Source organism: Marinobacter sp. NFXS11 (genome assembly GCF_040148675.1).
In the GTDB taxonomy this organism is placed as follows: domain Bacteria; phylum Pseudomonadota; class Gammaproteobacteria; order Pseudomonadales; family Oleiphilaceae; genus Marinobacter.
Window position 1 is genome coordinate 449,693 of the sequence record NZ_JAGDDV010000001.1, and the last position, 114,508, is coordinate 564,200.

The following is a 114,508-nucleotide window of genomic DNA, read 5'->3' on the forward strand; positions in this document are numbered from 1 at the left end:
GCATGTGTCGCGTTCGACGGTGCAGAATCGGATAGCGCGGCTGGAGTCCAGCGGTGTCATCCGTGGTTACTCGGTTCAGTTGGGGGGTGAGTTTTCGGCGAGCCAGGTGGAGGCTCACGTATCGATCAAGGTGTTCCAGAAGCTCACCGGCAGAACCAATGCTGCCCTGGAGCAAATCAGCCAGGTATCGCAGCTGTTTTCCGTCAGTGGGGAGTACGACCTTATTGCCATTGTTCAAGCCCAGTCCCTGGAGGAACTGAGCGCCGTGCTGGATGACATTGGCAACCTTGAGGGAGTTGAGAGGACCAACTCTGCCGTTGTCCTCGAAACCCGGTTTCGGCGTTAAAACGGTTTTCCCGGGTCAGGTACCCAGCATGCCCGCATAGGCGCTGTAGAAAAAGGCACCGGAACCCAGAAGAATGATGCCCCAGGCCGGAAAGATTAAAAACGAACGTTTTGGTTTGCTCATGGCTACATCCAATTTGCTCGAAAAGGAGGGTGTACACCCTTCACACTAGCTCAAACTTGACAAATGTTACGAAAAATTTTGAGTAACAGTTCTCGGGCGAGGATTAATTTGCCAATGGCGCGGGCACTAATTGCTATTGAGCGGGTCTGAAATGACGCTAGTATGAATCGCAATGGCATGACCTAAACACGAAGGACAATAACAAAAAGGAGCCGTTTATGGCGGTAGACCCCCGGAAGCAGACCTCACTCCATTGCCTGTATTACTGGGCAGAGGAAACCCCCGACAACGTTTACCTTACTCAGCCTTACCCGGATGGCCGGGTGGAAGATATTACCTGGAGAGAAGCAGCCGATCAGGTATCCCGCATGGCGGCTTACCTGGACAGCCTGAAGCTTCCGGAACCCAGCAATATCAGTATCCTCGGCAAAAACAGCGCGCACTGGATCCTGGCCGATCTGGCGATCTGGGCGGCAGGCCATGTGTCGGTGCCACTTTATCCCACCCTCAACGGAGATACTGCTGCCTACGTTCTCGAGCACAGTGAGGCAAAGCTCCTGTTCCTCGGAAAACTGGACGGGACCGCGGACGGCTGGAACGACATCAAGAACCACATTCCGGCAGATTTGCCGCTCATTTCCCTGCCCCTGTCGCCACGGGATAATACGCCCAAGTGGTCGGGGATTGTGGCCGAACAGTCGCCTGCGCAGCCCAAGCTGCCGGATCCGGATAACCTGGCCACGATTGTCTATACCTCCGGCAGCACCGGTCGCCCCAAGGGCGTCATGCACAGCTTCCGGACCATGATTTCAGTAGCTGATGGCCTGCAGCAGTTGTTCCCGGTTTCCTCTGACGAGCGCATGCTGTCTTACCTGCCCCTGGCTCACGTGGCCGAGCGGGCAGCCGTCGAAACGCAGTCCCTCTACTATGGCTTTCATCTCTATTTTGCGAATTCCCTGGATACCTTCCAGGAGGACCTGCAGCGGGCAAGGCCGACGCTGTTTTTCTCGGTCCCGCGCCTGTGGATGAAGTTCTATCTTGGTGTAAATGCCAAACTGCCGCCAAAAAAGCAGAAGCTGCTCTTCAGTCTCCCCATTATCAGCGGCCTGGTGAAGAAGAAGGTCTTGAAACAGCTGGGGCTCGATTATTGTCGGGCAGCCCTGACCGGCGCAGCGCCGCTGTCAGCGGACATCGTTAACTGGTATCGCAACCTTGGGCTCGAGCTGCTGGAAGTGTACGGGATGTCGGAAAACTTCGGCTATTCTCACGCCAACCGACCAGGCCAGGCTCGCGCCGGTTCGGTAGGTATGGCGAATCCAGGGGTCGAGCACCGCATCGGAGAGGGCGGTGAGGTCCAGGTGAAAAGCCCGGGCCAGATGCTGGGTTACTACAAGAATGAGGAGAAAACCAAGGAAGACCTCACCGAGGATGGCTTCCTGAAAACCGGAGATATGGGCGAGATCGATCGGGACGGCACCCTCCGTATCACAGGCCGGGTAAAGGATCTGTTCAAAACCTCCAAAGGCAAATACGTGGTGCCGGTGCCCATCGAAAACCGGTTTAATCATCCAAAGGCCGAAGTGGTCTGTGTGGCCGGTGCCAACCAGCCGCAGCCTTGCCTGATGGTCCTGCTGTCGGAAGAGGCCAGGGATGAACTGGAGACCGGAATGGATCGTGGTGAGCTGGAGCAGGAACTTGCGGCCGAACTGGAGGCGGTGAATGCGGAGTGCGAGTCCCACGAGAAGGTAGCCTTTGTCGTGGTGGTTCGGGAGCCCTGGACCATGGAAAACGGCATGCTGACGCCGACCATGAAGATCAAGCGGAATGTGATAGAAGATTTCTACAATCAGAAGATGGACGACTGGTTCAGCCAGAAGAAAAAAGTCGTTTGGGAATTCTGATCCGCTAACGTAAAACGCCGTTGGTTCCCTGGGAGCCAACGGCGCTGTCAAATCCTTATGTTCTTTCTGTTCTCAGCCTGAGCGATCTCCTCGCTCATGCCAGATTTGGCTGCCGGTTTAATGGCCGCCCTGCATCTGGCTCATGTCCGGAGCAACGGTTGCTGCTTTCCGGTTGAAGCTCCGCATTTTGCGACTGAAAAACTGTACCGCCTGCTTTGCCGCAGCACGGGTATACTGGCGCCTGACCTCAGCACTGTTGTGGAGGATACTGGACGGCAGCGGGTTTACGGTTGCGATATGGTTCTGAGTCATAGCGCCTTCCTCCTTTTTAATGGGTGTATTGATTTTGGCAGGTAGGTTAGTTAGGGATCTACCTTAATTTAAAAGCGATTTTAAGGGTTCTTATTTGCAGTTTGAATACGTTAAAATCCGTACTCACGTTGCAAATATGCAGTAACTATGGATTGGGATTATCTTCGATATATACGGGCGCTGGCAATAGGCGGAACGCTTGCCAAGGCCGGCGAATTACTGGGTGTGCACCAAACCACAGTTTTACGGCGACTCGACCAGATGGAAGAGTCGATGGGTGTACAGTTTTTTGAACGCAGCCGGGATGGACTGCAGCTCACCCCCGTGGGTGAGACCGCGTTCCGGGAGGCGGATCGGCTGGCCATCGAGATGGAAAATCTCGAGCGCAAACTGGTCGGTCAGGATTCGGCGCCGGTGGGTAAAGTCAGGCTGGCGGCGGAAGACGCAATGATGAGCGCGCTGCTCAGCCCGATCCTGGCCGAGCTGATTCGGGAGTTCCCGGATATTGAGCTGGAAACGCTTACTGATAACGATGTGGCGAACCTCAGCCATCGGGAAGCGGATCTCACCTTGCGGCCCGAGAACAAGCCGCAGGCGACTCTGGAAGGCGAGCGAATCGCCTCCATCGAGTCTGCCGTTTACGGGGCGGCCCGCTATTGTCGGCGGCATCGTGAAATGGACGTGGAAAACCGTCCGGAAGGTTGCGTCTGGATTATACCGGATGAAACCTTCAGCCATCTGGCGACGGGCCGCTGGTACAGAAAGCAGTTGAAGAACGTTACTTCTTTCATTCGCTGCAATAGCCTGCAAACCATGCACGCGCTGGCGAAAGCCGGTGCCGGCCTCGCGGTCTTACCATGCTACCTGGGTGAGAGCACTCGTGAACTCCGCCGCCTGTCGGACCCGCTGGAGGGTGAGAGCGTGGATCTCTGGCTGCATGTTAACCAGGACACCCAACAAATGGCCCGGGTCCGTATCGTTATGGAGTACCTGGTTGAACGCCTTCAGGCATTGGAGTCCCAGTTGGAGATTTCTTCCGCTTTCTGACGAGCGTCAGCCGCAGAACGGCCAGAACTGATACCAGCGCCAACACTGGAATTCCTGCTCGCAGGTTTTGAGCTGATTGTCGTACCGGAAGGCCCGGGTCTGTACCCGGGCGGCCAGATCCATGACGTCCGGTTTCTCTTCGAAACTTCTGCGGGCATATCCGCCCCGGCCCTCGTGGTAGGCAAGGTACAGCTTTCTGGGCGCCGAGAAGGGAATGCCAAGCTGCCGTTGGCTGAGCTGGTTGTACCAGCCGACGAAATCCAAAGCGTGTTCCATGTCGGTGCGCACGGTGAACCAGCCTTCGCCGTTGGCCTGAAGGTATTCCCGCCAGGCGGGGTCGAGGGCCTGGGCATAACCGTATGCCGTTGTGGGCCTGCTCCAGGGAATAAAGCCCCAGAGCAGGGTGCGTGGGGGACGCGCATGGCTGCGGAATGACGACTCGTAATAGACAAACGCTAGCTGGGTGGCGATGGGTGTGCCCCAGCGTTGCCTGGAGTCGTTGGCGTAGTCATACCACACCGGGTGTTCCCGGAAGATTTCGCAGATGTTCTCCGGGTTTGCCGGAGGATCCGGTGCCAAAAGGCTGAAGCGGAGCGTTGCCCAGAGACCCATCAGCAACCCCAACATTGGAAGCCCATACCATCTTGCCCGGCTTTTCCAGGTTTCCAGAGCCAGTTGCCGACTTTTGGTCTTACGGGGACGTTTCTTTCGCATTCCTACCAAACCGTCATCTCCAGGGCCGCGGGATTGCTTGCTGCCTGCCTCGAACCCATGGCATAAGGGAATCAATGATTCACTCGGGATGATAGGTAAATGACGCGATTTCCCATAATTAAACCTCTTTTAATCACAGCACTTCTTGTTACTGGTACTGCCCATGCCGCGCCGGATGCCCGCCAGGTACTGGAAGTATCGCCTGTAGACGATATTGTGGCCCGTTACCCGGCCATGATGAGCCAGGGAATCCGGGAAGGACTCAAGCAGAATGGTCAGCTTCCTCCAATGATGGCCAATACCATCGGGAACATCGTGAGCAGCGGTTTCAATTCCGTGGATATCGAGCAGCAGATCATTAACGATCTGCAAGCCAAACTCACGGATTCGCAGCTCCAGGCAGTCCATGACTGGTACGAAACCCCTGTGGCCAGAAAGATTTCTTCGGCGGAGATTGCAGCTTCAGAACCCTCGGCCTGGCCGAAAATCCAGTCCAGTGCCGCGGAATTGAACAGCCGGTACAAGGGCACGCGCAAAGCGGACATGTTCGATCGGTTTGATCGGGCTGCGCGGGCCACAGAGAGCGCGGTGGATACAACGATTGCAGTGCAGCTCGGCCTGGCAACGGCAATGGCGGCGTTCAGCAGTGATTCGGCCAATTACGAGCAGCTGCGCCAACGCATTGAAAGCCAGCGCAGCATGCTCAGGGGCGTGGTGGGTCAGCAGGTTTACGACAGCTATCTGTACACCTACCAGACTATCGGTGCCCAGGAGATGGGTCTGTATCTGGAATTTCTGGAGAGCTCTGCAGGCGCGGCTTTCTCGAAGGTTGTGACCAACAGCATCCAGCAGGCAATCACCGAGCCGGTGGAAAGCATTGGTAAGCAGATGTCCCGCTTTCTTAGCCCGGAATCACCAGGCGGTCAGTGAATCCCGCAAGTTGCCGTTCGGCGTCAATGCAATGCTCGAATAATTCCTTGCTCGGGGTTTGTGCAAAGCGGGAATTGGGTCCAATCTCCCTAGTATATGCGAGTGAGGAGTGTCGTTATGGATTTCAATGCCTATCAGAAAGCCTTGTCCTCACAACTGAGAGGGCTGGAATGCCCGTTTCCGGAGCAGGAATTCACGGAGCGCCTGGCGCGTGTCCGGGATCGGATGGCCCGGGAGGATTTTGGCGCCCTGCTGCTGACCGATCCATCGGATATTTTCTACCTGACCGGTTACAGCACCTTTGAGGTATCCGTTCATGTGGCCCTGGTAGTGACCCAGGAGGATGTGCTCTTGCAGGTGCCTTCCATCGAAATGGGGCCAGCGATGATTACCACCCGGGTCGCCCGGGTCGTTGGATACCGCTGGGAGGGCATCGGTGAAGTGCTGGAACCACTGGTCCAGGTTCTCAACGACGGAGTTGAGACTGTCGGCATTGACGCCTGGCACGGCTCCCTGCGCCAGGGTGTGCTGGAAGGCCTTAAGGCACGGATGGCGGGGGTGCGCTTTCTCAACAACGGTGGTCTTTTGAAGCAGATCCGGATCGTCAAGTCCGATGCCGAAATCCGGTGCCTGCGTGAAAGCGCCCGGATAACAGCCGAAGGTTTCAGGGCGGCCGTGGCCGCGGTCCAGCCGGGTGTTACTGATAATGACATTGCCGCCGAAGGCGCCAGGGCGCTGCTGGCAGCCGGCAGTGAATTCATGAGCATGCAGCCAATTGTTGTGACCGGTCGTCGCAGCAGCGTGATCCACTGCAATCACAAACGTACGGTGGTGCAGAAAGGCGACCCTGTTTTTCTGGAATTCGGCTCAGCCTGGACCCGCTACACCGCACCCATGATGCAGACCGTGGTTGCTGGTGGCGAGCCATCGGCTGAAATGCGTCGGGTCCATGACAGCTGCCGTCGGATTGTGGATACCCTGCTGACGTCGATCCGCCCGGGAGCCACTTTCGACCAGGCCGCCCAGAACGCCGAGAAGGCGCTTCAGCCATTGGCCGGAAAGGTGTTTTTCTCCGGGGTATTTGGCTACACGGTGGGCGCGCAGTTCCCGCCATCCTGGGTGGAGGGCTCGGGCTTCATCGCCAGGGGTGGCAATGTGGAATTTCGACCGGGCATGGTTTTCCACCTGCCCATCTGTTTGCGCATTCCCGGGCAATGGGGCATTGGGTGTAGTGAAACGATTCTGGTTACCGACGCTGGCGCCGAACCGATAACCGATAATCCCTGGACGCTCGGTTAGTCCAGCCTCAGATCCAACAGATAAACAGTGCGTGGCTCGGGCAGGCGAACCGCAAAAAGTCCCATTCTTCTGACTTGGGACATATCCATGGTTCGGCCCTCGGGTGCGTTTTCGATGTCAGCCAGTTTCCGGGTGAAGGTATTGGAGCCAGGGCCCAGGGTCAGGCGGGTGTTGTAGCGGTCGTTGTAGGCATGATCGCTGCGGTCATGGGCTACGTCATTGATTCGAAGCGTCAGCGTCAGGGGAGCGGTTGAGGGATTGAACAGGGTAATGCTCAGTGTTTCGTAATCACGCCAATCGGCCGGGAGATTGTTGAGCGAGACCCCCGAGTAGGTTTCAGTGCCCAGATCAAGTTTCAGGCTCTGCGCATTATTCAGCAAGTGGTCGGCAGAGGCCGTGAGCCTGCCGGTCCAGAATGCGCCTGGATCCTGATGGCTGAAATCGTATAGCAGAGGGAGTTGTTGGTGTACCTGCCACTGCCGGGCAGCCACCATGCCGGTAGCTCCCAGCTCAAAACACAGTAGCAGTGCAACGGATGCGGCCACCAGGCCCTTGCCGAGAGAGGTTCGCCGCTCTGATGTGAGCAAGGGGTACCACGCGATAACCAGCCAACTGCCAATCAGGTTGCGCAGCAGGTCCCGCCCATCCATGTCGCGATTGTGCCCGCCCTGGATCAACTCGATGCCAATTCCGAGCACCAGCAAGACGACGGTAACCGCGAGCCAGAGACGCCAGCCGCCTAACCACTGCCAGGGTCTGACCGCCAGAGTGAGTAGTGCAAACAGAAGGATGTGGCCAAGGTTCCAGGCCGACTTGAGGAGCGGCCCCGAGGCCCAGTCCGGCCCGCCAACAAACAGGAAGGGCGCAATAAGCAGCGAAGCAGCACCGGCCAGCAATGGTAGTTGCCGGCCGGTGGTGGGCATTCCCGGTATGAAACCAGGAATCATCAGCTGCGGCTGGTCACTTCCAGCAAGTGATAGCCGAACTGGGTCTTCACCGGACCGATAACGGTGTTCACTTCGCTGTTGAACACTGCCTTGTCGAATTCCGGAACCATCTGGCCAGGGCCGAAGGAGCCAAGGTCGCCGCCATTACGGCCGGAGGGGCATGAGGAGTGCTGCTTTGCCACTTCGGCAAAGTCCTGTCCGCCTTCAATCGCCTTTTTGAGTTCTTCGCATTTTGCTTCGCTGTCTACCAGAATGTGGCGCGCTGTTGCCTGTGCCATGATCAATGTCCTTGTGTCGGATGAATGGGTACATCAGAACCGGAATGCTGCCTTCACAGCTCGTTTGAGGCAAGCCTTTTTATCCGTGTTTCTGCGGTCTCACGGTCATGCCTGCAAACCTGTACAATGCCGGCTTTCTTTTAGCCGGCGCCCGGCCGGCCCCACATCGACAGGTTTGTTTCTTGATTTCTACCGCCAATATCACCATGCAGTTCGGGGCAAAGCCCCTGTTCGAAAATGTTTCCGCCAAATTCGGCAACGGCAACCGCTATGGCCTGATCGGGGCCAACGGCTGTGGCAAGTCCACGCTGATGAAAATCCTGGGTGGCGATCTCGAACCGTCTGCCGGCCAGGTCATGCTGGAGCCCAATGTCCGGCTGGGTAAACTGCGCCAGGACCAGTTTGCCTATGAGGATTGCTCGGTGATCGATACCGTGATCATGGGGCACGAGGAACTCTGGAACGTCAAGAAAGAGCGGGACCGGATCTACTCCCTGTCGGAAATGAGCGAAGAAGACGGCATGGCCGTGGCCGACCTCGAAGTCCAGTTCGCCGAAATGGACGGTTACACTGCCGATGCCCGTGCCGGCGAGCTGTTGCTTGGTCTCGATATCCCGCTGGAACAGCACAATGGCCCCATGAGCGCCCTGGCACCCGGCTGGAAATTGCGGGTGTTGTTGGCCCAGGCACTGTTTTCCGATCCCGATGTGTTGCTGCTGGACGAGCCCACCAACCACCTGGATATCAACACCATCCGCTGGCTGGAGAACATCCTGGTGGCCCGTAACAGCACCATGATCATCATCTCCCACGACCGCCACTTCCTGAACAGCGTGTGCACCCACATGGCGGATCTGGATTATGGCGAGCTGCGCCTGTTCCCGGGCAACTACGACGAATACATGACCGCCGCCACCCAGGCCCGCGAGCGTATGCTCTCGGATAACGCCAAGAAAAAGGCCCAGATTGCCGAACTGCAGCAGTTTGTCAGCCGCTTCTCGGCCAACGCCTCCAAAGCCAAACAGGCCACCTCCCGTGCCCGCCAGATCGACAAGATCCAGCTGGAAGAGGTGAAGCCTTCAAGCCGTGTGAGCCCGTTTATCCGTTTCGAGCAGGGCAAGAAACTGCATCGCCAGGCCGTTACCCTGAGAAACATGACCAAGGGCTTTGACGACAAGCCGTTGTTCAGGAACCTGAACCTGCAGGTAGAGGCCGGCGAGCGGATCGCTATCATCGGTCCCAATGGCATCGGTAAAACTACGCTTCTGCAATGCCTCTCGGGCAACTATACGCCTGACAGTGGCGAGGTAAAGTGGACCGACAGCGCGGAAGTGGGCTACTTCGCCCAGGACCACACGGCGGACTTTGCCGACGATGAAACCCTGACCGACTGGATGTCCCAGTGGACCAAGGGTGGCGAACAGCTGGTGCGCGGTACTCTGGGCCGTATGCTGTTCTCCGGCGACGATATCGGCAAATCGGTGCGGGTGATCTCGGGCGGCGAGCAGGGCAGGATGCTGTTCGGCAAGCTGATCCTGCAGAAGCCCAATGTGATGCTGATGGATGAGCCCACGAACCACCTGGATATGGAGTCCATCGAGGCGTTGAACCTGGCGCTGGAGAACTATCCGGGTACACTGATTTTCGTCAGCCATGATCGGGAGTTTGTTTCTTCGCTGGCTACGCGAATTATTGAGCTTAAGTCTGATGGGGTGACCGACTTCAGCGGTTCCTATGATGATTATCTTCGGAGCCAGGGGTACCTCTGAGACTGAGGCTTGGGTGCTGGCGGCCATGTGGGACTGGCTTTCCAAAACACGCTCCTTGCGGCACATCCCTGTGACGCTTGGGCTCCGCCATCCCTGGCTCCGCACAGTTTTGGAAAGCCAGTCCCACACGCCCGCTCCAACCTGTGAGTGAGGCTCAAATAAAACAACGGATACGGAAAAGATGGGCGAGACTGAAGTAATTAGTGCTACCCGGAAATGGGTCGAGGACGTCGTCGTTGGTTACAACCTTTGCCCGTTCGCCAAACGGGAACTGGTCCGGAACCGGGTTCGGTTTGTGGTGTCGGAAGCCGAAACGGAAGACGAGCTGTTACAGGCCCTGCACTCGGAGCTTCAGCGTCTCGAAGATGAACCAGAGATCGAAACCACGCTGTTGATCCATCCGGGTGTATTGCAGGACTTCGGGCCCTACAATGAATTCCTTGATGCGGCCGATGGTTTGTTGGCGTATCTGGAGATGGAAGGCGTTTACCAGATCGCCAGTTTCCATCCGGATTACCAGTTTGCTGGCACCGAGCCGTACGCGGCGGAGAATTATACTAACCGTTCACCGTTCCCGATGCTGCATCTGTTAAGGGAAGCGAGTTTGGAGGCAGCGATTGATAGTTATCCGGATGTGGATGGGATCCCCGAACGGAACATTGCGCTTATGAACGACCAGGGTCCGCAAAAGATGCGAAACATCCTGCTGTCTTGTCTTGGTGAGCGAAGTTCAGAGTAGGCAAGGGAGTATTTGGAAAGCGCGGTTGGGAGGCTGTTTTCAAAACTGTGCGGAGCCATGGATGGCGGAGCCCAAGCGTCACAGGGATGTGCCGCAAGGAGCGTGTTTTGAAAACAGCCTCCCAAGCGTGCCTGCACGGATTGTCAGGCTAAAAGAGGGAAGCTGCCAAGTTTGGGATTCCTGAAAACTCGAATCGACAACAAGAGCCACGCAACATGGGACTGCTTTTCGAGCAAATTGACAGCCAACCGTCGGTCATCGGCGAGATTACTCTGCGCAGACGCCGGATTCCGGCGATTGGCGACAGGGATATCTACGAGGTGAAGCTGGGCGAGGAATTCCTGATGTCCAGCATGTTCGTGGATGCCGAAGTGGCTCTCTCGGATATCGGGCTGGGCGAAACCGAGGGGGATGATCTCCGGGTGGTTGTTGGTGGTCTGGGCCTGGGTTACACCGCTGTGGCGGCGCTCAGGCACGAGCGTGTTGCCGAACTGCTGGTGGTTGAGTATCTGAAACCCGTTATCGGATGGCATCAGCAGGAGCTGGTGCCTCTTGGTAAAGATCTGAATGCCGATCCCCGGAACCGCTACGTCCATGGCAGTTTCTTCGACCTGGCGATTGCCGATCCGGCAGAGGGTGGTTTCGATCCGAAGAACCCCGGCAAGCCATTCGATACCATTCTTCTGGATATCGACCATTCCCCCCGGGCGCTGCTGCACGATTCCAGTGCCAGCTTCTACACCGCCAACAATCTGCGGCTGATGGCCCGGCAACTGAAGCCCCGAGGGGTGTTTGCCATGTGGTCGAACGAGGGCGAGGATGACGAGTTCATGGCCGTTCTCAACGAGGTGTTCACCGATGTGGCCTGCCATGTCGTATCCTTCTTTAATCCATTTCAGAACAAGGAATCGTTCAACACCGTGTATGTGGCCCGTAAGCCGGGCTGAGAAACCGGAGCCTGTATGTCTTTAACCACGCACAGCAGCCGACCTTTCAGTTCCAGCCAGCGCCTGCCCGAGCCGGAGCAGCCGCCGGTGTTGCATGAGCCGGAGGAGGCCGGGGCGTTGCTGGCGGAGTTTATCCAGCGCCATCCTCGCTTGCTGATCCTGACTGGCGCAGGGGTCAGTACCGATTCGGGCATCCCGGACTACCGGGACGGCGATGGCGCCTGGAAGCGCAAGCAGCCGGTTCAGCACAAGGCGTTCATGGAAGACGTTTACACCCGCCAGCGTTACTGGGGCCGGAGCCTGATTGGCTGGCCGGTCATGCGTAATGCCAGGCCCAATCCTTCCCACCATTACATCTCTGACCTGGAACTGCTCAACCACAGCAGTCTGGTGGTTACCCAGAATGTGGATCGGTTGCACCAGAAGGCAGGTACCCGGGCGGTGACGGACCTGCACGGGCGGGCCGATGAGGTGGTGTGCATGAGTTGCGGCTACCGTTGCCCGCGCGATGAGGTGCACGACCGTTGCGCCGATCTGAACCCGGGCTTCCAGAAATACACTGCCGAGACAGCGCCGGATGGCGATGCCGATCTGGATGTGGATTTCGAGGATTTCCGGCTGGCGGATTGTCCAAAGTGCGAAGGGATTCTGAAGCCGGATGTGGTGTTCTTTGGTGACTATGTCCCAAAAGACCGGGTGTATTCGGCCCTGGATACGCTGAAGGCCAGTGATGGCCTCTTGGTAATCGGTTCGTCGTTGATGGTGTATTCCGGGTTCCGTTTCTGCCGGTACGCCAACGAATGGAACAAGCCCATTGCCACCCTGAACCTGGGGCGGACTCGGGCTGAAGATCTGGTGGATCTGAAGTTGAATGCGAGGATCGGGGAGACCCTGAGGGCCTCCCTCGATCAGCTATAGCGGTGGGTTACATCAGGTTGTAGATAAACACCACGGCCACCGCTACTGGGGTCACGAACCGCACGGTGATCAGCCACAGGTTGAACATGCCCGGCGACAGGGCCAGCTCTTGTTCCATGGCCTCGCGCGACATCACCCAGCCTGCAAACAGGGCAACCAGCAAACCGCCCAGCGGCAGCATGATGTTGGCAGTGAAGAAGTCCAGCAGGTCGAAAATGGTTTTGCCTTCCAGCATGGGGACAAAGCCAAGCGGTGCGAAGTCGGACCAGAGGTTCAGGGACAGAATCGAGGCAATTCCAAGTCCCCAGCAGACAAAACCGGCGCCGAGAGTGCTGACGGTGCGGTTCATGCCTTTACGCTCTTCCAGCCACTCCACAATCGGCTCCAACAGCGAAATCCCCGACGTCCAGGCGGCAAAGATCAGAAGTACAAAGAACAGGGTGCCGAACAGGGAGCCCATGGGCATCTGGCCGAAGGCCAGCGGCAGGGTCTGGAAGATCAGCCCCGGCCCCGCTCCCGGCTCAAGGCCGTTCGCGAACACAATCGGGAAGATGGCCAGGCCTGCGAGCAGTGCCACGCCGGTGTCGATGACCGATACGGTGATCGATGTCTTGGCAATGGAAATGTTCTTGGGCAGGTAAGAGCCATAAGCCATCATGACCGCCATACCAAGGCTCAGGGTGAAGAACGCGTGTCCCAGGGCTACCAGTATTCCGGATGTTGTGAGCTTGGAGAAATCGGGCTGGAACAGGAAGGCGGCGGCTTGCCCGAAGTGCCCGGTTGTCATTGCATAGCCGACCACGATCAGCAGCAGCACGAACAGGGCCGGCATGAGAATGCTGACAGCCCGCTCAAGCCCCGAGCGAACGCCTCGCACTACCACGACCATCACCATAGCCATGAACAGGGTATGCCAGGCCAGCAGTTTGGTGGGATCGCTTAGAAGGCCCGAGAAGATGGCGCCTACGGCGTCGGCAGACTGCCCGGCAAGCTGGCCGCTGGCGGTAGTGCCTACGTAGGAAATGGCCCAGCCACCGATGACCGAGTAGAACGACAGAATCAGAAAACCCGCCAGAATGCCGATGGCACCGACCAGCTTCCAGGCCGGCTTGAGTCGGTCATGCTCGGCGATCAGGCTCAGACTCTTGACTGGGCTCCTGCCACCGCGACGACCGATCATGACTTCCGCCATCATGATGGGAATCCCGACGACCGCGATGCACAGCAGATACACCAGCACGAAGGCGCCGCCACCGTTCTCACCGGTCACATAAGGAAATTTCCAGATATTGCCCAGGCCGACGGCAGAGCCGGTAGCGGCAAGAATAAAGGCCAGACGTGAAGACCAGAGCCCGCGTTGGGCGTTTGAACCTTCAAGCGCCCCGGAATAAGCGGCGGAATCTGAAGAAGTGACGGACATAACTATCTCCCGGAGTATTTGTTTTTGTATCAGGGTTTAAGAGGGAAGCCGCAGCTGTCTGCAGCTTCCTGGGGGTGCGCCGGTGTCAGTTCAGCCGGTGCGGGCCAACCGCTCAGGTGCCTGTCCGGCTCCGGCGGTGTGCTTTTTGAACCGTTCCTCGGCAAGCTCGTTGGCAATCTCCCCGGTGGGGCGACCCGAGCGGTCGGCACGGTTGAAGATTTCGGTCAGGGTATCGCCGATGGTATCGACGTGGGCGCGAACGGTTTCCGGTGTGGCGCCGGTTCGCTCGTAGAAAACATCGATGATGCCACCGGCGTTGATGGCGAAATCCGGTGCATAGAGAATGCCCCGGTCCTGCAGCATGGCGTCGTGTTCCGGGTGCTCCAGCAGGTTGTTGGCGGCACCGGCCACAATGCGGGCTTGCAGCTGTGGAATGCTGTCATCGTTCAGTACCGCGCCCATGGCACAGGGCGCAACCACGTCTACCGGCAAAGACAGGATATCCTCGGCTGCGGCCGGTCTGGCCCCCAGCTGATCCACTGCCCGCTGCATGTTTTCTTCGTGAATGTCATAGACCCAGAGTTCCGCACCGGCGTCCCTCAGGTGTTTGGCCAGACGGAAACCGACATTGCCGATGCCCTGAATAGCTACCTTCAGCCCTTTGAGATTGTCCCGACCGAGCTGGTGTTTTACCGCCGCCTTCAGGCCTATAAAAGTGCCGTAGGCGGTTGCCGGTGACGGATCGCCGTTGCTGGGGTTGCCATCGAAACCGGTGCGAGAGGCGATGCCTGCAACGTGGCTGGTATGCCGGCCCATGACCTTGAGGTCGGGTACGCTGGTGCCGGAGTCTTCCGCCGCAATGTATTGCCCGCCGAGACTTTCCAGATGGCGCCCCAGGGCCTCCATCAGCGCTTCGGTTTTCTGTTTGCGTGGGTCGCCGATAATCACCGATTTGCCGCCACCCAGATCCAGGTTGGCAAGGGCGGATTTGTAGGTCATGCCCCGTGACAGGCGCAGTACATCGCGCACGGCCGCTTCATCAGAGGCATAGGGAAACATCCTGCAGCCGCCGAGAGCAGGGCCTCGGGAGGTGTTGTGGATGGCTACAATGGCCTTGAGACCGGTTTCGGGATCGCAGAAAAAGGACAGATGTTCGTGGTTATCGAACTCGGGATGGCTGAATAGCATTGTGAAATCCTCTCCCACCGGCCGGATCTCGGCATGAGCGGGTATCTTGTTCTTGTCTGCCGGCTTGTGGCCGGCGTTCCGATTTCAGGTGTCCGGTATATCCGCTGGGGGTGGCCCACCGAAAGTGCCCTTTTGGGGCTGGACGAAAAACAAATTAGCGGCAATTGACGTTAACGTCAACATGCAAAAGCGAACTGTTGGGAGCGGTGCGCATTCCCGGGATCTCGAGACTTTCGGGACAGGTGCATAGCGTTCACAGTGTTGCCCGCCTGCTTTAAAGGCATAAACCTGATCCATTAGTCTCAGATTTTGTGATTCTGCGGAAACTACCTATACGCGTATCGGGGAAACTGACCTAGTTTCCCCTGATGTCTGTCGCTTCCTATTCTTATCAGCTCCAGCCGGCTCGGGTGCGAGTGGAGTTTTTCCGGCTGCTTCCCATCTCCTTGTTTGTGGTGGCGTTTGGCGCTGCCTTTGGCTTGGCAGCTACTCAAAAAGGCCTTGAGCCGCTCCAGGCAGTTCTGATGAGTGCCACGGTGTTTGCAGGGGCTTCCCAGTTTGCCGCCGTTGATATGTGGGGAGCGGAGGTCTCCGTTCTTCCGATGATGGCCGTGGTGTTCGCCATTAATTCCCGCCATCTTTTGATGGGTGCCTCTTTGTACCCCATGCTGAAGGACCTCCCCCCTGGTAAACGTTATAGCCTGTTGCTGCTTTTGACCGATGCCAATTGGGCGGTCTCGGCCCAGGAATACCAGAGTGGCCGGCGCAACCTGGAGGTTATTCTCGGTGGTGGTCTTGCGCTGTGGGGGGCTTGGATCATCGGCACGGGCCTGGGTGTGTACTTTGGGGGTCTCTTGCAGAATCCCAAATCCCTGGGCCTGGACATGGTTCTCGGCTGTTTCCTCCTGGCCATGGCGCTGGGCGGCAAGAAATCCCCGAGAGTGCTCGTGGCCTGGACCGTTACAGCGCTGGCTTCATTGGCGGCCTGGAAATGGTTGCCGGCGAATACCCACGTCGTCGTGGGCGCGCTCGCCGGTGGTGCGATCGGGTTTTTCTGGCTCGAGCGAAAGCCTGCGCCTGCTTCTGACGCGGAGGACAGCACCCATGACCGTTGAGACCACCACAGCCGGTATTCTCTTCCTGATTGCGATCATGACCGCCGTTACACTGGTAACCCGTTTTGGCGGCGTGTTCATCATGTCGTTCGTGAAGATCAATCCTCGTATCGAGAGCTTTATCAACACCATGGCCAGCTCGGTCCTGATCGCCATCATCGTGCCGATGGCGGTGACGGGGGACGCCGGAGCGCTGGCGGCCCTGACCACGACTGCCGTTACCATGCTGGCGCTGCGCAAACCCCTCCCAGCCATTGCCGCAGGGATTGCCGCCGCCGGGATCGTGCGGTTTCTGGCGTAACCTCTCGAATCTGAAGTGATTAAAAACTGCTCAAGTCCGGGGGCTCGCGGCCGATATACCTGTGTAGTAATTACAGGTACCCGAAGCCATGATTTCCTCCAGCCAGATTTCGCTTTTCCAGGACAGCTCCCGCCAGGTATCGGCTTTCGACAGCACGCAGCTCCGCATCAACCGGCAATCTGCCGCTGCGCCGCAGGCCAATGAGAACGCGGTTGGCTCAGAGCTAACGCTCATGCGCCAGGCTGCCTATCGTTACAGCAGCCAGGAGCAGCTCGCCTTCAGCGGCAGCAGCACCGTGACGGATGGCGGTCAGCAGAGCGTCTTCACCAGTGCGCAGCTTGCCGAGAAAACCTCGGAGTTGTTTCTGATGGGCCAGCAGGCACTGAGCGTCAGCCGTGCCGCGCTCGGTGGTGATGCGGGTGTCGAGGGTCGGGGCAGTCTCTCGGTTTCTGCCGGACGCTATATGTTTTACTCGGAGAGCGAATCCAGAAGCTTTGCCTCCACTGGCACCATCGCATTGGAGAATGGCGAGACCATCGACTTCACCCTGTCACTGCGACAGTCCCAGTCCCGGACCTACGAGTACTCGGAACTGGTGCAGATTCAGGAACGGCCACTCACCGACCCTCTGGTGATCAACTTCGGCACTGCCTCAGCCCGCCTGACCGATACCCTCTTCGAGTTCGACCTGAACGGTAACGGTGAAACCGGGCAGTTTGCCACCCTGGGCAGCGGTAGCGGCTATCTGGTGCTGGACCGAAATGGCAACGGCAAGGTGGACGACGGCTCCGAGCTGTTTGGTCCCCGGAGCGGCTCCGGCTTTGGCGAGCTGGCCCGTTTTGATGACGACGGCAACCGCTGGATCGATGCCAATGATGAAATCTTCGCGTCGTTATCGGTGTGGGTCCAGAGTGCAGACGGCTCACAGGCTCTGAAATCCCTCTCAGAAGTCGGCGTTCAGGCGCTTTATGTGGACAATGTGGAAGACCGCTTCACGCTGGCCAACAGTCAGGGTGTGCCGCTGGGCCAGATCAAGGGATCGGGAATCTATCTGAGCACCGACGGTGAGGTCCGCACCCTGGAAGAAATCGATCTTGCAGAACAGAATGCCGCCGAAGCGCCGGCCGCTGAGACGGTCCTGAGCACGGAGCGTGGCTCGCCAGACCGCGGCGGCAATGGCCTGGTGGAGGCCAGGGTGGAAGCGATACGTTCAGCGCTCGAGAAGCTGAACGAGATCCGCGAAAAGCAGAAGGCGTTTATCGAGGAATCGAAAGACGCCGGCAAGCCCGAATCACCGCTTGATGATTACCTGAAGCTGATCGATAAGATGCGGCTGGAAATGCTGAATAGCCAGGACGAAAAGAAGCAGGCGGCGAGCCGGTATCTGGAGTTTGCCAGCTTGTAGGGATTGACTCCGAGGCAGGTCCGGTCGGGAGCCTTGCCCCCGGCCGGGCCGTCTGTTTACTCCATGGAGGGCTTGGTCATTGGATTGGTATTTCTCAGGGCCAGCTCTCCAATGCCAGGTAGTTTTACTCCCAGCGCCAACGGATTAATACCGAAAGAGAGGCCTAAAAGGTTCAACTCCAGTCCCTCGCGGACACCCGCCAGCACACCCAAGTACCCACCCAGTGAGACCTGATAACCCGCGCCACCCGGAACCTCTGCGATAATACTGTCGCCGAGGTAGTCCTTGCCGATCGCGTGGTTCGGCAGAGCCACATCGAGACCCTCAACCTCCCTGATTACCCAGGCCACGAAGGTGTTGCTGTTGGGGCCGGGCCAGGCTTCGTATTCGGTCGGGTAGGGGTAGGACGCCACTGCCTGGTAGACGTCGGGAATCAGCTTTTCGGCTTCTTCGCCGCGGATATCCGCATAGAGGTTCGGCTTTGCACCGTACCAGTGTCTGTCGGGCTCACCGGGTCGGGAATTGACCACGTAGCTGCGCCAGCCGGTCACTTCATGAACCCGATAATGGCTGGCCCCTTTTTCCTTGGTGGCTATCCAGGTATGGACAGCAAAGTAACCTCGCCAACTCCAGGCCCGGGCGCCGTATACCTGAACGATGGCTTCCTCGGCCTGTTCTGGCAGAGGGGCAATCCGGGCGCTTTCCCGGGTGGCTGTTTGCCAGCTCTCGGCTCCCTGCAGGCTGCCACTGGTGGCAAGCAGGATCGGGCCGGCAAGTAGCAGGAGTACGGCACCGAATAGCCAGCCTGTATATTTGAAAAATCGTTTCATGAACCCAGTCCAGAGAGTGAGGATAGCCGGGACTCTGTAGGTCACAGAAAGTTCCGGATCCCAGCATTGATTGTAGTGGATACGTACGCCGGTCGTTAGTTGTCAGATGAGGGCGCCGCCGGGCTGCGGTTTGCTGGCAGGTAGCTTGTCTTCTAGGCTGAAAGGTACAAGTTGCATTTTCAGGAGTCTTTTATGTCTGATCATCACGTCTATAAAAAAGTGGAAATTGTCGGTTCTTCCAAGAAGAGCATTGAAGATGCCATCGAGAACGCACTCGAGGAGTGTGGAAAAAGCGTCCGCAATATGGAGTGGTTTGAGGTAACCGAAACCCGCGGCCATATCGTTGATGGCAAGGTTGGCCACTATCAGGTCGTGATGAAAGTAGGGTTCCGTATCGTCAACAGCTGAATGGGCGCCTTTTAGCTGCTTCGAATTGCCCGGTGCCGAATGGACGAAACCAGCTGGTTCATTAGTTCCCGGGCTTCGCCCTCATGCAGGCTGTGGCACTTTTCCTGCAATACCCGTCGGTCGTGATTGGATGAGTCACTGGAGACATCTTTGAGTAGGTCCAGATACTGGCAGGCCGCAAGGTGCGCCTTGATCTCGGCATCAATCAGCCGGGTAACCAGTTCATCGACGGACTCCGTGCAGAAGGGGCGGTTCCGGTTAAGCAGATTTCGGGCCTCCAGGGCCGCGTTGCGGGCTTCCAGTCTGAGTTCGCCGGCCGCCTCGCCGGCTTCCACCGCCCTCAGGAACATCCCCAGGCGTTCATGGAGATGCCATACCTGGGGCCAGATCTTGGCGTACGCTTCCACTTCTGTTTGATAGCGGGCTTCTTCCACTGCCGAGCCCGAAGTGCCGTTGCCGGCCTCGCCGGGACGATTGAATTGTGCCACCCGTATGTCGTCAACTTCCCGCCATAGTGTATCTGAACGCTCCCGCAACGCGGCCAACTGGTCCTGATTACGGCGACGAGTTCCTGATCCAATAAACAGGGCAATAACGGCCATGCCCAGCGCTGCCGCCGAAAGCAGAAGCGGCAGGCCGCCTGCCGATAGCATGCTCCAAAATGGGTCTGTACCCATAGCGTCTGACCCCCGCACAAATGCTGTCTGGGTCTATCAGTATAGAAGTTAATCCGGCGTCTGCTGTCGAAAGGGCAGCGCGGATTCGGCATCTTTAAAGTAACCGAGGACGTGTTCCGCTTCTTCGTGGGTGAAGTTCTCGATGGCTTCGCGGAAGCCGGGGTGCAAAATACCATGCCAGGAGTGGGTGATTACCGGCTCAAAGCCACGTACCAGTTTGTGTTCGCCCTGGGCGCCGGCATCAATATGGCTGAGGCCGAGGTCCATCGCCAGTTCGATGCCCTGGTAGTAGCAGGTTTCAAAGTGCAGGTGGTTGTATTCGTCAAGGCAACCCCAGTAACGCCCGTAGAGGGTGGTTTTGCCCGCCAGGAACAGGGCACCGGCAATCATTTCGCCCTCGCGCACTGCCATCACCAGATGTACGTGTTCGGGTAGCTGTTCCAGAAGCAGCTCAAAGAATCGCTTGTTGAGGTACGGCCGTTGGCCCCGTTTCAGGTAGGTTGCCTGGTAAAACACGTAGAACGCGGAAAGCACGTGCTCCGGAATATCACGGCCATGAAAGCGCGTAAAGGAAATGCCCTGGTCCGCAACCTGGCGACGTTCCTTGCGGATGGACTTGCGCTTGCGGGACGTCAGCGCTGCCAGAAAGTCCTCGAAATTCCGGTAGTCATGGTTATGCCAGTGAAACTGACATCCGATGCGGTGAAGCTCTTGCTCGTGGTGGAGCAGTTTCTGGTCCTCTCTGTCCGGAAACAGCAGGTGCCAGGAGTGGGCCCCCAGTTCGTCCGTCAGCTTGTCCAACAGGTGATGAATCTGTTCCGGTGTCAGCTGTTGTCGAATCTCCGGATCCAGCAGCAGTCTTGGCCCGGAGGAGGGCGTGAAGGGAATGGCGATCAGTAATTTTGGATAGTACGCCAGCCCGTGCCGTTGATAGGCTTCGGCCCAGGCCCAGTCAAAAACATACTCACCCATGGAATGGCTCTTCAGAAAAGCCGGCGCCAGGCCAACAATCCTGCCAGCCATCCGGAACACGAGGTGACTTGGTGACCATCCGGTCTCCGGGGATGTGCAGCCGGATGCTTCGAGAGCCTGGAAAAACTCGTAGCGAAGAAAAGGATTGGTATGCCCAGCCAACCGTTCCCACTCCCGGGCAGGAATGTCGTTGATGCTGGTACAGGTTTCCAGTGTAAGAGTCGCTGGTCCGGGTTCTGACATGGTGAGGGAAAGCTCCTTTGTGTACCCGATACCATACGTCAGAAAACGGCTTCTGATCACCCCGGCAGCCTGTGTAAAGGTTCTGCAAAGCGGCCAGACCCGAATCAGCGGCATGCGGGTAGCGTGTTAGACTTCAGGCAGCAACCGTGGCCGGCACGACAGGTGGAGAGGCAAGATGCAAAACAGGGTGTTACTGGTTGAGGACGATGATGAATTGCGGGAATTGCTTGGCCGTTACCTGAGCAATCAGGGATTTACCGTCCGCGAGGCTGCCAATGGCCGGGATGGCCTGGCTCTGGCGCTGGGTCAGGACTGCGATATTGTGGTGCTCGACATCATGCTGCCGGATATCAGCGGCCTTGAGGTATTGCGGGAGCTGAGAGCAGAGACTCATCTGCCTGTGGTACTGCTGACCGCCCGAGGCGATGAAACAGATCGGATCGTCGGTTTCGAGGTGGGGGCCGATGATTACATTCCGAAACCTTGCAATCCCCGTGAGCTGGTGGCCCGGCTGCAGGCGCTTCTGCGACGGATAGCGTGGGACCAGAAAACCGAAGTCAACGCTGCCCGGACCTATGGCGACCTCCGCGTCGAACCCGGCCATCGCCGTATCTACCAGAACGATGTGGCCATGGAGCTGACGGCTACCGAATACGAAGTTTTACAGGTTCTCCTGGCGCACGCAGGCAGCGTGGTCCGCAAAACCGATCTCATGCAGTGGGCCCTGGGTCGACGGCTGGAGGCTTACGACCGCACTCTTGATATGCACATCAGCAACCTTCGCAAAAAACTGGGCAACGACGACCCGCCCCGGATCGAAACCGTTCGGGGGCTGGGTTACAGCTATCGGGTGCCAGAATGAGGCGGCGGCCCATGTTTCCTTTGTTCTGGCGGATCTTTCTGTCGATCTGGCTGGCCATGGCGGTCACCGTGGTAGCCAGTAACCTGGCGACCAGGATGCTTCTGGACCGGGAGCGGGAAGCCATCGAGCGCCAGGCAGGTCTCAGGGATCTGGCCGAAGAAGCGATCGCAATCCGTGAGGCGGGCGATCGTGGCGAAGCGTGGCGCTTTCTGCGGGACGAAGGCGAGCGTCTTGAACTGTTTCTGGTGTTGCTTGAGCAGGATGAAAACGATGGCAAGCTGCCCTCGTTCATCCGCGACCGCATGAAATCTGGCTGGTACCCGCAGAAACCTGCGGTTCTGGATGTGGGCGGCGGTTACCGGTTGGTGGCATGGCCCCGGGTGCAGGGCGCCGGCTGGCTCAACCCCAGATTCTTCAGGGCTATCGAGCTCGGGCTGGCACTGCTGATGATTTCCCTGGCCTGCTGGTGGATCGCCCGCCTGGTATCGCGACCTTTAAAGCACATGGAAAGCACCGCCCAGGCGATTGCTGCCGGGGATAATTCTCTCAGAGTCAGCGAAAAGATTGCCCAACGCCGGGATGAGGTAGGGCAGCTGGCCACGGCCTTCAACGCCATGACAGAACAGCTCTGCAGTCTGCTGGAACGCCAGAAGCATCTGCTTCGGGATATTTCCCACGATCTGCGAACGCCGCTCACCCGCCAGCGCATCGCCATTGAGCTGGCTAACGAGGCCGGTGCGGACGAAGAGCTGATGGCAAGTATTCTGCGCCAGAACGAACGGCTTGAAACCATGACCGGTCAGATACTGACGTTATACCGGGTTACCGAAGCCGGCGGCGATATCGAGCGCGAGCCCCTCCGGCTGGTGCATGTGATCAATCAGGTCCTCAAGGATGCAGCGGACTACGCCGAACATCAGGGCGTGGACTGCAAACTCGTGGTGTCACCGGAAAGTTCACGGGCGTCGGTGCTGGGTGATGAGGGGCTTTTACAGCGAGCCATCGACAACATCCTCCAGAATGCCCTCGACCACACGCCACCTGGCAGGGCTATTCATCTGGCCGTGACAGTGGTCGATGACTGGTTGACGCTAACGGTTGATGACGAGGGACCGGGCGTTCCGGACGAACTGATCGGCCAGCTTTTCGAGCCATTCTTCCGGGCGGACAAGTCTCGTGGGGGCACGGGCTGGGGGCTTGGCCTGGCCATTGCCAGAGACATCGTAGCGGCCCACGATGGCATGATCGGGGCAGCGGCGGGAGAAAGTGGCGGCTTACGGGTGACGCTTCGCCTTCCGGTGTTTTTCGGGGGCGGCTGACTCCGGCTCCGGGTCGGAAGGTTTCAGTTTTTCGGCGCCGGAAAAGTCGATACCCTCCTGCAGCTCGTCTTCGTCAAAGCGGATTCCGCAGGCCGCTTTCCGAATCTTCGCGGGCTTTGCCGTGCCCGGGTTCTTGTATTCGTCTTCAGAGGCCATAGGTCGTTGTCCATGAAAAAAGATTACCCCGTTCCCGCAGGATACCTTGAGCGTGAAACGGAAGTGAAGAAAAGCCGGTTCATTGCCCGGGTAGCCCCGGTGAGTTCGCGGGAGGAGGTGAAGGGCTGGCTGGAACAGGCTCACCAGGACCATCCGGATGCCCGGCATATCTGCTGGGCCTACCAGATCGGGCGTCCCGGTTCTGCCGCCGAAGCTGGTATGAACGATGATGGTGAACCGTCTGGAACGGCCGGGAAGCCGATTCTTAACGTGATTCAGCACAAGGATATGGGAGATGTGCTGGTGATGGTGGTCCGGTACTTTGGTGGCATCAAACTGGGTGCCGGTGGCCTGGTGCGAGCCTATGCAGGAGCTGCAGAGAGCGTGCTGTCGGCTGTTGACCGTGTAGTCCAGAAACCCATGGTGGACGCGCTGGTAGGCCTGTCCTTTGCTGACGAGCAACCGCTGCGGCACTGGTGTGAGATGAACGGGGCATCGGTGGAATCGGTGGATTACGGGGCCTCGGTACGGGCTGGTGTTCTGGTTCCCGAGGACCAGGTCGAGGCATTCGGAGCCTTCTGCGATGCCCATAAACTGGATTACAGTTTTGAAAGGTGACGGATCCCGGGGGCATTGTTGTGCGTCTGCGAGGCGTATACTGTTTGTAAATCTGAGTCTCAATCGAGGACAGGAATCATGATGCGTTTTCTGATGTTAGCGGTTGTTGCACTGGCCATGACCGGTTGTGCCAGCAACGTGGTGACCGACTACAACTCTTCCGTGGTTTTCGGTAATTATTCCTCCTGGGCGTTTGCCGGTGGCACCGATTCGTCTTCCTTTACCTCACTCGACGGCACTCGGGTGCGCAGTGCAGTTGAGCGAGAGCTGAATCGCAAAGCGCTGAAACAGGTCCCTGAAGCAGAGGCCGACTTGCTGGTGAGCTGGCAGATCGTGCCCGAGGAGCGTCTTGAGCAGACGGGGCTGGGACTCGGATTTGGTTTTGGTAGCGGGAATTTCGGCTGGGCCCTGTCTGCGCCGCCACCGGTACGTGAAATTGAAGAGGGAAAGCTGGTTTTAGAGCTGGCAGACAGCAAGTCGAAAGAAGTTGTCTGGCGCGCCGCCAGTCGGCGCTATCTCAATGAAAACCAGTCACCCGAGACCCGAAGAGAACTGATCGATGAGGTCGTGGCCGAAATGTTTACCAAGTATCCTCCTGGTCTCGATTGAAGGCGTTACAAGACAGGAATAGCACGGAGACAGAATGAAGAAGCGATCTGAGGGCGGTCTGGTTTTTTCGACCGAGCAGGGGCGTATGTGCCCGGATTGCCGTAACCCCGTGAATGAATGTACCTGCGGTACATCATCACGGCCTGCCGGGGATGGCATTGTCAGAGTGAGCCGGGAGACCAAGGGCCGCAAGGGTAAGGGCGTCACCCTGATTACCGGCATTCCACTGGACGACAAAGAACTGAAAGCCTATGCCAAGGTGCTGAAAGCCAAATGCGGCACCGGTGGCACAGTGAAAGATGGTGTGGTCGAAATCCAGGGTGACCAGCGGGACCTTCTGGTTCCGCTGCTTGAGCAGAAGGGGTGGACGGTGAAGCGCGCCGGTGGCTGATGGTATAACACGCAAATCCCCCACGCTCACGTTACAATAGAGCCTGCTTTAACAAATCCCGAGTTTCATACCAACCGGAATCTGGCCAGAAATCCCCGCAATTATGCCGTTGGATGGCGGATTCTGTTCGACCGGAGGCAAGCATGCATATACTGGTTTTGGGCGCAGGCGTTGTGGGTACTACCACGGCCTGGTATCTGCAGAAGCAGGGGCACCAGGTAACTGTGGTTGATCGCCAGAACCAGGCCGGCCTGGAAACCAGTTATGCCAACGGCGGTCAGATCTCCGTTTCCCATGCGGAGCCGTGGGCCAACCCGTCAGCCCCTCTGAAAGTCATGAAATGGCTGTTCCAGCCCGACGCGCCCCTGCTGTTCCGGCCAAGACTGGATCCCGCCCAATGGCGCTGGGCGCTCTCTTTTCTGGGTCAATGCACCTCGGCCCGGGCTGCCCACAACATCCGCCAGATGGTGAATCTTGGCACCTACAGCCGCAGCCAGTTGCAGGCCCTGCGTAAGGAAGCGTGCATCGAGTACAACCATCTCGACAAGGGTATCCTGCACTTCTACACCAATCCTGCGGAGTTTGACGGCGCCATGGAGCCGACCCGGATCATGCAGGATCTGGGATGTGACCGTCAGATTATCGATGCGGACCGGGCAGTAGAGCTGGAGCCGGCACTCGAGCCGATCCGCAACCGGATTGCCGGGGCAACCTACACCTCTGAAGACGAATCCGGTGATGCCCGGATGTTTACCCAGAACCTCGCAAAACGCTGCGCTGAGGCCGGCGTAGAGTTCCGGTACGGCACTGAAATCCTGAGCTTCGAACGCGCCGGCGAGCGGGTACTCGGTATCCAGACCCTCCGGGACGGCCATCATGAGACGCTGCGCGCGGATGCCTACGTGCTGAGCATGGGCAGCTTCAGTGCGGCGCTTGCCAGTCAGCTCGGTATTTTCCTCAACATCTACCCGGCCAAAGGCTATTCGATTACGGTACCGGTGAAGAACGAGGAGGCGGCGTTCAATGTCAGCCTCACTGACGACGAGTACAAGCTGGTTTATTCCCGCCTGGGTGATCGCATGCGCGTGGCGGGCACGGCCGAACTGAACGGCTACAGCCGGAAACTGAACTATACCCGCTGCCGCGCTATCGTGCGCCGCACAGCGGAAGTCATGCCCGAAGCAGGTTACTGGGACCAGGCCGAGTTCTGGACCGGTTTACGACCTGCGACGCCCTCCAACGTGCCATACATCGGAAAAAGCCACTTCGCCAACCTCTATCTGAATACCGGACACGGTACCCTGGGATGGACCCATTCCTGTGGTTCCGCCGCGGCCCTTGCGGACATTATTGACGGCCGCAAGCCTGAGGTGGATTTTACGTTCTCCGGGCTCTAGAAGGTCTGGCTACCTCCAGTCCGGAGTTAGCATCCTGGTCAAACCCCAAAACCATTTCACTTTGAATTAAAGAATTTCAAAGTGAAATGGTTTTTCTTTATCTGACAATCATCTCTTACGTGTTTATACCTACGAAATAACACCTATTTTTCAATGGCTTGAAAGATTCTTTTTGCATCTATCAAGAGTTGGCACCGGCTTTGCGATGTTGAGTGTAAACGGTTCGTCCAGTTGATGAACAACAACACCAATCCAACAACCGTGTGCTGACAGACTATGACTAAACCACTGGAAGGCGTCCGGATAATCGATCTGACCCACATGCTGTCTGGCCCTTATGCAGGAATGCTGCTGGCCGACATGGGAGCAGAATCCATCAAGGTAGAGCCCCTGAAAGGCGAAGGCACCCGCTCACTACTTGCCAAGGATCCCCGCAATTCCTACAACGGTCACGGCGCCTACTTCATTACCCTCAATCGCAACAAGAAGAGCGTCTGCATTGATCTGAAGTCCGAGGCTGGTCTACAGACTTTCTATGATTTGGTCAAAGACGCCGACATCGTGCTTGATAACTTCTCCGCCGGCGTGCCAGCGAAGCTCAAGATTGATCACGAGCATCTATCGAAGGTGAACCCTCGCATCATTACCTGTTCGGTGACTGGATTCGGGCAGGCCGGGCCCAATTTCAAGCGCCCTGCATTTGATCAGGTGGTCCAGGGTATTGGTGGCGGCATGTCGATCACCGGGCATGATGCTGAACATCCGGCCCGGGCTGGTATACCCATTGGCGACCTTGGTGGAGGCATGTTTGCGGTGATGGGGGTCCTGGCGGCCTTACATTCCCGCGCGGTCAACGGCTACGGACAGCATGTGGACATTTCCATGCTCGACTGCCAGATCAGCATGCTCAACTACATGGCAACAATGTATTTCCTCAGCGGCGACAATCCGTCTCCAATCGGCAACGGTCATTTTGTCCATGTACCCTACGATGCCTTCCGTACCAGCAACGGCTTCGTGATTATTGCGGTGATCTTCGACAGCTTCTGGGACAACTTGGTGGAGCTTTTGAGCATTGATGAGCTGCGGGATCCAGCCTACAAAACTCAGCCCGGGCGGTTTGCCGACAAACACAAGATCAACGGCATCCTTACCGATCTGCTCAAAACTAACACCACCGAACACTGGGTGGAGCTGCTCTCCAGCGCCCGCATTCCCTGTGCTCCGGTCAACAAGTTCTCCGATGCCCTTAGCGACCCCCAAGTGTTGTTCCGCAACATGGTGGTGGATATTCCCCAGTTCGATGGTGGCACCGTCAAGGCGCCGGGCAACCCGATCAAGCTCAGCGTCGACTCTTCAGATTCCTACACCGCGCCGCCCCTGCTGGGCCAGCACACCGAAGATGTCCTGAAGTCCCTGGGCTATAGCGATGAGCGGATTGCAGAACTCAAAGCCATGCAGGCCATCGGATAAGGAGGCAGCCATGAAGGTGCGTGTCAACGACGTCGGACCCCGCGACGGCTTACAGAGCCAGGGCAAGACATTGAGTGTGGACGCCAGGGCGCAGTTGATCGAGGCGCTTGTGGGTGCCGGGCTGCGAAATATTGAAGCCGGCAGTTTCGTTTCCCCGAAAGCGGTTCCGCAAATGGCGGGCACCGACGAACTTTTCAGCCGTCTGCCAGCGAGCGACAAGGTTCGCTATGCAGGGCTGGTGCCCAATATGAAGGGTTACCAGCTGGCCACCGCCGCCGGGGCAAAGGTTGTCAACGTGGTTCTGTCGGTTACCGATACCATGAACCAGAAAAATATTCGGATGTCCCTGGATGAGACTGCTGATGTGTGCAAAGCCATTGTGGAACGCGGGCATCGGGAAGGGGTCGAGGTGCAGGCCTATCTCGCGGTTGCCTTTGAATGTCCCTTCGAAGGTCTGGTTGATCCGGAGGTCGTTGCCCGATATGCGCGGCTGATGCATTCGGCCGGGGCCGCCAAAATTATCATCGCCGATACCATTGGTGCTGCCAACCCGACCCAGGTCCGTCAGGTTCTGGACCTGGTGGTTCCGGAAGTTGGTGCAGACCGACTTTCCTGCCACTTCCACGATACCCGGGGCATGGCCCTCGCCAATATCACAGTGGCGGTGGATCGGGGTGTTTGTGAATTCGATTCCTCCATCGGCGGTCTCGGCGGTTGCCCTTTCTCACCGGGCGCGACCGGCAATGTCGCCACGGAGGATGTGGTACTCCTGCTCAACAGTATGGGCCATGACACCGGTATTGATCCGCTGGATCTGGTGCCTCTGGTTCACCTGGCCGAAGAGCTCACGGGCGTGCCCCTCGGTGGCAAGAGCTTTCGCTGGTTGAGCCAGCAGCGTGCCAAGCTGCTCGGGGAGGCCGGTCATGGTGGTTAAGGTGCTTGGGATTACCGCGCAGCTGGCACCCTGGGCCATCGTTGGTGGCCTGGCCTACGCCGCGGCTTTCATCAAACCCGGTGTGGAACCTCTGCCTCTGCCCCAGCCACTGAACGAACCGCGGGATCTGTTCTATGACGTCAGCGCCTCGGAAGCTGGCCGGTACTGGTTCGCTGGCAACAACGGCCTGGTGCTGGAAGCTGGAGAAACCCTTGAGGACTGGCATCGGCATGTGATGCCCGAAAACGTGAACCTCCAGGGTATTGCTTCCGATGATAACGGTACCGTGCTGGCGGTGGGGAATGCTGGCTGGACTTTCCGTCATCATGGCGATGGCGAATGGGAGCCGTTGCAGTTACCGGTGTCCGACATTGCCGGTAAATTGATTGAAGTGGCCTGGCTTGACGGTCATTTCTGGGCCATCGGCGAGATGGGTGCAGTGTTCCGCTCCGACGCCCAGGCGAACCAGTGGCAGAACCTCAGTATCGAAGGTGACGTTGCCCTGAACGATATTGCCCGGACTGAAGCCGGCGAACTCTGGATTACCGCTGAATTTGGCACTCTCTATCACTCCCGGGATAACGGCCAGTCCTGGCAGGGCGAAGAACTGGGCTACGAAAGCCTGCGCTCGGTGGCCTTCCATGGCAATGACGGCGTGATTGTTGGCAATGGCGGCGTGATATTCCGCAGCGTCGACGGCGGCCAGACCTGGGAAAAGACCCCTTCACCGACTTCGGAGCATCTCTACGACGTGATTCACGACAGTCAACGCTGGCTCGCCACCGGCAATGGCGGGGTGCTGCTTAGCTCAGAGGACGGAACTCGGTGGCAGGCGCTTCAGCCTGGTAACTTTGCCAACGGATACCACGCACGCCTGGAGCCTGTAAAGAATGGTGTACTGATCGCGGGCCAGACGATTGGACTGCTTTCTGATGACAGCTGGCAGACCTGGCCGGATGCCATGGCAGGGGGAATCTGATCATGATCAGTGCATTTGCCCGTTCCCTCTCCGAATTCTGCATCCGTCACCGTGTTTGGGTGACTGCCATTATCTTCGTGTCCACTCTGTTAATGGCACTGACCCTGCTGAAGATCGACGTACGAACCGTATTCAGCGATATGGTGCCAAGCGACCATGAATACGTGGACGTGCATGAGACCTACAAGGATACCTTCGGCGGCAGCAACAAGGTGTCGATCCTGGTCCAGGCTCGTGACGGCGATATCATGACCCAGCCGATCCTTGAGGAAGTTAAACGGATTACCCGGGAGTTGGCAAAGGTGAGCGGCGTTAACCCGTTCCAGGTAGTATCTCTTGCTTCCCGCAAGCTCAAGTCCGTCAGTGCTTCGTCGATGGGTATCGAGAGCGTACCGCTGATGTGGCCGGATGTCCCGGAATCCGATGCCGGCATTGAGGCCCTTCGCGAGGCCATCATCAACAACCCACTGGTTTACGGAATCTACGTCGAGCCCGACCTGTCCTCGACTCTGATTCAGATGGATTTCTATGACCATCTGGTGGACTACAGCAAGATTTTCCCGCAGGTCCAGGGGATTCTGGATGACTCCCCGGTGGCCGATCAGGTAACGCATCATGTGGTGGGGGAGCCTATTCTCTACGGTTGGGTCGACTTCTACCTGGATGAAACTGTCTCCATTGCCCTGATCTCCCTAGGCGCCATGCTGTTTGCACTGTTCCTGCTGAACCGCACCTGGCGCGGCACCCTGCTGCCTCTGCTCAGTGGTGTGGTGTCTACCATCTGGGCCCTGGGTATCGGGGTTCTGCTGGGCTTCAACTTCGATCCACTGGTGATTGTGGTGGCGTTTATCATCACCGCGCGCTGCTTTAGCCACGCAGTTCAGTTAATCACCCGGTTTGACGACCTCTGCGACGGCGAAGGTGTGCAGCCGCGCAAGGCCGCCGAGCAGACCATGAAGGAATTGTTCAGGCCCGGTCTGCTGGGGCTGGTATCCGATGCCGGCGCCATCCTCTGTGTCGTGCTCACGCCCATCCCTCTACTGCAGAAAGTCTCCATCATCGGCGCGATCTGGGTAATGACCATCGGCTTCTCCGCGGTAATTCTGACCCCGGTGCTGCTTAGCTGGGTCAAGGCGCCCCTGCGCAATGCACATCCGCTGAACCTGCGCTTTCTGCTGAACGCCGTGCTGTCATTGGCTGTAAAAGTGGTCGAGACCCGGGCCCGGTTCTTCGTTCTGCCGATCACGCTGATTCTTGTTGCCGCCCTCGTGTTCAAGGCCACGGATCTGACCATCGGCGACGCTACCACCGGTTCGCCCATCCTCTGGGAAGATTCCCAGTTCAACCGTGACAGCGCCCTGATCAACGCCAATTACCCCGGTACCGAGCAGATGTTCGTGGTGCTTGAGGGCGAGCAGGAGGACGCGCTCAAGCGCCCGGATGTCCTGGCCTGGATGCAGGGTTTCCAGCGCCGTATGGAGCGCCTGCCTTCAGTGGGAGGCAGTGTCTCACTGGCTGATATTGTGGTGGATGTGCGCCGCAACCTGTACGAAGGCAATCCCCGTTATCGGGAGCTGGGCGCTACCCAACTGGAAAATGGCGAACTGATCAGCTTTTACATGCAGGGCGCCGCGCCGGACGATCTGGCCCAGTTCGCCGACCCGCTGTTCCAGAACGGCTCGGTGATCCTGTTCTTCCGGGACCGTCAGGGCGAGACCCTGCGTCAGGCCACCTACCAGATCCGTCGGTACATTGAGGAAAATCCCCTCGAAGGCGTGGATGTGCGTCTGGCGGGTGGTTCCCTGGGCATTATTGCCGCGGTCAACGAAATCCTGCTGTCCGATCAGATCGAGGCCATCGCTCTGGCCCTGCTGGTGGTCATCCTTTCCTGCCTGGCCGTTTACCGCTCGTCGGCCAGCGGCATCTTTTTCATTGTTCCGGTGCTGATCTCCAACGTGGTGACCTTTGCCTTCATGGCCTGGCAAGGCATCGGCATGAGTATCAGCACTCTGCCTGTCGTCGCCCTCGGGATTGGTCTGGGCGTGGACTACGCGTTTTACATCGTCGATTCGGTGAAGGAATACCTGGAAAAAGATCCCGGGGCAGACCCCATGGATGCTATTCGCCAATCCCTGTTTTCTGCCGGCCGCGGCGTGCTCCTCACGTCTGTGACCCTTGCGGCCGGCGTTTTGTTCTGGTCCCTGTCTTCGCTGCGATTCCAGGCGGAGATGGGCACCTTAATTGGGCTGTGGCTGCTCGTTTCAGCGTTCACCTCGCTGTTCGTCATGCCATCCCTGGTTCGGGTGCTGAAGCCGAAGTTCATCTTTGGTGACCGCCCCCAAACGGCCGACTCCGACCACGGGATGGAACGGCTGGCGCAATCCACTCACTGATGATGGGTACCAACATGAAGAGAGAAAACAATAACTCAACCTCGATTCACCGTCCCTGGCAGCGAGGCCTTCTGGCCAGTGCTGTGCTGGCAGCGTCGGTGGGTATGCCTCAGGTGGCCTCGGCCGAGGAGGACTGGCTGACCAAAGATTGGGAGGTCAGCGGATACATCCGACAGTACCTGTCCTGGAACCTTGAGAATCCGACGTTAATCGGCCCGGATGGAGAGCAAAGGGATGACTACCGCTACGACCTGTCGATGGCGCGTACAGTTGGCAAGCTCGACCTCTACCGCGATTTCGGTAACTGGCGGACCAAAATTACCGGCCGGATTTCCCGCGAATCGCCGACCGACTATGGTAAGGATCTTCAGGATGTCATGGATGAGTGGGCGGCTACCGGTGGTGCCGCAGGCTCCAGCGTTAACCTCCGCGATGACGTCTACGACGACGAGGAACTCCGGGAATTCTGGGTGCAGGGTGATCTTACCGATTCCACCAACATCAAGGTGGGGCGGCAACAGGTGGTCTGGGGCGAAACCGACTTCTTCCAATTGTTGGATGTGGTGCACGGTTACGACTTCCGGTGGCGCTCCTTCCTTGAGCCGGAAAACGAGGAGCTTCGCAAACCGCTCAACATGGTCAACCTGACCCAGCAGTTCTACGACCTCGATGGCAGCCTCCAGGTGCTGTACATACCCGGCCAGCTAAACGACGGAAAGGATCGTGGCAACAGCTACGACGTGGAAGGCGGCCGCTGGGCCAACAATCCGAACAAGGGCATCACCTTTGCATCAGCTCCGTTCGGAGCCAATGTGAAGTACAACTATGATCATCCGGACGCCGACATGGATGACGATTCCTTCGGTCTGCGTTGGAGCGGTCTGGCCGGTGACTGGGGATACTCGGTTGGCTGGTTCCGGGGGCCCAACCCTAATCCTGTTGTGAATCCCAACCCCGCCACCAATCCGGGTCAGCCGCAGTTGCAGACCGGACCTTATGAGGGCGTCTACGAGGGCGGTGCCACCGAAGCTGGCGAGTTCATCTATCCGTTCATTGATGTCTTTGGCGTGACCGCCAACAACTATTTCGCGGGTCCCGATCTCGTGTTCAGCACCGAACTGGCCTATATCCCGAACGCTCCCTACAACGTCGGTATCGAGAGTATCGCCGAAGGGCCCGGATGTGGTTTCTTCCCTGGCTTCTGTGGCATTGAAGAGAAAAAGCTGTTCCGGTCCATGTTCCGGGTCGACAAGCAGCTGGATCTGCAGGACGTGCTGGGTACCAGCCGCCCTTCCTTCTTCACTGTTCAGCTGTTTAACAACTGGATTACCGACTACGAGAAAGAGGAGCAACTGGTCAATCTCGCTGGCTTCGGCGGCGAGACCGAGGAATTCAGCAGCATCATCACCGCTGTGTTGGCCACCAACTACGCCAACGACCAGATCAACCCGTCCCTGGCCATCGGCTCGGATCTGACCTACGGCGGTGGCTTTGTCATTCCGGCGGTCGAGCTGGCCTACGGAGACCACATCCGTGTGCGCCTGGAGGCGGACATCTTCTTCCACGAGAAGGATCAGGAGCGCCCTCTCCAGGGCTTCAACGATACCAACCTGTTCGGGTACTTCTCCGGCAACGATCAACTGCTTGCGCGGTTGACCTACCAGTTCTGAGCACATGAGGAGAGTAACAATGAAAACAATGACATCCGTTAAGAGTCTCGCCCTCGCTGTGGGCCTTATGGCCGGCTCGGGCTTCCTGCAGGCCGCTGAACTGTCGGCTGGTGACACCTTAAACGCGGGTAACCTGGACCAGCGTCTGTCAGATACCTTCCACGGTGACAGCCTTGACGGTCTGCTGACTGATCTGCAGAAGCGGTTGATCCGGGAAGAGGGCTTGGAGATCACCCTGAAGGATCCGGAACCTATCAAACTGGGTGAGGATTACATGGCGGCCACCGAGCAGTATTCTGCCAGCGCCACGTTCAATCCGGACACCCGGATGATGGAAGGTTGGCAGGCCGGCATGCCGTTCCCGAACGTGGACGAGAACACGGACTACGCCGCTGAAAAACTCATCTGGAACCATCATGTTGCCCAGCCCACCAAGAACTTCCAGGACTACCCAGAGTTTGCCTACCTGTTTGTGGATGACGAACGGGGCCTGGAACGTACCCAGGAGTGGGTTCTGCGCCGCTACTACATGAAAGGTCGTCTGGGTGAAGAAAGCACCGTAGAGGGCGACGGCGATGTACTTTGGAAACAGCTGCTCTACGCCACCTATCCTGCCGACATCCGTGGCCTCGGCCTTTTCACCGTGCGTTACGACAGCCCGAAGCTGGATGACAGCTGGGCGTACATCAAATCGGTCCGTCGCACCCGCCGCCTTTCCGGTGGCACCTGGATGGATCCGATCGGAGGTACCGACCAGCTGAATGATGACATCGAGATCTTTAACGCCCACCCCACCTGGTACCCCGAGTACAAGCTGCTTGGCAAGCGCAAGGTTCTTGTGGTCGCCAACAGTCAGTCCACCGCCTGGAACGACGATGCCAGTGGCAATGATGCGTTCCCGATTGTTGATCTGGACAACGCCCCTTACTGGAACCCGAAGGACCAGTGGGAGCCCCGTGAGGTCTGGGTGATCGAGGCCGTCGCTCCGCCCGAGCATCCGTACAGCAAGAAAGTCATGTACATGGATACCCAGTTCCCACGATTCTACATGGCAGACGTTTACGATCGTAAAGGCGAGTTCTGGAAATGGATGAATTACAACCTGCGCACCATTGAGACCGAGGATGGCGATCGGGGCATTGTCTCCAACGCGGGCTTCACCATCGATTACCAGCGCCGTCACGCTACCATCTTTGTTCTGGCCCCCAGCGCCAAACTGAACACCGATGGGTTTGATGGCAATTCCATCAGTTTGCGCGAGCTTGAGCAGGCAGCAGTTCGCTGACGCCGGCCCAAACCCGACAGAGAACAGTCAGGAGACACGTATGAGCTTTCGACTAGGGGTTGATGTGGGCGGTACCTTCACGGACTTGCTCCTTATCAACGATGATACTGGCGCAACCTATACCGCCAAAGTCCCCTCGACCCCCTCGGATTCGTCCGTGGGGGTGCTGAACGGGATCGAGAAGATCTGCCGCACCTCGGGCATTGATCCGAAACAGATCCGATCGGTGATGCACGGCACCACGGTTGCCACCAACGCCATCCTCACCCAGAAGGGTGCCAAGGTCGGCCTGGTGACTACCCAGGGTTACAAGCAGGTTCTGCATATTGCCCGATCGTTTGTGCCAGGTGGCCTGGGCGGCTGGGTTATCTTCAAGAAACAGCCGCTGCTGGCGCCCCTCGAGCATACGGTGGAAGCGGCTGAGCGCCTGAGCGCCAGTGGCGAAGTGGTCACGCCGCTGGACGAGGCAGATATCCGGGCGAAGCTCGAAGAGTTGCGTGACGCGGGCATTGAAGCGCTGACGGTATCATTGATCAACGCGTACGCCAGCGGTGTGCACGAAGAGCGCATAGCCGAGATTGCCGAGGAAGTGATGCCGGGCATCCCGGTATCACTCTCCTCCCGTGTGGTCCCGGAAATGCAGGAATATGAGCGCACCGAGACGACGGTGGTCAACAGCTTCGTGCGTCCGGAGGTCTCCAGCTACCTGGACCATCTCGAAGCGGAGATCCAGGCTCGTCTGGCCGATGACGTGCAGCTTTCGATCCTGCGCTCCGACGGTGGCCTGGCTACCTGTGACTCGGCCTCTTACACACCCGTCAACCTGCTGCTGTCCGGTCCCGCTGGAGGTGTTGCGGGTGCCATCTGGTTCTGTTCCCGAGGTGGCTTTGACAGGGTACTCACCTTCGATGTGGGCGGTACCTCCACGGACGTGGCGCTGATCGAGGATAACCACGCACGCTTGCGCCGGGAGACCCGAGTCGGGGATGTGGCCGTTCGTGCTCCATCGGTCGATGTTCGAACCGTGGGTGCCGGCGGTGGCTCCATCGCGTTTGTACCGGAACTGACGAAAGCGCTCCGTGTGGGCCCTGACAGCGCCGGAGCAGAGCCGGGGCCGGCGGCCTACAACAAGGGGGGGGATCAGCCTACCGTAACCGATGCGAACGTGGTTCTGGGTTACCTGCCTGCCAATCAGAAACTTGGTGGCGACATGGAAATCCGGAAGGATCTGGCGGAGGCCGCTGTCCAGAAAGTTGCGGATGCCATGGGCGTGCCCCTGAAAGAAGCGGCGGAGGGCATAGTGCGCATTGCCAATGAACACATGTTCGGCGCTCTGCGACTGATCTCCGTGGAACAGGGCTATGATCCGAGGGAATTCGCCTTGTGCGGTTTTGGTGGCGCAGGTCCGTTGCACGCCAATGCCCTTGGCATCCTGATGGATGCGTGGCCGGTGATTGTGCCGCCATCTCCCGGTGTGCTCTGCGCCTATGGTGATGCTACCACCCGAGTCAAAGATGAGGCGTCCCGATCCCTTGTCAAGGGCTTCTCCCAGCTCGACAAAGACGGCGTAGTTGGCATTCTGGAGGGGCTTACCCGCCAGGTCACCGAGTCTCTTGAACAGCAGGATATTCCGGCCGACCAGCAGACGATTACCTGGCAGGCCGACGTGCGTTACCAGGGCCAGGCGCTGCTGCTGACTCAGGATGTATCGCCGGAGGCGCTCCTGGAGCAAGGCCTCGGTCTTCTCCAGAGCGCTTTCGACGCCGAGCACGAGCAGCTGTTCAGCTTCTCCCTCGACGAAGAGCATGAACTGGTTAACCTGCGCGCTATCGCCCGAGCGCCGCGCCCGAATATTACCGAACGGGAGTGGTCGGCCGAGGCGACTGATCTGCCCGAGGCCATTACCGGTGAGAGCCTGATCTACTTCAACGGCGCCGATCATAACGCCACGCTCTACGATCGCGAGCGACTTTGTCCGGGGCATGTTGTGCCGGGGCCAGCGATCGTTACCGAAATGGATTCCACCACCGTCGTCTTCCCCGGCTATCAGGCGGAAGTGGACAAGGTGGGTAACCTGTTGATTGAACCTGTCGGCCGCCAGGGCAAGGAGTAATCGTATGCCTGCGAATATCATTCAGCCAAACAGCACAACGTTGCAAAAGGTCGACGTGGATACCGTGACTCTCGATATCATCGAAAACGCCATGGCGAACGCTCGCAACGAGATGGACGCAGTTCTGTTCCGAACTGCCATGTCCCCGGGTATCCGTGAGCAGGGTGATGCCTTTCCAATGATTGCCAATCACGAGGGCAAGATGGTCGTGGGGCAGTTCGGGTCATTCATCACGGGCTTCATACAGTCGTATAACGGCAATATCGAAGAAGGAGATATCTTTCTTACCAATGACCCCTACATGTGTGACGGAGCTGTGAGTCACCTCCCTGACTGGCTCGTACTGGTGCCGGTGTTCAAGGAAGGCCGCCTGATTAATTGGGCTGCCATGTTCGGCCACATGTCTGATGTCGGTGGCAAGGTGCCGGGCAGCCTACCGACAGATGCCCAGACCATCTTTGAAGAAGGCATCCGTATTCCTCCGGTGAAGATCTACAAGAAAGGTGAGCTGAACCACGACGTACTGGAACTCATTCTGCACAACGTGCGGATGCCCCGCTGGAACCGCTCGGATTTCAACGCCATCGTCGCTTCCTGTCGCACGGCAGGCCGCCGCTGTGTTGAGCTTGCCGAGCGCTTCGGTGACGATATCTTCAGCAGCGCCCTGGGCATGATGCTGGAGCGTAACTACATCGCGATGCGGGAAATCATTCGCAACGTGGTGCCTGAGGACAAGCGCTCATTCGAGGACTACATCTGTGACGACGGCGCCGGTCTGGGTCCTTATACCATCCGTTGCACCATGTGGCGTGAGGGAGACAAGGCGATCTTTGATTTTGAGGGTACCGACCCCCAGGCACCGTCATCGGTGAACTTCTACCTTAACGAGGAGATGTTCAAGATGTTCTTCGGGGCCTTTACCATCAACCTTTTTGACCCGTCGATCCTGTTCAACGACGGCTTCTACGATCTGGTAGAAGTACGGATTCCCCAGGGCTCGATTCTCAAGCCGAACTTCCCAGCGGCGCTGTCCTGTCGGACCCACCTGCTGGGCCGGATCTTCGACGTAATGGGGGGCCTGCTTGGCCAGGGCACACCAGATGCCATGAGCGCCGCAGGCTTCTCCGATTCGCCCCACTTCATGTACTCCGGTTACGACGACAAGGGCGAGTGGTTTCAGCTGTTCCAGATCGGCTTTGGTGGAATTCCCGGTCGGCCGGTGGGCGATGGCCCGGACGGCCATAGTCTCTGGCCCGGCTTTACTAACGTGCCCAATGAATTCGTAGAAGCCTACTTTCCGCTTCGCATCGAGACCTATGAAACCATCACTGATTCCGGTGGCGCCGGCAAACACCGTGGCGGCAATGGTATCCGCGTGGGTTACCGCTTGCTGGCGGATGGTGAGATTTCCATCCACGATGACCGCTGGCTGACCTACCCATGGGGCGTAAACGGGGGTGACCCCGGTATGCGTAGCCGCAAGGAGCTGGTAAAAGCCAACGGCGAACGCCGGACTCTCCCCTCCAAGTGCGACCACATCAAGGTGGAAAAAGGCGATCTGGTCGTCTTTGACACATGGGGCGGTGGCGGTTGGGGCAATCCCCTGGAGCGTGATCCAGCATCGGTTGCAACTGATGTTGTGAAGGGCCTTATCAGCGTCGAAGGTGCCCGCCGTTACGGTGTGGTCCTGGACGCGAAAGGAGCGATCGACCAGGCGGCAACCGAGGCCCTGCGCACTGAGATGGCTGGCAGTCGCTATGCCGATGCCCTGTTCTCACGGGGCGGCACCATTGAGGAAATCAAGGCGCGGTGTGAGGCTGAGACTGGATTGCCGGCTCCGGCAACGCCGGTCTGGAACAACGCAGGGGTGCACTGATGGCCCTGGCGTCGAACGTCCTGAAACGGGGACAGCGCTATGCGCTGATCCTCGTGGACCTAAGCGTCGGCTTTACCGATCCGGCAAAGAGCCCGCTGGCGTCGGACGCCGCCGACGCGATAGAAGCCAACCGGATTTTGCTTGAGCGGTTCCGGGTGCGCGGGTGGCCGGTGTTTTTTACCACCGTTGCGTATTCGGAACCTTCCCAGGCTTCAGTCTTCAGGGAAAAGCTGCCGGCGCTCAATGTCCTGAAACTCGGTTCCGAACTCGTGGAAATTGATCCCAGATTGCAACCCCGGGACGATGAGCCAGTACTGGTAAAACATTGGGCCAGCGGGTTCTTTGGTACCGATCTGGATTATCGGCTCAGGGCTGCGGGCGTTGATGGCACGGTGGTAACGGGCCTGACAACCAGTGGCTGCGTGCGTGCCACGGCGCTGGACAGTCTTCAGCATAACTATCGGACCCTGATCCCGCGGGAAGCAGTAGGAGACAGGGATTCTGACGCCCATGAAGCGAACTTGCGGGACCTGGGGATAAAATATGCGGATGTTATGGCTCTCAGCGAGCTGCTCGCGTTTCTTGACTAGTGTGTTGATGGTCGGCTCTGCGGCCTTGCTATCAGGCTGCGTGGCAACACCCTCCGGCGAGACGAATGGCAGCAACAGACAGGCGTTTCTGGAACAGCTTTATTCCGATCCGCAGGCCTGCCAAAGCTACCGCGAGGCCTATGTACGCGGTTTTCGGGAGAACGTCAGCGCTCTTGCCCAAAGCGATGAAGCCGGTCAGCAAGAGGCAGAGCGCGCGCTTGTCCGGGCCCGTGAACGTCTGCTGGCGGCCGGTATGACTGAGCCCGACTGCGCTCGACCCTACTGCATTATCGAACCGCTTCAGGACGGCAAACTCGATGCTTGGTGCGGCTACCGTCTGGATGCCGACACGGGAGAGGAACTCTACCAATGGCTTGACTGGGAGACGGTTCAGGCTGCGGTGCAACGCCAATAACGAGGACAACAAACATGGCTGCGCGTACGCTCTACGACAAGCTGTGGCAGCGCCACTTGGTGGATGAACTGCCCGACGGTTCCGCGTTGCTTTATATAGACCGTCATTTACTGCACGAAGTGACTACGCCCCAGGCTTTTTCCGGCCTGCGTTCGGCCGGTCGAAAACCCTGGCGAATCTCAGCCAATGTAGCGGTGCCCGACCATGCCGTACCGACCCGGAAGCGGGAGCTCGGCGTTGCCGGTATTGCCGACCGTGTTGCACGAAAACAGGTGGAAACCCTGTCGAGTAATTGTGAGGAATTCGGGATTCCTTTGATTGAACTGGAAGACGCTCGGCAAGGGATCGTACACGTGGTGGGGCCGGAGCAGGGCCTGACGCTGCCGGGCATGACCGTTGCCTGCGGTGATTCTCATACCTCCACCCACGGCGCTTTCGCTACTCTGGCCATGGGCATTGGTACCAGTGAGGTGGAGCATGTACTGGCTACCCAGACGTTGCGGACCCAAAAACAGAAGAACATGCGGGTGGTGTTCGAGGGCCAGCCAGGTTTCGGGGTCACCCCTAAAGATCTGATCCTTGCGTTGATTGGCCGCATCGGTACCGCGGGTGGGACAGGTTACGCCATTGAATATGCCGGCGAGGCGATCCGCGACCTTTCCATGGAGGGGCGTATGACCATCTGTAACATGAGTATCGAGGCCGGCGCCCGGGCCGGCATGGTGGCTTACGACAAGGTGACCGAACAGTACGTTCAGGGCCGACCGCAGGCACCCAGAGAGGAGCTCCTGGACCAGGCTCGCGAGTATTGGCGCACCCTGGTGTCGGATACAGACGCACAGTTTGACCGTGAGGAACACTTCCCGCTGGACTCCCTGGTGCCGCAGGTTACCTGGGGAACGTCTCCCGAGATGGTTACCGGCATCGACGGTAAGACCCCGGTGCTGTCTCAACTGGCACCGGACAAGCGAGAGTCGGCCAGGCGTGCTCTGGACTACATGGGGCTTGAGCCGGGGCAGCCTTTGAAAGGTTTGGCCATCGACAAGGTTTTTATTGGTTCCTGCACCAATGCCCGTATGGAGGACCTGAGGGCCGTCGCCAATCTGGTGCAAGGACAGAAGGTGCACCGGTCAGTGAAGCAGGCTCTGATTGTTCCCGGGTCTGGTCAGGTTCGCCTGCAGGCAGAGCGGGAAGGTCTGGATATGATTTTTCGCAATGCTGGATTCGAGTGGCGGGCGGCAGGGTGCTCGATGTGCCTGGGCATGAACGATGATCGCCTTAACCCCGGCGAGCGCTGTGCCTCCACTTCCAACCGTAACTTCGAGGGCAGGCAGGGCAAAGGCGGGCGGACGCATCTGATGAGCCCGCTGATGGCCGTTGCGGCTGCGTTGGCCGGCGAACTGACCGATGTGAGGGAGGTTTAGGATGGAGGCATTCAAAACACACACCGGTCTGGTGGTTCCTTTCGACCGGTCAAATGTGGACACCGATGCAATTCTGCCCAAACAGTATCTCAAAATGCTGGAGAAAACCGGGTTTGCAGACTTCCTCTTTGACGATGAGCGATACCTGGACCCGGGTGATGTGGACATCCCTGCCTTCGAGCGCAGGCCGGATCCCGGGTTCATCTTGAACCGGGCACCCTTCCACCGTGCTTCCATCCTGCTGGCCAGGACAAACTTCGGCTGTGGGTCGTCCCGGGAACATGCGGTCTGGGCCCTGAAGGACTTTGGCGTTCGCGTGGTTATTGCCAGCAGTTTTGGTGATATTTTCTTCAACAACTGCTTTAACAATGGCCTGCTTCCGGTAATACTCGACGAGTCAACCATTGACGAGTTGTTCGAGTTGGCCAGTGACACGGACGGTCTGGAACTGACGGTGGATCTGGAGCACTGCGAGATTCGCGCCTCGGAGAAAACCTGGTGTTTTGTGGTTGAATCGGGGCGGCGGGAGAACCTCCTCAGCGGTCTGGATGAGATAGGTCGTACTCTGACTTCTTCAGAGTCCATTCAGGCCTATGAGGCGAACCGGAGAACTCTGGAACCCTGGCTTTTTGAGTAGATCCGGAGTTAGGAGGGGATGATGGAGTTCAACAACGCTGAAGCGGATCGGGTCAAGGTTTGCCTGATTGGCAACTCCAAGCTCAGCAAAATGGTCCATTCCCTGATCCCGGAATTTCAGTCAATCGCTGAAATTATCATCATCGACAGCATCTTCAGCGATGCCCTGATGTCTGCGCGGCGTCTGGTCGAGCATGACTCGGTGGATGTGTTCATAAGCGCCGGCGCGAACGCTCACTATCTGAAAGACACTCTGCCGGTGCCGGTCGTGGCACTGGAGCTCAGGCAATCCGATCTGGTCAACGCCGTACTCAAGGCCCGCCAAATCAGCAACAAGATTCTTCTGCTGACCTATGAACATCAGAGCACCTGGACTGAGTTTCTGGACTATGTGGAAGGTGTCGACATTGTTCATCGTACCTACAAGACCGCAGAAGAGGCCCGGGAAACCTTCCATGGTGTAGAGAAAGACGGTATTGGCGTGGTGATCGGCTCCAGCTTTATTTGCGACCTGGCTGAGCAGGAAGGCCTGCCGTTTGTCATGGTGTATTCGCGGGAATCTTGCCGTTACATGGTCCGAAAGGCGATCTCTGTGGCCGGAGAGCACAAACGGGAAGGCGAACGCCGAGCGTTTGTGCAGTTCCTTATGGATAGCGCAAGCAGTCCAACCATCATCACCAACCGGGACGAACAGGTCATTGGATTCAACCGAAGTGCTCTGGGACTGGTGAAGGGACTAGCTCGCAATAAGCGCATTGATCGGTTTTTGGATAGCCGGTTTCTGCAAACACCAGATACGGTTGCCGAGGGGATTCAAGTAGGAGACCGGCTGTGTCGGGTTCAGAAGAGCGCCTTTGAAGTCGATGGTCTGCGAGTGGGGCACCTGTATGCCGTAACCGCGGCGCCGCAGAGCAAGTCTGGCTCTGAAGGTAAGACCAGTGGGCTTATATACGAGTCTGGTCGGATGGCGGAGGTCGCGCATTTTCTTCAAGTTTACGGTGCTACTCCAGGTGCAGTGCTGCTTCGAGGCGAAACCGGGACAGGTAAGGAGCTTGCAGCGAGGATGATTCACGACTCCAGCGCCAACAAAGACGGACCTTTTGTCGCCATTAACTGTGCCGCTATTCCCAGTGAGCTCTTTGAGTCGGAACTGTTCGGTTATGCCGATGGCGCTTTTACAAGTTCGCGTAGTGGTGGTAAATCCGGGTTGCTGGAAACCGCCAACAACGGCACCTTTTTCATGGACGAAATCAACTCTTTGCCTCTGCCGCAGCAGGCTAAACTGCTGCGGGTACTGCAGGAGCGGGAAGTGCGGCCGGTCGGCTCGCGAAGGTCCATAGCTCTCAACATCAAGTTTGTCGCTGCGTGTAATCACGATCTTTTGGAGGAGGTTCGAGCCGGTCGGTTCCGGGAAGATCTTTACTATCGGCTCAACGTGTTCATAGTAAATCTGCCGCCACTGCGTGAGAGGCCAGACGATATTGAACCCCTGACCCGCCACTTTATCCAGTCACTCGGCAGGCAGTACGGAATCGATGCCGATGAAAATGCCTTGGCCGAGGTTCTGGTTCCCCGGTTCAGGCGGTATCGATGGCCCGGCAATGTTCGCCAGCTCGAAAATCTGATGGAGCGTTTGCTGGTGTCGTCCACGCTTTATTCATCAACGGAACAGTTCGCGTCCCAGCTTCAAAGCCTGGCCCCGGAGTTGTTTGAGTCGACAGATCCTGGCCAATCCGGGACTGAGGGTGGTCACCTGCAGTCCGTCGAGCAGGAGGAAATCCTTAAGGTGCTCGATCGTTTCGGAGGCAACAAGACCAAAGCAGCGGAATACCTTGGTATCAGCCAGACAACGCTCTGGCGGCGGCTGAAGCAAATAAGAGATGATCGTCGCGCAGTGGGCGATGATCAGTCAGGAGAATGATATGACAATTGGGACAGAACCGATCTTTCTCGATCCAGATCCTTTTGACAATTTTCTCATCGGCCAAGGACATTGCGTGGGTAATCTAATATTCCTCTCGGGGCAGGCAGCGATCGACGAGCGTGGTCAGATTGTTGGTCCGGGAGACATTGATGCTCAGATAGATCAGGCAATGAAGAACATTGAGCGGGCACTGAGCGCAGCAGGATCGGTTGTCGAGCGGATATTCAAGATAACCGTGTATCTTACCGACATGAACCACTTTGAAAGTGTTATGAAGATGCGAGAGCGCTACTTCGAGAAACCCTGGCCTGCGGATACCACGGTTGGCGTTTCAGCGCTGGCCCTGCCGGAATTACTGGTTGAACTGGACGTTATTGCCACCCGGCCTTGACCGGGTGGCAATCCGTTGAGTTATTGCAGCTGATCCCGAATTAGTTTCTTGTTGATCTTGCCAACACTGGTCTTCGGAATATCTTCCACGAAATCAATATGCTCGGGGATCGCCCATTTATTGATTTCGCCGCTCTCCACGAACTGCTTCAGGTGGTTCTGGATATCCCCGGCACTGGCTTGTTCACCCGGCTTCAGGGTGACCAGTGCGTGCGGCCGTTCGCCCCATTTCTCGTCGGGCACACCCACCACGGCAGCACCGGCGACGGCCGGATGCTGGCTGATCAGGTTCTCCAGGTCCAGTGAAGACAGCCACTCACCGCCGGTCTTGATCACGTCTTTGATGCGATCCTTGATGGTGATGGTGTTGTCCGGCTCCATCGAGGCAACGTCGCCGGTGTGAAGCCAGCCACCTTCCCAGAGCTGCTCGCCTTTCTCGGGCTCCTTGAAGTACCCCTGGGTCAGCCAGGGCGCGCGGGCCACGATTTCGCCCTTGGCCTCGCCATCATGGGGTACCGGGTTGCCTTCGGGGTCGACGATTTCCAGCTCAACCATGGGCGTTGCAATGCCGGTCTTCACCCGGATTGCAGTCTGCTGCTCAAGAGGCAGCTCCAGATCTTCGGGCTTCAGGTGCGAAGCGCAGAGCAGCGGACAGGTCTCAGACATGCCGTACGCAGTGTACATCTTGATCCCGAGCTTGGCCCCTGCGTCGCACAGCCCTTTGGTGAGTGCGCTGCCGCCAATCAAAACGTGCCAGTTGCTCAGATCGGCCGTCTTGATGGATTCGGTGGCCATCATCATCTGCATGATGGTGGGCACGCAGTGGGAGAAGGTTACTTTATGCTCCTTGATAAGGTCGACCAGCAGCTCCGGCTCATAGCGGCCAGGGTAGACCTGTTTGATGCCCATCATGGTGGCGGCATAGGGAACACCCCAGGCATGCACGTGGAACATGGGCGTTACCGGCATGTACACGGACGAGGAGCGCATCAGCGGCATCTCATCGAACGACGCCACCGTGCCTGTCATGGCCAGCGTGTGCAGTACCAGTTGGCGGTGGCTGAAGTAAACGCCTTTGGGGTTGCCGGTGGTACCCGTGGTGTAGAAGGTGGTTGCTACGCTGTTTTCGTCGAAGTCGGGGAAGTCGAACTTGTTATTGGCCTTGGCGAGCAGGTCCTCATACTCCCCAATAGCGTCAACAGGTGCCTTTTTTGCGGCATCGCTGTCGGTGAGCTGAATCCAGGTCTTGACCGTTTTTATCTCGTCTTTGACAGCCTCAATAATCGGGAGGAAGTCATCGTGCACCAGAACCACATCGTCCTCGGCGTGGTTCATGGTGTAGACAATCTGGTCTGGAGATAGCCGGATATTAACCGTGTGCAGAATGGCACCAATCATCGGAATGGCAAAGAAGCACTCCAGGTACCGGGGGGTATCCCAGTCCATCACCGCAACCGTATCTCCCGGTTTCACACCGGCATCTGTCAAGGCGTTTGCCAGGCGGTGGATGCGCTCAACCAGATCGGTATAGGTGTACTTGCTGCGGTTGGAGTAGACGATTTCCTGATCCGGGTTGTAGCGAGGGCCGGAAAGCAGGAGCTGTTTGATCAGAAGCGGGTACTGATAGGCGTTGTCAGCCGGAGATAGGATGCGGGTCTGTGCCATTGCGTGTTTCCTCTTTCCCAGTTGTTGGTGTTATCGCGAGAAACAGGAATAAATCTGACACAGATTGGCTGAAACAGGAACCTTGAAAAGTGAAAAAAATGCAGAGCGAACCGATGCTTAGGTAGAGTGCATGTTTCGCTCTGCGATCTTGACTGTTACTCGTAGGTACAGAGGTAAGCGGTATCAATATCGGTCTTTGCCTTGAAGCTGGCTTGCCCCGCCACATCAAAGCTCTCACCTGCACCGTAGGTCATCCATTCTTCCATGCCCGGAAGCAGAACTGTCAATGCGCCGCTGATTACCGTCATGGTTTCTTTTTTGCTGGTGCCGAACTCATACTCGCCCGGGCTGATCACACCAACGGTGGCTGGCAGGGTCGAGGTCTGGAAGGAAATGGACTTGGCCTGGCCTTCGAAATATTCATTTACTTGCAGCATATGCTGGGCTCCTCGAAAAATGTGGGCTGCCTACTATACGGGAATTTCATGCACTTCCAATGACAAAATAATCAGCCTGAGCTGTCCCTGTTGTTGTCGGGCACTGCTCGGTCTGTTTTGGTTTCAAGTCCGCTGTAAAGCTTATGAGTGTCTGGATCGTATCGTTCCCGAAGTTCGTCCTTGGTGGTACCGCTCCAGAGCGAAATTCCGGTGAAGTAACCTGCCCGCCCGATGACATGAGCAGCGATCGGAGCGGTCAACAGGATAAACACAATGAAGGCGATCGCCCGTGCCGCGACAGCGCTGTCGGAGAAATGCAGCGCCACCCCGGCCATCGTGAGTATGGCGCCCATAGCGCCTGCTTTGGTGGATGCGTGCATGCGTGTTGGCAGGTCCGGCAGCCTCACGATGCCGATGGCCGCAAGCACCATGAACGAAGCCCCTGCGAGCAACAGGATGGAAACGAAAATTTCACTCATCCTTGACGCCTCCGCGCTCCAGGAACCTGGCGAACCCTATTGCCGCGAGGAAAGCGGTGAGGGAGATCACGATAGCGACATCAAGAAAACTGGAGACACCGGTATCAATGGCGTGAACCCCAACGTAACCAACCACCACGGATGCAATCAGCTCAAGTGCAACCACTCGGTCTGCCAGGGAAGGGCCCCGGGTTAACCGGATGAAGGCAAAAAGTAACGCCAGGGACAGCATGAGATACACAATATTAATGGCGATTCCAAGCATGGTGGCCTCCTAGCGCATAACCTTGAGGATTCGGTGTTCCAGTTCTCTCAGGTCATTTCTGAGCTGCTCCTCGTCCTGAAGAAACATGGCGTGGATGAACAGCACCCGTCGATCATCGGAAACATCCAGGCTGAGGGTCCCAGGTGTCAGTGAGATCACACTGCTGACGAACATGATTTCCATGTCGGTACGTGCCTGTAGCGGAAATGCGATCACACCGGGCTTCATGTGCCAAACCGGCGTGGCGACATCGTAGGCAACCCGCAGGTTGGATTTCACCAGCTCTTTCAGGAAAAAGGCCAGGAAGGCGATTAATCTCGGAATTCTCCTGGAGTAGCCCTTCAAAGCGGGCACCTGGTTTTGTAGAACCATGAGCGCAATGTAGCCAAAACAGAAACCGGCCAGCAGGTTCATGGCAGTGACGCTGCCACTGAGAACCACCCAGGCGATTGCAAGCAGCAGGTTCCAGAACAGACCGATCATTTCGGCATCCCTCCAAGAACCGCTTCTATGTATAGCTGCGGGTTCATCAACTGGTCTGCGGCCGTCTCGGCCAGAACGTAAATCGGCTGCCCGTAAAGACCAATAATGAGTGTGCAAGCGGCAAGCCCGACCACCGGCACATAGAAGGCCCAGTTGTGCGCGTCTTTTATCTCGCCGTTGAGCCTGCCGACATCGGTCACATGGTCGGGAACCTTTTTCCAGAAGACTTCCGCCCAGATCTTGATCATTGAATACAGGGTCAGCAAGCCAACCAGCAGGGCGATGGCGGAGATCAGATATTCACTGGCTTCCAGGCTTGCTTTCACCACAATAAACTTGGCGAAAAAGCCGGACAAAGGCGGAATACCGGCGAGCGACAGCGCCGGGATCAAAAACAACAGAGCCAGATACGGGCGCTGACGGTAAACGCCTCCCAGGTTCTTCAGCTCATAGCTCCCAAGGAGACGGTAGGTGATGCCGCTCACCAGGAACAGGTTCGTCTTCACAATGATGTGGTGCATGATGTAGAACACCCCACCAATCAGTGCCAAAGGGGTGAATAGCGCCAGCCCCAGTAGCATGTAGCCGATCTGGCTGACAATGTGGAAAGACAGGATTCGCCGGAATTCAAACTGCGCCGCGGCGCCGAGCACGCCGGTCAGCATAGTCAGGGCAGCGGCCCAAAGCAGTATGGTGTGTGTGTAGGCGACATCTTGCGTGAAGATCAGCGTGAATACCCGATAGAGCGCGTAAACCCCGACCTTGGTCAGCAGCCCCGCAAACAGCGCTGAAACGGCGACTTGCGGCGTGTGATAGGAGGCAGGGAGCCAGAAAAACAGCGGGAACGCCGCGGCCTTGATGCCGAACGATACCATGAACATCAGGGAGACCACCGTCACCATGCCCGGGTCTTCCACGCTGTTCAGTTTTTGGGCGATGTCCGCCATGTTCAGGGTGCCCACCATCCCGTAAAGCAGGCCCACGGCGGAGAGAAAAATAGCCGACGAGAACAGGTTCAGGGTCACGTACTTGATGGCGCCTTCCATCTGGGCTCGCTCTCCGCCCAGGGTCAGAAGGGCAAACGATGCGAGCAGCATCACCTCGAACCAGACGAACAGGTTGAATATATCGCCAGTCAGAAAGGCTCCGGCCACGCCCGCGAGCAGCAGATGCATCAGGGGGTAATAACCGAATTTTTCATGACCTTTCGGCGTTGAGGCCAGCGAATAGATTGCGATGGCAAGGCCGATAATGCCGGTTAGCACGATCATGATGGCGCCAAGAACATCGGACACCAGCACAATGCTGAAGGGCGCAGGCCAACTGCCCATTTCCACCACCAGAAAGCCCTGCTCAATGGTTGAGCGCATGAGCCAGATGCCGGCCGCCAGCAACAGCCCGGTGGCAACAACTGCAAGGACCCGCTGAAGCTTGATGGAGCGCCAGAATGCCAGGGACAGAGCTCCGGCTGTCAGGGGTATCAGGATCGGGAGAACGAGTTCCGGGTTCAAGTATCCGTATCCTTCATCTTGTCCAGGTCATCGGTTCCGACCACTTCGTAGGCACGACGGATCAGAACCACGGCGAACGCCAGGACGCTGAAAGCAATCACAATGGCGGTGAGAATCAGGGCTTGTGGCAGTGGATCGGCCACTGCTCCAACGACTTCACTCGCCCCCTCGGGAATCAGCGGTGGCGCGCCCCGGGTCAAACCCGCGACGACGAAAATCAGAAGGTTGGCCGCGTTACTCAGAATGATCAGGCCAATGACGAGTTTAACGATAGAGCGGCGCAGCATCATGTATATGCTGGCTGTAAAAAGTAGCCCAACGACATAGGCCATCAAGGTTTCCATAACTGAGCCACCTCCCTGTCGATGAATGCACGGTTCATTCTTCCGACTCCATCAGGCTGATCACAAAGGTCATCAGCGTGCCCAGCACGGCCAGGTACACGCCAATGTCGAAAATCAGAACGGTTGATAGTTTCAGATAGCCTTCACCGGGGAGTGGAACCTCCCACCAGAGTGCGGTAAGCATGGCCTGGCCAGACCAGAAGGCAGGGATGGTTGAGGCGAGACCAAATAGTAATCCGGCTGCCAGAATATCCCGCGGGCTGACACGCAGCAGCTTGCGTGTTGATTCAGCGCCAAAAGCGAAGGCATAAAGCACAAAAGCACTTGCCGCTACCAGCCCACCGATGAAGCCGCCGCCGGGCTCGTTGTGCCCTCGCAAAAGCAGGAACACCGAAAACATCAGTTGTAGCGGCATAATCGCGAGAGCGGCGGTGTGGAGTATGAGCGTGTTGGTTTTCATGGCTTGTGCTGGTCCTCCGCCCTCAGTTTGACCATTGAGTAAACCCCCATCGCCGCAAGGCCCAGAACAAAGATTTCTCCCAGGGTGTCCAGCTGCCGGAAATCCACCAGAATCACATTGACGATGTTCTTGCCGAAGGCGAGGCCATAACTGTTTTCAATGTAATAACTGGAGATACTGTCGAAGTACTGGATATCCAGTACCGCAAGCATCAACAGGGTCATGATCGCGCCGGCAAACACAGCCACAGCCAGGTCCCGATAACGTTCCCACGGCGATGAGAGGTTGACGAAAGGCGGCAGCTTGAAGAGCACCAGAACCAGCAATATGACAGTCAGAGTCTCCACCAGGAGCTGCGTGATGCCAAGATCCGGCGCGCTGAAGTGGATGAATATCAGGGCTACCCCGAAACCCAGTACGCCGACTGACGCAACGGAACCCAGCCGGGACCGGGTGACACTGGCGAACACGGTGGCTGCGACAATAAGAAGAGCGATGCCAAACTCGTAGAAGTAGCCATTGCTGAAATCGAAATCCAGCTGAAAACCGTGGCGGGTGAACAGCGTGTAGCCCGTCAGACCGAAGGTGACCAGAGCGAGGATCAGCAGATAGATACCGAGAACCCCGTTCTGCAGCAATCGGGTTTGCCAGCTTGCAGCCTGGGTGATCCCGAGCATGAATCGGAAATAGCCGGCCTCCGGACCAAAGCGGCTGGCCGCCGTGTTGACGGCATAAAGCGTCGGATGCAGTCGCTGCCAGGTTACGAAAAGTAGGGAGCCTGCGAGGAGGCTGGCGCCAGACAGCATCAATGGAACATTCACTCCGTGCCACAGGGCCAGAGCCGTCGTCACCCCAGTGCCATAGACGGATGAGACTGTGGCATCCAGTACGAAGATTGCGGGCACAAATGGCGCCACGCCAAAAATCAGCGCCAGAAGGGTCAATACTGCCGGGCCAATCAACATGGCGACGGGGGCGTCGTGGGGCTGTTTCGGAGTGGTGCGAACGGGACCGAAAAACGGTTTCAGGAAAACCAGTCCCGCTACGGCCACGACCAGAATCGAAGAAGCGACAGCCGCTGTCATGAGCGCCGAGGGCCACACCGGCGAGTTGATGACCGACTCGAACATCAATTCCTTGGCAACGAAACCGAAGAGTGGCGGAAGCCCTGCCAGCGACAATGCAGCCAGCCCGGTAATAACCGCGGTTCTCGGCATGCTGCGCCAGAGCCCGCCCATTTTCGTGATGTCTTTGGTGCCGGTTTCGTGGTCCAGCGCGCCCGCAAGCATGAACAGGGCGCCCTTGTACAGCGAGTGCGCCACCAGGACGCAGACGAAAGCGATGATCGCCTTTTCTGTGCCGATCCCGATGAGCATGGTGAGGGTGCCCAGCGCCATGACCGTCGAGTATGCCAGCACCTTCTTGATGCCGGTGCTACTGAAGGCCAGGTAGGCGCCAGTGAGCATGGTGGCAGCGCCAAAAACCATCAGAGAGTTGCTCCATAGCGCATCCCCGTCCATGGATGAATTCAGGCGCGCCAGCAGATAGACGCCGGCCTTGACCATGGTCGCCGAGTGCAGGTAGGCAGAAACGGGGGTGGGCGCAGCCATGGCATTGGGTAACCAGAAGTGAAATGGTACCTGCGCAGACTTGGTGAAGGCTCCGATGAGTATGCAAACCGCCGCCGCGGTGTAGTAACCATGGTCATGAATGGCGAGATCGGATGCCAGTATCTCGGAGAACGAATAGCTGCCGGTGATGAAGATCAGGAGAATCAGACCGGCCATCAGTACCAGGCCGCCTCCCGCTGTGACGAAGAGTCCTTGCAGGGCGCATTTCCTGGCTTCGGCATCTTCATGGTTGAAGCCGATCAGCATGTAGGACGTGATGCTGGTCAGTTCCCAGAACACGAAAAAAGTGATGAGGTTATCGGATAAAACCAGCCCCAGCATCGACGCCATGAACGACAGCATGATGACGTAGAATCGGCCGAGATCCTTGTGGCCCTGGAGGTAGGAACCGGCATAGATCAGGATAAAGGTTCCGATACCGCTGATCAGAAGCGCGAAGACCAGTGCCAGGCCATCAACCATGAAATCCAGCGAGACGCCGAGTCCGGGCATCCACTGGTTACGAATCAGAAGAATTTCACCGCCGCTGACCGCCGGGATGAGGCTGGCAAAATAGGCCGTGAGCAATGCGGGGAGAAGGGCCAGCACCCAGCCAATGTGTTTGCCTGCCACGCGATAGAGCGCGGGAACCGCCACCGCCAGCAAAAAGCCAGAAAGAACAGCCAGTAACATCATGCAAGGGTGCTCCTTTAAGACCCAAGTTAAAACGTCCTGCAGTTAACGGCGGTTTTTATAATCAGTATTTAATACGATTCCTTGGCACAAAAAGTTCTTGGAATTGTTGATTGAATTACTGGTCCCAGGGATGGCCCCGGGTGTTTTCTGTGGTGTTAACCTTCAAATGCATGGCAGCTTTTGCCAGGAAGTTGGCACTCACAGGGGCTGTCATGAACAGAAAGGCCGTGATCAGGAATTCCTCAATACCGATACCCTGTCCAAGTGTGCTGAAGTAGATCACAGAGCTGACTACGATGGCGCCCACTCCAACCGTGGTCGCTTTGGTGGGGCCATGAAGGCGAGTAAAGAAGTCGGGCAGGCGAGCCAGGCCAATAGCGCCGATCAGGGTAAATGCGCCGCCGATGATCAAAAGCAGGCAGATGGCGAATTCAGCGTAGGGATTCATCGGATGTTTCCTCCAGGAGCATTTGTGTGCCGGGTGTGGGCTTACTCAATGACGCTGCCCCGCTTCAGATATTTGGCCATAGCGACGGTTCCGACAAAGCCCATTACAGCAATCAGAAGAGCCGCCTCAAGGTACATGCGTGTTCCGAGTGTGAGGCCGAGCAGAATAATCAAAGCAATGGCGTTGATGTAGAGCGTGTCGAGTGCCAGCACTCTATCGGGTGCATCCGGTCCCTTGATCAGACGGTATACATTCAGAAGCGCCGCCACAGTGACCATGGCAATGGTGATGTAGAGGGCGATGACTATCATTGGAACATCTCCAGCAGAGGCTTCTCGTAGCGGGTTTTGATCGTATCGATAACAGTCTGGTCGTCCTCGGCGTCAAGCGCGTGAATCAGCAGCAGCTTGTTGTCATCGCTGACGTCAGCGCTCACCGTGCCGGGCGTCAACGAGATAGTGCTCGCCAGAATTGTGATGGCCAGAGGGTGCTCCAGCTCCAGGGGATAACAGACAAATGCAGGACGTGCCGGCCGCGGGCTGAGGATGAGCCGTGCCACTTCAACACTCGCGATAACAATATCCCAGACAACGCGCAGGAGGTACGCGGGCACTCTCCAGGCCTTGATGAATGCCGGCGGATCCGGCCAAAAGCCCTGGGTTATCTGCGGTATTGCCCACGCCAGGATCAGGCCCAGTACCGCACTGCCCCCGCTTATTCCGTCACTCAGAAACTGCCAGGTGATAAAAAGCGTTAGGCTCAGCCAGGGCTGGGGAAAACTCAGGCGATCAAGCATCAGCTGTCCTCCCTGACCATCTTGGTTTGCAGGATCTCAATATAGGCATCCTTGTTGTGCAACTGTTCGGCAGTGGCATCGGTGTAGCGGGTAATCGGGCCAGCCAGCACGACGATCACCACCGCCAGTGCAGTCAGGGCACCGGCTGCGACAGAAATCCGGCCGTTGAGCGGATCTGGCTTTTCCAGATGACCATCCACCGTGCGCCAGAAAACGATACTGCCAGCGCGGCTGTACGCGATAACGGTCAGGAAACTGCCGATCAGAATTACTGACCAGAGCCATGCCATTTCGGTTCCCGACTGAACAGATTGTAGAATCAGGACCTTGCCGAAAAAGCCACTCAATGGCGGAAGGCCAGCTGCTGCTACGGCACCGACCAGGAACAGCACACTCAGGAAGGTGCGGTTCTGCATTTTGGGGGCGGTAACGATTCGATCCTTGGCCGAGCCCCTCTGGTTGGCCACCAGCTCCGATACCAGGAACAGGCCGCCAACCGTCCAGGTGGTGCTCAAAAGATAGAACAGGGCAGCAGACAGACCGGCTTCGGACCCGAGCGAAATCGGTGCCAGCAAAGTGCCCACGGAAATGATGACCTGCCAGGCGACCAGGGTTTTCAGGCTGCCGGACCCCAGCGCGCCAATAACCCCCATGGCGAGGGTGGCCAGGGCAATGGGGAACAGCCAGTCCATGCCCAGATTGGCGAGTTCGCCGGCGTCGTCGCCGAAGATCAGCAGATACACCCGCAGAATGGCGTATATGCCAACCTTGGTCATCACCGCAAACAGCGCGGCCACGGGCGCCGTGGCTTTGGAGTAGGCACGGGGTAACCAGAAGCATAGGGGTAGAATCGCGGCCTTGAGACCGAACACCACCAGCAACATCATGCCGCCGGCTTTAACGATGTTCAGACCTTCCCCGGACACCTGCGGAATCTTGACGGCCAGGTCTGCCATATTGAGGGTGCCGGTGACGCTGTAGATCATGCCAACACTGATAAGGAACACGGCGGAGCCTATCAGGTTCAGCACGACATAGTGCAGGCCCGGAACGGTCCTTACCGTGCCACCGCCATGCATCAGCAACCCGTACGAGGCGATGAGCAGCACCTCGAAGGCAACAAACAGGTTGAACAGGTCACCGGTCAGGAAGGCGATGTTCAGACCCATCAGCTGGAACAGGAAAAGTGCATGGAACTGGCGGTTGCCCTCGTCGGCACCGCCGATCGAATAGATGTGACAGAACAGGGCCAGCACGGCCGTCATGACCAGCATAAGTGCTGCGAGACGGTCCAGGACCAGTACGATCCCGAACGGTGGCTGCCAGTTGCCGAACGCATAGATGCGATAGCTGCCGTCGTCTGCCAGTACCAGAAGCACGATGGCGGAAACCAGCATCAAAACGGTTGTAGCCAGTGCCAGGGTGCGGCGAAGACTGATGGGTGCATAGCCCATGAAAGCCTGAAGAATGCCACCTAGCAGCGGAATCAGAACAGGAGCGGTAAGCCAGTGGTTCATTTACCGTTTACCTCCTCTTCCTGTTCCGGAGCAGGCGATTTGTAGGGCTGTTTACCATCCACGTGGTCGTCCTCGTTGTCCGCCAGGTTGCGCAGTGACAGGACGACAACGAACGCGGTCATGGCGAAACCAATCACGATAGCAGTCAGTACCAGTGCCTGTGGCAGCGGGTCGGAATAGCTCGCAGCCGTTCCGAGGACCGGTTGCTGGCCGGTCGCCAGGCGACCGCTGGAGAAGAGAAAGAGGTTCACCCCGTAGGACAGCATGGTCAGTCCCACCACGACAGGAAAGGTGCGAGCCCGCAGAATCAGATAAACGCCGGATGCCGTCAGGGCACCAATGACCAGCGCAAAAACAAGCTCCATTATGCACCCTCCTTTTTACTCTTTATGGCGGAGTGGGGAGATATCCGGCCGATACTGACCAGCGCAAGCAGGGTAGCGCCGATCACAGTGAGATAGACGCCCAGATCAAAAATCAGTGCAGACGCGACCTCGAATTTGCCAACCACAGGCCAGGTTATGTAATCGAACGTGGAGGTCAGGAACGGATAGCCAAAGGCGAGGCTTCCGGCGCCAGCAACCGTTGCGAAGAGCAGGCCCAGGCCGATCACGTTGTGGTAACGGACAGTGATTCGGTCTTCGGTCCAGTCCATACCGCTGGCAATGTACTGGAGAATAAGGGCAACCGAAGTCACCAGGCCGGCGATAAAGCCGCCCCCGGGCAAATTGTGACCCCGCAGGAAAATGAAGGCGGATACCATCAGTGCCAGTGGCAGCATGGGCCGGGCAATCAACCTCAGCATCAGCGGGTGGGAATCCCGGGTCCATGCATGTCCCTCGCCGTCGCTGGGAGGCGGCGTCAGGGCCGTGTCCTTCAGCATGGCGTAGATGCCAAGGGCAGCAATGGCAAGAACGGTAATCTCACCCAGGGTATCGAAGCCCCGGAAGTCCACCAGGATCACGTTGACCACATTGGTGCCGCCACCGCCGGATTTGCTGTTTTCGAGGAAGAAATCAGAAATCGAATTGAACGGTTGGGTCAGCATGGCCAGCGTGACCAGCGTCATGCCAATTCCGGCAACCGCCGCAATGGCGATATCACGCAACCGGCGTTTCAGCGGTGTCTCGATGGGCGTCCATGCCGGCATGTAAAAAATTGCCAGCATCAGGAGAACAATGGTCACGACCTCAACGGAAAGCTGTGTCATTGCCAGATCTGGTGCCGAGAAACGGGCGAAAGCCAGAGCCACGACCAGACCGACCACGCTCAGCAAAACAAGGGCATAGAACCTTTGACGGTGCAGGATGGCTGTTGTCATAGCGCAGAGGATCAACAGACCGGCCGCGATCACTGTTGGTAAATCCACCGGGCTAAGTCCGTTTTCGCCAACAAAAATGCCAAGGCCGAGAATCGGCATGGCTGCGACCGCGATAGCGCTTACCAGAAGAAGCATGGCGTATCGCTGAAGCGAGCCATTTTCGATGCGCGTGGTAAATCTGTTGGCGAGATCGACAACTCTCAGGACCACCGCTTCAAACACCGCCTTCTCATCAACTTCCTTGAACCGGGCATGGAAGTCGAAGAAGCGCTGACGCTGGCTGTACATCAACAGACCGCCGAAGAAAGCGACAAAGCTCATGATAAGCGGAAGGTTGAACCCGTGGTAAACAGAAAGCGTGTAGTCCGGCACGTCGCCGCCGAGCGTGGCGGACGCTGCAATCTGGAGCAGGGGGCCGACCGAAACGGCAGGGAAAACGCCAACCATGATGCACGCAAACACCAGGATCTCCACCGGAAACTTCATATAGCGTGGAGGTTCATGCGGCGGGTAGATAGGAAGATCCACGGGCTTGCCGTTGAAGAACACATCGTGAACAAAACGGGCTGAATACGCCACTGCGAAAATGCCGGCGAGGGTGGCCACAATCGGAGGTAGCCACGCCCAGAGCCCCGGCAGGTTCAGTTCAAGGGATTCGGCAAAGAACATCTCCTTGCTCAGGAAGCCGTTCAGCAGCGGAACCCCGGCCATGGATGAGGCAGCCACCATGGCCAGGGTGGCGGTGTGTGGCATGTAACGCCACAGACCATTGATTCGCCGCATGTCCCGGGTACCGGTCTCGTGATCGATAATCCCGGCTGCCATAAACAAAGAGGCTTTAAAGATGGCGTGGTTGATCACGTGGAAGACTGCGGCCACGGCGGCGAGCTGCGTGCCCATGCCGAACAGTAGAGTGATCAGGCCCAGATGGCTCACCGTCGAGTGGGCAAGCAGGCCCTTCAGGTCGTGCTTGAACATGGCCACATAGGCACCAATGAGCAGGGTGGCCATGCCGGTAAAACTGACCATGTAGAACCACTGTTCAGTACCTGCCAGGGCCGGATACAGCCGGGCCATGAGAAAGATACCGGCTTTGACCATGGTAGCCGAGTGCAGGTAGGCAGATACCGGGGTCGGTGCCTGCATCGCGTGAGGCAGCCAGAAATGGAACGGGAACTGGGCCGATTTGGTGAACGCGCCCAGCAGAACCAGGGTCAGGGCGACCGGGTACATGGCATGCGCTTTGATCTGGTCACCGGCTGCCAGCACATCATCCAGCTCAAAGCTGCCAACAATGTTGCCGATGATCAGGATGCCGGCGAGCAGTGCAAGGCCGCCGCCGCCAGTGACCGCGAGTGCCATCCGGGCGCCACGGCGGGCGTCCTGTTTATGGGTCCAGAAACTGATCAGCAGGAACGAGGTCAGGCTGGTCAGTTCCCAGAAAATCATCATCAGGAGCAGGTTGCTTGAGAGCACGATGCCGAGCATCGATCCCTTGAAGCACAGCAGCAGGGCGTAGAACTTGCCGACGTTTTCATGGGCTTTCAGGTAATAGCGGGCGTAAAGAATGATCAGCAGCCCAATGATCAGGATCAGCAGAGCGAACAGCAGGGACAGCCCGTCCAGACGAAAACTGAAGGAGAGGCCGAGTGCGGGAAGCCATTCGTAGCTGTGCAGCACAACGCCGCCGTCAGTAAGGGTTTCCCAATGCGGGAAAAGGGCTGCGAGTGCAATCAACGCGGGTACAGAAGATGCAACGGCAATCGCCGTTCTGCCGCCCTGGGCGAACAGGGGTGCAGCTATGGCACCCAGAAAAGGCAGTAAAACAACCAGCGGTAGCGACATCGCAACCTCGTTATTGGTTTTCTTTTACGTGAGTATTGAAAGCATGTTTGCCTGAGTCTAGTCTCCGGCCAGCCACCATGCACATTGAGCGCCGATGCCAATACGGCATTGGGGGTGGGGTGGATCAGCAGAAAGCAGGCGGGTCCGGGAAGTACGGTAAACGTCCCCGGTGCCGCGCGATGTCAGCGGTAACAGGTGGGCGGGTAACTCTTGTGCAGCCGTAGGACCTTGCGGTCATGGTTGCTCCGTCAGTTAAACTTGATTGCCGATGATACGTGCCCCGTCTGTAAGGTCAAGTCAACTTGCCATTGATCAAGTGTATACTCGCGATAAATATTTATTGAGAGACCCTCATGAGCGACACCTATCCCAACCTTCTGAAACCTCTGGATCTCGGCTTCACTGAACTCAAGAACCGGGTTCTGATGGGATCCATGCACACGGGCCTTGAGGACCGGTTCTGGAACATCCACAAGTTCGCGCGGTATTTTGCCGAGCGCGCAGAAGGCGGCGTTGGGCTCATGGTCACGGGTGGTTTCTCGCCCAATCTGGTTGGGCAGTTGGCTCCTCTAGCCTCAACCATGAACAACCGGGCCACGGCCCTGTTACATCGTCACGTCACAGGGGCGGTGCATGAGGCGGGTGGCAAGATCTGCATGCAGATCCTGCACGCGGGACGCTACGGCTACCAGCCTTTGATTGTCTCGGCGTCGGCAACCAAGGCACCAATCAGTCCGTTCAAGGCCCGCGCCCTTTCCTCGAAAGGGGTTGAGCGTCAGATCAACGATTTCGTCAATGCCGCAAAACTTGCAAAGTTCGCCGGCTATGACGGCGTGGAAGTGATGGGCTCCGAGGGCTACTTCATTAACCAGTTTTTGTGTGAGCGGACCAACATGAGAACGGACAAGTGGGGTGGCCCTTACGAGAACCGTATGCGCCTGCCCGTGGAGATTGTCCGCCGTATGCGCGAAGCTGTTGGGCCTGAATTCATCATTATCTATCGGTTGTCCATGCTGGACCTGGTCGAGGGTGGCCAGACCTGGGATCAGATCGTAACACTGGGCAAGGCCATCGAGCAGGCAGGAGCCACCATCATCAACACCGGCATTGGCTGGCACGAAGCGCGGGTGCCCACCATTGTCACCTCGGTGCCCCGTGGCGGCTTTGCCGATGTCACCGCCAAGTTTTATGGTGAAGTGGATATCCCGGTGTGTACCACCAACCGCATCAACACCCCGGAGAAAGGGGAAGATATCCTCGCCGCGGGCAAGGCCGATATGGTGTCGATGGCCCGGCCTCTGTTGGCAGACAGCGAGTTCGTGCGCAAAGCCGAGCAGGGACGCAGTGACGAAATCAACACCTGCATTGCCTGCAACCAGGCGTGTCTTGACCATGCCTTCCAGGCCAAGCGGGCATCGTGCCTTGTAAACCCAAGGGCTTGTCACGAAACCGAGCTGGTGTTGACGGTAGCGCCGGTTGTGCGCCGGGTCGCAGTGGTCGGGGCCGGACCTGCCGGGCTGGCAGCAGCGACCACCGCCGCGAAACGGGGCCACAAGGTGACCCTTTTTGACGCGGACGATCGGATTGGCGGTCAGTTCAACTACGCCAAACGCATCCCGGGCAAGGAAGAATTCTACGAAACCCTTCGTTATTACCAGCGCCAAATAGAGCTGTTGGAGATCGACCTGAAGCTGGGCACGCGCGTGGACGCGGACTCACTCAAGGCCAAGGGCTTTGATGATGTGGTGATTGCCACTGGCGTGAAGCCGAGAACACCGGCAATTGAAGGCATCGATCATCCCAAGGTGCTCGGGTACCTCGATGTGCTTCGTCACGACAAACCGGTTGGTGAGACTGTGGCAGTTATTGGTGCCGGCGGTATAGGCTTCGATGTCAGCGAGTTCCTGACACACGACTTCAGCCACCATCCCGAAGGCGAGCAGGTCAGCGTTGCCGACTGGCAGGCGGAATGGGGCGTCAACCCGGACTTCGATGGCCCCGGGGGCCTCGCCGAGCGCCAGCCGACACCGTCGCCCCGAAAGATTTACCTGATGCAGCGAAAAACCGGCAAGGTCGGCGGCGGTCTGGGCAAAACGTCGGGTTGGGTGCACCGCAATAGTCTGAAGCACCGAGCCGTGGAAATGCTCAGGGGCTGTCGCTACGAGCGGATTGACGACCAGGGGCTGCATATCTCCCTGACCGACAAAGATGGCAAGGTCACGGAGAGCCGGGTGTTGGCTGTGGACAATGTGATTATTTGCGCAGGCCAGGAACCTTATCGGGAACTTTTCGACGAGTTATCGGACTCTGGGGTGACCGCACATCTGATCGGCGGTGCAGACGTCGCCGAAGAACTGGACGCAAAACGGGCCATCCGGCAGGGAACGGAAGTCGCAGCCAAATTATGACATTACTAATTGCCTTCGCGTTGCTCTCGATTGGCTTCTCTTTTTTATGCTCCATTCTTGAGGCGGCTTTGCTTTCGGTGACTCCGAGCTACATCGCCTCACTGAAGAAAGAAAGGCCGCAGCTGTTCGCCCGGTTGCGCAAACTGAAAGACGATGTCGATGATCCGCTGTCTGCAATCCTTACACTGAACACCGTTGCCCACACGGTCGGCGCTACCGGCGTCGGAGCCCAGGTAACGGTGGTTTTTGGTGAAGCTTGGCTCGGGCTTGCCTCTGCGGTAATGACCCTGGCCATTCTGATTCTTTCGGAAATCATTCCAAAAACCATCGGTGCGAAGTACTGGCGGAGCATTGCGCCACGGTTACCGGCCATTCTGGGCTTCATGATCAAGGCGCTGTTGCCGTTCATCTGGTTGTCCAAACAGGTCACCCGCCGAATTGGGTCTGGTGAGGCCGACGTTGATATCCGTGCGGAGATCAGCGCCCTGGCGGAGATAGGCAAGGATCAGCAGGCCCTGGATGAAGACGAACGGCGCATGATTCAAAACGTCCTGCGATTCCACGAGATCAAGGTCAGCTCTGTGATGACACCAAGGACGGTCAGTAAATACGTTGATCCGGATATCACTTACGACCAGTTCAGGGAGCAGGTCAGAAAATCACCGTTCTCCCGCTATCCGGTAATCGATGAGGAAGGCGAGGCGCTCGGCTACCTGCATCGTGCAGATCTGATCAACCTCGATTCCAATGTCGACCTGCTCGATCACATGCGCAAGATCAAGCGAGTGAAAGGCAACACCAACATCGAATTCCTGTTTTCGGACATGCTGCGAGAGCGGCAACACCTGGCCGTCGTCTATGACGAATTGGGAACCTGGCTGGGAATAGTGACGCTGGAGGACATACTGGAGACACTTTTGGGCACGGAAATCATGGATGAAACCGATAATGTCTCGAACCTCCGCCGGTATGCGAAGCAGCGCTGGAGCCGCCGTCTGAAGAAGTATGGCTCCGGATAGAAGGGTTTAGTTTGGTTAGCGGGCGGATTTCAAGGCATTTGAAATCGCCTCGGCTTCAGCTTCAAGTACCTGACTTCGAAGGCTGTTTCCCTGCTGCAGTGCCTGCTCGATTTGCTTGCGCTTCATGTCGTACAGCCTGCTCAAAATCTCTGCCTGGCTTTGTCTGATCGGTGCATTCATGGCGGACCTCCCCATAGTGACACCTGTCGGTATTCTTTACGTTTCAGGCCGAACATTGGCCTTCAGTGGAAACCGATGCATAACCCGGGCCAGGCAGGACCGACCAGACATTACCTGACAAAGCGAGAGCGGTAGGCACCCGGTGAAAGCCCGGTATGTTTGCGGAACAGACGCGTGAACGAACTCACGTCTTCGTAGCCCACCAACTGGGTGATTTCATCAATCGGTAACCGCGACTTCTCCAAATGCTGACGTGCAACCTCAATCCTTAGAAGTTGTAGATACCCGGTGGGCGTGTCGCCAGTGGCTGCCTTGAATCGGCGAATCAGAGAACGCTCGGTGAGTCCGCTGAGTGAAGCCAGGCGTTGCAGGGTAGCGGGTTCGCTGTAATGACTGTCCAACCAGTCCTGCAGGTTCAGAATGGCAGCGTCGGAATGGTAGCGCCGGGCCTGCAGGGCACTGTAGGGTGCCTGGCTGGTCCGCCCGGCATCAATCACGAAGGCCTTCGCAAGCTCGCGCGCCACCTGCGCCCCCGCGTAACGTTCCACCAGATAGATTCCCAGATCCCACCAGGCCATGCCGCCCCCGGCACAGGCAATGTCGCCGTCCACCGTTACCAGCTTGTCCGGCTGAAGGTTCACCGTCGGAAAACGCTGGCGGAACTGATGGCTGAACCCCCAGTGAGTAGTCGCCTGACGACCATCGAGCAGGCCTGCCTCGGCCAGCATAAACGCACCGGTACAGTTACTGGCTACCCGAACCTGCTCGGAGTTGGAAGAACGAAAAGCGCCAAGCCACTCAATCAACTCCATATTCCCGGCCAGGACGACATCAATGGGACCACCGATCGTCGGGATAACCACCAGGTCACTTCCATCGTCATCTGGCAGAAGCTCATTCCAGGCCCCGTCGGGCTGAATGGTCAGCCCGTTAATACAACGGCAGGGCGCTCCGTCTTTCGTGAGAAGTCGGGTTGTGAACTGGGGCGCCGGCGTTTCATCGTTAATTCGCGCCCAGGTAACTCCGGCAAGCCGGAAGAGATCAATAATGCCGGTAATAGCACTGGCAAGTGCCCCGTCAAAACCGATAACAGAAACTCTCCGCATACATTCTCCAAAGTAGGCCGCCAGAGGGGCATCTCCTCCCGGGACTGTCTGCAGCATGGATGCTGCAGTCAAGCGTACAGGGATGTATTCACAGCGTGTCCCGGGAGGAGATGCTCCTCTGGCGGCCGGTCGCCGAACGTGGCTTCAACCATTCAAAGAACGGTTGTGGCAATATCGACCATAATTATGTCATAAACGCCGGTTTCCAGGAAAAACCAGTTGTGAGAGGCTATCGACAACAAACAGGAGACCAAGCATGACCGACACCCTGATTGACCGCCGCGACCTGGCGTTCCAGCTCTACGAAGTTCTCGATACCGAAAACCTCACCACCCGCGAGCGCTTCAGCGAACACAATTGCGACACCTTCGATGCCGTCATCGAAACCGCCGACAAAATGGCGCGGGAAAAATTCGCGACCCATAACAGCGCCGCCGACAAGGACGAACCAAAGTTCGTTAATGGCCAGGTCGAGATGCTGCCGCAAGTGAAGGAAGCCTTCGAAGCCTATGCGCAGGCCGGCTTTATCGCAGGACGTTACGACTATGAACTGGGTGGCATGCAGTTGCCTGAATCGGTCATGGCCGCCTGCAACGGTTTCTTCACGGCTGCCAACCCTGGTACCGCGGGTTACCCGTTCCTCACCACCGCCGCCGCCAACCTCATCCGGGTTTTCGGCAACGAACAGCAGAAAACCACCTTCCTTCCGAACATGCTCAGCGGTCGTTTCAGCGGTACCATGGCCCTGACCGAGCCCCACGCCGGGTCCTCCCTCGCGGATATCCGGACATCGGCGTCGCCCACAGATGAGGGGCACTACCTGATCAAGGGCGCGAAGATTTATATCTCCGGTGGCGAGCAGTCCATCACTGACAACATCGTTCACATGGTGCTGGCCAAGATCAAAGGGGCGCCGGCGGGCGTGAAAGGTATCTCCCTGTTCATCGTGCCCAAGTTTCTGGTGGATGACGAAGGCAATCCCACTGAACGCAACGGCGTAAGCCTCGCTGGCCTTATTCACAAGCTGGGTTACCGTGGCACCACCTCCACCGCCCTGAGCTTCGGTGATGATGCTCCCTGTCACGGCTATCTGGTTGGCGAGCCCCACCAGGGCCTGAAGTATATGTTCCAGATGATGAACGAAGCGCGGGTAGGTGTGGGTTTCGGCGCCGCCGTGATCGGTTATCGCGGTTACATGCACAGCCTCGAATACGCCAAAGATCGCCTGCAGGGCCGCAAGGCCAGCGAGAAGAATCCGGAAAGCCCGCAGGTGCCGATTATTGATCACGCCGATGTCCGTCGCATGCTGCTGGCCCAGAAAGCCTACAGTGAGGGCGGTCTGGCCTTGTGCCTCTATGGTGCCCGACTGATGGATGACCAGCACACCCATCCGGACGAACAGAAACGCGCAGAAGCCGGGAAACTGCTGGACCTGCTGACCCCGGTGATCAAGGCCTGGCCCTCCGAATACGGCCCCAAAGCCAACGATTTGGCCATTCAGGTATACGGCGGCGCTGGCTACACCCGAGAATACCCGGCAGAGCAATGCTGGCGCGACAACCGTCTGAATCCAATTCACGAGGGCACCAATGGTATTCAGGCCCTGGACCTGCTGGGCCGTAAAATCTGGCAGGATCAGAGCCACGGTCTGCAACTCCTGATGCAGGAAATGCAGGTTGACCTGCAGGCAGCCACCACCGATCGCTGCCAGCAATGGGCCCTGTCCCTCAGTGAAACCCTGCAGCAGGCCGTGAAGGTCACCCAGAGTTTGGGTAAATCCCTCATGGAAGGCGATCCCGACAAAACCCTGGCCAATGCCTCCTGCTACCTGCACCTGTTCGGGCACATTATGGTGGCCTGGATGTGGCTGCGTCAGGCCAACGCTGCTGCTCATGCCCTGGGTTCCGCGAATACCGATGATGAGCGCAATTTCTACCAGGGCAAACTGCAGGCGGCCCAGTACTTCTTCCACTGGGAATTGCCAACCGTGGCTCAGGATCTGGTGCTGCTGCGCAATCAGGACGATACCTGCCTGAACATGAAATCGGAGTGGTTCTGATGGCTCTGGTAAATGTTGAGAAGAAAAACCACATCTTGCTGATCGGGCTGAACCGCCCGGAAAAAATGAACGCCATGAACCGCGAGATGTACCACCAGATTGCGGCGGCCTACCACCAGCTGGAAAACGACCCGGAGCTACGGGTCGGACTGATGTACGCCGAGGGCGACCACTTCACCAGCGGCCTGCAACTGGACGACTGGGCGGGTGTGTTTGCCAATGGCAAGGGCATTGAGCCGGGTGAAGGCGAGCTGGATCCCTTCCACATTACCGGTCAGGCGCTGAGCAAACCCGTGGTCTTCGCCGCCCAAGGTATCTGCTTCACCTGCGGCGTTGAGATGATGCTCAACACCGACGTACGAGTCGCGGCCAAAGGCACTCGCTTTGCCCAACTGGAAGTAAAACGTGGCATCTTCGCCTGTGGTGGTGCCACCATCCGCCTGCAACGGGAAATCGGCTGGGGCAATGCCCAGCGTTACCTGCTGACTGGCGATGAGTGGACCGCCGATCAGGCGTATCAGTGGGGGTTGATTCAGGAACTGGTGGAACCCGGCGAGCAGTTCAACGTCGCGTTGGAAATTGCCGAGAAAATTGCCAGGGCGGCGCCATTGGGTGTCCAGGGCAGTCTTAAATCCTCAAAAATTGCTGTCAGCGAAGGGCAGGAGGCTGCGAAGCAGCGTTTGTTCCCGGACCTTCAGCCGGTGATGGCCAGTGAGGATGTAAAGGAGGGAATTCAGTCATTCCTGGAACGTCGAGAGGCCGCTTTCAAAGGTAAGTAACGGCTCAACTTGGTCAGAAATCACGGGTTCCAGCGCTTATAGAGAAACCTGACTATATCGCCAGAGCTCAGGGCAGCCGACCGGGGTCTTCCTTCCGGGAGTGTGAGCAGCAAGGATGCTGCGATCAAGCCCCCATGGATGGGTTCACGGCGTCTCCCGGAAGGAAGATCCCGGTCGGCTGCATGCACCAGACCCCGAAGGCTGGTGTCAAAGGCGGCAGTCAGCGGAATTCAGGCAGCCTCGGAATTCGCGGATTCTCGGCGAGCCTTCGCTTCAGCAGCTACCTCAGCAGCGTAGTCCGCATACCTGGCCATCAGCTCCTCTTTCCGGTCCGGATCCCAGTTGATTTTGCTCAGATCTCCCTCGTAGTGATCAATCACCCGCTTATCCATGGTTTCGTACCACCACTGGGGCAGATAGGCCGGCAGAAGCATCGAGGCATAACCACCGGGTAATTGTGGAGCCTTCTCGAAATGCCGCAAAGCCTGGTAACTGCGCTGTGGATGCGCGTGATGGTCTGAATGCCGCTGGAGCTGATACAGGAACAGATTGGTCACAATGTGATTGCTGTTCCAGCTGTGCTCTGGTTGGGTGCGCTCATACTTGCCGTTCTTGTCTTTCTGGCGCAGCAGGCCGTAGTGCTCGATGTAGTTCACACTCTCGAGCAAACTGGCACCGTAAACCGCCTGGGCCGCCAGAAACGGAACCGCCCTCGGGCCGCAAACCAGCGTTGTGGCGCCAAAGAACCCGGCGCTCATGGCCCATCCCTGCAGCAGCTCGTTGTCCAGGCTCCAGAAGTTCTTGCCCTTGCGGGCAAGCCTCGCCTTCTCGATCTTGATGGATGATTTGATACCACCGAGCACCGTGCGTGGCAGGAACTTCCAGAAACTCTCGCCCATACGGCTGCTGGCAGGATCCTCCGGCGTGGCTACCCGCTTGTGATGACCAAAGTTGTGCTCAACAACGAAGTGGGTGTAGCCGGTAGGCGCCAGGGCTGCCATGGCCAGCAGCTTGTTCAGTCTGTTGGATTTGTGGCCGAGCTCATGGGCGGTATTGATCCCGACGCCATTGATAGCGCCAACCGTCAGCGTGAGCCCTATCTTATCATCCAGAGGTGTGTTTTTGCGGCTGGCAAGCCAGGCACCCATGAAGGTCATGGCGTACTGGGTTGGAATAAACGCCTTCACGATTCGGTCGTAGTATTTGTCCTGCTCCAGTGTTTTTACCGCCGATTCCGGTGGATTGCTCTTATCCTCGCCGATAGCCCGATCCAGAGCAGGGATGATGCCGTGTACCAGCGCCGGGCCAGTCCATGCCAGGGCTTTCAGTTTTTTTGGAGCCAGGGCATAGCCGGTCAGTGCGGCCAGTCCGATTCCTGGCAGTGCGGGACCAAGTAGCCACATGTAACGCTTCGGGTCTTTCCAGTTGCCAGGGGCCTCTTGTTCAGCAGGTGCCGAGATTTGGTGTGATTGCAGGTTATCCGGGGTTTTGGCGTTCATTGTTGTCTCCCTTGCAGTGCGCGTACCTGCAATTTATGTCGGACAATCCAACAATGCAACGGACGTCGACAGCTGTCTGGAACCTTGGCTCAAAATGACAATTACCATTTCTTTGGCAGAAAGCCGGTTTCTGGACCAAACTCATCTGAACAACAAGAGTCTGATCACAAGGAAGAATCAGCCATGCCCAATCCGTCGTCTGCGACCGCCTCATATTCTGTTCAGGGAATCATTCGGGAGTACTTGTCTTCCGGCAGGCTAACCGAAGTTGTTTACCGTGACAGCGCCGGTCAGATTTGTCTGGTTCATGATGTTATTCGCGATCTCTTCAGTCGCGCCGGGCAGGATTTTCTGCTGCTCGGGCGCGGAACCATGCTCCCGTTCGATCACGTTATTACCATCGATGGCCAGTTGCTCTCGGACAGTGCCGGTTAACGAAAGGGTAATGGCCCGGTAATTGCCCCGGGGCCAACCGCCCCTTACTCTGTGCACCGTTGTAAATGCTTACCAACAGAGGGATATGGTATGAACAAGCTCACACTGAGTGCACTTTTGATGGTTCTGACGCTCGGCCTTGCAGCCTGCAGTTCGGAAGACGACGAAGGCGTGGATGTCGAGCAGGCTGCGGATAACGCCGGAGAGATGATGGACGACGCGGCGGATTCCACCGAGGAAACCCTGGAAGAAGCCACCGGCCAGGATGAAAGTGCCATGGGCGAGTTGCAGGAAGGCGCAGAGGAAGCTGGTGATGCCATGACTGATGCCGCCGAAGAAGCTGGCGATTCCATTGAAGAAGGCTACGAAGAAGCCACCCAGCAGTAGCCGGGTGGGCTGACCGCTTCGCAGCAACAGTCTGTGCGGGGCGGTCGGTGTTCCGGTGGCCGCCCTTGTAAAGCAATGTTAATGAATTTGTCTTTTAAACTTACCCTTACTGTCATATTTCCCGCCGAAACTGGCCTCTCAACAACACCGACCCGCTGTTCTTTGAGAGAGGCAAAAACATGGCTAAGCACGACCTTGATCCCAACTATCTGGATCCCAACTACGAGCCGGTAGTCAACCACACTGACAACAACCCTTTCCACCAGGTTCTGGCCGCACGCATGCAGCGCCGTACCGTGATGAAAGGCAGCGTTGGAGCTGCCCTTGCCAGTGTGATGGGCCTGGGCCTCGCAGGTTGTGGCAGCGACAGCAACGACGGCACCACCAGCAGCAATGTTTCAAGTACCGATATCGGCTTCAAGGCGGTACCGACATCAACAGCCAACGAAGTGGTTGTTCCCGAAGGGTACTCTACTGAGGCGTTCCTGCCGTGGGGCACTCCGATTACCGGCTCCTACCCGGAGTACAAGGCGGATGGTACGAACACCGGTTCGGATCAGGAGCAGCAGGTGGGCATGCACCATGACGGCATGCATTTCTTCCCGATTGATCTCAAGGCCGGGGGCAACAGCTCGAGCGAAGGCCTTCTGGTGATGAACCATGAGTACATCAATCAGGGTGCTTTGCATGCCAATGGAGCTACCTACGTAAACGACATGCGTCCTGCGGATGAGGTGCGTAAAGAAATCGCTGCGCACGGTGTTTCCGTGGTTCACATCAAACGCGACACCAGTGGTAAATGGGACATTGTCTTTGGCAGTCCCTTCAACCGTCGGATCACGGGTAACACCGAAATGGACATTCGTGGTCCGGTTCGGGGCTACAGCAAGCTGATCACCAAATACAGCCCGGACGCCACCGAGACCCGCGGTACCCTCAACAACTGCTCCATGGGCCCGACGCCCTGGGGAACTTACCTGGCCGCTGAAGAGAACTGGCACGGCTATTTTGCCAACAGCGACGCAACGCAGCCGCGGGAACAAACTCGCCACGGCGTGGGTAGTTCCAGCCGTTATGACTGGGAGCTGGCTGATAGCGCCCAGGATCAGTATGTTCGATTCAACGTAAGCACGATTGGCGCAGCAGCTGGCGATGATTACCGCAACGAAGCCAACACCTATGGCTACATGGTCGAGATCGATCCGTTCACTCCGGAAAGCAAACCGCAGAAGCGCACCGCACTGGGTCGTTTCGGTCACGAAGGTGTCATCTTCGCGCCGGCCAAGGAAGGCGAGCCGGTGGTTTGTTACTCGGGAGATGACTCTCGTTTCGAGTACATCTACAAGTTTGTATCGTCGAAGGCTTACTATGCCGCCACAGCCGGTGGATACCTCCTCGACGAAGGCACTCTGTATGTAGCCCGCTTCAATGACGACGGCTCCGGCGACTGGTTGTCGCTGGACCTCGATGATGCTGAATTCAAGGCCAAGGTTGATGCTGCAGTGGGTACGACCGTTGGCGACATCGCCTTCGACGGCTTCGAGAACCAGGCTGACGTTCTTCTTAATACACGCCTGGCCGCCGATATTGCTGGTGCAACCCCTATGGACCGTCCGGAATGGGGTGCGGTTGATCCGAATTCAGGCCAGGTTTATTTCACTCTGACCAACAATTCCCGTCGTACTGAGGATCAGGTTAACGCCGCCAACCCCAACGCCAATAACCGTACGGGTCATATCATCCGCTGGAGTGAAGAGGGTAACGATCACGCCGCCACCAGTTTCGACTGGGACATTTTTGTCTTTGCCGGTGAACAGGGTACGGAAACCGTAGTGGGTGACGAGGTTATCGTTTCGCTGACCGACGACAATATTTTCAACAGCCCGGATGGCCTCTGGTTCGACTACAACGGTCGTCTCTGGATCCAGACCGATGGCTCTGATGCCGCGCCCTACCAGAACAACATGATGCTGGCTGCCAATCCGGAGACTCGAGAGATCAAGCGCTTCTTCGTAGGTCCCCAGGGCTGTGAGGTGACGGGTGTTGTTTCCACGCCGGATGTGAAAACCATGTTCGTCAACATCCAGCACCCGGAAGGTAACTGGCCGGATTCCAGCGATCCTCGCCCCCGCGACGCAACCGTGATCGTTACCCGTGAAGACGGTGGTGTAATCGGCGCCTGATTCCGCGCTGAAGCCGCCATCTGAACACCGCAAACCCGGCCCACTCGGTAACAGAGTGAGTCGGGTTTGCGGTTTTTTGTTTCAGAAACGCTATTCCCCGCCGATATGGTTATTAAATACACTAAAGTATGAGTTATAAACTCATGTCAATTCTTTAGTCTCCACAATGGCCTTTAATAACAAGATGCTTGCAGAAACAACAAAAAAGAAGAGGTTTCCATGGGGTTACTGGACAGGGCTTCAATTTTATGGGGGATGGCGGTTGCCGGACTTCTTGCAGTCGTCTGCGCAGCGGTGGCGCCGTTGCTAGGTCTTGAAATTACCTCACTGCTCATCGGGCTTGTCGTAGGTCTCGTTGCTGCCGGCGGGTTCATGATTGTTCGTGTCCTGGAGCCGACTGAGCGTGGCCTCAAGGCCTTGAATAACGGCACCCTGGCTGACGATCATCCGCTGCATGCGCAATGTCATCAGTTGCTAGCCGATGCGAGGGCGGGGCGCGCGCTCGTCGAAACGCTTTCCGGCAGCGCTGACAGGAACGCGATCTCAGCCGCCCAGGTGTCTTTCGCGGCCGATCAGTTGAAGCTGCGGTTGGATCGCCAGGTTGAAGAAACCGCCCAAATGGCCGATTACGCTGGCCAGATAACCGAGACCGTGCGGGAATCCTCGGAGCAGGCCACCGATGCAGCTACCATGGCGCTGCAGAACAAACAGGTAAGTACCGAGGGTCGTGAAGCCCTGATCTCCGCCATAGACAGTGTAAGGGCGGTGCATCAGCAGTCCGGGGAAAACCTGCGCCTGATCCAGGAGCTGAACGAGAAGTCCAACAAGATCCAGGGCGTAACCACCACCATCCAGGGCATCGCCGAACAGACTAATCTGCTTGCACTCAATGCCGCCATTGAGGCGGCGAGGGCTGGCGACCAGGGACGCGGGTTTGCGGTGGTGGCTGACGAAGTGCGCCAGCTCGCAGGTAGAACGGCTCAGGCAACCGGTGAAGTCGCCGAAACCCTGGAGGAAATACGCTCCGACACCACGCTGATCGTTTCCCGTATTGAAGACCTGGCCCGCAGTATCGAGGCGGGGCTGACTTCGGTGGAGAGCGTTGGGGAGAGGTTGGAACAGATCAGCGATCAGTCGGACCGTGTACAGCAGCAGGTCGCACGGATAGCCGAAATTGACCAGAACAACGAGCAGAGTCTGGCCCAGGTCTTCTCCGCGATTGAAACCGTGCGTGACCAGATTTCCGAGAGTGATACCAGCGTTTCATCGCTCGCGGAGCAGGCGGCTACGCTGATGGAGCTTGCAGAGAAAGCTAACGCGTCATTCGCATTGAACAGCAAAGCCAGTTATCACCGGCCGTTCTTCGATCAGGCCCGGGCGGGCGCAGACCAGATTGGTCAGATGTTCGAGCAGGCCATCCGCGACGGCAAACTCTCCGAAAGCGCGCTGTTCGACAAGTCCCGTACGCCGATCCCGAATACTCATCCGCCAAAGTACTCCAGCACCTTTGACAAGTTTACCGACCAATATCTGCCTGCTATTCAGGAGCAGGTGAAAAATGCTCACGAGGCCATTGTCTTTGCCATTGCCGCTGCCCCCGACGGATACGTGCCCACCCACAACCGCGATTTCGCGCACGCGGCAACAGGCGATCCCAAGGTGGATCTGGTCAAGAGCAGGAGCAAGCGGCTGTTCAACGACCGTACCGGTATTCGCTGTGGTCAGCATACCGAGACCATGCTCTTGCAAACCTACCGTCGGGATACCGGCGAAATCATGCATGACCTCTCCGTACCAATCTATGTGAATGGCAAACACTGGGGTGGATTCCGTTTGGGTTATCGTCCGGACAATCACTGACCGCCCGCGGATTTCCGGCGATGGGCGCTGTGGTAGACTCCGGTTAATCGTCAAATAGGAGACCTGCTTTGACTGAACCGGAGTTTATTCCTGCCGACGCGGACCCCGCGTCCCGTCGCTCAGATCCTGCCCGGAACCTGGCGGTAGTCGTCTACATCCTTCAGGCGCTTTCATTCTTTGTTGGAGGCATTACCGGTCTGGTGGGCGTGATCATCAATTACGTCAAACTGGATGACGTGCGGAACACCTGGGTGGAGAGGCATTTCCGCTGGCAGATTCGTACGTTCTGGATAGGCCTGCTCTGGACCGTGATCGGTATTGTTACCACGCCACTGATCATAGGCTGGTTTATTCTTCTCGGTATTTCGATCTGGATTATCTACCGGATTGTAAAAGGGGCGCTCGCTCTGAATGATGGCAAGGCGCCCTCCTGATTGCCCGCCTTAATCAGTCCTCTGTAACTTCCTTGAGTCGTATCGCACTGAACATCCCGGCCAGGCCCATCAGGCCGAGAACCATAATGACCGCGACTGGGGAGATCATTGATACCAGAGCGGTCAGGCCGCCGGTGACAAGCAGCAAAACGCCAATGACCGTGTTGCTCACTGCAGTGTAATCGGTGCGCTTGTTACCCCCGGCCATATCCACCAGATAGGTTTTTCGCCCCAGCCTTACGCCAGCATGTGCGATGCTCAGCACGAAGAATGCCACCGGATAGAACCACACGCTGCCTAAGTTTTGCCCCAGGGTAAGTGCTGCAGTGCCGACGATCAGGCAGGTGCCACTGGCCATTGCCGCGCCACGGATCATCACCCTCCGGCTGGACGTGTCTGCCGCCCAGCCCCAGAAACTGGCACTCAGGGAACTGGCGAGACTGCTGGCGAGCAGGAAGATGCCCAGCATCCAGCCGATATCCGACTCCTTTTGTGCCAGGACCACGAAATAGGGCGATGCCAGGGCAGAGCAGAGAAGCAGGGCCCGGGTGATCACGAAATTACGAAAGGGGACGTCATCACGGAGCAGGGACAGGCTGCGGAATGCCTCGTTGATGGCGTTTCCACCGCCACCGGTTTCACCTTCATGCTCCTGAACTCCGGCAAACAGAAAACCGGCAATTACCCAGAGTGCGCCTGCCAGAAGCAGCAACACGGTGTAGAAGGCAATCGTGGGGTCGCCACGTTCCCAGAATAACAGGCCGGTTAAAACAACGGTTGCCGTGCCACCGATGGTGGACGCCAGTCCGCCAAGCCTTCCCCGGCGGGTCTTGGGAATGCATTTCCCCTGAACGTCTTTCATGGAGACGGAGCAAAAGCCGCGGGCAAGGGAAAACACAATGAGAGCGGAAATGATCCCGAAGCCGGCTGCATAACCCTCGAAGAACCAGACACTGGCCGCCATCGCCACCACGCTGGCGGCCTGTCCGAAACTGCCCAGCGTCCAGAACCACTTGCGAACCGGTTTGCGGCGCACCCAGGCCGCGATGACCATTTGTGGAACGAGAGAGCCGGATTCGCGGATCGGAACCAGCCAGGCCACCAGCGCGGGAGCACCTATGGCACTCATCAACCAGGCCAGCACGGTCTTGGGGCTGATCAGCAGATCGCCCAGCTTGGTCAGTACGTTACTGGCGAGAATGAGGAAAAAATTGCGGGGTACCTCGCGACAGGCCTCCTCAGGAATATCCTTGCAGACCCGGGCATCTTCTTCGTTGGCAATCAGGCCATAAAGTTGTTCGATGGTGTCCTTTCTGCTCTCAGGCAAACCGCTATCCTCCGGAAAATGTGTCGAAAGGATACCAGTGTGGCGCGGTATCCTTAAGTCCGGATTACGGCAACTGCGAGCTATCAGACCAGATGGTGGTCCCAGTGAACGGATAGATCTGCGAGTTCTCTGGCGGGTTTGCCGGCGCCGAGCCGAATAAGTTTTCCCCGCCCGGAGGAAACAAGAAAATCCCCTCCGGCAAGGGTCTGGATGCCCGCGCAATCAGCGATGTGTGCGCGGTTGACCAGCTCACCGGTCTTGCCCCTAAAGATAATGGCCGTTCCACCAATCGGCGAAGCCGCAGCCACGAGGTCGTTTTCCGGATGCGCAACCACGCTTGAAATGTAGTTGGCCAACGCTGTCCGGGTGTTCTCATCGAACCGGTATTCCCGCAGAGTTCCCTCTTCAAGACGCGCCAACAAAGGCGGCGTTTCGTAGAGTGGGCCCTGGTGCTGATAGGCCACATACACGCGGCCATCGCCGCTGACGCTGACATGGCGGGCGCTTTGCTGATGATGAGGCGGCCTGAAACGGCCAACAATTTTGCCGGAGTGACGATTCATGAGTACCAGGGCTGGATCCATGGTGTCCAGATTCAGTTTTATGCGGTCGTAATCCGGGTGAGTAAGGATGCCCCCGAGCCCGATCACCAGGGTTTCGCCGTCGGGATGCAAGGTCAGCTCATGGGGGCCGATTCCCGCCATGTCAAAGGTTTTTGTCCGCCGATAACCCTTTTCGGCATCGTAGACTGCGATGATCCCCGCGCCCTGATCGTACCGGCTGGCGGTGACGTAAAGGCGTCGGCCATCGGTCGAGAACACACCGTGGCCAACAAAGTGTTCGCCCGGCTCGGCTGAAATATGGTGTTTCCGGGCACCCGTAGTGCTATCGAAAACGTAGAATGACCAACCCGGGCGGCGCTCGAAAAACAGGGTCTCTTGCTGGTTCGGTCGGTTGCAGCCGCTATGGCAGCGGGAATCGACAGGCGCCTGCCACAGTATCCGGCCGTTGCGGTTGAACGCGCTGACTCCAAAACTGCCACCCGGGAACCCGACGGCGCCGGCATATCCATCAGGTTGGACTGACGCTTTTCGGGGCAGCACGGAACAGCCGGTCAGGCCCACGGCAACGCCGCCGGCAATGGATACCTTGAGAAGGGCTCTCCGGCTCAAAAGCATAAGATCAGCTTCCTCAGTCGCCATCGCTCGAGTTGAAGCCTCTTACTACGCCAAGTGCGATTGCCGCCTGGTCATTCACCTGCGTGGTCAACTGGGAAATATCAACGTAAAGGCTTTGCAGAGCCCGGAACTGGTCTTCTTCTTTCAAAGCAGTTGCCATGGGTAGGTGGGCACCGGGAAAGTTCTGCTGAACCTCGTTGAATTGTTTGCGAATGCGGTCTGCCAGGTCGGACGCCCCCTTTGCTTCCAGCGAAATTTCGAGCCCCGGTGAAAAGTACCGGTTCAGGCCGTCGACAGTCGCCGCGACCGTCTGCAGGCTTTTGCCGCTGCGCCAGGCGTCCGCGATGTAAGGGTTGCGTTTGTTAGTGCCGCGAAGTCCCATGGGTTGGGCCAGCCTTCTTTCTTCCAGGATTTCCAGCGTTGCCATACCCGCTCGGATAGTGGTGTCGAAGTACTGCTCGGTCTCCAGATAGTGCGGCCTGAAAGCCTGCCAGCCAGCCATCAACGCGTCGCTGTTGCTTTTCACGTGTCCCGCGACGTTCGTTAGCAGCTCGCAGGTCCGGGCGAGGGGGAGTGAAGTTTCCCCGGCATTGAACTCTTGGTCGAACAGCAGATATTCCATCATCGGGAAGCCTTGCACAGCGACACCGGACTGATTGATCACGCTCGGGGTGATCGGTTCATCGTTTCCGATCAGGTAAGCCGCTTTCCGTGCGATCAGATTCTTCGGATCCGGCCAGAACTGGAACTGCCAGGAAAGGTTGTTGTTTTCGACCGGGCCGAAATCGACAAAGCGTACCTTCTGCCACGCCAGGAAGGCATTCAGCCAGGCGGCTTCCACGTGTTCCCGGCTTCCCTCGGCTGGATTCTGGCAGTAGTCATGGGCGGATTCAGCCAGCTCACCCGCTTCTGTAGTCAACGATTGATAGCCGGTCGCAATGCCTTCATACCACTGCTGGCGGGCCTGGGTGTTGGCTTCGCTTGCCCACGCCAGGGGCGAGGTTAGTGCCAGGATAGATGTGCACAGCAGTCTGGTGATCCCTTGCATGACTGATCCTCAGAGTGAATTCAGGAAATCGATCAGAGCGGAACGATCTTCGGGCGACATCTGGCGGTATCGGTCGGCGGCCGCCTGAGCCTCGCCACCGTGCCAGAGCACGGCTTCTTCCAGAGTCCGGGCCCGGCCGTCGTGCAGGAACCCGGCTTGTGGATTCACCACTTGGGCCAGGCCAATGCCCCAGAGCGGCGGGGTTCGCCATTCATTGCCATTGGCCTGGAATTCATCGCGGCCGTCGGCCAGGGCAGGACCCATGTCGTGCAGCAACAGATCCGAATAGGGCCAGATAGTCTGGTTGCTAAGGTCCGGGCGATCGGCAACCTCGCCGGTCTGATGTCTCGGCGTATGGCAGCCAGCGCAGCCACTTTCGTTGAACAGCCTTGCCCCCTGCCGGACGGATTCAGACCCAATATCTCGACGCGCGGGTATTGCCAGACTCTTGGCGTAGAAGGTCACGAAGTTGGCGACCTTGTCGCTTACCTCCGGTTCACCGCCATGGGTAAACCGCTCACAATTCTGCTCGGGCATGCAGTCGGTTTTAGGTTTCAGAGTAGAGGTCAGCCCCATATCTCCGGCGAACGCACCCATGCTTTGCTGGTGGACATCGGGCTCGGCTGCCTTCCAGCCGAATCGACCGGGCACGGTCTGTTCCGTTGCCAGATCCCAGACCTGGTTAAGCTTTCCGGAGATGCCGTTTCCGTCCGCATCGTCAGGGTCTTGGAGGGCTTGCAAATCTTCGATGGGGATGGCTTCCAGCAAACCCATTCCGATCATCTGGGGTGCTACCCGGGGTGACACCAGCAGGTCTTCCGGCAGTGGCCCATACTTTGGGTTCTCAATGCGGTATACAGGCTTGCGCAGTTCCACCACCGTCCCATCCGCGAGAGTTTCCTTCACTGGCGTCCATTCGACGATCAAATCAGCCTCTGGTTTCGCTGCAGGAAGCGCGGCTGTCTGGAGCTGGCTGCCATATACTGGCGCCGGTTTAAAACCGTGTTTGCGCAGAACGTCTGCGTCCAGCTCCGGATCAGCAGGGACTGCCAGTCTCAAAAACAGGGAGACCGGCGGCTCGTCGACACCAGGTGGGTGTCCGCGACCATCCTTGATATGACATCCCTGGCAGGAGTTGGTATTGAACAGCGGGCCCAGGCCGTCACGGGCGTCAGTGCTTGCCGGGGCTTCGACCCAGGGGTTCCGGAAGAAACTGTTGCCGACACTGAAATCCAGACGTTTGGTCATGGACAGATTGCCCTGGGGAAGCGAGTAGGCATTGGTGTCTGACTGTTGTACGGTGCCCTCACCACCTGTGGACTGAGATGTCTGGATCGGATAGCCCGCGTGAGTCTGGGCGAAAACGTGGGTGCTGGCGATCGCCAGCGCCCCGATTAAAGCAAGCGGTCTCATCATGCTCAGAACGCGTGGCCGGCATCATCGGGAGACAGGGCTTCAATACCCAGGTCGCGCGCAGCCTGCTCAATGGAACCGGTCTGTGCGACCAGCGCCATGATAGCGCCGTTGACGATACGAGTTCCCTCGGCATTCCCGGGTGCAATCATGGTGTCAAAAGCCATGGGATTTTCGCTGCTCTCCGCACGGGCCTTCATTAGCGCCAGGGCTTCCATGGAGGCGTCCAGCTGGTTGTTAAGACGGGCGTCCAGCTCTGGGTCGCTCTGCTGAACCAGGTCAGACAGGGAAGGGCCGGTCACCAGGCTGCCATCCACGCGACGATAGGTACCCGTGTAGACGTTCTGGATACCCTGGCCGTTGTAGTAGTGCGAATTGTGGGTATTGTCGCTGAAGCAGTCGTGTTCGTCCTCATAGGAATTGGCTTCCAGAGCAACCTTCATTCGCTCGCCGGCCAGCTCGCCCAGAGACAGTGAACCCATGCCGAACAGCATTTTCTGAACACCCTGATTGGCGTCTGCAGCGGTCAATTGCGACCGGTAGTTGTCACTGGCGCCCGGCGCCCACTGGGCCACCATCCACTCCAGGTCGGATACCAGAAGGTCTGTTACCGCATCCAGGTATTCGCCACGACGCTCACAATTGCCATTGGTGCAATCAGCGCCCTTCGCGTAATCCGTGACCGGACGCTCACCGGCGCCGCTTTCAAAACCGTGGAGATCCTGACCCCAAAGCAGGAATTCAACCGCGTGGTAGCCGGTAGCAACGTTGGCTTCAGAGCCGCCAACTTCGTTCAGATCTGCGAGCAGTGCAGGGGAAAGAGATGCCACATTCAGTGTTTCACCACCCACATTGATACTGTTGCTTGCGATGATGTTTGCGGTGGCACCGGCGTTGCCCAGCTCGTGCTGGTACCCGTCTGCCTTCACATAATCGATCAGGCCTTCATCGAGCGGCCAGGCGTTCAGCTGGCCTTCCCAGTCATCGACAATAGCATTGCCGAACCGGAACACTTCTGTTTGCTGATAAGGAACCCGCGCTGCCAGCCAGGCTTCTTTTGCGGTCGCCAGATTGGCTTCGGTCGGATTGGCGATCAAGCGGTCAGTTGCTTCGTCCAGCGCGCGGGCGGTGATCAGGGCATCTTCGTAGTTGGCATGAGCCAGATCGGCGTAGTGATCGACCACTGAGTCTTTGGTTGCTGGCTGATGATCCTTGGTGGACCAGGGATGATTAGCGCAGCCTGCAGTGAGCAGAGCGGTTACTGTCAATGCCAGGGGGGCTGGACGAAACATGGACGTCATTCCTTTCTCCAAGTTCTGGTAATAGTAGTAATAATGAGAAATATTAGCGTTAAATATTATGAGTTCCGTTTTATCGAAACGCAAGCGGGAAACGGACTCGATGGATCAGGATTGACGATTGTGCTCTTGCCCCGGGCAACCGTGATCGGGCTTAATGGCCCCGTCACCAGGGAGCTATTCTTGTATGTTGAGTTATTTGCACGCCTTCCACGCCGGCAATTTCGCCGATGTCCAGAAACACGGAGCCCTGGCACTGGTCCAGACCATGATGCGGGCGAAGGCCTCCGGTATTGCCTGTTTCGATACCCATGCCGGCAGTGCCATATACGACCTGCGAAGTGATCGGGCCCGCAAGACTGGAGAAGCCGACCACGGAGTTCAGAGACTTTGGGGCGCCAGAGATCGGTTGCTGTCCGGGGACTGGAAGCCGTTTCTGGACGTGCTGACAGGATTCAATGCCGGCGGTGGTGAACTGTCCGTTTACCCCGGTTCTCCTGCGTGGTTTCAGCATTTTCTACGGGATGGAGATGCGCTGACGCTGTTTGAACTGCATCCGTCTGAGGGCGAGCAACTGGCGGACTGGGCTTCCGAGGCTCCGATTCGCGTGCTCAGACAGGACGGCCTGGCAGGTCTGCTAAGACAGTTGCCTCCCAGACAGCCGCGCCTGCTGACGCTGATTGATCCCTCTTACGAGGTCAAAACTGACTACATTGAAGTGGCGCAAACTTTGGGGAAAGCATGGCATAAGTGCCGTCATGGCATTTTTCTTGTCTGGTACCCGATACTGACCAGTAGCCTGCAGGAACAGTTGAAAGATGCGGTCAGGGGCACTGATGCGCGCAAGATACTCTGCAGTGAGGTGCATCTGAATAATCCGCCGGAGCGAGGCATGGTCGGATCGGGCATGCTGGTGGTAAACCCACCCTGGGGTTTTGACTCCCGGTTTGCCGCAATGATGAGCGATATTGCCGGGGCGGACGTTTTGAATTTGTCTCACGATATTGGTTGGCTGGTTCCTGAGTAATTGAAAGGACGGCAAGCAAGGGAGCAATGAGGTTGAAGGATAAGCCAGTAAACAAGGCAGGATCCGTGTGGATGCCCGGCGGCCTGATTCCGGTTGAGCAGTGGAAAGTGCCTGAAACGTCCGTGAGACGTTCACTCAAAGATGCGTTGCGCCATGCCCTGGCCCAGATTCGGGCGGGCGTGGTTGCAGAAAAGGAAGTGTTTGAAAGCCTCGATAACCTTCCGGAACTTTCAACCGCCCGGCTTGAATCCTTTGCACCGCGGCCAGATCCAAGCGTGCTGGCGGAAGTCCTCTCAAGGGCCCTTGAAGAGCTTGGGCTAAATAATGATTCCGGCAAGAGAGTTGCGTTACTGGTGGCTCCACCGTTCTCGGGTATTCGTTCTGCCCTTGAGTGTTTTCCCGAGCTTGAATTGCAGCAAGAGGGCGACGCGGGCCGGTGGTCGCTGATCCTGCCACCCGAGAATCTGCTTCTTGATGAACAAGGCGCCAGGGAGTGGTGGGACACGCAGGATCTTTCCAGGCCGTGGGTGATTCCGGAACTGGCTGATTTCTGGCTGCGCCATCTGTCCGGACTGGCTCTGGTTCGGGAATTACTCCGTCGGGTTGCTGCGGGAGGCACTGCTCCTGGCGCTATTGGTTGCTCGAGCTGGTGTTGGCAATTCTGGTCCTCTTACTTCAGGGATGTGCACTTTTCGCCGATGACACCTTCGCCGATGGCAGCAGTCGAACTTGGTGAATGGTTCGAATCCCTTGCTGCCGTTGATAGTGATTACTCAATCACGGCCCGAATGGCAGACGATGGCCTATGGGTATTGCCGATGACGGAAGGAAATGACGGGAAAAAGCGCAAACACAGTGGCTTTCTCCGGGATCTCGCCTCAGTAGCAAGAGGTAATCCCGGTGTTGCGCTGGCCATATGGCGACGCGCGCTGAGAGCACGCCCCGAAGAGGAGACGGGCACGGAGGAATCCGGCCCGGGTTCTTCAGACGGCGGTTCAGTCACCCGGGCCTGGGTTATCCCTTTTGATCAACTGGGTTTGCCAGCGGTCCCCCAGAGCCAGGGCGACAACATTGGCCTGCTATTGCACGCCCTGTTGTTGCACGATGGACTGGACGCCTCTCATCTGCAGTTGGTAACAGGGGTTGCGGAATATGAGGCAGGGTTTGTGCTGGCACGTCTGGCCCGCGCGGATCTGATTGAGCAGCAGTCATCTGGTGGTCGCTGGCAAGTCACCGCTCAGGGATACCCCTCGATCCGTCGGCATTTGCAGAGCTGGGGATTTCCGGTCGACACTTTCTAGGAGATGAGTGATGGGTGATCTTGGCATTCGGGAGGCGTTTTCAGCTATCACGTCGGAAGCGTTGCTGGAATCGTTGATGGTTGTGCTGCTGGCGACGGGCCTGATCATTGTAATACAGAAGCTGTTTCCGAGAATCGCAGTGAAACTCGGGGGCAAGCCCCGGTTTTATATCCTGGCGTCGGTGCCCTTGCTGCGATTGATCATTATCGTGGTGACCATCATCGTTGTGGTTCCGATCCTGGTGGAACCTTCGTTCGAGAACATGGTTGCCATTTTCGGAGCCCTGGGACTGGCTCTCGGGTTTGCCTTCAAGGATTACGCGAACAGCCTGATTGCCGGAATCGTAACCCTCTACGAAATGCCGTATCGGCCCGGCGACTGGATCGAGGTGGACGGGCAGTACGGAGAGGTCCGTTCGATTGGCACCAGAGCCGCGGAACTTGTTACGCCGGATGATACCGTGGTGGTGATACCCCACGGCAAACTCTGGGCGTCCCTCATTGCCAACGCCAACAACGGAACGGATAACCTGATGTGCGTGGCGGAGTTCAATCTTGAACCCCACCATGACGTCAGCCGGGTTATGGCGCTCTTGCGGGATGTGGCCTACACCTGTCCTCTTACCCGCACGTTCCGGCCTGTCGTGGTGGTGGTCTCCAACAAACCCTGGGGCATGTGTTATCGGCTGAAGGCATACCCGATCGAGTTGAAGGATCAGTTCCGGTTTATTTCCGAGCTGACTGCAAAGGGCGCAAGTGCGTTGGCTTCAGAGGGCGTAAGGTTTGTCTCAGTCCCCGTCACCGGAAACCCCTGAACTTTGCTTGCGGGTTTCCGTTTGCTCTATCAATTGATTCAACCTGCCAAGAATACGCTGCCCGCTTTCACCGGTGCGCTCGAGGTAAATGTCACGCACCGGCATGCTGGCTTCCCGAAACGCCTCGCGTTCTGAATCGGTCAGGCGGACCACTTTCATGTGGCCCGCTTCCAGCATCTGCTCGAGCCGGGTCTGATTCAGCTCCTCCTGAGTCTCCCAGGCGATCTGCGCGACGTCCTTGAGTCCGTTGTCGAGCCATTGTTGCTGGTTTTCGGGCAAGGCGTCGTACCACTCAAGATTCGAGACCACTGAAGCAACGAACTGGGCCGGTCGCGCCAGGGTCATGGTGGTCTGCACTTCGTAGAAATCCATTTCCTCGATGGCGAAAACCGGATTGCTCTGGCCGTCGATCTTGCGCAGCTGCAGGTCACTGTATACTTGGGAATAGGGGATCTGGCTGGGCTCGGCACCATAGGCCCGGAAGGTTTCTTCCGCCATGTCGGAGGTCATGGTTCGGATTCGCTGTCCGGTGAAGTCTTCCGGCGACCGCAGCGCCTTGTTAGCTGTCCAGGCCATCCAGCCTTCAGGCACGAAACCCAGCAGTTTCATGTTCTGGTTGGCATAGGGTGATTCAAACAATTCGAGCAATTCTGCACTGGCCAGAATCTCTCGTGTCACGTCGGCGTCGTCCGGAAGAACATAGTGCAGCGTGAAGAGACCGACTTCGGGGATGGTGTTGGCAAGATGCCCGGGGGAGGCGAACGCCAGGCTTATGGAACCATTGCGAACCAGTTCAGTAAGCTGTGCCGAGGTTCCCAGAGAGCCGTAGGGAAAAATATCGATTTCAATCCTGCCGTCGGAACGCTCCTCAATCCGTTCCTTCAACGCTTCGGCATAAGCATGCTGAACGCTACCCTCGATCTCCTCAAGGGCAAAACGCCAGGTGACCGGGTAATCGGGGGGTTCCGGGACATCGGCGGTCCCGTCCTCACCGCTGGTTTGGCTGTCTGAACAACCGGTCAGTGCAATGGCCAATGCCAGGCTCAATGGCCAGAACCTGAAACGGACGGTGGGCATAACGGGAACTCCAGTTTTCTCGATCCTTGGTTGATATTGCCATACAAGGTAACACAAGAATGCGCACTGCCGTGGGTTACGGGGTTGGATTGAATTACACTGTCGACCCAGACGATCAAGTGCATATAGGAGACAGTTCATGGAGTTTCAGTGTTGGGCAGGAGGCCGAGAATGACAAACCAGAAGCAGGCGATGCTCTATGGCCTTGGCACGGTGCTGTTGTGGTCTACCGTGGCAACCGCGTTCAAGCTCTCCCTCAGAGAGCTCGCGCCCGTTCAGATGCTGCTGATTGCGTGCAGTGCGTCGGTGGTTGTCATGGCCGTCATCCTGATGCTTCAGGGGCGCTGGCACCTGGTGTTCTCGCTCAGTCGCAAACAGTATGCCCAGTCTTTTGGCATGGGGCTGATCAATCCCTGTCTGTACTATTTCCTTTTGTTCGGTGCCTTTGACCGACTGCCCGCCCAGGAAGCGCAACCGCTGAACTACACCTGGGCTCTGGTGCTGGCCTATATGTCGGTACCCTTTCTGGGGCACCGGTTGCGCAAGCTGGATATTGTCGCGGGCCTGATCTGTTATGCCGGGGTCGTGGTGATTGCCACCCGCGGGGCTGTCACTTCGCTGAGCTTCGAGGATCCGCTCGGGGTTTCTCTTGCCCTCGGTAGCACAGTGGTCTGGGCGTCCTACTGGATTATCGCCACACGGGATACCCGGGATCCGGTGGTTGGTCTCTTCCTGAATTTCCTGTGTGGGTTGCCGGTGATTCTGCTCATTTGCTGGTGGACAGAGGGACTCAGTTTTGCTCCGGGCACGTCGTTGGCTGCAGCGCTCTATGTAGGCGTGTTCGAGATGGGCATCGCTTTCGTTCTCTGGTCCTATGCCATGAAAAAAGCGGAGAACACTTCGAAAGTCAGCAACCTGATTTTTATATCTCCGTTCCTCTCGCTGGTATTCATCTACTTTATTCTGGGCGAGCATATCCTGCCCTCCACATACATTGGCCTGGTTCTGATCATGATGGGGCTATGGATTCAGCAGAAAAAAGTGAAGGATCGGGAAGAGGCCCTGAACCTTGGCTGACTGGTTTGTCTACATGGTTCGAACCGCCAGAGGTTCGCTCTATACCGGCATAACCACAGACGTTGAGCGGCGTTTCATTGAACATCAGGGAGGCGCTCCCCGGGGCGCGCGTAGTCTGAGGGGGAAGGGGCCACTGGAACTGGTGTTCAGCGCGCCAGCCGGAGACAGAAGCCGGGCCTCACGGTTGGAGTGGCGCATCAAGCAATGGCCCCGGCCCAGGAAAGAGGCCCTGGCCCGGGGCGAGCTCAGTCTGCCAGATGACGTTTGATGTGTTCGCCTGCGGTTTCCAACGCGGCAGTGGCCCGATCCAGCTGACCACTGTGTACCTGGAAAACGTGCCAAAGACTGTTATAGACCTCAAGGCGGGTTTCCACATCGTTCCGGCTTGCGGCCTCGGCCAGCCGTTCGGCGTCGTTCAGCAGGATTTCCTGGCTGCCTACCTGGATCAACAAGGGTGGCAGGCCGCTTAAATCCCCGAAGATCGGCGAGATCAACGGGTTGGTAAGGGGTTCCTTTCCGGCGTAAAGCCTGGCGGCCTTGCTGGTCCAGCTGGCCTGAAGTACCGGCTCAATTTCCGGCGCATAAAGCTGCTCCTGGGTGAGGTCTATCCAGGGTGAAAACACCGTGAGCGATGCCGGAAGCTGCAGGCCCTTATCTCGCAGTCGCATTGCCAGGGCAACAGAGAGCCCCCCGCCAGCGGAATCGCCGGCGACGGCAATCTGGTCCGGTTTCAGTCCAGCCTCCAGAAGCCCGTGCCCGCAGGCTTCGGCATCATCCAGCGCAGCGGGGAACGGAAACTCGGGCGCCAGCCGGTAATCCGGCGTAATGATGGCGCAGCCGGTTGTTTTCGCCAGGTGCCCGGTTATGCCACGGTGGGTACTCGAGGACCCGATGATGTAGCCTCCGCCGTGGAGATAGAGAACGGCGCCCCGGGGATCATTGCCGAAGGTTGTCCTGGTTGCTGGCACTCCCCCAATGGTTATGTTCTCGAATTTCGCGCCTCTCGGTGGTGTCGAACTCCGATAAGCCTGGCGCACAATGCGTCGCTGAAGTGGCACCGGTACCGCCGGGTTGAGAACGGGTCTGACCAGCCGGTTCATGGTCTGGCGCAACGCACTCTCTAAAACGTGTTGCAACATCTGTGTCTTTCCCCTGCTATGGGTTAGGCCCGCTATAGGTTAGGATTGAAACCCCGAAATAGATAACTCATTCATGACAGGCGTTTAACTCTACGTGTACTGGAAAACGGATACCATAGAAATACCGGACTGGGACAGGCACTCACTTCTGGACAGACTCGAACCCTTCGACCCGACCTGCTCGCGTGATCTTAGTGATGAAATGGTGGCCTATTGTCGTTTTTATGGGCTGGATCTCTGGGTGGAACATCCGGACGTTGCTTATCATCAGGGTTACGTCAAAGCCTGCGGTCATGAAGTCATGGTGCATTATTTCCGATTGCCGGACCAGTCAACAGAGCGTGGCACGGTGTTCATTCTGCACGGCTATTTCGACCACGTCGGGTTGTACAGCCAGTTGATCGATCGGTGCCTGGGAGCCGGATTTGATGTGCTCGCCTACGATCAGCCAGGCCACGGCCTTTCCAGCGGCACGCCCGCAGCCATTGGCAGTTTCCTGGAGTATCAGGGCGTTCTGTCAGACGTGATGGCTCAGGTCAGGGACAAGTTGCGTCAGCCCTGGTTCGCGGTTGGACAGAGCACCGGTGGAGCGATCCTGATTGATTACCTGTTGTCCAACCAGCACAGCCAGCAGACCTCCGATTTCCGGAAAGTAGTGCTTCTGGCCCCCCTGGTGAGGCCGGCCGGCTGGTTGGGCGCAAAAATACTGCATAGCATGGTGAAGCCGTTTATTTCCCGCTGGCGCAGGGTATTTGCGGAGAACAGTGGCAACGGTCGTTTCCTCAGGTTCTTGCGGGAGTACGACCCGCTTCAGGCGAGGGCAGTGCATGTCGACTGGGTGAGTGCACTTCGAAAATGGGTCCCCCATATCGAATCTGCGCGGCCGGTCGACTTTCCGGTGACCGTCGTGCAAGGTGAGAAGGATCTGACAGTCGACTGGCAACACAATTTGCGTATTATCCGGAATAAATTTTCCTCGGTTGAGGAACGGAAGATCCCTGACGGACGTCATCATCTTGTGAACGAAGCTCAGGATTTGCAGGCAACCGTATTCAATACCATTATTGATACATTCACGAACTCGGCGGAAAAGACCCGTTAAATCGGGTTGGCTGAAGAAACCAGGCACAGGAGAAAGCTGTGAAGAAGATGATTCTTGTATTTATGGTGGCAACTTTCGGTCTCGGCGGTTGTATGACCTATGACCCCTACACCGGTGAAGAGAAAACTTCGAATGCGACCAAGGGAAGCATCATCGGCGCGATTGGCGGTGCGGCTATCGGTGCGGCAACCTCCAGCAAGAGTGACCGCGGAAAAGGTGCCCTGATTGGTGCGGCCAGCGGCGCGGCCATTGGCGGTGGCGTTGGTTACTACATGGACAAACAGGAAGCCGAGCTGCGTCGCCAGCTGGAGGGCACTGGTGTTCGCGTGGTGCGCAACGGCGATGAGATTGAACTGGTGATGCCAGGCAATATCACCTTTGATCTGAATGAATCGAGCATCAAGCCGTCATTCAGCGGAACACTGGAATCCGTGGCTCTGGTGCTGAAGGAGTATGACAAGACCATCATCCAGATTGAGGGGCATACCGACAGTTCCGGCTCTGACAGCTACAACCAGCTGCTCAGTGAGCGTCGCGCCTCATCCGTGCGTGACTTCCTACTGAACCAGGGTATTGAGCCGAAGCGTACCCGTGCTGTTGGCTACGGCGAACGCTACCCGGTTGCCTCAAATGATACCGCGGCCGGCCGTGAGCAGAACCGTCGTGTTGAGCTGACGCTGGTGCCCATGCAGTAAGCAGAGCGTTCGCAGCCACAAAAAAACCGGAGCACAGGCTCCGGTTTTTTTATATCTGGCAATGAATCAGAACAGTACGCGGCAGCGAATGGTGCCTTTCACTTTAAGCAGCTTTTCCTGCGCCAGTTCGCCGTATTCCTTGTTCACGTCGACGACAACATAGCCGATGTCTTCCTTGGTCTGCAGATACTGGCCACAAACGTTGATGCCATTCTCTGAAAACACCTGGTTGATCTCTGACATCACGCCGGGAACGTTCTCGTGGATATGCAGCAGACGGTGCTGATTGGGGTGTGACGGCAGAGCGACTTCCGGGAAGTTCACGGAAGAAACCGAAGTGCCGTTGTCGCTGTACATGGCCAGTTTTTCTGCCACTTCCCGACCGATGTTTGCCTGGGCTTCGATGGTGGAGCCGCCAACATGCGGGGTCAGGATGACATTGTCGAACTCTCGTAGCGGAGAGACAAATTCCTCGTCGTTGGATTTGGGCTCAACCGGGAATACGTCAATGGCAGCACCCAGCAGTTTACCGCTGCCCAGAGCATCGGCCAGTGCGTCGATGTCCACCACGGTGCCGCGGGAGGCATTCATGAGAATGCTGCCGGGTTTCATCTGGGCGAACTGCTCGGCCTTGAACATGTACTTGGTGGCCGGGGTTTCCGGTACGTGCAGGCTGACCACATCGGCAATGTTGAGCAGCTCCTGGAGCGTACCTACCTGGGTGGCGTTGCCGATCGACAGTTTTGAGACGACATCGTAGAAGTACACATCCATGCCCAGGCCCTCGGCCAGGACGCTGAACTGGGTGCCGATGTTGCCGTAACCGATAATGCCCAGTTTTTTGCCACGGATTTCATAGCTGTCCTTGGCGGATTTCAGCCACTCGCCGCGATGGGCCTTGGCATTTTTCTCCGGGACACCGCGCAGGAGCAGAATGGCCTGGGCGAGAACGAGTTCCGCGACGCTCCGGGTGTTGGAGAAAGGCGCATTGAAAACGGCAATACCGCGCCGGGTGGCCGCCTGCAGATCCACCTGGTTGGTGCCAATACAGAAGCAACCCACAGCCACCAGCTTCTTGGCGGCTTCAAATACTTTCTCGGTCAGCTGGGTGCGGGAACGGATGCCGACGAAGTGCGCATCGGCAATCTTCTCGACCAGCTCTTCCTCGGCCAGCGAGTGAGACAGGTACTCAATGTTGGTATAGCCCGCAGCATTCAGCGTATCAATGGCAGATTGATGCACGCCTTCCAGCAGCAGGATACGGATTTTGCTCTTCTCAAGAGACGTATTTGACATGGGCTTGCTTCCGAACCTTTCGTCACGTGAAATGACCCGTGGCCAGTGATCGTCGGGGCTGGCTCACAGAACAGGGGCGGTATGATACCATAAACAAAGATTTTCACAGCGCGCCGGTTTGCCTGAATCAACTGTCTGTGATTCCTGTTGCAGGATGCTCCGGCCCAAACCTGACGAGACCGAAAAATTCATGAATTCTGAACAGATCATTGCTTCCCTCAAAGACCTGATGGCCACTGGCGACGCGCCCGGCAAGGTGCTGACCGACCCGGCAGATCTGGATACATACGGCAAGGACTGGACCAAGATCTACCCGCCCAAGCCCCTGGCGATCGCATTTCCCAAGACCACCGAGCAGGTTCAGGCACTGGTAAAGTTCGCCAACGAGAATCAGGTGGCACTGGTGCCTTCCGGCGGCCGCACAGGCTTGAGTGCCGGCGCAGTGGCTGCCAACGGGGAAGTGGTTGTGGCGTTCGACAACATGAACCAGATTCTGGACTTCAATGCCAGCGACAGGACAGTCCGGTGTCAGGCCGGTGTTGTGACCGAGCAGTTGCAGAATTGTGCTGAAGATAACGGTCTTTACTATCCGGTTGATTTTGCCTCCGCCGGTTCCAGCCAGCTCGGTGGCAACCTTTCCACCAACGCCGGCGGTATCAAGGTGATCCGCTATGGTATGAGCCGGGACTGGGTTGCCGGCCTCAAGGTTGTGACCGGCAAGGGCGATATCCTGGATCTGAACAAGGATCTGGAGAAGAACAACACGGGTTACGATCTCCGCCATCTGTTCATCGGCGCGGAGGGCACACTGGGCTTCATTACCGAAGCCACCATGAAATTGTCCCGGAAGCCGGATAACCTGACGGTGCTGGTGCTGGGTCTGAATGACCTGACCAACACCATGGATGTGCTGCAGACCTTCCAGAAAAAGATCGATCTCACCGCCTACGAGTTTTTCTCCCATCAAGCCATGGGGCACGTGCTGGCCCACGGTCAGGTGCAGGCACCGTTTGCAACCGAGGCGCCGTATTATGCGCTGCTGGAGTTCGAATCTGTCTCCGATCAGGTGATGGACGATGCCATGGCCCTGTTTGAGCAATGCGTGGAGAACGGTTGGGTGCTGGATGGTGTGATCAGCCAGAGCGAAACCCAGGCCCAGAACCTCTGGCAGCTGCGGGAGCGCATTTCCGAGTCCATCGCACCCCGCACGCCCTACAAGAATGATATTTCCGTGGTCGTATCCAGGGTGCCGGGCTTTCTGCAGGAAATTGATGCCGTGGTCACCGAGCATTATCCGGATTTCGAGATTATCTGGTTCGGCCACATCGGCGATGGCAACCTGCACCTGAATATCCTCAAGCCAGAGGACATGGCCAACGAGGATTTCTTCGAGAAGTGCCAACAGGTCAACAAATGGGTGTTCGAGATTGTCGAGCGCTACCAGGGCAGCGTGTCTGCCGAGCACGGCGTGGGTATGACCAAGAAGCCGTATCTGCATTACACCCGTAGCGAGGCAGAAATCGCTTACCTGAGAGGAATCAAGCAGGTATTCGATCCCAACGGAATCATGAACCCGGGCAAGATTTTCGACTGATGCAGGATCATATCGTAGTGCTGACAGGCGCGGGCATAAGCGCCGAAAGCGGTCTCTCCACCTTCCGGGACAACGGCGGGTTGTGGGAGCAGCACAGTGTCTACGATGTGGCCACGCCCGAGGCGTTTGCGCGCAATCAGGAGCTAGTGCTGCGGTTCTACAATGACCGTCGCCGCCAGCTCGCCTCTGCCCAACCGAACCGGGCCCATCAGTTGCTGGCGGAGCTTGAGAAGCGCTACCGGGTCACCGTGGTCACCCAGAACGTGGACGATCTTCACGAACGGGGTGGCGCGAGCAACGTCATTCATCTTCACGGTGAGCTTACCAAGGCGCGCAGTTCAAAATACCCGGAGCTGATTTACGACATCGGTTATCGTGATATCAACCCGGGCGACACCTGCGACCGTGGCGCCCAGCTTCGTCCTCATATTGTCTGGTTTGGCGAGGAAGTGCCCATGCTCGACAAGGCTGCCGAAGTTGTCCGCACGGCCGATCACCTGCTGATCGTGGGAACGTCTCTGCAGGTATACCCGGCTGCGGGACTGGTCTACGAAGTGGACAGAGATGTGCCCATCACCGTGATTGATCCGGGCGAGCCGGCCTCAGTGTCAAGGGCACGGTTTATTCGCAAGGGGGCCGTGGAAGGTGTTGCCGAATGGGTTGCCAATTACCTGTAGGCCTCAGGTTTTCAGGTACCTTTCCAGTTCTTTCCGGAAAGCGGCCTGAACTCCCAGCCGCTTCAGCATCCAGTAGTGGCCGGCAATCATCCGGTCGATAAAGATGCTTTCCACCGGCGGCTTGAAGTAGTCGAGGTATTTGAACACGGTGCTGGTTTTCTCGGCCACGCGCTTGTGGATGTCGGCATCTGCGAAGTTATAGGGCACCTCCCGATCCTCGAAGGGCACCACCAGAATGTCCCGCCACATAGCGTAGTAGGCTTCATCCACGGCTGGCTGGCTTCCGACACGCGCGCCGAGGTCAATCAGATGACGGTCAAGCGCTTCGTAGTCTTCCTCGAGGGCAGAAACCAGGGCGTTGCGGTAGGCGGCGATGATTTCCGGTTTCAGCTTCTTTACGCAGCCGAAGTCGTACATGACGATGGAGCCATCAGGCCGGTAGGCGAAGTTGCCGGCGTGGGGATCGCCATGGATGCACTGGAAACGGAAAAGCTGGTCCGCCATGAGCATGAAGATCCGGTGCCCTATCAGGTTGATGGTGTCCTGGTCGTACCGGTCTCTCGTAACCTTGCTGACGTGATCTCCCTCAACCAGTTCCATCGTCAGGACACGTCGGGTTGAGTGGCTCTTCGCCACAGCAGGGATGAGCACCCAGGGCTGATCCTTGTGGAATTCCCGAAAGAGTTCGATATTCCGTGCTTCGTTCTCGTAATCCAGCTCTTCTTTCAGTCGCTCCCGGATTTCGGCGAACAGCCGGTCTACCGACTCCTTGGGCATTTTCAGGAGGCCGCCCAATCTCAGTGCCATGCGCAGTTGCTTGAGATCTGAATCGCAGGATTCGTCGACGCCGGGGTACTGGATTTTCACAATGACATCGGTGCCATCGTGGAGTCTGGCGCGATGCACCTGGCCTATGGAAGCCGCGGCGTAGGGTGTCTCCTGCAGGTACTCGAAAAGCTCGGAGACCGGTTTGCCCAGTTCCGATTCGATCTGCCCCACGATGACCTCAAAAGGCATGGGCGGGGCTTCTTTCTGAAGTTTCTCGAGCGCGTCCGAGAATTCCTTGGGCAGAAAGTCCTGGGTCTGGGAAGCGATTTGCCCAACTTTCATGACCGCCCCTTTCAGCTCGCCCAGGGTATCGGCGATCTGGTCGGCCATGCGGGTATAGCTCTCGCTCTGGGCGCCCTCATCATTTTCTGAGCGGAACAGGCGGCGCGCACGCTGGCCGGCATATTGCCCTGCCACAGAGGCAGTCATGCCAGCGAGTTTGAAAAAGCGACCACGTCGGGAGGTTACCGGTTTCTTTGCCATAAACAGATGTACGCCTTTGACCGGATTTGGGTTTAGCCGGCCCTGCACGTTAAACCACTTTGGTCTCCACGAACAGCAGGTCTTCCAGTTCAAGCGACAGGGTCTGGCCAGAAACCAGCGGGCCCACGCCTTTTGGTGTTCCTGTCAGCACCACATCGCCGGGCAGCAGCGTGAACTGGCTGCTGATGTGAGCGATCAGGGGAATAATGGGGTTGAGCATTTCGCCGGTATCGCCGGTTTGCTGGCGGTTGCCATCAATATCCAGTGTGAAGTGAATGGGGGCATCGGGAAACTTATTGGCCGCGACAAACGGCGAAAGCGGGCAGGCACCATCGAACCCCTTCGCTCTTTCCCAGGGCTGGCCCTTTTCTTTGAGTTTGCCCTGGAGATCCCGCAGAGTCAGGTCCAGTGCCAGACCGTAGCCCAGTATCGCGGATTCGGCTTCGCTGGCTGAAGCCCGGGTCAAGGGTCGACCGATCAGAACCGCCAGTTCGGTCTCGAAGTGAACCGCCCCCTGGTCTCTTGGAAAATCCAGGGGGCGGGTGATATGCACCGCCGAGGTTGCGGGTTTGATGAACAGTAGCGGTTCATCCGGCACCGGGTTATTGAGTTCCCGGGCATGCTCGGCGTAGTTGCGACCAATGCAGACGATCTTTCCCAGTGGCAGATGGACGGGCGTGCCATCCTTCCAGTGGTGTTGGTAATCCGGCATGGTCGCCTCCTGATTGCTGTTGATTATTCCCCTTCAAACGAGCAAACAGTATAAACCTGAAGGCCTTCGTCCTGCAGCTTGCGGGAGCCGCCGAGATCGGGAAGATCAATCATGGCTGCCACTTCCACAATTTCCGCGCCAATCCTGCGGATCAGACGAGTCGCGGCGAGCATCGTGCCGCCAGTGGCAATCAGATCATCCACCAGAACCACGTTGTCGCCCGGCTTGAAAGCGTCCTTGTGCAGCTCCACGGAGGCGGTACCGTATTCAAGCTCGTAGTCCTCCACCAGTGTATCGAACGGCAGCTTGCCTTTCTTGCGGACCAGAACCAGGGAGGCGTTGAGCTCATAGGCCAGTGCCGAGCCAATGATAAATCCGCGAGCATCCACCGCTGCCACGGCATCAATCTCGTGGCCGTGGTAGCGGTGTACGAAGGCATCAATCAGTTTCCGGAAGGCAGTCTTGTCCTGCAGTACAGTGGTTATATCGCGGAAGGCCACGCCCGGCTTTGGCCAGTCCGGGACCGTGCGAATGGCCTTTTTGATGCTTTCAGAAAAATAATCCATAAACGTTCCGGTTAATGCCCTGGAGGCGGATCAGGCCGCATCCAGGAAAATGAATTTCAGAACAAACACAACCGCAATGATAACAACACTGGCGTTCAGATCTGCCCAGCGGCCACTGAGTGCCTTCAGGATGGCGTAGGTGATGAACCCCAGGGCGATGCCGTTGGCAATGGAGAAGGTCAAAGGCATCATCAGGGCAGTGACCACAGCCGGGGCTGCGTCAGTAACATCCTCCCAATCAATCAGCTTTAGGCCGCTGGCCATCAGAACCGCCACGTAAAGCAGTGCCGGGGCGGTGGCGTAGGCAGGAATGATGCTGGCGATCGGTGATAGCAGCAAACAAGAAAGAAACAGTGCGGCAACCACCACAGCGGTCAGGCCGGTTCGGCCGCCAGCGGAGATGCCCGCGGTGGATTCGATGTAGCTGGTGGTGGTTGAGGTACCGAGGGCGGCACCGGACATGGTCGCAACCGAGTCCGACATCAGGGCCCGGCCGAGGCGCGGCAGTTTGCCGTCCTTGTCGAGGAGGCCGCCGCGCTGTGCGGCGCCGATCAGGGTGCCGGATGTATCAAACAGATCGACGAACAGAAAGGCAAAAATCACGCTGATCATGCCGATATTCAGGGCGCCGGCCAGGTCGAGCTGCATGAATGTCGGCGCGATGCTCGGGGGAGCGGAAACCAGACCATTGTACTCGACCATTCCCAATGCCATGGCAACACCGGTAACCGCAATGATGCCAATCATGACGGCGCCGGTTACCTGGCGGAAGGACAGTGCGCAAATCAGCACGAAGCCGCCGAAAAACAACAGGCTCTCCGCCACTTTCACTTCGCCCAGCCCCACAAGCGTGGCGGGGTGATCCACAACAATGCCGGCATTCTTCAGGGCGATCAGGGCCAGGAAGAAGCCAATGCCCGCGGAGATGCCGAAGCGCAGGGACATGGGGATGCTGTTGATGATCCATTCCCGCACCTTGAAGATGCTCAGCATGAAGAAGAGGAAGCCGGAAATGAATACCGCTCCGAGCGCTATCTGCCAGCTGTAGCCCATGCTGCCAACGACCGTGAATGAGAAAAAGGCGTTGAGGCCCATGCCTGGTGCCATGGCGATCGGGTAATTGGCCCACAACCCCATGATCAGGGTGCCGATTACGGCTGCAAGGCAGGTAGCAACGAACACAGCCCCGAAATCCATGCCGGTCGATGACAAGATGCTCGGGTTGACCACAATGATGTACGCCATGGTCAGGAAGGTGGTGATGCCCGCAACCACTTCTTTACGAACAGTGGTGCCATGGGCCTGGAGTTGGAACAGTCGTTCAAGCATGACGGGTGTCTGCCTCACAGGATGCTGAAGGTTTGTGTTTAGGGGTCTGGTCTGAACGGAATTCTTGGATTGCGTGAAAAAACGGCAATGTTACCGGCTCAGCCTCCTCAGGCCAAGGGATGATTGACACTCCGTCAAAGTGAATGTGGTGCTAGTTGATGTGGGAGTCACGCTGGAGCCGAATATCGAATCGGACCGCCAGCATCCGCACAATCACGATAAAAAGCAGGCCAATGGTCAGAGGCAGGGCTTCGTTGTCGAGGAACCACTGGCAGATAAAGTACAGCCAGCATCCGGCAAAGGAAATCGACGCATAGATCTGGTCCTTACGGAAGATATAGGGTACTTCGTTACAGAGGGTATCCCGCAGGGCGCCGCCAAAGGTGCCAGTCATCACTCCGAGCAGTGAAGCGACAAACCACGAATGTCCCAGATCCAGGGCCAGTTGGGCGCCAAGGATGGAAAAAACGCCAAGCCCGATGGCGTCGGGGAACACAATTCTGGATTCCCGCAGCCGCTCCGCCTTTTCCCAATAACTGAAGACAACCGCCATGGCCAGAATCAGCATCGGTTGCTCTTCGTGCTTGATCCAGTAAAGAGGGTGGTTGTCCATGATCAGGTCGCGCAGGGTGCCACCACCGAGTGCCGTGATGAATCCGATGGTAAATACGCCCACAGGATCCATATTTTTGGAGCGCGCCACAATCATGCCGGAAATCGCAAACGCGACGATTCCAACCATTTCAAGCACGTAGATGATGTCGATCATGGCGAGCCCCGAGATAGGCCAGGAGTGGCCGAATGCCTAAAGCGAAAGCGCGCAGGATAGCGAAAAAGCCGATGGCTTTCACCTGAGGCCAGATAGGTGTCAGGAGGCGCAGGCCTCCGGACTGTGATCCATAGCGACAGTCCTGAACGTATCTTGCATTCAACTTACCTGTATCCTGTTGTACGGAGTTGCTATGTCCTTGATGCGTCTGGCCTATGCCAGTGAAGCCACGTTCGAAGCCAAACCGGTGGAAAAGGGTGTTGAACCCCACGTTGCACGAATTCTGATGACCTCCCGTAAGAACAATGCCAAAGACCAGTTGGTCGGTGGCCTCTACTACGGAAACGACCGGTTTTTCCAGTATCTGGAAGGTGATGAGGACGCCGTCCGTCGCACTTATGACAGGATCCTGAAGGACGACCGCCATCGCAACATCGTCACCTTGATAGAAGAACCTCTTGAGAGCCGAACGTTCAGTAACTGGTCCATGAAATACGTGCCCCTGTCGAGGGATGTTCGGAAGTTTCTGGATGATCAGGGACTTGAATCCTTCGATCCGTCCTCTTTCACGTCGGATCAGTGCGAGAAAATGATTGAACTGGTACGCAACTCCAGCCAGGACCAGAATCTGGCTACCCGTGATGATCCCAAATCTGTCGGCGACGCGCCTCAGGTGCTGTCCTCGGGGATGAAAGTAGGTCTGATTGTGGCCTGCCTGGTTCTGGTAGGGGCTCTGGTAATTGGCGGGACCATGCTCTGATTGAGTTACCGACAGAAATAAGCGCCGCTTATGCGTTTAGATAAAAGAACTTTATTTGCTTCATGGTAAGACTCTGTTTAGCTTGACGGGTATCAATCGCGGGCGAATGTCGCCCGAAACCTGATCAAATAAAAACGGAGCGCTCATGAAAGCCATCCTCTGCAAGGAATATGGCCCGGCCGAGAAGCTGGTCATCGAAGATGTCCCAAGTCCCGAAGTGAAAGGCCGCGGTGTAAAAGTGCGCGTTAAAGCCGCCGGCCTGAATTTTCCGGACACCCTCATCATCGAGAACAAATATCAGTTGAAGCCGAGCCTGCCGTTTTCACCGGGTGGTGAAATGGCGGGTGAGGTTATCGAGGTTGGTGACAAGGTAACCCGCTTCAAGGTTGGAGATCGCGTTGCGGGGCTTACGGGTTATGGCGCCTTTGCCGAAGAAGTCATCGTGCCGGAGCAGAATCTTCTCCCCGTCCCTGATGGCATGTCCGACGAGAAGGCAGCGGCCTTCACCATGGTTTATGGAACTTCCTATTACGCCCTTAAGCAGCGCGGCAACCTTCAGCCTGGCGAATCGCTTCTGGTTCTGGGCGCCAGCGGTGGCGTGGGCCTGGCAACGGTTGAGCTCGGCAAGGCGATGGGCGCGAAGGTTATTGCAGCTGCGAGTTCGGCGGAAAAGCTTGCTGTTGCCCAGGAAGCCGGCGCCGATGAGCTGATCAATTACTCTGAAGAGCCTCTTAAAGACGCCGTGAAGAAGCTTACTCACAGCAAAGGCGTGGATGTCATCTACGACCCAGTAGGCGGTGACTTCACCGAACAGGCTCTCCGTGCGATGGGTTGGAATGGCCGCCACCTGATCATCGGTTTCGCCGCCGGCGAGATTCCAAAAATCCCGGCAAATTTGACTCTTCTGAAAGGTTGTTCCGTTGTCGGCGTGTTCTGGGGCAGTTTCACACAACGCGAGCCGGAAGCCAGTGCCCAGAACATGATGGAGCTGATGAAGCTCTATGCAGAGGGCAAGATTGATCCGAAGATCAGTGCGGTTTACGAATTTGAGGATTACGCAAAGGCACTGGGGGCTTTGACCGAGCGGAAAGCGACTGGCAAGGTGGTGTTGAAGGTCGGCTCCTGAGTCTGGTCTGGCTCCTGCCCCAGCCTTCTGGGGCTTGGAGTGGGTGAGAGTGGGCGGCCCCTCCCAAAAACCGCTACGAGCACATCCATGTGCGCTTGGCGTCGGCCATCCATGGCCGCCGACATTTTTGGGAGGGGCCGCCCACTCTCACCATCCAGCTTTGGAATTATAGTCCGTAGGTCGGATTAGACGCAGTCGTAATCCGACAACATGCCTGATCTCAAAAACTGACTTTCCCGCCATCAATCTTCGAAACCAACTCCGGTGTGAGTAAGGTATAACCCTTGGTTCTAGGCAGCCAGGCATAGACCTCCTCGTCGTTCCGAAGCGAATACCCGAGCTTCTGGATATCCACCTTCCGGTACTTGAAGGTCCCGGTTTTCTCGATGGCATGGGTTACTCGCACGAACACCGGAACTGCGTAGGCCGGCAGGTTATCCCGGAGATACTTGAATAACTTGTTGACGTCGAACTGGGTGCCGTTGCTCTTAGGAACCAGCGTTACCATGCCGGCCTTGCCGTTGGTGCCGGGGATCTCGACGCCGTACACGATGGCTTCCTCGACCATCCCCGAGCCGTCGATGATGTTTTCCACTTCCGTTGTTGAGACGTTTTCGCCCTTCCAGCGGTAGGTATCGCCCATACGGTCGACGAACTGCAGGTGGCCGCACCCGATTTCCTTCAGGACATCGCCAGTGTTGAACCAGGCGTCGCCCTTCTTGAAAGCGTTGCGGAGGATCGATTTTTCCGTGGCCTCTTTCTGGGTGTAACCCTCGAACGACCATTTCTTGGTGATCTCGCCGATCAACAGGCCGGGCTCGCCTTTAGCCACTTCCTGCATGAAGCCTTTTTCGTTACGAACTGGATCCCGTGTGCCGTCGTGAAATTTCACCAGTTTGTAGGGGGCGGTAGAGAAGCCTACCGTGTTGTCCATATTGAAAAAGTTACTGAAGCCGATGTTGCCCTCGCTGGAGGCATAGAGCTCTGCGACTGTCTCTATCCCGAAGCGCTGCTTGAATTCCTTCCAGATGGACGGGCGGAGGCCGTTGCCGATCATTTTTGTGAGGCTGTGGTTCCGGTCCTGTTCGCTGGGTGGCTGGTTCAGCAGGTAGCGGCAGAGTTCGCCGACGTAGCCGAAGGTGGTGGCGTGGTAATAGCGAACGTCGTCCCAGAAGGCGCTGGCGGAGAACTTGCGGCGCAGGGCAATGGCGGAGCCGCCGGCCAGGACGGAGCCCCAGCAGACCAGCAGTGCGGTGCCGTGATAAAGGGGGAGCGTGCAGTAAAGAACGTCCTCCGGCTTCATGGCCAGAGACATCAGGCCAAACCCGCCGTAGGCCATTATAAATTTGCGGTGTGAGCCCGGAGCTGCCTTGGGCAGGCCGGTGGTGCCGGAGGTGAACAGGTAGATGGCGGTATCGCCCATTTTCGGCGCATTGCTCAGAACCGGGGCGTCGCTGTTGAAGGTGCTGATCTGCTCGGCCATGTTGGCGTAACCGTCCGGAGCGTCCCCAAAGGCGTTCAGCGTGTTGGTGTCTGCCAGAAACTGGAATGGCTGGGGATGGCCGGTCTTGAGATCTGCCTTTATACCGTCGAACCCCTCGACCAGTTCCTCGCCAACCACCACCATTTTGGGCTCGATCAGGTTGATGCTGTGTTCGAGTACCTTGCCTCTCTGGGAGGTGTTGAGCATGGCGCAGGCGACGCCGAGTTTGGCTGCGCCGGCTACCACGGCAAGCAATTCGGGGCGGTTTTCAAGGAAGATCGCAATGGCATCCCCTTTGGCAAGCCCCTGGTCCTGCAGGTAGCGGGCGATGCGGTTTGCCCAGCCATTCAATTCGCTCCATGTGATCGAGCGGTCTTCGAACAAAATGGCGGGCCGGCTGCCCAGGTTCCGGGCGTTGCTCTCGATAAGAGTGCCGAGCGTAAGCTCACGGTTCTCGTTTTTCAGGGCATAGTAATACAGCCCCCGGGTTATGGCCGGCAAGCGCCGGAATATTCCGGGCAGGCTGCGGGCAATGTCTAATGCGGATACGTTGTCTTGGCTCATGGTTTTTCCATTGGTCCCTTTTAGTGTGTGGACGTTGAGCCCGGAACAACGCATGCCTCGGGTTCAGTCCAGAAACAGGTCCGGCATCAGGGGCTTATCGCCCGGCTCGTACCGGTAATGCTCGAAGTCGGTGATACCGTCTTGCCGTAGCAGTTCCTCGTCGATCAGGTTCTGACCTGTCATGGTTTCAGGCGACCGGTTGAGGATGCTGACAGCGGCATCGGCCATGATGTCCGGCTTCCTGCCCTGGGCCATCATCTGGGGTCCGCCAACTTCAAATTCGATGGCTGCCGTGGCAATCAGCGTTTTTGGCCACAGCGTGTTAACCGCAATGCCGTACCGCCTGAACTCCTCCGCCATGCCCAGGCTCAGCATGGTCATGGCGTATTTTGTGGTGGTATAGGGGCCATATTGGGCGAACCACCGGGTATTCAGATTCAGAGGCGGCGACAGGCTCAGGATGTGGGCCCGGTCCGACTGTTTCAGCCAGGGCAGTGCGGCCTGGCTGCAGGCCATTACGGCCCGGGCATTGACCTGATGCATCAGGTCGTACCGGCTGACCTTGAGGTTTTCCACACCGGTTAGCCGAATAGCGCCTGCGTTGTTTACCAGTGCGTCGATGCCGCCAAAATGCTCGCCGGCCTCATCAATGCGCTGGCGGATCTGCTTTTCATCCCGGACATCCAGAACCAGAGGCAGCGCTTTGCCTCCAGCATCCCGAACTTCCTCCGCCACGGTATGGATCGTGCCTGGCAGCTTCGGATGAGGCGTGTCTGATTTGGCAGCAATCACCACGTTCGCGCCCTGTCGGGCGGCGGCGAGGGCGATGGCCCGGCCGATGCCACGGCTGGCGCCGGTGATAAAAACGGTACGATCACGCATGGTACTCATGCCTCGTTCTCCTGTTCGGCCTTCTCGTTGGCGGTTATCTGGACCAGTAACTGACTGCGTTTCACCTGGTCGCCTTTGCTCGCAAGGATCTCGGTGACTATCCCGTCGCGGTCTGCTTTTACCGGATGCTCCATCTTCATGGCTTCCAGTATCACCAGCGTATCGCCCTGGTGAACGCTCTGACCAGCCTCGGCTAACACGTCAATGATGGCGCCATCCATGGTCGCCTGGATGCGACCGCTGCCCGCACCGCCAGCAGTCCTGGCTGGTTGGTGGGTAACATCGCGCACCGACCAGGATTGCCCGAACGCCTGCAAATATAGGGAATCGCCCTGGCGGTGATATTGGCAAGTCTGACGAACGCCGTTGTCGATAATGCACAAATGGCCATCCCTCTGCCTTTCAAGTACCAGGGAATGCCGGGTTTCGCCCATACTGACAGACAACCGGCTGCCGCTGCGGGTCACCAGTAGCTCGATAGTGGTGTCGCCGGTTTCCAGCTTGATGGGTGTCATGGTGGCCGGCGCATTGCTCCAGGCGCTCTGGCCCAAAATGCCATGGTCGAGCACGCAGGCGGCCAGGGCCAGCTGGCGAATGGTCAGTTTTTGCGGCTGAAGGGACGGATCGTCCTTAAAGGCCTGCTGAAGGAAGGCCGTAGTCGCCTCGCCGGCCCCGAAAGTCTCGTCTGCGATAATCCGGCTCAGGAAATGGCGGTTGGTGGTCACACCGAACACGGTCGTGTCCTCAAGCGAGCGGATCAGCCGCCGGCGGGCTTCATCTCGGTTCTGGCCCCAGGCAATTACTTTAGCCAGCATGGGGTCGTAGTGGGGAGTGATAGCATCTCCAGATCGTACCCCGGTATCAAACCGTAAACCTTCGCCTTCGGCTGGTTCAAAGGCGTATAGCGGTCCGGTCTGGGGTGTGAATCCGTGGGCAGGGTCCTCTGCATAGAGTCGAACCTCAATGGCATGGCCATTCAGGTGAATATCGTCCTGGCCGAGCGGCAGCGGGCGTCCCTCAGCCACGTTGAGCTGCCAGGCCACCAGGTCCTGACCGGTAATGAGTTCGGTGACCGGATGCTCTACCTGCAGGCGGGTGTTCATTTCCAGAAAGTAGAAGGTTCGGTGCTTGTCGACCAGGAACTCGACGGTGCCGGCGCCTTCGTAGTTGCAGGCCAGAGCCGCTTTGACTGCAGCCTCACCCATGGCCTGGCGTAGTTCCGGCGTGACAAAGGGGGAGGGTGCTTCTTCCACTACTTTCTGGTGCCGGCGCTGTACCGAGCAGTCCCGTTCGCCCAGGTACACGGCATTGCCGTGCCTGTCCGCGAACACCTGGATTTCCACATGGCGGGGCTCAATTACGGCTTTCTCGAGGATCAACTCGTCGTCGCCGAAGGCCTGTTTCGACTCGGACCGCGCCCGGTTGATGTTTTCGGCCAGTTCGGACTCGCTTTCAACCAACCGCATCCCGCGGCCACCGCCGCCGGCAGAGGCTTTGATCATCAGGGGGTAGCCAATGTCTTTGGCGGCTGCGATGAGTTCGTCGTCGCTTGCGTTGTCGCCTTCATAACCGGGCACCACGGGCACGCCGGCCCCCTGCATGGCGATTTTGGATCGCCGCTTGCTGCCCATCAGTTCGATGGCAGATGCTGGCGGGCCAACGAAGACCAGGCCAGCGTCTTTGCAGGCATTGGCGAAGGCGGCGTTCTCGGAGAGAAATCCGTAGCCGGGGTGGATGCAGTCGGCGCCGGTTTTGCGGGCGGCTTCAAGAATTGCATCGCTGTTCAGGTAGGAGGCGGATACCTGTGCCGGGCCAATGCAGACGGCCTCGTCGGCGAGTTCCACGTGCATGGCTTTGGCGTCGGCCTCGGAGTAGACGGCCACGGTGCGGTAACCCAGGGCTTTTGCAGTGCGGATGACGCGGACTGCGATTTCGCCTCGGTTGGCTACTAATAGTTTTTTTAGCATGTTCTTGTTCTCTCCTTTGGAGTAAGCCGCGAGGCTGAGTGCCGTCTGGCTTCCAGAAAACCGCTACGAGCACATCCATGTGCGCTTGGCGTCGGCCATCCATGGCCGCCGACATTTTCTGGAAGCCAGACGGCACTCACCCTCGCTCCGCATCAGTCCGATTCGCTTGCCCAGGCTGGTGGACGTTTTTGCATGAAGGCCATGGTGCCCTCCGTTCCCTCGCTTCCCCGGATGGCTTCCGCAAATTTTTCAGCCGCGCTGTCCAGCAAACCGCTCATGGGTTCATGGCCAAACCTGTGTAGCAACGCTTTGGTTTCTGCCGTGGCAACCGGTGCGCAGTGGCGGACACGATCCAGAGCGCTTGTCAGCATCTCTTCCAGTTCATCCTCCGAAGAAGCCGCCTGGTGAACGATGCCAAGACTGCATGCTTCGTTCGCATCGATTCTCAAACCGAGCAAGGCCAGTCGCCGGGCCTGCGTGAGGCCGATTCGTTCAACCACAAACGGCGCAATCTGGGCGGGAATCACGCCGAGAGAGGTTTCCGGCATGCCGAACTTGGCGCTCGGCCCGGCGATGGCGACGTCGGAAACGCAGGCCAAACCGAATCCACCGCCCATGACGGCTCCCTCTGTGATAGCGATGACCACTTTCGAGGATTCGTTGACCTGTTGAATCATCTGGCCGAAGGCCCGGTTCAGGCGGTAGAACGGATCGGCTTCACCCTCGGCCGCTTTCTGGCCCCGGGCACCGGCCATGTCTTTGATATCGCCACCCGCGCAGAAATGACCACCGGCGCCCCGGATGACGACCGCGCGGATATGCAGATCGTTTTCGATCTGGGTAAACACCGCGGACAGTTCCGCCACCATCTCGAGGCTCATGGCGTTGCGCACGTCCGGTCGGTTGATAGTGATAAACAGGGTTGGGCCCTGTTTTTCCAGAAGCAGTGTTTCGCAATGCGGTACCTGATCCATAAGTGACTCCACCGTCCGTTTTTTAGTCGCGCTTCTTGCCCGGAAGGGTGCCCATCATCTTGCAGATAATTCCCAGCATGATTTCGTCGGCACCACCGCCGATGGACACCAGTCGAACATCCCGGTGCGCGCGGGAAATCGGGTTATCCCACATGTAACCGTTACCGCCCCAGTACTGTAGGCAGCTGTCTGTTACCTCACGTCCCAGACGCCCTGCCTTGAGCTTGGCCATGGAGGCCAGGCGGGTCACATCCTTGCCATCGACGTGAAGTTCACAGGCCTGGTAGGTGAGGGCGCGCAGGGCCTCGACTTCGGTTTGCAATTCGGCCAGGCGGAAGTGGATCACCTGGTTGTCGATCAGTGGCTGGCCGAAGGTCTTCCGCTCGCGACAGTACTCGATGGTCTTGGTGATGCAGTTCTCCAGCGCCTTGATAACGTTTGCCGCACCCCAGATCCGCTCCTCCTGGAACTGCAGCATCTGCATCATAAAGCCGGTGCCCTCGGCGCCGATCCGGTAGCGCTGCGGCACACGGACGTCGTCAAAGAAGATCTGGGCGGTTTCGGAAGAGCGCATGCCGAGCTTGTTCAGATGCGGGCTGAAGGAGATGCCCGGCGTTTTGGTGGGCACGATAATCAGGGACTTGTTCTTGTGAGGCTTGTCGTCCGAGGTGTTGGTCAGCAGGCAGATAAAATCTGATTTGGGGCTGTTGGTGATCCACATCTTGGAGCCGTTGATGATGTAGTCGTCACCGTCTTTCTTGGCGGTAGTTTTCATTCCCGCCACATCAGAGCCCGCGCCAACTTCGCTGACGCCAATACAGCCCACCATGTCGCCGGCAATGGCCGGCGCCAGGAAACTGCGTTTCAGTTCATCAGAACCAAACCGGGAAATGGCCGGGGTACACATATCGGTCTGAACCCCAATGGCCAGCGGAACACCGCCGCAATGGGCCATGCCCAGTTCTTCCGCCGCTACCAGGTTGTAGCTGTAATCCAGCCCCATGCCGCCGTATTCTTCCGGCTTCTGGATGCCCAGAATTCCCAGGTTGCCGAGCTTTTTGAACAGCTCATGAATCGGGAATTCCCCGGCGGCTTCCCATTCGTCGCAATGGGGGTTGATTTCCTTCTCGACAAAATCGCGGACGGTTTTTCGAAGGGCTTCGTGTTCGGCTGTGAATTTCACGTTCTTGTTCTCCTAAGGTAGCTCGTGCCTTCGTTGTTTTGGTGCACGTTCTCAAGCTTGGGTGGCAGGTGTGTGTGGCCGCTTCCAGAAAACCGCTACGAGCACCCCTTGCGGGGTCCGGCCAGCAATCACAGATTGCTGTCGTTCGGCTGCGCATGAAGCTTCGCTTTATAAACGCTTGCCTCACCCATGTGCGCTTGGCGTCGGCCATCCATGGCCGCCGACATTTTCTGGAAGCGGCCCCACACTCCTGCCCATGTCTGCAAATGTGTTGCTGCCTGCTGGCAGTGTTGTTGTTTCTGTAGGTCGGGTTAGCCGAAGGCGTAACCCGACAGATTGCCGGAGTGCCCTGGCTTTTTTGTCGGATTACGCCTTCGGCTAATCCGACCTACCGTTGTTTTTCGCATGCTGTGGCTGCAAAGCATGCTGACTTAAAGCGTTACCCCTGAATTTCGACGAACCGGTTGGGGCACCCTGTCCAAAAATGTCGACGGCCATGGATGGCCGGCGCCAAGCGCACATGGATGTGCTCGTAGCGGTTTTTGGGCAGGGTGCCCCAACCGGTTCCTCCCGCAATCCAAGCAATCCAAGAGGCGGGCACCACCAAAGCCCAGAAGGCCTAAAGGCGGGCCACCCCAAACGTGTTAGGCCGCAACTCCCGAGCCTCGGCTTCCCGGCAAACGTCGAGAACCAGGGCCAGAACCCGCCGGGTATCCCGTGGATCAATCAACCCGTCATCCCATAGCCGTGCGGTGCCGAAAAGAGCCGTTGAACCTTCCTCCAGTTTCTTCGCCGTGGCCTGCTCCAGAAAATCCAGTGTCTTCGGATCCGGCTCCATACCGCCACGTCGCTGCTTGTCCTCGGCCACGATGCGCATCACTTTGCCCGCCTGCGCCGGGCCCATAACCGCGGTTCGGCTGTTGGGCCATGCAAAGATGAACCTCGGGTCCAGACCCCGCCCGCACATGGCGTAGTTACCTGCACCATAGGAACCGCCGATGACAATTGCGACCTTTGGCACCCGACAGTTGGCCACAGCCTGGATCATTTTCGAGCCGTGTTTGATGATGCCGTTCTGCTCCGAATGAGTGCCCACCATGAAACCGGTGGTGTTGTGCAGAAACAAAAGGGGCGTTCCGGCCTGGTCGCAGAGCTGGATGAACTGGGCGGCCTTGGCGGATCCAGCCGGGGTGATCGGGCCGTTGTTGCCGATGATGCCGACTGAATGACCTTCAATTCGGATGGTGCCGCAGACGGTCTGGTCGTCGAACTCGTTCTTGAAGTCCATGAACTTTGAACTGTCGGCAATGCGGGCGAGGATTTCGCGCACATCGTAGGGCTTTTTGGAATCCGCCGGGATGACACCCAACAGCTCCTCGGCCGGGTAGAGTGGCTCCTCCCATTGAAGTTCGCGCCGGGGTGGCAGCTGCTCGTTCCAGGGCAGGGCTTCGAGGATGTTTCTGGCCTGACGGATGCCGTCGGCATCGTCTTCGGCCAGGTATTCTGCCGTTCCTGCCACAGTGGCATGCATCTCCGCGCCGCCAAGTTCCTCATCGGTGGCAACTTCGCCGGTTGCTGCCTTCAGCAGTGGTGGGCCGGCCAGGAACATCTTGGCTTGTTCGCGCACCACTATCACGTAGTCGGATAGACCCGGCTGATAGGCGCCCCCGGCGGTGGCGTTGCCGTGGACAACGGTGACCTGAGGAATACCGGCAGCGGACATCCGCGCCTGATTGGCAAAGCCCCGGGCGCCGAGCACGAAAATATCGGTGGCGTAGTTCAGGTTGGCGCCGCCGCTCTCGGAAAGGGATACCACAGGCAGCTTGTTTTCCATGGCGATCTGCTGCAGGCGCAGCGTCTTGTCCAGGCCGGCCGGGGTAATGGTGCCGCCTTTGATGGCGCTGTTGCTGGCAACGACGAGGCAACGGATACCGCTGACATAGCCAATACCGGCGATGATCCCGCCGCCGGCCTGGCTGCCGTCTTTGTCGTCGTGCATCTTGTAGCCGGCGAGGGAACAAAGTTCCAGGAACGGCGTTCCGCGGTCCAGCAACCGGTTGATGCGGTCCCGTGGCAGCAGCTTTCCTCGCTTCGTGAACTTCTCCCGTGCGGCCTCTGCCAAATCCAGAACTTTCTGCTCAACGTCCCGGAACGTGGTGATATGAGCCTCCATGGCTTCTGCGTTGGCGCGGAAGTCCTCGGACTGGGAGCTTGCTGTGGAATCAATTGCCTGCATGTGCCGCTCCTCAGTCGTCGCTCAAAACTTTCGGGGTGATGGCCCGGTGAAAGCCGTTGTAGGGTTCGTTGTTCTTGGCCTTCGGCATCGGCCAGACCCGGCCGCCCTGGGAGGCGCCACCGTCGATCCGAAGGCAATCGCCACTAATAAATGCCGCGCCGGGGCTTAGCAGAAAGCAGATCGCGGAACTGACTTCGGACTCGGTACCCATCCGCTTGATGGGCACATTGTCGCCAAGGCTGCGGATCCACTGCTTCATGTGCTCGGGGTAATTGTCCATGCCGCTGGAGGCGATCCAGCCCGGAGCAACAGCGTTCACCCGAACACCCGATGCGCCCCATTCAACCGCCGCCGTCTGGGTGAAATTGACCATGCCCGCACGAGCCGCTCCGGAGTGACCCATGCCGGGCATACCACCCCACATATCGGCCACGATATTGACGATAGCGCCCCCGGTTTTTGACAGCGCCTGGGTATAGGATTCCCGCGCCATCAGGAAGCCACCGGTCAGATTGGTTCGAACCACCGTCTCCCAGCCCTTCTGGTTGATCCCGGTCAGCGGCGCCTGGAACTGCCCGCCGGCATTGTTCACCAAACCATTCAGGCCTCCGTGTTCGGCAATGATCGCCTTCACCGTGGCCTTTACCGACTCCTCTTCCCGGATATCACAGACGTGAGCGGACGCAATGCCGCCGTCCTCGGTGATCTCTGCTTTCACAGATTCCACTTTCTCGGCCTTGCGACCGACCAGGGCAACGCGCGCGCCGAGGGCAGCGAGTTCATGGGCCGTGCAGCGCCCAATACCAGAACCGCCGCCGGTAACAATAAACACCTGGCCCTTAAACAAGTCGGGATGAAACACAGACTGATAGCTCATAGTAACGAAGACCCTTTCAAAGTTCGGGCGCTCTGGTTGGTGGCGCGTTTCGGGACTGTGAGCAGCAAGGATGCTGCGATCAAGCCTACATGGATGTATTCACGGCGTGTCCCGGAACGCGCTATCAACCAGAGTGCATGCACCAATAAATCAATCTTTAACCAGACCAGAAGGAACAGGCACCGGAAACTCCAATAGCTGCTGCGCAAACGCCTTTCCCTGGGGATCAATCCGCAGGCTGGCCACGCCACCGCCGCCAAGGCTGTGCTCCAGCAGGAAATTGATGGCTTGCAGCCCGGGCATGGCCCAGCGGGTCACCCGGCCGGTTTCCGGATTCAGGGTATGGGCCATCCAGTCCGCAACCGCCGCTTCAGTCAGTGCGGTTTCAATGAACGGCAGAAATTCCGGTTTGCGGGCGATCACGCCAATGTTGGTGTGGTCGCCCTTGTCACCGCTGCGGGCCCAGGCAAGCTTCACCAGCGGCACAGTGGTGTCCGTGTCGTCTGTCTCGTGTGTGAACGACTGGGGCTGGAGGTCGCTTTTATCGAAACCGCCGCTTGTCTCAACCTCAATGGTTTGCCGCTCGCCGCCCAGATCCACGGACACATCGACTTCCGTTTTCGGCACCAGGCATGAATACAACCTGATCTTTGGCCACACGGTCGGCCGGCCACCCACAATCCCGGTGATGCCCGGTGCCATACCCGTGGCTGCCTGGGCAATCTCGCGGGAAAACAGTACAAGGGCCTCTTTCTTGGGATGGGCGGTGCTGATCTTGACCACCACTTCGCGGCAATCCTCGCCACGGCCATGAGCACCGTAGGTCGTTTCCGTACCCAAAAGCTCAATACTGGTTTCGCTGTAATCAGGCAGGCCACGTTCGCTGAACATGCGTGAGGTCTTGGCCAGAATGGCCTGTGCGACAGTCTGGGCCTTGGCCCTGGCATTCATGCCTGCCAGCAGGAAGGTAACCGTGCACTTGAAACCATCCGGCCAGGTGCCCGATACCTTGTAGCTGTCGGTGGGTGGCAGCCCCCGTGCGCCCCGCACCTGTACACGGTCTTTACCGGTTTCATCCAGCTCTACACCGGTGAAATCGCAGGTAACGTCAGGCAGCAGGTAGGCCCTTGGGTCACCGATTTCGTAGACCAGCTGTTCCGCAACTGTGCCACGACTAACCAGCCCGCCGGTGTCTCCGGGCTTGGTGATAAAAAAGTCGCCGTTGGCACTCACTTCGGCTATCGGGAATCCCATGTTGGCGTAGCCGCCAGCTACCGCTTCCCAGTCTGTGAAGTTGCCGCCGGTGGACTGGGCACCGCACTCGAGCAGATGCCCGGCCAGGCTGCCCTGGGCCAGTTTGTCGTAGTCTTGCCAGCTCCAGCCGAACTCGTGCACCAGCGGTGCCAATACCAGGGCACTGTCCGCCACCCGGCCGGTAATAACGATGTCCGCGCCCTGTTCCAGAGCCGCAACCAGACCTGGCGCTCCCAGATAGGCATTCAGGCTGACCATCATTGCCGGCATCGGTTGGCCGGAACCCATCTCCTTGACGCCCATATCTGCGAGATTTTTCTTTTTCATCAGAAGGTCGTCGCCCAGAACCAGGGCGATCTTCATGTCCACGCCGGCTTTTTCACAGAGAGCCTGAAGGGCGTCACGACAGGCCACCGGGTTGACGCCGCCGGCGTTGGCCAGCACCCGAATGCCCTTTTCCTTGATGTCTCCGAGCAAGGGGCCCATGACGGTCTGTACGAAATCCCGTGCATACCCCTGGGACGGGTCCTTCATTTTCTGGCCCGCCATGATCGACATGGTGATTTCGGCCAGATAATCGGCTACCAGATAGTCGATATTGCCCTTGTGGACGAGCTGCGCGGCAGCCGTTTCCGTGTCGCCCCAGAAGGCGGCGGAGCATCCGATGCGAACAGTGTTGGGGGATTCAGCCATCTTCCTGTGCCCTGTAAATGATTGCTGATTGAAAACGGGAGCGGTGGCGGTTTTGCCACACGATGGAGATGACAATACCAAGCAAGCGCTTGGTTTGTAAACAGGCATGTTTCAGGTAGAATTAAAGGCCTCTTATGCCAACCGGGTAGCCGTAGTGAGCCAGAACCAGATCCTCGAGTCCCTGATAGCAGAAAACCTTGTGTCAGACCCCAAAGGCGCTCGCGGCCGTCTGCTCACAGAGGCTGCACGGCTTTTCCGGGAAAAAGGCTACGAGCGCACTACAGTTCGTGATCTTGCCGCTGCCGTGGGTATTCAGTCCGGCAGCCTGTTCCACCACTTTCGAACCAAGGAAGAGATCCTCAAGGCAGTGATGGTAGAAACCATCCGGCTGAACACCGCGCTGATGCAGGCGGCTCTGGAGGCCGCCGATACCAGCAGGCAGAAGCTTCGTGGACTGATCCGCGCGGAACTTGAATCTATCAATGGCCAGACCGGCGAAGCGATGGCAGTCCTGGTATTTGAATGGCGGAGTCTGTCGGCCCCGTCCCAGGGCGAAGTGCTGGAACTTCGGGACATCTACGAGAAACTGTGGCTGGATGTGCTGGAATCATTGAAGCGCGAGGGCGCGCTGGAGGCGGATCCCTTCGTTGTTCGACGGATGTTGACTGGCGCTCTCAGCTGGACCGTAACCTGGTACAAACCGGAGCGGGGAGGGCTGACACTGGATGGCCTGACCGATCAGGTAATGGCAATGATGGCTCTGTAAGCGGATTGGCGTTTTCAAAAGTCATTGTTTTATATCAATAATATTCTGGCAAAATCCTTTCCTTCCGGGCCATTGGCCCGATCGGCATAACAAAATCGGCATTCGAGCCATTTTTGTAGGACAGTTTTCACCGCATTCTTGCACCCGTTGACAAAAACCGAGTTCAGATCGGGCAAACAAAAACAACGTGATGCAGGGTGAAATATGATCTCCTCTCTGGCAAAGCTCGGACCGCATGTCTTTGCGGCTCGCCTCAAAGCTCTCTCGCTGGCAGCCGTTGCCATACTCACAGGTTGCTCGGCCAACCCCATCTACACCACCACCGGCGTTGTGCTCTCCAATTATTCGGAGGGCGAAGCCACGCCCTACGTGTTGCAGATGTCCGACACCCAGATGGCGTGTGCGCTGGGCGAGGGCGTGGATCCGCTGCTCTATTCCTTCTCGCGGGTCACCGATGCACCTGACACCACCGGCTCCCTGTTGATGCTTCTGGCAGGCAATTGTGCTGAGTACAAGGCCTGGGAGGCTGAGCTCGCCTATCTCAGAGCGGATTATGAGGGCGATTTGGAAGCGGCAAAGGACGCCAGGGAAGTGGCAAAGCGATTGAATGCGCTGACCGCGAAACGCCGGTATGCCTCCTTCAAACGAGCAATGGCCGCCTACGAGTTTGATCCCGCTGCTGAACCCCTTGAGTGCCCCTTTCTGTTCACCGAACAGGACGAAATTACCTTCCTGCTGGGCCTGCTGACCGGTATGCAGGCAATCGTAAACGATGCCAATTCCGGCGCCATGGCCGGAGTCCCCAGGAACATCGCTCCCCAGGCCGAGCGTGCCGCTACCTGTCTGGACAATGAAAAGTGGGGTGGTATGCCGAACGCCATCCGTGCCCTGGTCTGGCTGCTGCTGCCCGACACCCGTCCGGCTCTGGCGCCGGACCCCTGGCAGGTGCTTGAGCACAGCCGGGAACTGGGGGTTGAAAAAGGCATGCGGGTTCCGCACGCGCTTCAAGCGGTCGCCGCTGAAACCTTTGGTCGCCCGGAAAAGCTTGAGCAAGCCATCGCCAGTTTCGCCGAGGCCGATGCAACTATGGAGGTCTGGGACGAGTACCGTCTGGTGGATGAAGTCGCGGCGGGCGTGGTGCGCTTTTCCTCTGACAAACACTGGACCGCCAATTACGGCTACCGCACGCCGCAATCCTTCTTCGGCAGGATGAGCCCCGAGCGGCAAACCGAAAATGTCGAAACCATGAATCTTGACGACCTGCTGTAAGGCAGGTTGCCGACATCCTCTGAAAACTGACAAACACAAGAATGACCCGGAGGTCGATATGATCCGCAAATCCCTCGCTGCCATGGCCTTTGTGGCCGCCGCTCCGCTGGCATCGGCACAGTCTGTTTCCATGTGCGTGTTCGATGTGATCGGCGCCAATGGGGACTTCTACAACTTCGTCAAAGACTATGCGCTTGAGATGAAGGGCCACGGCGTGGATTTCGAGCTTAAACCCTATACCGATGAGGGCGTGGCGATCGGTGATTTTAACGCCGGACAATGCGATGCCGTTGCCGCCACGGACATTCGGATTCGTCCATTCAACAAGTTCACGGGCAGCATCAGCGCTGTGGGAGCGCTGCCCACCTACGACAACCTGAAAACCTTGTTGGCCACTCTGGCACAAGCGAAAGCCGCGCCACTGATGAAGGATAACGGGTATGAAGTACTCGGAATCATACCGGTGGGTGCCGGCTACCTGTTTGTAAACGATCGCAGTATTGATACCGCCGGTGAGCTGGCCGGCAAGCGAATGGCAACGCTGGACTATCAGAAAGACGCGATTCACATGGTGAACTTCGTCAAGGCCACGGTCGTGCCCTCCGACATCACCAACTTCGCCGGCAAGTTCAACAACGGTTCGGTGGATACCGCTTATGCGCCGGCTTTTGCTTACGAAGCTCTGGAGCTCTACAAGGGCATCGGCGAGAGTGGCGGGGTTGTAGACTATCCGCTGGCACAGCTGACGCTTCAGATGGTTGCCCGTGATGACGTGCTCGACGACGACACCGCCCAGAAAGCCCGGGAAGTTGCCTGGAATATGTTTCCGCAGGCCATGGGGCTGATTGAAGGCCAGGAAGCAGCCATTCCCGAAGAAAAGTGGGTGCGCATTCCTGAAAAAGACATCCGCGGCTATCAGGAAATGTTTCGGGAGAACCGGATCGAGATGCGCGATGGCCTGAACGGTGCGCCGGATGTGTATCACCCGAAAATGATGGGGCTGCTCAGCAAGATCCGCTGTGCCAGTAACCCTGCTGCTGCCGAGTGCACCGCGGGCAACCGCGAATAACAGGGCGGAATCATCATGAACTGGCGAGCAATCACCGCTCCGGCCGCACGGACTCTCTACCCCGTACATCGTGTGTATGGGGCCGTTCTGCTGCTCCTGCTGCTGTTCACCCTGCTGCTGGGAATGGGCAACTCGCTCCATTCCCGGTTGCTCTGGGTCGGAGAACAGACCTGGCCGAACTATTATCTGCTGAATCCCGATGCGACAGAGCCGTCCTGTCAGTTGGAAATGGATATAGATGCCGAAGTGGCTCGCCGGGTGGCCAATTACAAGCCCGACCCCGATGATCTGTTCAGCTCACCGCCCAATCCCGATGCCATCCGTAAATCGCTGCAGAGCAATCTGGAACTCTGCCAGCAGCAATACGATGTCTATGAACAGAACCTGGCCAATGCCACGCCAGCCCTTGAGGTGTTCAAGACGGTAGAGCAGGGACTTGCGAACTTCCTGCTGGAGAACATTGGGCTTACCAAGTACCTGTTCATTGCGATGTTCGCGATGGCTGCGGCAATCGCTGCGCTGGACACCGACCACATAGCGTTGCGCCTGCCCCGCAATCGAGCCGAATGGCGGCTGAGCCAAGGTGTGCAGTTTGTGGTTAATGGTCTGATGGTGCTGTCGCTGAACGCATACCTGGGCAAGCTGGCCACGTCGCCGGGTTCGGACGGTACGATGAGCCTTCAATATGCCTGGGGCGGGGTCTTCGGCCTCTTCATGGTGATCAATGCAGTGCGTTTCCTGAACGTTCCGGAACGTATCCGCCCCGGCGGTCTTTCCGCCTCGTCCGGTCTGGTGATTCCTCTGTACTGTGCCATGGGCCTGATCGCCATGAGCTATTTCTTCCTGGTAGACGGGTATGCCTCGGGCCTGGCGATCTACTTCGGAATGATGTCCAACCTGTCATCCATGTTCATCAATATCGGCCTTTACGTGCTGGTGGGCATGATGCTGAAGCAGACCAGGATTCCCGAGCTCCTGCTCAATCTCATCAAACCTTTTAATCTGCCAGCGCCGATGCTGGCTTCGGTGATCATTTTCGCAACGGCGTTTCCGACCGCGTTCACCGGCGCATCGGGCATTTTCATCCTGGCCGTGGGTGGTGTTGTGTATGACGAGCTGCGCCGGGCCGGGGCAGGGCGGCAGCTTTCCCTGGCAACGACCGCCATGTCGGGAAGCCTTGGCGTGGTTCTCAACCCATGCCTGCTGATCGTTGTTGTGGCGGCTCTCAATAAGGAAGTGACAACCACTGAGATGTACAGCTGGGGTTTCTGGGTCTTCATCATGTCGGCAACGCTGTTTTCACTGATTGTCTGCAAGACCCAGGGAAACTGGAAGCCTCGTCCGGCGCCCGGCGCTTTCCGTGCGGCTCTCTCGGAAAGCCGGGCCCTGCTGCCTTATGTGGCCGTGGCAGCTCTGGTTATCCTGTCGATCTGGGTTGTTCTCGGCTTGAAGTTCAACGAGTACAGCGCTCCTTTGATACTGCCGCTGGTCATGCTAGCCCTGGTGTTGCTGGATTCCGGCCGGAGTAGTGGGGAGCAGGGCCAGACCCGTTCCCAGGTGTTCTGGGCACGCAGCTCGGCCGCTGCCAGCGATTCGGCAGTGCACATTGGCGCGTTGCTGGCTTTGATCGGGTTTTCCATCTGTCTCGGGGGAATCCTGGAGCGCTCCGATATCGTTCATGCGCTCTTTCCGGAGGACCTGACCAGTCCCTGGGTCGCCATGCTGGTCATCGTCGTGATGCTCACAGTAATAGGCATGGTCATGGACCCGTTCGGCGCGGTAATCCTGGTGTCGGCCACCATTGCCCAGCCGGCGATCCAGCTGGGTATTGATCCGCTGCACTTCTGGATTGTCTGCCTGGTGGCATTCGAGCTCGGTTACCTGAGCCCGCCAGTGGCGCTGAACCACTTGCTCACCCGCCAGGTGGTGGGCGAGACCGAAGTGCTGGCCGCCGAGCGCACGGGTACCTTCTGGCATCGCTATGAACGACTGCTGCTGCCTCTGGCCGTTATGGGGCCCACACTCTTGTTCGTGGCCTTTGTGCCGATGCTGTTCTATGCGTTGTAATGTTGAAGTGAGATAAAGAGAGCCGTCTGAGGGAAACTTCGGGCGGCTTTTTTGCGTCTGAAATACAAGA

The 114,508-nt window shown here is 57.7% G+C and carries 106 protein-coding genes (1 of these 106 only partly in view); 57 read left to right on the forward strand and 49 right to left on the reverse strand.

The window, feature by feature from the left end; genetic code table 11:
• Both J3362_RS02225 and J3362_RS02230 read left to right on the forward strand, forming a co-directional pair.
• Positions 1–346, forward strand: partial view of an Lrp/AsnC family transcriptional regulator gene (locus tag J3362_RS02225; RefSeq protein WP_349517939.1) — the 3' portion only. It extends 83 nt beyond the left edge of the window; the window shows 346 of its 429 coding nt (coding positions 84–429); the start codon falls outside the window, past its left edge; the stop codon is at positions 344–346.
• A 341-nt stretch (positions 347–687) separates the two neighbouring features.
• Positions 688–2,370 carry an AMP-binding protein gene (locus J3362_RS02230; protein ID WP_349517940.1) on the forward strand — a complete coding sequence of 561 codons (1,683 nt, stop codon included), beginning with the start codon at positions 688–690 and terminating at the stop codon, positions 2,368–2,370.
• A gap of 117 nt (positions 2,371–2,487) precedes the next feature.
• On the opposite strand, the gene J3362_RS02235 is transcribed toward J3362_RS02230, so the two are convergent.
• Entirely contained in the window at positions 2,488–2,682 is a 195-nt protein-coding gene (locus tag J3362_RS02235) for a hypothetical protein (RefSeq protein WP_064228236.1), read from the reverse strand.
• Between the two features lie 147 nt (positions 2,683–2,829).
• Between J3362_RS02235 and J3362_RS02240 the strand changes: the two genes are divergently transcribed.
• Entirely contained in the window at positions 2,830–3,729 is a 900-nt protein-coding gene (locus J3362_RS02240) for a LysR family transcriptional regulator (RefSeq protein WP_349517942.1), read from the forward strand.
• Between the two features lie 6 nt (positions 3,730–3,735).
• Here the strand turns inward: J3362_RS02240 and J3362_RS02245 are convergent, their stop codons facing one another.
• A complete protein-coding gene (locus J3362_RS02245; RefSeq protein ID WP_349517943.1) occupies positions 3,736–4,443 on the reverse strand; it encodes a transglycosylase SLT domain-containing protein in 708 nt (235 codons plus the stop codon).
• A 99-nt stretch (positions 4,444–4,542) separates the two neighbouring features.
• Between J3362_RS02245 and J3362_RS02250 the strand changes: the two genes are divergently transcribed.
• Entirely contained in the window at positions 4,543–5,373 is an 831-nt protein-coding gene (locus J3362_RS02250) for a DUF2059 domain-containing protein (RefSeq protein WP_349517944.1), read from the forward strand.
• A gap of 117 nt (positions 5,374–5,490) precedes the next feature.
• On the forward strand, positions 5,491–6,672 hold the full coding sequence (locus J3362_RS02255; protein WP_349517945.1) for a M24 family metallopeptidase: 1,182 nt from the start codon (positions 5,491–5,493) through the stop codon (positions 6,670–6,672).
• On the opposite strand, the gene J3362_RS02260 is transcribed toward J3362_RS02255, so the two are convergent.
• Both J3362_RS02260 and J3362_RS02265 read right to left on the reverse strand, forming a co-directional pair.
• Positions 6,669–7,619, reverse strand: coding sequence for a succinyl-CoA synthetase subunit beta (locus J3362_RS02260; RefSeq protein WP_349517946.1), 951 nt, complete (start codon positions 7,617–7,619; stop codon positions 6,669–6,671). The genes J3362_RS02255 and J3362_RS02260 overlap by 4 nt on opposite strands.
• Positions 7,619–7,897: a peptidylprolyl isomerase gene (locus J3362_RS02265; RefSeq protein ID WP_088827466.1), complete on the reverse strand. Its 279-nt coding sequence runs from the start codon at positions 7,895–7,897 to the stop codon at positions 7,619–7,621. The genes J3362_RS02260 and J3362_RS02265 overlap by 1 nt, the downstream gene beginning before the upstream one ends.
• Positions 7,898–8,079: 182 nt before the next feature.
• Between J3362_RS02265 and J3362_RS02270 the strand changes: the two genes are divergently transcribed.
• The 4 genes from J3362_RS02270 (at position 8,080) to J3362_RS02285 (ending at position 12,270) form a co-directional block, all read left to right on the forward strand.
• Positions 8,080–9,666 (forward strand): ABC-F family ATPase, encoded by a 1,587-nt coding sequence (locus J3362_RS02270; RefSeq protein ID WP_349517947.1) that lies wholly within the window; start codon positions 8,080–8,082, stop codon positions 9,664–9,666.
• 181 nt (positions 9,667–9,847) lie between these two features.
• A complete protein-coding gene (locus J3362_RS02275; RefSeq protein WP_349517948.1) occupies positions 9,848–10,405 on the forward strand; it encodes a DUF1415 domain-containing protein in 558 nt (185 codons plus the stop codon).
• Positions 10,406–10,620: 215 nt separating this feature from the next.
• Complete coding sequence (locus tag J3362_RS02280) at positions 10,621–11,352, forward strand: polyamine aminopropyltransferase (protein WP_349517949.1); 732 nt, start codon at positions 10,621–10,623, stop codon at positions 11,350–11,352.
• Positions 11,353–11,367: 15 nt separating this feature from the next.
• Complete coding sequence (locus J3362_RS02285) at positions 11,368–12,270, forward strand: NAD-dependent protein deacetylase (protein WP_349517950.1); 903 nt, start codon at positions 11,368–11,370, stop codon at positions 12,268–12,270.
• A gap of 7 nt (positions 12,271–12,277) precedes the next feature.
• Here the strand turns inward: J3362_RS02285 and J3362_RS02290 are convergent, their stop codons facing one another.
• On the reverse strand, positions 12,278–13,690 hold the full coding sequence (locus J3362_RS02290) for a sodium-dependent transporter (protein WP_349517951.1): 1,413 nt from the start codon (positions 13,688–13,690) through the stop codon (positions 12,278–12,280).
• Positions 13,691–13,780: 90 nt separating this feature from the next.
• Positions 13,781–14,878, reverse strand: a complete 1,098-nt coding sequence (locus J3362_RS02295) for a Glu/Leu/Phe/Val family dehydrogenase (protein WP_349517952.1) — start codon at positions 14,876–14,878, stop codon at positions 13,781–13,783.
• Between the two features lie 368 nt (positions 14,879–15,246).
• Here J3362_RS02295 and J3362_RS02300 point away from each other — a divergent pair, with 368 nt between their 5' ends.
• The 3 genes from J3362_RS02300 (at position 15,247) to J3362_RS02310 (ending at position 17,699) form a co-directional block, all read left to right on the forward strand.
• Positions 15,247–15,993 carry an AzlC family ABC transporter permease gene (locus J3362_RS02300; protein WP_349517953.1) on the forward strand — a complete coding sequence of 249 codons (747 nt, stop codon included), beginning with the start codon at positions 15,247–15,249 and terminating at the stop codon, positions 15,991–15,993.
• Complete coding sequence (locus J3362_RS02305) at positions 15,983–16,294, forward strand: AzlD family protein (protein WP_008173928.1); 312 nt, start codon at positions 15,983–15,985, stop codon at positions 16,292–16,294. Before J3362_RS02300 ends, J3362_RS02305 begins: the two co-directional genes overlap by 11 nt.
• Before the next feature lie 88 nt (positions 16,295–16,382).
• Complete coding sequence (locus tag J3362_RS02310; RefSeq protein WP_349517954.1) at positions 16,383–17,699, forward strand: SPM autocatalytic domain-containing protein; 1,317 nt, start codon at positions 16,383–16,385, stop codon at positions 17,697–17,699.
• Positions 17,700–17,755: 56 nt separating this feature from the next.
• Here J3362_RS02310 and J3362_RS02315 read toward each other — a convergent pair whose 3' ends face one another.
• The gene (locus J3362_RS02315) at positions 17,756–18,529 is read right to left on the reverse strand and encodes a DUF3750 domain-containing protein (RefSeq protein ID WP_349517955.1); all 774 of its coding nucleotides are present in this window, start codon (positions 18,527–18,529) and stop codon (positions 17,756–17,758) included.
• Positions 18,530–18,721: 192 nt separating this feature from the next.
• Here J3362_RS02315 and J3362_RS02320 point away from each other — a divergent pair, with 192 nt between their 5' ends.
• Positions 18,722–18,937: a dodecin gene (locus J3362_RS02320; protein ID WP_148609369.1), complete on the forward strand. Its 216-nt coding sequence runs from the start codon at positions 18,722–18,724 to the stop codon at positions 18,935–18,937.
• 11 nt (positions 18,938–18,948) lie between these two features.
• Here J3362_RS02320 and J3362_RS02325 read toward each other — a convergent pair whose 3' ends face one another.
• Positions 18,949–19,614 carry a hypothetical protein gene (locus J3362_RS02325; protein WP_349517956.1) on the reverse strand — a complete coding sequence of 222 codons (666 nt, stop codon included), beginning with the start codon at positions 19,612–19,614 and terminating at the stop codon, positions 18,949–18,951.
• Positions 19,615–19,662: 48 nt separating this feature from the next.
• Positions 19,663–20,829 (reverse strand): GNAT family N-acetyltransferase, encoded by a 1,167-nt coding sequence (locus J3362_RS02330; protein ID WP_349517957.1) that lies wholly within the window; start codon positions 20,827–20,829, stop codon positions 19,663–19,665.
• 175 nt (positions 20,830–21,004) lie between these two features.
• On the opposite strand from J3362_RS02330, the gene J3362_RS02335 reads away from it, so the two are divergent.
• Positions 21,005–21,691, forward strand: coding sequence for a response regulator transcription factor (locus J3362_RS02335; RefSeq protein ID WP_349517958.1), 687 nt, complete (start codon positions 21,005–21,007; stop codon positions 21,689–21,691).
• The gene (locus tag J3362_RS02340; RefSeq protein ID WP_502882402.1) at positions 21,688–23,010 is read left to right on the forward strand and encodes a sensor histidine kinase; all 1,323 of its coding nucleotides are present in this window, start codon (positions 21,688–21,690) and stop codon (positions 23,008–23,010) included. The genes J3362_RS02335 and J3362_RS02340 overlap by 4 nt, the downstream gene beginning before the upstream one ends.
• Here the strand turns inward: J3362_RS02340 and J3362_RS02345 are convergent.
• Positions 22,966–23,166, reverse strand: coding sequence for a hypothetical protein (locus J3362_RS02345; RefSeq protein ID WP_349517960.1), 201 nt, complete (start codon positions 23,164–23,166; stop codon positions 22,966–22,968). The two genes, J3362_RS02340 and J3362_RS02345, sit on opposite strands and share 45 nt — an antisense overlap.
• Positions 23,167–23,178: 12 nt before the next feature.
• On the opposite strand from J3362_RS02345, the gene J3362_RS02350 reads away from it, so the two are divergent.
• From J3362_RS02350 to J3362_RS02435, 18 genes are all read left to right on the forward strand, one after another.
• On the forward strand, positions 23,179–23,784 hold the full coding sequence (locus J3362_RS02350; RefSeq protein ID WP_349517961.1) for a YigZ family protein: 606 nt from the start codon (positions 23,179–23,181) through the stop codon (positions 23,782–23,784).
• An 81-nt stretch (positions 23,785–23,865) separates the two neighbouring features.
• Positions 23,866–24,393: a DUF4136 domain-containing protein gene (locus tag J3362_RS02355; RefSeq protein WP_349519236.1), complete on the forward strand. Its 528-nt coding sequence runs from the start codon at positions 23,866–23,868 to the stop codon at positions 24,391–24,393.
• 34 nt (positions 24,394–24,427) lie between these two features.
• A complete protein-coding gene (locus J3362_RS02360; RefSeq protein WP_104269875.1) occupies positions 24,428–24,784 on the forward strand; it encodes a translation initiation factor Sui1 in 357 nt (118 codons plus the stop codon).
• A 143-nt stretch (positions 24,785–24,927) separates the two neighbouring features.
• Positions 24,928–26,181 (forward strand): D-amino acid dehydrogenase, encoded by a 1,254-nt coding sequence (locus J3362_RS02365; RefSeq protein ID WP_349517962.1) that lies wholly within the window; start codon positions 24,928–24,930, stop codon positions 26,179–26,181.
• 276 nt (positions 26,182–26,457) lie between these two features.
• Positions 26,458–27,654 carry a CaiB/BaiF CoA transferase family protein gene (locus tag J3362_RS02370; protein ID WP_349517963.1) on the forward strand — a complete coding sequence of 399 codons (1,197 nt, stop codon included), beginning with the start codon at positions 26,458–26,460 and terminating at the stop codon, positions 27,652–27,654.
• Between the two features lie 10 nt (positions 27,655–27,664).
• Positions 27,665–28,588, forward strand: coding sequence for a hydroxymethylglutaryl-CoA lyase (locus J3362_RS02375; RefSeq protein WP_349517964.1), 924 nt, complete (start codon positions 27,665–27,667; stop codon positions 28,586–28,588).
• Positions 28,578–29,567, forward strand: a complete 990-nt coding sequence (locus tag J3362_RS02380) for a WD40/YVTN/BNR-like repeat-containing protein (RefSeq protein WP_349517966.1) — start codon at positions 28,578–28,580, stop codon at positions 29,565–29,567. The genes J3362_RS02375 and J3362_RS02380 overlap by 11 nt, the downstream gene beginning before the upstream one ends.
• Positions 29,568–29,569: 2 nt before the next feature.
• Positions 29,570–31,960, forward strand: a complete 2,391-nt coding sequence (locus J3362_RS02385) for an efflux RND transporter permease subunit (RefSeq protein ID WP_349517967.1) — start codon at positions 29,570–29,572, stop codon at positions 31,958–31,960.
• Positions 31,961–31,974: 14 nt separating this feature from the next.
• Entirely contained in the window at positions 31,975–33,630 is a 1,656-nt protein-coding gene (locus tag J3362_RS02390; RefSeq protein ID WP_349517968.1) for a DUF1302 family protein, read from the forward strand.
• A gap of 19 nt (positions 33,631–33,649) precedes the next feature.
• Positions 33,650–34,915 (forward strand): DUF1329 domain-containing protein, encoded by a 1,266-nt coding sequence (locus J3362_RS02395; RefSeq protein WP_349517969.1) that lies wholly within the window; start codon positions 33,650–33,652, stop codon positions 34,913–34,915.
• Between the two features lie 40 nt (positions 34,916–34,955).
• Positions 34,956–37,028, forward strand: a complete 2,073-nt coding sequence (locus tag J3362_RS02400) for a hydantoinase/oxoprolinase family protein (protein ID WP_349517970.1) — start codon at positions 34,956–34,958, stop codon at positions 37,026–37,028.
• Between the two features lie 4 nt (positions 37,029–37,032).
• Complete coding sequence (locus tag J3362_RS02405; protein ID WP_349517971.1) at positions 37,033–38,904, forward strand: hydantoinase B/oxoprolinase family protein; 1,872 nt, start codon at positions 37,033–37,035, stop codon at positions 38,902–38,904.
• Entirely contained in the window at positions 38,904–39,494 is a 591-nt protein-coding gene (locus tag J3362_RS02410) for an isochorismatase family protein (RefSeq protein WP_349517972.1), read from the forward strand. Before J3362_RS02405 ends, J3362_RS02410 begins: the two co-directional genes overlap by 1 nt.
• Before the next feature lies 1 nt (position 39,495).
• Positions 39,496–39,909 (forward strand): isopropylmalate isomerase, encoded by a 414-nt coding sequence (locus J3362_RS02415; RefSeq protein WP_349519237.1) that lies wholly within the window; start codon positions 39,496–39,498, stop codon positions 39,907–39,909.
• A 14-nt stretch (positions 39,910–39,923) separates the two neighbouring features.
• Positions 39,924–41,333, forward strand: coding sequence for a 3-isopropylmalate dehydratase large subunit (leuC, locus tag J3362_RS02420; RefSeq protein WP_349517973.1), 1,410 nt, complete (start codon positions 39,924–39,926; stop codon positions 41,331–41,333).
• Position 41,334: 1 nt separating this feature from the next.
• Positions 41,335–41,970 carry a 3-isopropylmalate dehydratase small subunit gene (leuD, locus tag J3362_RS02425; protein ID WP_349517974.1) on the forward strand — a complete coding sequence of 212 codons (636 nt, stop codon included), beginning with the start codon at positions 41,335–41,337 and terminating at the stop codon, positions 41,968–41,970.
• Between the two features lie 18 nt (positions 41,971–41,988).
• Entirely contained in the window at positions 41,989–43,890 is a 1,902-nt protein-coding gene (locus tag J3362_RS02430) for a sigma 54-interacting transcriptional regulator (protein ID WP_349517975.1), read from the forward strand.
• Between the two features lie 76 nt (positions 43,891–43,966).
• On the forward strand, positions 43,967–44,284 hold the full coding sequence (locus J3362_RS02435; RefSeq protein ID WP_349517976.1) for a RidA family protein: 318 nt from the start codon (positions 43,967–43,969) through the stop codon (positions 44,282–44,284).
• 20 nt (positions 44,285–44,304) lie between these two features.
• Here the strand turns inward: J3362_RS02435 and J3362_RS02440 are convergent, their stop codons facing one another.
• The 15 genes from J3362_RS02440 to J3362_RS02510 form a co-directional block, all read right to left on the reverse strand.
• The gene (locus J3362_RS02440) at positions 44,305–45,948 is read right to left on the reverse strand and encodes a fatty acid--CoA ligase (RefSeq protein WP_349517977.1); all 1,644 of its coding nucleotides are present in this window, start codon (positions 45,946–45,948) and stop codon (positions 44,305–44,307) included.
• Between the two features lie 155 nt (positions 45,949–46,103).
• Positions 46,104–46,385, reverse strand: a complete 282-nt coding sequence (ppnP, locus tag J3362_RS02445) for a pyrimidine/purine nucleoside phosphorylase (RefSeq protein ID WP_014577877.1) — start codon at positions 46,383–46,385, stop codon at positions 46,104–46,106.
• A gap of 71 nt (positions 46,386–46,456) precedes the next feature.
• Positions 46,457–46,864 carry a monovalent cation/H(+) antiporter subunit G gene (gene mnhG, locus J3362_RS02450; protein ID WP_349517978.1) on the reverse strand — a complete coding sequence of 136 codons (408 nt, stop codon included), beginning with the start codon at positions 46,862–46,864 and terminating at the stop codon, positions 46,457–46,459.
• Positions 46,857–47,129, reverse strand: coding sequence for an MrpF/PhaF family protein (locus tag J3362_RS02455; RefSeq protein WP_014577875.1), 273 nt, complete (start codon positions 47,127–47,129; stop codon positions 46,857–46,859). The genes mnhG and J3362_RS02455 overlap by 8 nt, the downstream gene beginning before the upstream one ends.
• A 9-nt stretch (positions 47,130–47,138) precedes the next feature.
• Positions 47,139–47,612: a Na+/H+ antiporter subunit E gene (locus J3362_RS02460; protein WP_014577874.1), complete on the reverse strand. Its 474-nt coding sequence runs from the start codon at positions 47,610–47,612 to the stop codon at positions 47,139–47,141.
• Positions 47,609–49,123, reverse strand: coding sequence for a Na+/H+ antiporter subunit D (locus J3362_RS02465; protein WP_349517979.1), 1,515 nt, complete (start codon positions 49,121–49,123; stop codon positions 47,609–47,611). Before J3362_RS02465 ends, J3362_RS02460 begins: the two co-directional genes overlap by 4 nt.
• Positions 49,120–49,467, reverse strand: a complete 348-nt coding sequence (locus tag J3362_RS02470) for a Na+/H+ antiporter subunit C (RefSeq protein WP_014577872.1) — start codon at positions 49,465–49,467, stop codon at positions 49,120–49,122. Before J3362_RS02470 ends, J3362_RS02465 begins: the two co-directional genes overlap by 4 nt.
• Before the next feature lie 34 nt (positions 49,468–49,501).
• Complete coding sequence (locus J3362_RS02475) at positions 49,502–49,927, reverse strand: Na+/H+ antiporter subunit B (protein WP_349517980.1); 426 nt, start codon at positions 49,925–49,927, stop codon at positions 49,502–49,504.
• Positions 49,924–52,233 (reverse strand): putative monovalent cation/H+ antiporter subunit A, encoded by a 2,310-nt coding sequence (locus J3362_RS02480; RefSeq protein ID WP_349517981.1) that lies wholly within the window; start codon positions 52,231–52,233, stop codon positions 49,924–49,926. The genes J3362_RS02475 and J3362_RS02480 overlap by 4 nt, the downstream gene beginning before the upstream one ends.
• Positions 52,234–52,348: 115 nt before the next feature.
• Positions 52,349–52,681, reverse strand: a complete 333-nt coding sequence (locus J3362_RS02485; RefSeq protein ID WP_349517982.1) for a Na+/H+ antiporter subunit G — start codon at positions 52,679–52,681, stop codon at positions 52,349–52,351.
• A 41-nt stretch (positions 52,682–52,722) separates the two neighbouring features.
• Entirely contained in the window at positions 52,723–52,992 is a 270-nt protein-coding gene (locus J3362_RS02490; protein WP_062781700.1) for a K+/H+ antiporter subunit F, read from the reverse strand.
• Positions 52,989–53,477, reverse strand: a complete 489-nt coding sequence (locus J3362_RS02495; protein WP_014577867.1) for a Na+/H+ antiporter subunit E — start codon at positions 53,475–53,477, stop codon at positions 52,989–52,991. The genes J3362_RS02490 and J3362_RS02495 overlap by 4 nt, the downstream gene beginning before the upstream one ends.
• Entirely contained in the window at positions 53,477–54,994 is a 1,518-nt protein-coding gene (locus J3362_RS02500) for a monovalent cation/H+ antiporter subunit D (RefSeq protein WP_349517983.1), read from the reverse strand. Before J3362_RS02500 ends, J3362_RS02495 begins: the two co-directional genes overlap by 1 nt.
• Entirely contained in the window at positions 54,991–55,359 is a 369-nt protein-coding gene (locus J3362_RS02505; RefSeq protein ID WP_014577865.1) for a Na+/H+ antiporter subunit C, read from the reverse strand. Before J3362_RS02505 ends, J3362_RS02500 begins: the two co-directional genes overlap by 4 nt.
• On the reverse strand, positions 55,359–58,160 hold the full coding sequence (locus J3362_RS02510; RefSeq protein WP_349517984.1) for a monovalent cation/H+ antiporter subunit A: 2,802 nt from the start codon (positions 58,158–58,160) through the stop codon (positions 55,359–55,361). The genes J3362_RS02505 and J3362_RS02510 overlap by 1 nt, the downstream gene beginning before the upstream one ends.
• Before the next feature lie 353 nt (positions 58,161–58,513).
• Between J3362_RS02510 and J3362_RS02515 the strand changes: the two genes are divergently transcribed.
• Positions 58,514–60,568, forward strand: a complete 2,055-nt coding sequence (locus J3362_RS02515; RefSeq protein ID WP_349517985.1) for an oxidoreductase — start codon at positions 58,514–58,516, stop codon at positions 60,566–60,568.
• Positions 60,565–61,587 carry a CNNM domain-containing protein gene (locus J3362_RS02520; RefSeq protein WP_349517986.1) on the forward strand — a complete coding sequence of 341 codons (1,023 nt, stop codon included), beginning with the start codon at positions 60,565–60,567 and terminating at the stop codon, positions 61,585–61,587. Before J3362_RS02515 ends, J3362_RS02520 begins: the two co-directional genes overlap by 4 nt.
• 15 nt (positions 61,588–61,602) lie before the next feature.
• Here the strand turns inward: J3362_RS02520 and J3362_RS02525 are convergent, their stop codons facing one another.
• Positions 61,603–61,767: a hypothetical protein gene (locus J3362_RS02525; RefSeq protein ID WP_349517987.1), complete on the reverse strand. Its 165-nt coding sequence runs from the start codon at positions 61,765–61,767 to the stop codon at positions 61,603–61,605.
• 110 nt (positions 61,768–61,877) lie between these two features.
• On the reverse strand, positions 61,878–62,873 hold the full coding sequence (locus tag J3362_RS02530) for a GlxA family transcriptional regulator (protein WP_349517988.1): 996 nt from the start codon (positions 62,871–62,873) through the stop codon (positions 61,878–61,880).
• Positions 62,874–63,129: 256 nt separating this feature from the next.
• Between J3362_RS02530 and J3362_RS02535 the strand changes: the two genes are divergently transcribed.
• Entirely contained in the window at positions 63,130–64,932 is a 1,803-nt protein-coding gene (locus tag J3362_RS02535) for an acyl-CoA dehydrogenase (RefSeq protein ID WP_349517989.1), read from the forward strand.
• A complete protein-coding gene (locus J3362_RS02540; protein ID WP_349517990.1) occupies positions 64,932–65,711 on the forward strand; it encodes a crotonase/enoyl-CoA hydratase family protein in 780 nt (259 codons plus the stop codon). The genes J3362_RS02535 and J3362_RS02540 overlap by 1 nt, the downstream gene beginning before the upstream one ends.
• Before the next feature lie 230 nt (positions 65,712–65,941).
• On the opposite strand, the gene J3362_RS02545 is transcribed toward J3362_RS02540, so the two are convergent.
• The gene (locus tag J3362_RS02545; RefSeq protein ID WP_349517991.1) at positions 65,942–67,210 is read right to left on the reverse strand and encodes an alkane 1-monooxygenase; all 1,269 of its coding nucleotides are present in this window, start codon (positions 67,208–67,210) and stop codon (positions 65,942–65,944) included.
• A 183-nt stretch (positions 67,211–67,393) separates the two neighbouring features.
• On the opposite strand from J3362_RS02545, the gene J3362_RS02550 reads away from it, so the two are divergent.
• From J3362_RS02550 to J3362_RS02570, 5 genes are all read left to right on the forward strand, one after another.
• Positions 67,394–67,645, forward strand: coding sequence for a hypothetical protein (locus tag J3362_RS02550; RefSeq protein ID WP_041645413.1), 252 nt, complete (start codon positions 67,394–67,396; stop codon positions 67,643–67,645).
• 90 nt (positions 67,646–67,735) lie between these two features.
• On the forward strand, positions 67,736–68,032 hold the full coding sequence (locus J3362_RS02555; RefSeq protein WP_349517992.1) for a hypothetical protein: 297 nt from the start codon (positions 67,736–67,738) through the stop codon (positions 68,030–68,032).
• Positions 68,033–68,211: 179 nt separating this feature from the next.
• Positions 68,212–70,215: a PhoX family protein gene (locus tag J3362_RS02560; RefSeq protein WP_349517993.1), complete on the forward strand. Its 2,004-nt coding sequence runs from the start codon at positions 68,212–68,214 to the stop codon at positions 70,213–70,215.
• 219 nt (positions 70,216–70,434) lie between these two features.
• Positions 70,435–72,075 (forward strand): methyl-accepting chemotaxis protein, encoded by a 1,641-nt coding sequence (locus J3362_RS02565; RefSeq protein WP_349517994.1) that lies wholly within the window; start codon positions 70,435–70,437, stop codon positions 72,073–72,075.
• A 68-nt stretch (positions 72,076–72,143) separates the two neighbouring features.
• The gene (locus J3362_RS02570; RefSeq protein WP_041645407.1) at positions 72,144–72,509 is read left to right on the forward strand and encodes a DUF4870 family protein; all 366 of its coding nucleotides are present in this window, start codon (positions 72,144–72,146) and stop codon (positions 72,507–72,509) included.
• 13 nt (positions 72,510–72,522) lie between these two features.
• On the opposite strand, the gene J3362_RS02575 is transcribed toward J3362_RS02570, so the two are convergent.
• The 5 genes from J3362_RS02575 to J3362_RS02595 all read right to left on the reverse strand — a co-directional run bounded on the left by J3362_RS02575 (position 72,523) and on the right by J3362_RS02595 (position 78,776).
• The gene (locus J3362_RS02575; RefSeq protein WP_349517995.1) at positions 72,523–73,836 is read right to left on the reverse strand and encodes an MFS transporter; all 1,314 of its coding nucleotides are present in this window, start codon (positions 73,834–73,836) and stop codon (positions 72,523–72,525) included.
• 83 nt (positions 73,837–73,919) lie between these two features.
• Entirely contained in the window at positions 73,920–75,014 is a 1,095-nt protein-coding gene (locus J3362_RS02580) for a DUF1513 domain-containing protein (RefSeq protein ID WP_349517996.1), read from the reverse strand.
• A 13-nt stretch (positions 75,015–75,027) separates the two neighbouring features.
• Positions 75,028–76,062 (reverse strand): imelysin family protein, encoded by a 1,035-nt coding sequence (locus tag J3362_RS02585; RefSeq protein ID WP_349517997.1) that lies wholly within the window; start codon positions 76,060–76,062, stop codon positions 75,028–75,030.
• A 9-nt stretch (positions 76,063–76,071) separates the two neighbouring features.
• On the reverse strand, positions 76,072–77,478 hold the full coding sequence (locus tag J3362_RS02590; RefSeq protein WP_349517998.1) for a di-heme oxidoreductase family protein: 1,407 nt from the start codon (positions 77,476–77,478) through the stop codon (positions 76,072–76,074).
• 2 nt (positions 77,479–77,480) lie between these two features.
• Entirely contained in the window at positions 77,481–78,776 is a 1,296-nt protein-coding gene (locus J3362_RS02595) for an imelysin family protein (protein ID WP_349517999.1), read from the reverse strand.
• 184 nt (positions 78,777–78,960) lie between these two features.
• Between J3362_RS02595 and J3362_RS02600 the strand changes: the two genes are divergently transcribed.
• Genes J3362_RS02600 through J3362_RS02610 form a run of 3 tightly spaced genes read left to right on the forward strand, consistent with a single transcriptional unit; the run spans position 78,961 to position 81,915 of the window.
• Positions 78,961–79,800, forward strand: coding sequence for a 23S rRNA (adenine(2030)-N(6))-methyltransferase RlmJ (locus tag J3362_RS02600; RefSeq protein ID WP_349518000.1), 840 nt, complete (start codon positions 78,961–78,963; stop codon positions 79,798–79,800).
• Between the two features lie 26 nt (positions 79,801–79,826).
• Entirely contained in the window at positions 79,827–81,101 is a 1,275-nt protein-coding gene (locus tag J3362_RS02605; protein ID WP_349518001.1) for a hypothetical protein, read from the forward strand.
• 10 nt (positions 81,102–81,111) lie between these two features.
• Positions 81,112–81,915 carry a mechanosensitive ion channel family protein gene (locus J3362_RS02610; protein WP_008174028.1) on the forward strand — a complete coding sequence of 268 codons (804 nt, stop codon included), beginning with the start codon at positions 81,112–81,114 and terminating at the stop codon, positions 81,913–81,915.
• Here the strand turns inward: J3362_RS02610 and J3362_RS02615 are convergent.
• Positions 81,889–82,992, reverse strand: a complete 1,104-nt coding sequence (locus J3362_RS02615; protein ID WP_349518002.1) for a TRAP transporter substrate-binding protein — start codon at positions 82,990–82,992, stop codon at positions 81,889–81,891. The genes J3362_RS02610 and J3362_RS02615 overlap by 27 nt on opposite strands.
• A gap of 171 nt (positions 82,993–83,163) precedes the next feature.
• On the opposite strand from J3362_RS02615, the gene J3362_RS02620 reads away from it, so the two are divergent.
• Together J3362_RS02620 and J3362_RS02625 are read left to right on the forward strand one after the other, a co-directional pair.
• Positions 83,164–84,069, forward strand: coding sequence for a DMT family transporter (locus J3362_RS02620; RefSeq protein WP_008174034.1), 906 nt, complete (start codon positions 83,164–83,166; stop codon positions 84,067–84,069).
• A gap of 13 nt (positions 84,070–84,082) precedes the next feature.
• The gene (locus J3362_RS02625) at positions 84,083–84,337 is read left to right on the forward strand and encodes a GIY-YIG nuclease family protein (protein ID WP_349519238.1); all 255 of its coding nucleotides are present in this window, start codon (positions 84,083–84,085) and stop codon (positions 84,335–84,337) included.
• Here J3362_RS02625 and J3362_RS02630 read toward each other — a convergent pair.
• Positions 84,315–85,208: an alpha/beta hydrolase gene (locus J3362_RS02630; protein ID WP_349518003.1), complete on the reverse strand. Its 894-nt coding sequence runs from the start codon at positions 85,206–85,208 to the stop codon at positions 84,315–84,317. The two genes, J3362_RS02625 and J3362_RS02630, sit on opposite strands and share 23 nt — an antisense overlap.
• A 94-nt stretch (positions 85,209–85,302) precedes the next feature.
• On the opposite strand from J3362_RS02630, the gene J3362_RS02635 reads away from it, so the two are divergent.
• Together J3362_RS02635 and J3362_RS02640 are read left to right on the forward strand one after the other, a co-directional pair.
• Entirely contained in the window at positions 85,303–86,310 is a 1,008-nt protein-coding gene (locus tag J3362_RS02635) for an alpha/beta hydrolase (RefSeq protein ID WP_088556684.1), read from the forward strand.
• A gap of 47 nt (positions 86,311–86,357) precedes the next feature.
• Positions 86,358–87,005, forward strand: a complete 648-nt coding sequence (locus J3362_RS02640; RefSeq protein ID WP_227507921.1) for a YiaD family glycine zipper/OmpA-like lipoprotein — start codon at positions 86,358–86,360, stop codon at positions 87,003–87,005.
• A gap of 66 nt (positions 87,006–87,071) precedes the next feature.
• Here J3362_RS02640 and serA read toward each other — a convergent pair whose 3' ends face one another.
• Positions 87,072–88,301 carry a phosphoglycerate dehydrogenase gene (serA, locus tag J3362_RS02645; RefSeq protein WP_349518004.1) on the reverse strand — a complete coding sequence of 410 codons (1,230 nt, stop codon included), beginning with the start codon at positions 88,299–88,301 and terminating at the stop codon, positions 87,072–87,074.
• A gap of 190 nt (positions 88,302–88,491) precedes the next feature.
• Between serA and J3362_RS02650 the strand changes: the two genes are divergently transcribed.
• On the forward strand, positions 88,492–89,895 hold the full coding sequence (locus J3362_RS02650) for a D-2-hydroxyglutarate dehydrogenase (RefSeq protein WP_349518005.1): 1,404 nt from the start codon (positions 88,492–88,494) through the stop codon (positions 89,893–89,895).
• A complete protein-coding gene (locus J3362_RS02655; RefSeq protein WP_349518006.1) occupies positions 89,895–90,572 on the forward strand; it encodes an SIR2 family NAD-dependent protein deacylase in 678 nt (225 codons plus the stop codon). The genes J3362_RS02650 and J3362_RS02655 overlap by 1 nt, the downstream gene beginning before the upstream one ends.
• Positions 90,573–90,575: 3 nt before the next feature.
• On the opposite strand, the gene J3362_RS02660 is transcribed toward J3362_RS02655, so the two are convergent.
• From J3362_RS02660 to J3362_RS02680, 5 genes are all read right to left on the reverse strand, one after another.
• Positions 90,576–91,883 (reverse strand): ABC1 kinase family protein, encoded by a 1,308-nt coding sequence (locus tag J3362_RS02660; protein ID WP_349518007.1) that lies wholly within the window; start codon positions 91,881–91,883, stop codon positions 90,576–90,578.
• A 49-nt stretch (positions 91,884–91,932) separates the two neighbouring features.
• On the reverse strand, positions 91,933–92,595 hold the full coding sequence (locus J3362_RS02665; RefSeq protein ID WP_349518008.1) for a fumarylacetoacetate hydrolase family protein: 663 nt from the start codon (positions 92,593–92,595) through the stop codon (positions 91,933–91,935).
• A gap of 23 nt (positions 92,596–92,618) precedes the next feature.
• Positions 92,619–93,161: an adenine phosphoribosyltransferase gene (locus J3362_RS02670; protein ID WP_349518009.1), complete on the reverse strand. Its 543-nt coding sequence runs from the start codon at positions 93,159–93,161 to the stop codon at positions 92,619–92,621.
• Between the two features lie 30 nt (positions 93,162–93,191).
• Positions 93,192–94,490, reverse strand: a complete 1,299-nt coding sequence (locus J3362_RS02675) for an NCS2 family permease (RefSeq protein ID WP_349518010.1) — start codon at positions 94,488–94,490, stop codon at positions 93,192–93,194.
• A gap of 151 nt (positions 94,491–94,641) precedes the next feature.
• Positions 94,642–95,259 (reverse strand): trimeric intracellular cation channel family protein, encoded by a 618-nt coding sequence (locus tag J3362_RS02680; protein ID WP_349518011.1) that lies wholly within the window; start codon positions 95,257–95,259, stop codon positions 94,642–94,644.
• Between the two features lie 193 nt (positions 95,260–95,452).
• Between J3362_RS02680 and J3362_RS02685 the strand changes: the two genes are divergently transcribed.
• Both J3362_RS02685 and J3362_RS02690 read left to right on the forward strand, forming a co-directional pair.
• Complete coding sequence (locus tag J3362_RS02685) at positions 95,453–96,019, forward strand: BLUF domain-containing protein (protein WP_349518012.1); 567 nt, start codon at positions 95,453–95,455, stop codon at positions 96,017–96,019.
• 145 nt (positions 96,020–96,164) lie between these two features.
• On the forward strand, positions 96,165–97,145 hold the full coding sequence (locus J3362_RS02690) for an NADPH:quinone oxidoreductase family protein (RefSeq protein ID WP_349518013.1): 981 nt from the start codon (positions 96,165–96,167) through the stop codon (positions 97,143–97,145).
• Positions 97,146–97,365: 220 nt separating this feature from the next.
• Here the strand turns inward: J3362_RS02690 and J3362_RS02695 are convergent, their stop codons facing one another.
• From J3362_RS02695 to J3362_RS02730, 8 genes are all read right to left on the reverse strand, one after another.
• On the reverse strand, positions 97,366–99,192 hold the full coding sequence (locus tag J3362_RS02695; protein WP_349518014.1) for a long-chain-acyl-CoA synthetase: 1,827 nt from the start codon (positions 99,190–99,192) through the stop codon (positions 97,366–97,368).
• Between the two features lie 63 nt (positions 99,193–99,255).
• A complete protein-coding gene (locus J3362_RS02700) occupies positions 99,256–100,083 on the reverse strand; it encodes an SDR family oxidoreductase (RefSeq protein WP_349518015.1) in 828 nt (275 codons plus the stop codon).
• A complete protein-coding gene (locus tag J3362_RS02705; protein ID WP_349518016.1) occupies positions 100,080–102,050 on the reverse strand; it encodes an acetyl/propionyl/methylcrotonyl-CoA carboxylase subunit alpha in 1,971 nt (656 codons plus the stop codon). Before J3362_RS02705 ends, J3362_RS02700 begins: the two co-directional genes overlap by 4 nt.
• Before the next feature lie 152 nt (positions 102,051–102,202).
• A complete protein-coding gene (locus tag J3362_RS02710; protein WP_349518017.1) occupies positions 102,203–103,024 on the reverse strand; it encodes an enoyl-CoA hydratase/isomerase family protein in 822 nt (273 codons plus the stop codon).
• A 22-nt stretch (positions 103,025–103,046) separates the two neighbouring features.
• Positions 103,047–104,207: an acyl-CoA dehydrogenase family protein gene (locus J3362_RS02715; protein ID WP_349518018.1), complete on the reverse strand. Its 1,161-nt coding sequence runs from the start codon at positions 104,205–104,207 to the stop codon at positions 103,047–103,049.
• Between the two features lie 619 nt (positions 104,208–104,826).
• A complete protein-coding gene (locus J3362_RS02720) occupies positions 104,827–106,443 on the reverse strand; it encodes an acyl-CoA carboxylase subunit beta (RefSeq protein WP_349518019.1) in 1,617 nt (538 codons plus the stop codon).
• Positions 106,444–106,453: 10 nt separating this feature from the next.
• Positions 106,454–107,320 carry an SDR family oxidoreductase gene (locus J3362_RS02725; RefSeq protein WP_349518020.1) on the reverse strand — a complete coding sequence of 289 codons (867 nt, stop codon included), beginning with the start codon at positions 107,318–107,320 and terminating at the stop codon, positions 106,454–106,456.
• Between the two features lie 150 nt (positions 107,321–107,470).
• Complete coding sequence (locus tag J3362_RS02730) at positions 107,471–109,267, reverse strand: acyclic terpene utilization AtuA family protein (RefSeq protein WP_349518021.1); 1,797 nt, start codon at positions 109,265–109,267, stop codon at positions 107,471–107,473.
• Positions 109,268–109,373: 106 nt separating this feature from the next.
• Between J3362_RS02730 and J3362_RS02735 the strand changes: the two genes are divergently transcribed.
• The 4 genes from J3362_RS02735 (at position 109,374) to J3362_RS02750 (ending at position 114,438) form a co-directional block, all read left to right on the forward strand.
• Positions 109,374–110,033 (forward strand): TetR/AcrR family transcriptional regulator, encoded by a 660-nt coding sequence (locus J3362_RS02735; RefSeq protein ID WP_349518022.1) that lies wholly within the window; start codon positions 109,374–109,376, stop codon positions 110,031–110,033.
• 204 nt (positions 110,034–110,237) lie between these two features.
• Positions 110,238–111,302, forward strand: a complete 1,065-nt coding sequence (locus J3362_RS02740; protein ID WP_349518023.1) for a hypothetical protein — start codon at positions 110,238–110,240, stop codon at positions 111,300–111,302.
• Positions 111,303–111,360: 58 nt separating this feature from the next.
• Positions 111,361–112,371 (forward strand): putative solute-binding protein, encoded by a 1,011-nt coding sequence (locus J3362_RS02745; RefSeq protein WP_349518024.1) that lies wholly within the window; start codon positions 111,361–111,363, stop codon positions 112,369–112,371.
• 15 nt (positions 112,372–112,386) lie between these two features.
• A complete protein-coding gene (locus J3362_RS02750) occupies positions 112,387–114,438 on the forward strand; it encodes a TRAP transporter large permease subunit (RefSeq protein ID WP_349518025.1) in 2,052 nt (683 codons plus the stop codon).
• Positions 114,439–114,508 lie beyond the last annotated feature (70 nt).

Excerpts from the sequence above, each read along its gene's own strand:
- J3362_RS02230 (WP_349517940.1), top strand. The coding sequence starts at position 688 with ATGGCGGTAGACCCCCGGAAGCAGACCTCACTCCATTGCCTGTATTAC.
- J3362_RS02235 (WP_064228236.1), bottom strand. The coding sequence starts at position 2,682 with ATGACTCAGAACCATATCGCAACCGTAAACCCGCTGCCGTCCAGTATC.
- J3362_RS02240 (WP_349517942.1), top strand. The coding sequence starts at position 2,830 with ATGGATTGGGATTATCTTCGATATATACGGGCGCTGGCAATAGGCGGA.
- J3362_RS02245 (WP_349517943.1), bottom strand. The coding sequence starts at position 4,443 with ATGCGAAAGAAACGTCCCCGTAAGACCAAAAGTCGGCAACTGGCTCTG.
- J3362_RS02250 (WP_349517944.1), top strand. The coding sequence starts at position 4,543 with ATGACGCGATTTCCCATAATTAAACCTCTTTTAATCACAGCACTTCTT.
- J3362_RS02255 (WP_349517945.1), top strand. The coding sequence starts at position 5,491 with ATGGATTTCAATGCCTATCAGAAAGCCTTGTCCTCACAACTGAGAGGG.
- J3362_RS02260 (WP_349517946.1), bottom strand. The coding sequence starts at position 7,619 with ATGATTCCTGGTTTCATACCGGGAATGCCCACCACCGGCCGGCAACTA.
- J3362_RS02265 (WP_088827466.1), bottom strand. The coding sequence starts at position 7,897 with ATGGCACAGGCAACAGCGCGCCACATTCTGGTAGACAGCGAAGCAAAA.
- J3362_RS02275 (WP_349517948.1), top strand. The coding sequence starts at position 9,848 with ATGGGCGAGACTGAAGTAATTAGTGCTACCCGGAAATGGGTCGAGGAC.
- J3362_RS02280 (WP_349517949.1), top strand. The coding sequence starts at position 10,621 with ATGGGACTGCTTTTCGAGCAAATTGACAGCCAACCGTCGGTCATCGGC.
- J3362_RS02285 (WP_349517950.1), top strand. The coding sequence starts at position 11,368 with ATGTCTTTAACCACGCACAGCAGCCGACCTTTCAGTTCCAGCCAGCGC.
- J3362_RS02290 (WP_349517951.1), bottom strand. The coding sequence starts at position 13,690 with ATGTCCGTCACTTCTTCAGATTCCGCCGCTTATTCCGGGGCGCTTGAA.
- J3362_RS02295 (WP_349517952.1), bottom strand. The coding sequence starts at position 14,878 with ATGCTATTCAGCCATCCCGAGTTCGATAACCACGAACATCTGTCCTTT.
- J3362_RS02300 (WP_349517953.1), top strand. The coding sequence starts at position 15,247 with ATGTCTGTCGCTTCCTATTCTTATCAGCTCCAGCCGGCTCGGGTGCGA.
- J3362_RS02305 (WP_008173928.1), top strand. The coding sequence starts at position 15,983 with ATGACCGTTGAGACCACCACAGCCGGTATTCTCTTCCTGATTGCGATC.
- J3362_RS02310 (WP_349517954.1), top strand. The coding sequence starts at position 16,383 with ATGATTTCCTCCAGCCAGATTTCGCTTTTCCAGGACAGCTCCCGCCAG.
- J3362_RS02315 (WP_349517955.1), bottom strand. The coding sequence starts at position 18,529 with ATGAAACGATTTTTCAAATATACAGGCTGGCTATTCGGTGCCGTACTC.
- J3362_RS02320 (WP_148609369.1), top strand. The coding sequence starts at position 18,722 with ATGTCTGATCATCACGTCTATAAAAAAGTGGAAATTGTCGGTTCTTCC.
- J3362_RS02325 (WP_349517956.1), bottom strand. The coding sequence starts at position 19,614 with ATGGGTACAGACCCATTTTGGAGCATGCTATCGGCAGGCGGCCTGCCG.
- J3362_RS02330 (WP_349517957.1), bottom strand. The coding sequence starts at position 20,829 with ATGTCAGAACCCGGACCAGCGACTCTTACACTGGAAACCTGTACCAGC.
- J3362_RS02335 (WP_349517958.1), top strand. The coding sequence starts at position 21,005 with ATGCAAAACAGGGTGTTACTGGTTGAGGACGATGATGAATTGCGGGAA.
- J3362_RS02340 (WP_502882402.1), top strand. The coding sequence starts at position 21,688 with ATGAGGCGGCGGCCCATGTTTCCTTTGTTCTGGCGGATCTTTCTGTCG.
- J3362_RS02345 (WP_349517960.1), bottom strand. The coding sequence starts at position 23,166 with ATGGCCTCTGAAGACGAATACAAGAACCCGGGCACGGCAAAGCCCGCG.
- J3362_RS02350 (WP_349517961.1), top strand. The coding sequence starts at position 23,179 with ATGAAAAAAGATTACCCCGTTCCCGCAGGATACCTTGAGCGTGAAACG.
- J3362_RS02355 (WP_349519236.1), top strand. The coding sequence starts at position 23,866 with ATGCGTTTTCTGATGTTAGCGGTTGTTGCACTGGCCATGACCGGTTGT.
- J3362_RS02360 (WP_104269875.1), top strand. The coding sequence starts at position 24,428 with ATGAAGAAGCGATCTGAGGGCGGTCTGGTTTTTTCGACCGAGCAGGGG.
- J3362_RS02365 (WP_349517962.1), top strand. The coding sequence starts at position 24,928 with ATGCATATACTGGTTTTGGGCGCAGGCGTTGTGGGTACTACCACGGCC.
- J3362_RS02370 (WP_349517963.1), top strand. The coding sequence starts at position 26,458 with ATGACTAAACCACTGGAAGGCGTCCGGATAATCGATCTGACCCACATG.
- J3362_RS02375 (WP_349517964.1), top strand. The coding sequence starts at position 27,665 with ATGAAGGTGCGTGTCAACGACGTCGGACCCCGCGACGGCTTACAGAGC.
- J3362_RS02380 (WP_349517966.1), top strand. The coding sequence starts at position 28,578 with ATGGTGGTTAAGGTGCTTGGGATTACCGCGCAGCTGGCACCCTGGGCC.
- J3362_RS02385 (WP_349517967.1), top strand. The coding sequence starts at position 29,570 with ATGATCAGTGCATTTGCCCGTTCCCTCTCCGAATTCTGCATCCGTCAC.
- J3362_RS02390 (WP_349517968.1), top strand. The coding sequence starts at position 31,975 with ATGAAGAGAGAAAACAATAACTCAACCTCGATTCACCGTCCCTGGCAG.
- J3362_RS02395 (WP_349517969.1), top strand. The coding sequence starts at position 33,650 with ATGAAAACAATGACATCCGTTAAGAGTCTCGCCCTCGCTGTGGGCCTT.
- J3362_RS02400 (WP_349517970.1), top strand. The coding sequence starts at position 34,956 with ATGAGCTTTCGACTAGGGGTTGATGTGGGCGGTACCTTCACGGACTTG.
- J3362_RS02405 (WP_349517971.1), top strand. The coding sequence starts at position 37,033 with ATGCCTGCGAATATCATTCAGCCAAACAGCACAACGTTGCAAAAGGTC.
- J3362_RS02410 (WP_349517972.1), top strand. The coding sequence starts at position 38,904 with ATGGCCCTGGCGTCGAACGTCCTGAAACGGGGACAGCGCTATGCGCTG.
- leuC (WP_349517973.1), top strand. The coding sequence starts at position 39,924 with ATGGCTGCGCGTACGCTCTACGACAAGCTGTGGCAGCGCCACTTGGTG.
- leuD (WP_349517974.1), top strand. The coding sequence starts at position 41,335 with ATGGAGGCATTCAAAACACACACCGGTCTGGTGGTTCCTTTCGACCGG.
- J3362_RS02430 (WP_349517975.1), top strand. The coding sequence starts at position 41,989 with ATGATGGAGTTCAACAACGCTGAAGCGGATCGGGTCAAGGTTTGCCTG.
- J3362_RS02440 (WP_349517977.1), bottom strand. The coding sequence starts at position 45,948 with ATGGCACAGACCCGCATCCTATCTCCGGCTGACAACGCCTATCAGTAC.
- ppnP (WP_014577877.1), bottom strand. The coding sequence starts at position 46,385 with ATGCTGCAAGTAAATGAATATTTCGAAGGCCAGGCCAAGTCCATTTCC.
- mnhG (WP_349517978.1), bottom strand. The coding sequence starts at position 46,864 with ATGAGTGAAATTTTCGTTTCCATCCTGTTGCTCGCAGGGGCTTCGTTC.
- J3362_RS02455 (WP_014577875.1), bottom strand. The coding sequence starts at position 47,129 with ATGCTTGGAATCGCCATTAATATTGTGTATCTCATGCTGTCCCTGGCG.
- J3362_RS02460 (WP_014577874.1), bottom strand. The coding sequence starts at position 47,612 with ATGATCGGTCTGTTCTGGAACCTGCTGCTTGCAATCGCCTGGGTGGTT.
- J3362_RS02470 (WP_014577872.1), bottom strand. The coding sequence starts at position 49,467 with ATGGAAACCTTGATGGCCTATGTCGTTGGGCTACTTTTTACAGCCAGC.
- J3362_RS02475 (WP_349517980.1), bottom strand. The coding sequence starts at position 49,927 with ATGAAAACCAACACGCTCATACTCCACACCGCCGCTCTCGCGATTATG.
- J3362_RS02480 (WP_349517981.1), bottom strand. The coding sequence starts at position 52,233 with ATGATGTTACTGGCTGTTCTTTCTGGCTTTTTGCTGGCGGTGGCGGTT.
- J3362_RS02485 (WP_349517982.1), bottom strand. The coding sequence starts at position 52,681 with ATGAATCCCTACGCTGAATTCGCCATCTGCCTGCTTTTGATCATCGGC.
- J3362_RS02490 (WP_062781700.1), bottom strand. The coding sequence starts at position 52,992 with ATGATAGTCATCGCCCTCTACATCACCATTGCCATGGTCACTGTGGCG.
- J3362_RS02495 (WP_014577867.1), bottom strand. The coding sequence starts at position 53,477 with ATGCTTGATCGCCTGAGTTTTCCCCAGCCCTGGCTGAGCCTAACGCTT.
- J3362_RS02500 (WP_349517983.1), bottom strand. The coding sequence starts at position 54,994 with ATGAACCACTGGCTTACCGCTCCTGTTCTGATTCCGCTGCTAGGTGGC.
- J3362_RS02505 (WP_014577865.1), bottom strand. The coding sequence starts at position 55,359 with ATGGAGCTTGTTTTTGCGCTGGTCATTGGTGCCCTGACGGCATCCGGC.
- J3362_RS02510 (WP_349517984.1), bottom strand. The coding sequence starts at position 58,160 with ATGTCGCTACCGCTGGTTGTTTTACTGCCTTTTCTGGGTGCCATAGCT.
- J3362_RS02515 (WP_349517985.1), top strand. The coding sequence starts at position 58,514 with ATGAGCGACACCTATCCCAACCTTCTGAAACCTCTGGATCTCGGCTTC.
- J3362_RS02520 (WP_349517986.1), top strand. The coding sequence starts at position 60,565 with ATGACATTACTAATTGCCTTCGCGTTGCTCTCGATTGGCTTCTCTTTT.
- J3362_RS02525 (WP_349517987.1), bottom strand. The coding sequence starts at position 61,767 with ATGAATGCACCGATCAGACAAAGCCAGGCAGAGATTTTGAGCAGGCTG.
- J3362_RS02530 (WP_349517988.1), bottom strand. The coding sequence starts at position 62,873 with ATGCGGAGAGTTTCTGTTATCGGTTTTGACGGGGCACTTGCCAGTGCT.
- J3362_RS02535 (WP_349517989.1), top strand. The coding sequence starts at position 63,130 with ATGACCGACACCCTGATTGACCGCCGCGACCTGGCGTTCCAGCTCTAC.
- J3362_RS02540 (WP_349517990.1), top strand. The coding sequence starts at position 64,932 with ATGGCTCTGGTAAATGTTGAGAAGAAAAACCACATCTTGCTGATCGGG.
- J3362_RS02545 (WP_349517991.1), bottom strand. The coding sequence starts at position 67,210 with ATGAACGCCAAAACCCCGGATAACCTGCAATCACACCAAATCTCGGCA.
- J3362_RS02550 (WP_041645413.1), top strand. The coding sequence starts at position 67,394 with ATGCCCAATCCGTCGTCTGCGACCGCCTCATATTCTGTTCAGGGAATC.
- J3362_RS02555 (WP_349517992.1), top strand. The coding sequence starts at position 67,736 with ATGAACAAGCTCACACTGAGTGCACTTTTGATGGTTCTGACGCTCGGC.
- J3362_RS02560 (WP_349517993.1), top strand. The coding sequence starts at position 68,212 with ATGGCTAAGCACGACCTTGATCCCAACTATCTGGATCCCAACTACGAG.
- J3362_RS02565 (WP_349517994.1), top strand. The coding sequence starts at position 70,435 with ATGGGGTTACTGGACAGGGCTTCAATTTTATGGGGGATGGCGGTTGCC.
- J3362_RS02580 (WP_349517996.1), bottom strand. The coding sequence starts at position 75,014 with ATGCTTTTGAGCCGGAGAGCCCTTCTCAAGGTATCCATTGCCGGCGGC.
- J3362_RS02585 (WP_349517997.1), bottom strand. The coding sequence starts at position 76,062 with ATGCAAGGGATCACCAGACTGCTGTGCACATCTATCCTGGCACTAACC.
- J3362_RS02590 (WP_349517998.1), bottom strand. The coding sequence starts at position 77,478 with ATGATGAGACCGCTTGCTTTAATCGGGGCGCTGGCGATCGCCAGCACC.
- J3362_RS02595 (WP_349517999.1), bottom strand. The coding sequence starts at position 78,776 with ATGACGTCCATGTTTCGTCCAGCCCCCCTGGCATTGACAGTAACCGCT.
- J3362_RS02600 (WP_349518000.1), top strand. The coding sequence starts at position 78,961 with ATGTTGAGTTATTTGCACGCCTTCCACGCCGGCAATTTCGCCGATGTC.
- J3362_RS02605 (WP_349518001.1), top strand. The coding sequence starts at position 79,827 with ATGAGGTTGAAGGATAAGCCAGTAAACAAGGCAGGATCCGTGTGGATG.
- J3362_RS02610 (WP_008174028.1), top strand. The coding sequence starts at position 81,112 with ATGGGTGATCTTGGCATTCGGGAGGCGTTTTCAGCTATCACGTCGGAA.
- J3362_RS02615 (WP_349518002.1), bottom strand. The coding sequence starts at position 82,992 with ATGCCCACCGTCCGTTTCAGGTTCTGGCCATTGAGCCTGGCATTGGCC.
- J3362_RS02620 (WP_008174034.1), top strand. The coding sequence starts at position 83,164 with ATGACAAACCAGAAGCAGGCGATGCTCTATGGCCTTGGCACGGTGCTG.
- J3362_RS02625 (WP_349519238.1), top strand. The coding sequence starts at position 84,083 with ATGGTTCGAACCGCCAGAGGTTCGCTCTATACCGGCATAACCACAGAC.
- J3362_RS02630 (WP_349518003.1), bottom strand. The coding sequence starts at position 85,208 with ATGTTGCAACACGTTTTAGAGAGTGCGTTGCGCCAGACCATGAACCGG.
- J3362_RS02640 (WP_227507921.1), top strand. The coding sequence starts at position 86,358 with ATGATTCTTGTATTTATGGTGGCAACTTTCGGTCTCGGCGGTTGTATG.
- serA (WP_349518004.1), bottom strand. The coding sequence starts at position 88,301 with ATGTCAAATACGTCTCTTGAGAAGAGCAAAATCCGTATCCTGCTGCTG.
- J3362_RS02650 (WP_349518005.1), top strand. The coding sequence starts at position 88,492 with ATGAATTCTGAACAGATCATTGCTTCCCTCAAAGACCTGATGGCCACT.
- J3362_RS02655 (WP_349518006.1), top strand. The coding sequence starts at position 89,895 with ATGCAGGATCATATCGTAGTGCTGACAGGCGCGGGCATAAGCGCCGAA.
- J3362_RS02660 (WP_349518007.1), bottom strand. The coding sequence starts at position 91,883 with ATGGCAAAGAAACCGGTAACCTCCCGACGTGGTCGCTTTTTCAAACTC.
- J3362_RS02665 (WP_349518008.1), bottom strand. The coding sequence starts at position 92,595 with ATGCCGGATTACCAACACCACTGGAAGGATGGCACGCCCGTCCATCTG.
- J3362_RS02670 (WP_349518009.1), bottom strand. The coding sequence starts at position 93,161 with ATGGATTATTTTTCTGAAAGCATCAAAAAGGCCATTCGCACGGTCCCG.
- J3362_RS02675 (WP_349518010.1), bottom strand. The coding sequence starts at position 94,490 with ATGCTTGAACGACTGTTCCAACTCCAGGCCCATGGCACCACTGTTCGT.
- J3362_RS02680 (WP_349518011.1), bottom strand. The coding sequence starts at position 95,259 with ATGATCGACATCATCTACGTGCTTGAAATGGTTGGAATCGTCGCGTTT.
- J3362_RS02685 (WP_349518012.1), top strand. The coding sequence starts at position 95,453 with ATGTCCTTGATGCGTCTGGCCTATGCCAGTGAAGCCACGTTCGAAGCC.
- J3362_RS02690 (WP_349518013.1), top strand. The coding sequence starts at position 96,165 with ATGAAAGCCATCCTCTGCAAGGAATATGGCCCGGCCGAGAAGCTGGTC.
- J3362_RS02695 (WP_349518014.1), bottom strand. The coding sequence starts at position 99,192 with ATGAGCCAAGACAACGTATCCGCATTAGACATTGCCCGCAGCCTGCCC.
- J3362_RS02700 (WP_349518015.1), bottom strand. The coding sequence starts at position 100,083 with ATGAGTACCATGCGTGATCGTACCGTTTTTATCACCGGCGCCAGCCGT.
- J3362_RS02705 (WP_349518016.1), bottom strand. The coding sequence starts at position 102,050 with ATGCTAAAAAAACTATTAGTAGCCAACCGAGGCGAAATCGCAGTCCGC.
- J3362_RS02710 (WP_349518017.1), bottom strand. The coding sequence starts at position 103,024 with ATGGATCAGGTACCGCATTGCGAAACACTGCTTCTGGAAAAACAGGGC.
- J3362_RS02720 (WP_349518019.1), bottom strand. The coding sequence starts at position 106,443 with ATGCAGGCAATTGATTCCACAGCAAGCTCCCAGTCCGAGGACTTCCGC.
- J3362_RS02725 (WP_349518020.1), bottom strand. The coding sequence starts at position 107,320 with ATGAGCTATCAGTCTGTGTTTCATCCCGACTTGTTTAAGGGCCAGGTG.
- J3362_RS02730 (WP_349518021.1), bottom strand. The coding sequence starts at position 109,267 with ATGGCTGAATCCCCCAACACTGTTCGCATCGGATGCTCCGCCGCCTTC.
- J3362_RS02735 (WP_349518022.1), top strand. The coding sequence starts at position 109,374 with ATGTTTCAGGTAGAATTAAAGGCCTCTTATGCCAACCGGGTAGCCGTA.
- J3362_RS02740 (WP_349518023.1), top strand. The coding sequence starts at position 110,238 with ATGATCTCCTCTCTGGCAAAGCTCGGACCGCATGTCTTTGCGGCTCGC.
- J3362_RS02745 (WP_349518024.1), top strand. The coding sequence starts at position 111,361 with ATGATCCGCAAATCCCTCGCTGCCATGGCCTTTGTGGCCGCCGCTCCG.
- J3362_RS02750 (WP_349518025.1), top strand. The coding sequence starts at position 112,387 with ATGAACTGGCGAGCAATCACCGCTCCGGCCGCACGGACTCTCTACCCC.